The sequence below is a fragment of the Heyndrickxia vini genome, assembly GCF_016772275.1.
GTDB lineage: Bacteria > Bacillota > Bacilli > Bacillales > Bacillaceae_C > Heyndrickxia > Heyndrickxia vini.
Window position 1 is genome coordinate 2,767,474 of record NZ_CP065425.1, and the last position, 115,343, is coordinate 2,882,816.

Below are 115,343 nucleotides of genomic sequence, written 5' to 3' on the forward strand. Positions count from 1 at the left end.
TTCGTAGTAATGCTTCTTGAATGTTAGATAATTTGTTTAAGTTTGCTGTCGATACACTTGGTGAACATACAGCATAAATGATAAAACTAATAATGAATGCTGGTACAGTGGTCCATGCCATATTTCGGATATGCTCAAATAAATCTACGTTCATCATTGTTGATGCAATGTTCGTTGTATCAGATAATGGTGACATTTTATCTCCGAAAAAAGCCCCCGAAACAATGGCCCCTGCTGTTAATGCTAAGGACGCATCAAGTGCAGATGCGATTCCAATAAAGGCAACTCCCAATGTTGCTGAAGTTGTTAACGAACTGCCTATCGCCATTCCAACAATAGCCGTAACAACGAAAACAATGGCATAGAAGTAATGAACAGTCACAATCTTAAAACCAACAAAAACCAAAGTTGGAATCGTCCCACTTAACATCCATGCAGCGATTAAAATTCCAATTAAGAAAAAAAGAAATACAGCGGAGAGACCCGATTTCGCTCCATTTACCATCCCTTCCTCAAGAATTTTAAATGGCACTTTCTTCATAAGCCCATAAGTTATAAGCATTAAAATTGATAACAAAATAGGGATATGTGGTGCAGCAGAATATTTCATTAAACTTATACTCATTAATCCTACAATGATTACGATTAGGATTAATGCTTCTATTATGGATGGTGTATGAGCTTTTTTACGATTAAACATGTTGATAACCTCCTCGATTGTTATAAAAAGAGCCTCTTCATCCCTAAGACAAGGGACGAAGAGGCTCTCCGCGGTACCACCCTAGTTAATGACCGAAATCATTCACTCTTTTATCCAAAATGATTAGCAACGGTGTATTTCATGTCTATTGTTGCCTGAATTTTCAGCTCCCATTCAGTCTCTTCGTACTGCATTCAATAGAATTACTAATGTCCGTTTTTTGGAATATCATTATTAACTTTTACACTTAAACGCTTTTAAGCTTTTATGCAATAAAGCATTTGAATATAATATACCATGAAATTGAAATTAATCAAGAGTAAATTTTGGGGACAGGTTGTTACACCTGTCCCAGTCATTATTCCATTGGATTTGTTAGTTTAATATCAGGGTTTTTATCTTGGAACCATCTAAGTGCAAAATCATTTTCAAATAAGAATAATGGTTTATCGAAACGATCTTTTACTAAAAGGCTTCGTGAGCTAGAAAGTGATTCTTTAACTTGATTCTCATCAATCCAGCGCGGGATTTTCGATCCAATTGGTTCCATAATAACATCAGAATTATATTCATTTTTCATGCGATGAACAAATACTTCAAATTGCAATTGTCCTACAGCACCAAGAATATAATCTTCCATGCGATATGTTTTGTATAACTGGATTGCGCCTTCTTGAACGAGCTGATGAACGCCTTTATGGAAATGTTTTTGTTTCATAACATTTTTTGCAGAAACTTTGACAAAAAGTTCCGGTGTAAACTGTGGAAGCTTTTCATAATTTAATAATTGCTTTCCAGATGTGATTGTATCCCCAATTTGGTAAGTTCCAGTATCATACAACCCGATAATATCTCCACTTACAGCAGTATTTACCGTGCTGCGATCATCTGCAAGAAATTGTGTTGATTGCGATAATTTCATCGATTTACCCGTTCTTGATAAGGTGACATTCATCCCACGGTCAAATTGCCCTGAGCAAATACGTACGAATGCGATACGATCACGGTGAGCAGGATTCATATTCGCTTGAATTTTAAAGACAAAACCCGTGAAATTTTCATCGGCTGGATTAATGACTCCGGCATCTGAATTTCTCGGTTGAGGGGACGGTGCAAATTGAAGATACGTTTCAAGAAATGTTTGGACCCCAAAGTTTGTTAAAGCACTTCCGAAAAATACAGGTGATAATGTACCATTAGCAATCCGTTCATTCGAGAATTCATTGCCTGCTTCATTTAATAATAAGATTTCCTCCAACGCTTGTTCGTAAAGACCAGATTGTTTAATAGGTGAATCCCCATCAATTTCTCCCTCTTCATTAAGTGGTATAAATCGATGATCCTCTTCTACACGAAACTGTTCAATTCGATTATGAAAACGGTCATAAATTCCGAGAAATTCTTTTCCCATTCCGATTGGCCAGTTCATTGGATAGGATTCAATTCCAAGTACTTCTTCCAATTCTGCTAATAGCTCTAAAGGTGTTTTCCCTTGTCTATCCAACTTGTTAATAAAGGTAAAAATTGGAATACCCCTCATCCGGCAAACTTTAAACAATTTCAGTGTTTGCTCTTCTATCCCTTTTGCGGCATCAATAATCATTACTGCACTATCTACCGCCATTAATGTACGATACGTATCTTCACTGAAATCTTGGTGTCCAGGTGTATCAAGTATATTAACTCTTTTTCCATCATATTCAAATTGCATTACGGAAGATGTTACTGAAATTCCCCGTTGCTTTTCAATCTCCATCCAGTCTGAAGTCGCAAATTTACCTGATTTTTTCCCTTTCACCGTACCTGCTGCACGGATTGCACCGCCAAATAAAAGTAATTGCTCAGTTAAGGTCGTTTTCCCGGCATCCGGATGGGAAATAATCGCAAAGGTTCTTCTTGATAAAACCTCGTCTTTCAAAGAAGTCATGTTGTAAAATCCTTTCGTTTGTAGAGTAATATTTATATTCTATTCCCTTGTTTATTTTCACATTGGAATCACCTTTCTACATTTCTCTTGTCCATTGATTGATTCGATGGGCTAAAGCTATTGCATCTTCATCTGCCAATTTTAAACTAAGTGAATTAATTAACTTCCCTAATAACATATCGCCAAAGTCATCATATGTATAAGTTGTAGACCATTCTATAACGGGAATAGCAACAACAAAATATTCATCTTTTTTATTCTCATATATGAATAGGTTCATTTCTTTATCATTGAGTATCGTTTTACGAATTTTCATTTCCCGTCCTCCAGTCACATTATATTATAAGGGAAAAGTGACGGAGAAAAAAACAAATTCGCCAATTTGCAAAAAAAAATAGAAGAAACAAACTACGGTCCCTTCTCCACTTTCTACTTTTCACGGACTTTCACTTTCATTCCTCCGTCCTACCATCATGACTGTAATAACATCAACGTATTCGATGTTATTTCGTTTTCCTGACTCCAATTATGAATGATCCTGTAAATTTCTTTTATATTTTCAGACGAAAAATTATAAAAATCCACTAATTCCACTAAATGGGAAAGTTGTTCAGTTGGGATAATTACTCGTTTTGCATTGAACAAAGAAAGATCTACATCATTTTTTTCTATTATTTCGTTAAGGGCATGGTAAATATCGAAACGATCCACTTGTTGTAATCCGATTAAATTGTGCCATCGAGCCGTTTTCGGTATATAAACGCCATTAAAATAAGCCGGTTCTTCAATTAGACCATCCACTTCTTTACTGCAAATGCCTCTTAACAAAAAATCTTCTCTTATCGCCCGTCTTTCTTTTTCAAACAGATCATTAATTATTTTTAATACAAGTAAATCTTCAACGAAAAATAAATGTTTTCCTTGTGTTATTTCTTTGCATTTGGAAAGAAGCTGTTCAAATGGAATAGACATAAAACTCCCCCTTTCAGCTATATAAAAGAACCTTAATTTATCCGACAAAAATTAAGGTTCTAAAAAACTTATAGTGAGACGATTTCTGATTGTACATAGGCGAATAATAATTGCTCGGTGTTGCTGATAGATGATTCATGTGTGCGTTCAAATGCGTGTGATGATTCAATTCCTGGTCCAACAAGACCATGGACAATATCAAATCCGGCACGAATCGCGGCTGAAGCATCAGATCCATAGAAAGGATAAATATCTACTTTATATTCAATATTGTTCTCCTTCGCTAAGTTGACAAGATGTTTTCGCAATCCATAATGATAAGGACCGCTAGAATCCTTTGCACAGATAGAAACTGTATATTCATCAGAGGATTGGCCATCACCAAGTGCACCCATGTCAACTGCTAAATATTCAACGGTTTCCGGCGTAATATTCGAATTTCCCCCATAACCGATTTCTTCATTATTAGAAATGAGAAAATGTGTCGTGTACGGCAGTTCAACATTGTTCTCTTTAATGAATTTGATCAGTCGTAAAAGAATGGCGGTACTTGCTTTATCATCAAGATGTCGAGATTTAATGTATCCTGATTCTGTAATCTCCACACGCGGTTCAAATGAAACAAAGTCTCCTTCTTCAATACCAAGATTACGTACATCATATTCATTTAGTACTTTTTCATCAATACGAACTTCAATATTATCTTCATTGCGTTCGGCTTTTCCAGCATCTTTATACACATGAACCGATTGCTGATGCATAAGAATCGTTCCTGTATACACTTTTCCTGAAGAAGTTTCGATCTTACAATATTCCCCTTCGACCGAATTCCAGCGAAAACCGCCGATCATCGTTAACTTTAATCGGCCATTTGCCTTTACTTCTTTCACCATTGCACCTAATGTATCTACGTGTGCAGTTAACATACGATGCTGCTTTGTGTTTTTCCCTGGCAATGTGACAATAAGTCCGCCTTTTCGATTTCTGTACATTTCCACATTTGTTTCCTTTAAATACTGCTCACAAAAGTCAATCACTTTTTTTGTATTTCCTGATGGACTTGGAATCGAAACAAGTTGTTTAATTAACTCCATTGTTTCTTTAGCATTACCATATGTATTCATGAAAGATCTCTCCTATTTTAAATTTTCTCCTTCTATTATATTAGAATATTTTGAAATACAATAGTCATACGCATTATTTTTTCGAAGCTCATGTATAATCATTTATGAGGAGGAATGTACAAATGGAAGAACATCGTTTTCATTTAACAGCAAATTGGACAGGTGGAAGAAATAGTGTTGGTGAAATAAATGCCGGTAATTTAAACACACAAATTTCGATTCCGCCTGAAATGGATGGTCCGGGAATTGGAACAAACCCAGATGAAATGCTCCTTGGAGCAGCAGCAACATGCTATATTATTACACTTGCAGCAATGTTAGAAAGACGAAACATTCCTGTTGCTAGTTTAACCCAACATTCAGAAGGAATTGTGGAAGTTGATAAAGGGGTTATTACATATAAAAAAATCATTCATCGTCCAAATGTCGTCTTGAAAAAAGAATATCCAATGGATCAAATAGAAAAAGTGAAGCAGCTGGCAGAACGGGCGGAAAAAAGTTGTATGATTTCAAGAGCCATTCAAGGTAATGTTGAAATTGAATTAGAAGCAATTGTCGTAATCGAAAACTAAACGGATATAATGAAACAGATACTTTTCTATTCTAAAAATCTTTCCTTTGGAAAAACTATTGGTTAAACAAAGAAGGAGGATTGATTAGATGAAAAAGAATCAAAAGCCGTCTATTGCACCAGGGATGGACGATGCAGAAGAATTAGATAGGGATGCTACCCCCGAGGAAATTGAAAAAGGGGAATACACGAATGTAACAACTTTTTCTTGGGATGAAGTAGATCCGAGCTAAAAATTTATGACAGCTTCTAGCTGTCATTTTTTTATCCAATAAAATGACTGTTCTCAGCTAAAAGTGTAAAATGGGGATAATTCATATTTTATGCAAGGAGAGAAATTACATGAGATTTGCAACAATTGGAACCAATTGGATTACTTCAACTTTTATTGAATCTGCCCGTAAATCTGGGAAACTTACGTTGAAAGCCGTCTACTCGAGGTCTATCGATAAAGCAAAAGACTTCGCAGCAAAACATTCAGTTCCACTTTATTTTAACGATATTACGGAATTAGCAAAACATCCAGAAATTGATATCGTCTACATCGCCTCACCAAATTCATTGCATTTTGACCATGCAAAACTCTTATTAGAAAATAATAAACATGTGATTTGTGAAAAACCAATTTTTTCAAATATTAAAGAGTTTACAGAAGCTTATACAATTGCTAATAATCACGGAGTTTATTTATTTGAAGCTATTCGGAACATTCATACCCCGAACATAAACCAATTAGTGAAACAATTACCCAAAATCGGTACGATACGAAGCGCTTTACTTCATTATGTTCAGTATTCATCTCGCTATGATGCGTTTTTAGATGGGGATACTCCTAATGTTTTTTCAACTGAATTTTCTGGCGGGGCATTGGTTGATTTAGGGGTTTATCCACTTTCTGTTGCTATTAAACTTTTTGGAAAGCCTGTAACGTACTCCTACCATCCAACTATTCTTCGAAGTGGTGTGGATGGGAACGGAACACTCATCCTCCAATATAATGAATTTGTTTGTACAATCATTTGTTCTAAGATTTCTCACTCATATATTCCTAGCGAGATTCATGGTGAAACAGGGACAATCATTATGAATAGTGCAACACCTACAAGTTTGGAGTTAATAAATAATAAAACGAAAGAAAGAGAGTCTATTAGTGTAAACCAAGAAGATTTAGATATGGTTTATGAAATCGATGCTTTTACCAATATTATCGAGAATAATGATCATCATGCCTATATGAAACTAATTCAATTTAGTGAGACAATTCTATCCATTACAGAAACAGTTAGAAAGCAAAATAATATTATCTTTCAAACGGATAAGTAACTATTTTTTCATAGAATCCAGGAAACGAATAGGAATAATGCTACCTTCGCGTTTTATGGATTTTGTGACACTCCTAAATTCCACTGGAATTTTAGACCCATATTTCATTTTCCCCTTCACTTATGGTACATAGTTACTATATAATGATTATGACTATATACTTAGGAGGCGAAGAATAGGATGATACGAGAAGAGGAACACTTACTATTTATTAAAGAACTTGGTCGCCTTTTTGAAGACTTCAATCATTGTAAATGTGAAGAAATCCGAAAAGATATTCTTAAGGATATTCAATTGCTAAGTAATGTAATAAATCCTGATCATGAACTTTCATTTCGCTCAATTGTCTAGATTTTTACACATTAAAAATAATTATTCATCTTCTGAAACTCTAATGTATACTACACTCCTTTTTAAATTCTAAGTGAAATATAGCTTATTCAATAGGAATTTGATACTATTTGATTATCTTATTTTGGGGGAACTCAAATGAAAAAAATAGCTCTAGCGTCTTTCACAACTATCGTTATTCTTATGCTAATCTTTATTATCGTGATGGAGCTTTACCCTTTTTCCTAAAAAACGTATACATAACCGTAAATGGCTGCTTAGGGCAGCCATTTTTTATGTGTCCCAATAAAATCCTTTACATTATTTTTATTTTTTTGGCAATACTAAATAGCAAATAATAAAAGGATGGATATTATTTATGGATTTAATAACGTCAATCTTCGCATATTTTGGTTTTGGTGTGCCAATGATCATTTTTGCTATTGCCATTCTAATTGAAATATTAAAGAGAAATCCAACGGAAGAATGAAGAGTTTAGAAAGGATAAAGGATATTGATGAATGTAATGAAATTAGTAGAAGCATATCTACCATTTATAGGATTTGGATTCTCATTTAGCGTATTCATTATCGCCTTCAGTGCCAGTACTATTAAAAAAATGAAAACAAAGAACCAAAATTAGCTAGAGAATAATCTTAACAAATTCTTAATATTAAATTAACTAAATATTAGTATACATTCATTATGATTAATTTGTATCCGATATAGCAGATACTTCCCCCCGAAAAATCCAGCTTGCTGGATTTTTTTGTGCTTCAATCCCTATCAAATTAACGGAAAGATAAATGTAATGAAAATGAGGCTTAATAATGCACTGGACTAGTTTTTAGAACCAGTCTGATAAGAGAAACTTTTTTGTTGTGAGCTGTGAATTTAGTGAGGCGGGATGATGATGGCGAGTATACCTCTGTAATGGTACCGGAATTGGGTATAGCGGGACATTGGTAACGTGAATCACACAGCTATGTTTCAGTATTGGGTGAAGCGGTACGATGATAACGCAAAGCACACAGCTATGGTGCCGGTATTGGGTGAAGCGGTACGATAATAACGCGAATCACACAACTATGGTGCCGGTATTGGGTGAAGCGGTACGATAATAACGTGAATCACACAGCTATGGTGCCGGTATTGGGTGAAGCGGTACAATAATAACGCAAATCACACAACTATGGTGCCGGTATTGGGTGAAGCGGTACGATAATAACGCGAATCACACAACTATGGTGCCGGTATTGGGTGAAGCGGTACGATAATAACGTGAATCACACAGCTATGGTGCCGGTATTGGGTGAAGCGGTACAATAATAACGCAAATCACACAACTATGGTGCCGGTATTGGGTGAAGCGGTACGATAATAACGCGAATCACTCAGCTATGGTTCCGGTATTGGGTGAAGCGGTACGATAATAACGCAAAGCACACGGCTATGGTTCCGGTATTGGGTGAAGCGGTACGCTAGCTGCTCCGAACCTGCTGAAACGGTTACCCTAAGGTAAGAACCGTGCTACAAACACCTCCATAAGATTCGAAATTCCCTGTCCGTTCTTTCCTAGTGTATAGACACCTTCGAATTCCCGAATCCATTATTTTTTTAAGTGTATGATATTTGGATCCTCAATATCCAATAGTTCTGTCCTATCATCCCATTCGTCTATTATGCTTTCTGGAAGCTCTTCTTCTTCCATTTCTTCATACATTTCTTCTGTCCATCTTCCTTTAATAAAATTGAATAATCTGTTTGGCAATTACAACACCCCATTTATAATAAAATAACCGCTCTACATTAGTATTTGACTTAAAAAACAGTTTTTATCCAAAATGAGATATAAATTTTACCTATAAAAAAAAGCCCAACTGCGTCGCAATTGAGCTTTGATCTCGTTATTAACCAATAAATAATCCGATGGCCAACAATAGTCCAAAAAAAGTATTCGTTTGTGCTGTTGATTTCATTGCTATAATCATTTTCATACCAACCCCGCCACCTACGAATCCTTTAATCGCTTTAATCGGAATCGGTAGACTTAAAAAGACAAAACATGTCCACGGACTTACAATATTCATCACAACTAATAATAATATCCATAAATATGCAAGAGCAAAGGCTACACCTAATACATAGATTGCATTTTTCCGGCCAATTAAGATAGCTAATGTCTTTCTTCCACCAAGCGTATCTTCCTCAATATCCCGAATATTATTAGCTAAATTGATCGCACCAACTAAAATAGCAATCGGAATAGATAATAAAATACTTTGTTGATTAACATATCCTGTTTGAATAAAGAATGAAATCAAAATAAACATTGAACCCATACAAACACCGGCAAATAACTCCCCGAATGGTGTATAAGCAATTGGGAGTGGACCACCAGTGTATAGATAACCGATTGCCATGCCAACCACCCCAATTAACGCTAACCACCAGCTACTTGTCATACAAATATAAAATCCGAAAATAATTGCTATTGCGTAACATAAAATAGCTAATTGTAGTACGGTTTTGGGCTTCATTCCTTCACGGACAATTGCTCCACCGATTCCGACAGAATCAGCGGTATCCAATCCCCTTTTAAAATCGTAATACTCATTAAATAAGTTCGTAGCAATTTGAATAAATAAACAAGAAAATAGCATAGCTAAAAAGAGCCATATATCAATATGATTATAGAATCTTGCAGCTGCAGTACCAATTAGGACGGGTACAAATGAAGCTGTTAAAGTATGAGGACGAGTTAACTTCCACAACACCTTCAAGTTCTTTTTTCGATTCGTATCCATGATTTTTAATCCTTTCTTTAATCATACTTATCCGTTCAATATTTTATCATATTTTCACTTAATACGTTATATAAAAAATTTAGAAAAACCGTTTAAACTTACTTTTTATTAGAATCATCACAAACACCAATTGTAATAATTTCTTTATAAGTCCTGGACAAGAACAAAAAAAGTACCCAATCATGGACTGGGTACAAAAAATATATACAGATAGGGGAAAAGAAAGATAAGTCTTATCAAATATTATACTTACTTTAAAGCGTTAATACATGAGGAAATTAGATTAATACTATTTTCCCCTTTTTAACTTTCACTTCTTTAAAATTAAATTTTTCCATAAAAAAGACACATCCCAAAATAAGAAATGTGTCAATAATGGTATGACCTGTGAGGGACTTGAACCCCCGACCCCAACCCTGTCAAGGTTGTGCTCTCCCAACTGAGCTAACAGATCGCTATAAAATATGTAAGACAATAATAAATATATTATGCATCCACTCTTATGTCAACTATTTTTTAGCTATAAAAATTATTTTCTTTTTTAATTAGTTCGAAGTAAAATTATAGGTAATAGATAGGAGGAAGTAAATTGAGTACACAAAAAAGCACGATTACGGAAATAATGTTTGAGAGTAAAGTATTAGGGGAAAATTTAACTATCCTAGTATATTTACCTGCCAATTATTCCCCATTGTATAAATATAATTTATTAATTGCGCAAGATGGGAAGGATTATTTTCAACTAGGAAGAATAGCGAGAGTGGCGGATGAGTTATTGGAGAAAGATGAAATTGAAAACGTTATTATTGTGGGCATTCCCTATCAAAATGTCAATGATCGGCGAAAGAAATACCATCCTGAAGGTGAACAAAATGATGCCTATATTCGTTTTTTAGCACATGAGCTTGTTCCATTTTTGGATGAAGAATATCCTACATATCACGTTGGAAATGGGCGCATATTAATTGGAGATTCACTTGGAGCAACTGTTTCATTAATGACTGCAGTTAAATATCCAAATATTTTTGGAAAAGTTATCTTGCAATCACCGTTGGTCAATGATCAAGTATTACAACTTGTCGAAAATCATCCAGCCCCCCATCTGCTAGATATATATCATATTATTGGCAAGGGAGAAACTGAAGTGAAGACTACAAATGGAAGTATTCAAGATTTTCTGACGCCAAATCGCGAACTTCATCAACTATTCGAAGAAAAAGGTTTTCAAAATTTTTATGAGGAATTTGAAGGAAATCATACGTGGAAGTTTTGGCAGCCTGATTTAAAAAGAGCATTGAAACATGCATTATAGGCTGAAACATAGTTTATTATGTTAAATTTTTTGAAAAATTGTTATAATGGTATTAATTCAAGTATTTTAAAGGAGGTAATAACAAATGAAATATGGTATTGTCATGTTTCCATCAAAGAAACTACAAGATCTTGTGAATTCCTACAGAAAAAGATATGATCCTCATTATGCGCTGATTCCTCCTCATATTACTCTAAAACATGTATTTGAATCTACGGATGATGAAATTAAAACGATTTCACATAAACTTAAACAATTATCTAAACAGCATCACCCGATGAAGATTCATGTATCAAAGGTTAGTTCGTTCCAACCTGTAAATAATACAATTTATTTCAAAGTGGAACCGACAGAAGAACTTGAACAATTACACAAAGAATTGTACAGTGAACTGCCTGGTGAAGATCCAGAGTATTCTTTTGTACCTCATATTACCATTGGTCAAAAGTTATCAAATGACGAACATTCTGATATTTACGGACAGCTAAGTATGGTTGGAATCGAGCATGAAGAAGTGATCGATCGTTTTCATCTTTTATATCAACTTGAAAGTGGTCAATGGACCGTTTATGAAACATATCGCCTAGGAGAGGAATAATTGCACTGTGAAAGTCATTCAAGTAGAAACAGACGAACAATTAAATGATGCATTTTCTATTAGAAAAACAGTATTTGTCGAAGAACAACATGTCGATGTTGAGGAAGAAATTGACCAATACGAAGAAGCTTCAAAGCATTTTGTCTTATATGATGAAAATAATGCGGCCGGAGCCGGGCGTTTCCGAATCCTTGATGGAAAGGGAAAGGTAGAACGAATATGTATTCTGCCTGCTTATCGCGGCAAAGGTGCCGGCAAAATAGTGATGGATGCAATTGAACAATATGCAGCACAGCAAGATGTTCACGTCTTAAAACTTAATGCGCAAACGCATGCCATCCCTTTTTATGAAAAATTAGGCTATGTAGTTATCTCAGAGGAGTTTATGGATGCTGGAATTCCTCATAAAACGATGGAAAAACGCATTTAATGAATGAGGGTATCAAAAGATGCCCTCATTTTCTTTTTAGATGATTTTATAAAAATACCACCTTTAGGAAAGCTTACTACTAAAGGAGGATATTATGAAGCTGTTTATTGAATACATATTGGATGAACTTGAACAAATTGGTTTAAATCATAAATATCGTGTTTCTCTTTCCTCTTCAAAAAATGAGGAAAATTACGTAAGAGGTGTTATGCAATTCTTCGATCAATACTTTGATATACATTTTATTATTATTTTTAGCTATCCTGAAGAAAATCCAAATTTAAATTATATTTTTTGGATTCTCGATCAGCAAGGTAATAAAAGTTTAATTAATGGCACCGAAAAAAAAGAGAAAAAAACCGACATCATTAAAGAAAAGGCACTGAAAGAAATAAAAATAAACTTAACTGAAGGAGAAGATATCCGCTACCTACTGGAAGAAATTAATCAAATCGTAGAAGCCAATTTATAAAACCAGTTTACTGGTTTTTTTTTGTCTAATTCTCCCTTTTACTTATTCCTCCTTCAAACTTCCAAAATTCAGGTACCTAATTATCACTCCTACATATCTTATATTGAATAATTACCTAGGCATTAGCACAAAAGATTTAGGAAGGATGCGATGAATCTGAAAAGAAAACATGTACAATTAATCCCCTTTTTACTTTTCATCTTATTCATATCAACAATTTTGAGTGGGTGTAATAAAGAGAATACAAAGGCAGCTTCTTCAGAAGAAAAAGTTTTGAAAATTGGCTATCAGAAAAATTGTCCATTAGTCATTCTAAAAGAACTTGGTACATTGGAAAAAGAATTAAAATCACATGGTTATAAGGTAAAATGGTCTGAATTCCAAGCGGGTCCGGCATTACTTGAAGCATTAAATGCTGGCAGTATTGATTTTGGCAGAACCGGTGATTCTCCACCTATTTTTGCACAAGCAGCAGGATCCTCACTACTTTATGTTGCATCGGGAATATCTAAATATCAAGGCTCCGGCATCCTTGTAAAAAAAGATGGACCAATCAAAAATTTAGCTGATCTCAAAGGGAAAAAAATTGCCTTTGCAAAAGGTTCAAGCTCCCATTTTTTACTCATTAATGCGTTAAAAAAATCGGATATTTCAATAAATGATATTGAACCTGCTTATTTAGCACCAGGTGACGCAAGAATTGCTTTCGAACAAAATAAAGTTGATGCTTGGGTCGTATGGGACCCATTTACGGCAGATGCTGAAAAATTACCTAATACTAAATTACTCGTAAATGGCAAAGGGTTAACATCCGACCGTGATTATTTTGTCGCTTCTTCTGCATTTGCGAAAGCAAATCCGGACATTTTAAAAGTGGTTTTAAAGGAAGTGCAAAAATCGTCGGAATGGGCGAATAATCATCATAAAGAAGCAGCTGAGCTTCTTTCTCATTTGCTCGGAATTGAGAAATCCTCCATGCTTAAGGCAATTGAAAGAAGAACTTACGGTGTTGAAAAAATAACGGATGAAGTTATCAACGAACAACAACATATCGCTGATACGTTTTACGAGTTAAAAATTATTCCAAAAAAAGTAAGCTTAAAGGAGAATGTCCTCAATTTAAATGAAAACTAGAACGAAAGGATGCCTATAAGTGAAAACATTCTTAAAGAAACTTGTGCCCTGGGGAATTCCCGTTCTCATCGTTGTAGGATGGCAGTGTTTCACAAAGTTCCACATCTTATCCGATAATTTTTTACCGGCTCCTTCTGATGTGTTTGTTGCGGCATTTCATTTAATCAATAACGGAGAGTTATTTCATAATGTGTGGGTTAGTTTATGGAGGGCTTTACTTGGTTTTCTCATTGGAGGAAGTATCGGTTTTATTCTCGGACTTTTGAATGGCATCTTTCGAACGTCTGAAACATTATTAGATACTTCCATACAAATGCTACGGAATATCCCTCATCTTGCTCTTGTCCCATTAGTCATATTATGGTTTGGAATTGAAGAGGAAGCAAAAATATTCCTCGTTGCTACCGGGGTTCTATTCCCTATTTATCTCAATACCTATCATGGCATTAAAAACGTCGATAAGGGATTAATCGAAATGGGACGAAGCTATGGTTTAAAGGGTCTCCCCCTCTTTGTCCATATCATTTTTCCGGGTGCTCTTTCCTCGATTCTTGTTGGTGTTCGTTTCTCTTTAGGAATTATGTGGGTGACACTTATTGTCGCTGAAACCATTTCATCAACATCAGGAATCGGCTATATGGCGATGACTGCAAGAGAATTTATGCAAATGGATATCATTGTATTAAGCATTCTACTATATGCTTTATTAGGAAAGGCTTCTGATATAATCGCCAAGTTTTTTGAAAAAAAATGGCTTCAATGGCATCCAAATTATCAACGAAGGGGAATTGACTGATGAGAAGCAAAGTCAAAAAAGATCATATTACACTCACAAATATTAATAAAAGTTATAAAAACGCATCTGTATTAAAAAATCTTACACTTACAATTCAAGAAGGAGAATTTATTGCCATCGTTGGCAAAAGCGGATGTGGAAAAAGTACCTTACTACGCCTCCTATCTGGTTTAGAAAAGCCCGATAGTGGTGCTATAGTAATGAATGGCAAGACACTAGATAAATTAAATCAGGAATCTCGATTAATGTTTCAAGATGGACGTTTACTTCCTTGGAAAACGGTTGGCGAGAATGTAGAATTAGGACTCTTACGTGAATCTAGAAATGACGTGATAGAGGTTCTGCGTAGTGTTGATCTTGATCAACGGATTCACGAATGGCCAGAAAAGCTTTCTGGTGGGCAAAAACAGCGCGTGGCACTTGCACGGGCACTCATCCATAAACCACGGCTTCTTTTATTAGACGAACCTCTCGGAGCACTTGATGCCTTGACAAGATTAGACATGCAAGGACTAATCGAGCAAATTTGGTTACAAAAAAAATTCACTGCACTTTTAGTAACACATGATGTGGAAGAAGCCGTTTCATTAGCAGATCGAATCATTATTCTTAAAGATGGGAACATAGCAATGGATGTAAGAGTCCCTTTACCTAGACCAAGACCGAGAAGCCATGTAGCATTTCAAAACATTGTTGAAATGATACTAAATGAAATTTTGGAAATTCCAAAAAAGCATTCTCAACTCATAAAAAAATCGTATGAATCCTTTGTTTAATAAAATGGTCAAAAGGGCAATCCAAATTTTCGTTGATTGCCTTCTTGACCACTATAAAGTAGTTGGAGGCATACACAGAAATTATAATACATACATATAAACGAACAAATATTTTCTAATAGGACTGGTAGTATTGATTAAAAATAATTTTCATCTCCTACGAAAAATTTCGGAGAAATACTTATATATTCTTATAGGTTCAATTATACAAGGATTTGCTATGGGAAGTTTTTTATTTCCTCATTTTATTCCTTCCGGAGGTGCGGGCGGGTTAACAGTGTTGCTTAATTATTGGTTCTCTCTCCCGATGAGTATCGGACTTTTTATCATAAATGCCTCCATGTTATTAATTGCAGTTCATTATTTAGGTACTTCAAGTGCAATCGGAACATTAGTTGGGATTACAGGTACTTCTATAGCGGTTAATTTATTTGAAGTTTATGTTCACTTATCTTTCCAAAATGTCTGGATCGATCTTTTCATTGGCTCTATTACATTAGGAATTGGCGTCGGATTACTGCTAAGGCAAGGGGTTTCACATGGAGGAATCGGTATTCTCGCACTTATTATTTCAAAAGCAAGACGTATTCCCCCAGGGAAACCGTTATTTTTAATAAACGGGGTTATTTTTATCATTATTTCTTATATTATAAATTGGCAAATTGTTGTACAAGCCGTTATTTGTCAATGGTTTTCCACAAAGATTATTGACTGGATTTTTCATTTACATGTTCCACCAAATGTCCTATCATTTTTGCAGCCGCAATTTCGAAAGAAGTAATTGGTATAGAATTTATAAATTATCTACCCTCAATCGGTTGTAAGCTAGTAAAATTGTTTCTCTCCTTTTTATTTTTAGACTTTGCTCCCTCTTTCTTCGGATGTATGAGCAGTAAGGCTAAAATACCCACAACAAAAGTTAAACCGGCAATTGAGAGAAACATACCCATTTTTGACCACTCCATAAGTCGACTAAATACAGGCGGACCAATAGCGACTCCTAGAAAACGTACTGAACCATAAAGTGATGTGACAAATCCTCTTCTTTCTGCTCCAACTGCATTTGTGATTAAGCTATTAATACATGGAAGCACAAATCCGGTACCAAGACTACTCAATGCTAGAATTGAAATAAAAAGAATTAATGGCTTAATAAAAGTCAAAAGTCCATATGAAATCGTCATGAACAGAAATCCTAAAACAATTAATTTTTTCATTACCGGTTGGTTTTTTCCTATTTTACTACCTGTAATATAGGATGTTGTACACATAACCAGTAAGGGAATGGCAAGAATTAAACCCTTTATTACACCATTAATATGATGCTGTTTTTCTAAAACATCAGATAAATAAAATAAAATTCCAAATAAAGTAAACAAGCAAGTTGCTCCTGCTAAATAGGTTGTAAATAGCCAACGTCCTTCCTCTTTATAAACGGAAAGAAGACCTTTTACATATTTTCCAAATGGAGGCGGATTTTTTTTCTTTGATGTCTCTTTAATAAATACCCATGTTAATAATATAGAAATAACACATATCGCAGGAAAAGCGAAAAATACTCCATACCATGCTAATAAAGCAATTAACGAACCTAATATCGGCGATAATACCTTCCCAAATCCGTTTGAAGCTTCTACCAACCCTAACACTCTGCTCTCTTGGGCACCTTTAAAGAGATCGCCTGTTAATGCCATTGCAATCGGTGCTGTTCCCGCTGCACCAATTCCTTGTAAGCTTCGGCCGATTAGTATCCATATAAATGCATGTGAAAACCATGCGGAAGCAAAACCGGCTAGTAATCCACCGATTCCGTATAGAAATAGTGCAGGGATAATAATTACTTTCCTGGAAAATCGATCAGATAAGTACCCAAGCAAAGGAATAAAGATAGCTGCAACGATAGAGAATACGGTAATCGTTAAACTTACTTGAAATTGTGATAGATGGAGCTCTGATTTCATTTTTGGCAAAATAGGAACTAGCATGGAGTTTCCTAATGTCATTATTAATGGGATGGATCCAATTGCTATAACGGTTAACACTGATGGTTTATTCTCCGACATGACACTCTTCCTTCCAAAAAGCTTTACATGACTTAGAATCTCCATCCTTAAGCATATTTATCAAACCATATTTTACAAAAATTGAACGATCCTTAAATATATTTGTTAATGTTTTTCCCCTTTCCTGTAAGGTCTGCTAAAATTTTTTGGAATTGATTATTTTTCGTTTGTGACTCTTTTTGATTTGGTGGGTTAGCAATTTTTGAGGTGTTAAGTAACTTGATATACTCTGCCGGTTTTTGATACATACGGATTTTGTATTGAGTGTAAGCTTCATGAGCCAGTGGTAAACGATATCCCATGACAATCCCCCTTTAATCATGTATATCCATCTTTACCCTAAATCTTTCTACAAAAACATAGAAAAGCGCAAGCGCCTTGGTCAGCCCCGACAAGCAAATAATCTTCGGCAAAAAAAGTCCGCCGTTTGACTTTTATTGCCGAAGGTTATTTGACCTCGAGGGGCTAGGCGCTGGAGCTGGACAGCAATAAGAAAGACCTGCATAAAAATGCAAGCCATCTTGAAATTACTTTTTATTGTTTATCATTTTTGAGATCGTATTCATATCAATACTTTTTCCATCTTTAACAATAGAGTTGACCATCTTATCTTCCATTTCTTTTGAAACAGGTTTGTTTGCAATTTGGGAAACCCGTTGAATAATGCCGCGTACGGTATTTTCATCTTTAAAATTTGCATTTTGTAAAGAATTTGCCAATTCAAAGATGTCTTTCATATTAACACCCGTTTTTTTCTCGATATTTTTGAAAAAATTATTTTCCATACTTTTTCTCGCCCTCCCTTTCCACTACATTATGTTATGAAAGGAGGATAAAAAAGGTGAAAGTCAAAAGCGGACGAGAATAAAAACAGCAATTGTCATTACTGTGATTTGATGGTTTTCAAAAAAATAAGATGAAGTAAAACAAATGGTTTTACCTCATCCTTATTCTAGTTTTATATTAGCAAAAGCTTGCTCCTACAATAATTAACAAAATAAATAACACAACAATCAATACAAATGTGCTTCCACCGCCGAAACCTCCAGCGTAGCCGTAACCGCCAGTATAACCACAGCCGCCTCCGCAACCGTAACCGCCGCCGTATCCGCCATATCCGAACATTTACTCTCACCTCACTTATGTGTTTTCACTATAGAATATGTTAGGTGTGATAAATGTGTATGGGCTCAAAAAAATAAAAGCAGATGAAAGTTATCCTTTTGGTTTAAAAATTAGAGCCCCAATAAAACCAAAAATGATTGCAGCCGAAATTCCCGATGAGGTAACTTCAAACATTCCAGTTAACACTCCGACTATTCCATGTTTATTTGCCTCATTCATCGCCCCTTCAACAAGCGAATTCCCAAAACTTGTAATAGGAATGGTTGCACCAGCTCCCGCAAAATCAATTAATGGTTCATATAAACCTAAACCGGATAAAATGGCTCCGATAACCACCATTAAACTTAAAGTATGTCCTGGAGTTAATTTGGCTACATCAAATAATAATTGACCGATTAAACAAATGATCCCACCGATAATAAATGCCCAAAAAAACATTGCTAACATGTTCATACCACCTTTCTTTTCAATATATCCAAAGCTTTTTTCTTTACATATACTCAATGGAAACCGCATGTGCGATACAAGGTATTGTTTCATTTTGTTGAAATGATAGCGGGGAAAGAAGTGCACCAGTTGCTACAACCAAAATTCTTTTGTATACACCTTTTTTCATTTGATTTAATAAATGTCCGTATAATACAGTTGCTGAACAGCCAGGTCCACTCGCACCTGATTGGACTGGCTGATCTTTTTTATAAATTAATAAACCACAGTCATTAAACTTTTCTTCATTTATTTGTAGTCCCTTTTGCTGAAATAGATCTAAGGCAATATTCCGACCAATAGTTGCCAAATCTCCTGTAACGATAAGATCATAATAGGAAGGATCAATTTGCAAATCTTGAAAATGCCTTTCAATCGTATCCACTGCGGCTGGTGCCATTGCTCCCCCCATGTTAAAGGGATCAGAAATACCGAGATCAATTACTTTTCCAATCGTTGCTGATGTAACCCTTGGATGTGGTTTTGTTACATTTATACCGGATGAGACTAATGCGAATCCTGCTCCCGTCACTGTCCATTGGGCAGTTGGAGGCTTTTGTCCGCCATATTCAGTTGGATATCGAAATTGTTTTTCCGCTGATGCATTATGACTAGACGCTCCAGTAATGATTTTTTCTGCCCCTTGATAATTAATAATAAATGATGCAAGTGCAAGTCCTTCCATAGATGTGGCACATGCACTAAACAAGCCAATATTTGCAATCTGATTGGTTCTAGCAGCAAAACTGGATGGCGTGATTTGATTAATTAAATCACCCGCTAAGAAAAATTGAATTTTTTCTTCTTTAATTCCTGTTTTCTTTAAAATAATGTCAACAGCATCTTCGATCAATATTCTTTGCGCTTTTTCATATGAGTCTTGCCCCATCCAAAGATTCTCGTGGAGCTTATCAAAATCATCTGCGAGATTTCCATTTTTCTCAAATGGTCCACCAACAACACCCGTCTCAGAAATAACCGGATGATTGGCGAAGATCCACGTTTGTGATCCTTTTAACATTAAAATCCCCCCCATTGAATGAGGATCGTTTTAATTAAAGCAACAACAAATGCCGAAAACACACCAAAAACAATAACGGAACCAGCTAATTTAAAAATATTTCCTCCAACCCCTAAAACATATCCTTCGGTTTGATGTTCGATGGCTGCTGAAATGACGGCATTACCAAATCCTGTAACAGGTACAGCACTACCCGCACCTGCAAATTGGCCAAGCTTGTCATACATTCCAAATCCGGTTAATAGCATAGATAAAAAGACCACCGTGGCAACAGTTGGATTACCAGCGGTTTGCTCTGTGAAATTAAAAAAGTAAATATAGAAATAGGTTACCGCTTGTCCAATAACACAAATTAAACCACCTATAAAGAATGCACGAATACAATTTTTTAGAAGTGGTCGCTTAATTTCATGCTTTTTTTCTAATTGATCATATTGAATTTGTTGAGGAGTTTTCGTTTTGTTAATATTCGACATTAAGGGCACACTCCTTCTATGTTATTTCATCCGTTAATTTAATAATTTCATTAAATCGTTTTTTCGCTTCTTTTTGGGAAATGGTTTGATCAGTTATTGCTTCCTTAAGACGGACCGATTCAAGAAATATTTTGTAATCACTTGATACGATAAATTTTTTATTTGGAAATTGATGATTCAGTTGCTTTTGTAGGTTTTTTTCAATCTTTTTCATTTTAAATCGGTAAAAATGCTTCACCTTATATGCAACAAGAACCTTTTTGTCTCCTTCAATGACTGCAGCATCATAAATTGCCTCGTTTTGCAACACCTCATTTTTTACTTGCTTTGAAATAGAGCGATTTTGTTGTTCTCTTATCTTTACCGGAGCCGGCTGTGTTGTTTTCATTAAAGATAATCGACTTTCTTTACTATCTTGTTCGTGACTGCAACCAATCATTAGTAGAACGATGATTAACAGCCAAGTTTTGATTAGCAATGAATTTTTCATCATATTTCCCCTCAAATTAATTTCGTCAGCTACCATTTATTTTTAACTGAAATGTTTTATTTATGATGTGGAAAATAAAGGTAGGGAAAAAACATCAAAAAAAATAACAGGCGATTGCCCGTTATTTTTTCTTTTTTTTGCCGCAACCGCAGCCACCTTTTTTTATCAATGTCCCAGCCCCTGTGGAGCTTACTTGACTTTGCCCTAATTGATAATTTGGTAAAACCGGAATTTTCCCACTTTGTTTTTTCATTTCACAACATCCTTTCTAATAAGAACCTATAATTTATACTATGTTGTAAAAAACGGGTTGTTCGTGCACTAGTCTAGGATTTTTGTAATAATCGTTTCAATTATCCCTGCTATTCCTGCAATAGCTAGAATAATGATGACAGGTTCGACTACAAATGGCCACACTAACCATGTCACATACAGTACAAACGAACACCAAACACCAGTACACCAATAACAGCTTAATAACTCACCAATCCAAGCTCTAATCCCGGTTCCTTTTATTTGAATATACGTTGACATATTCCCTTCATCATCAGAAATTTCTACTTCATTATGAAATGGTTTCCGAATAAACGCGGTAATATTATCCGATACGATTAACCGTGTTAACCGAAAGCTTGCTAAACCAAATAATATTAATAAAAACCAAGACTGTATCATGAAACATTCCCCTTTGTAAAAACTTCTTCATTCATCAGACTATGTAGCTCCCATATTTTACTAGGCAAAAGTCTAGTAAAACGGGAGGAATCCGATTCCTTATTGGTATATAGGATAAAATCCCATGCCTATTTTTCAAAAAAAGCCAAGACATTCGTAACAAAATGAGGTCATTTTCAATATTCTATTAATGTGATGTACATTACAAAAAATTAAGGAGTTGAATTTTAAATGAGTTACAAAGATCATGATGATCACTCAAGCTCGAATTGTGTATGCGATGTAGTAAACTTTATAAATGATTTACAAGATGCTGCTGAAGAAGATGAAAACAATTGTCCAACGAATTGTTTAAATCCTGTATTAGGTGCAAATAATAACAACAAACATCACCATAGAAAAAATACACGACCGTTCATTCTCTTTACTGAAGATGGAAACCCATTCGAAGCATTCTTTAAGCCAAATGAAGGCTGCCACGACTGCCCATGTGATAAGGACGGCAAAAAGATTCATGACAAAATTGATTTCTTCTGTAAATCCATTTTCTTTAGAGTAGAAAATGTTGAAGGATGCTGTGCAGTGTTACGTGTATTAGAACCTGAATGTACGACTAGCCCTTGCCCGCAAGTCGACAGACCGCAAGAAAACTTAAGGCTTTCTGATTCATGTATAACAGTCGATTTAACTAAATTTATAGCGATTCAATGCTTAGATGACATTCACTTACCAGGCTGCTAACAAGAAAGAAACTTGAAAAATGATTGATTACCAATCAAATATTCTTAGTATTTTTATCCGGAAAGTCGATAAGAATGAGCTTATCGACTTTTCCCTTAATTTGAAACAATTTTAATATCTTTGATTTCTGCCTCATTCAATTTGAGGGGATGCTGCCCCATTTTCAATTGATCAAATACAACGATTCCATCACTATAATTTACTACTATACCTGTATAGTTACTTGCCTCCGTCTGAATTTCAACAATTACTTGAGGAATATACCCTGGCTTATTAACTAAAAAATTCACCTTTTCGGGTACATCCATCTCTTTAAACGATCTTCTACGATATCCCGTTTTTTGTTGAGGAGAATTCCTAATAATTGTGTGCATTGTTTTTCCGTTTTCTAGTACTACATTTTGAGTATCATCAATTTGCTCACTTTGAATTTTTCCATCTTCGTTAACTAACTTGCTGTTTATTTCATTACTATTATCTTCTTCATTGACTAATGCATTGTTTATTTCATTACTACTGTGATTTCCCTCTACAAAATCATTGTTTACTTCGTTGTCATCTTCATTAGAAGGTGGAGCTGCTTCTTCCATTAGTTCACTTTCTTTTGTTGAAAACTTACTTGAGAAAGTTGTTTGCATATTCACTGATACAGCTTTCGATTCCGGCTGGATAATATATAAAAGAGGTTTTCTTTTTTCATAATGATCTTTACTAGTACTCAAACAAGGCACCTCCGTTTTTAAATAAGTAAATAATACATAATATGTGTATGCAATAAAAATGGGGAAGGTGCCTATATAGATTTATTAAATACAATTAAGGAGTTATTGTTTTAGTATATATATATTGTTTTTATTAACAACTCATTACATCTTTTGCAGATCTCCCCTTCACTAGTATGAAGGGGAGTTTTTTTAATATTTATTTAAATGCCTTATTGCATCCAAAAAAGCGTCGCGATATTTCTGTTGCTCATTAATTACCGTTTGCAATGTAGTTAACAATGATTTATTTAATAAGCTTGATTCATCCTTATTGTCCAAAGAATTTAAGAGGAATGTATAAACGAGCATTAAGGTAGAGTAATTATCAACATAAGTTAGATTGATCGCATGCCCCCCTCTGCCACCTTGTGCATGTGAATTTACAGATGGGTTCGATCCGTCAATGATCGTTTCAGCCAATGTTTCTGCAACCTCACCTGATATACCTAAATCCATTAATTTTTCTTTTGCCAGTTGTACCTTATCAATTTCACTCATTCTTTTCACTCCTTTCTTTTGGACGATACGGAAAAAGAAGAATTAAGCTACATCAATCCCATCGTTATCAATTGCTTTATTTTCGTTTTCACTAAAGTTTCTATTTAAATTGCCATTTAAATTTTCACTGAAGTTGTCATTTAAGTTATCATTTAACAATCCATTGAGGTTGCCATTTAAGCTACCATCTAAGAAACTTATAGGAACATTCGTTACTGGATTAATTGGTGCAATTAAACCTCCAGCTCCTCCAAATCCTCCTGTTGCTGTTGCGTTACTATTCGCTAAAACAGCAAAATTATTTGCAGCAGAGGCTAAGGCAGTACCACCATTACCCCCTGTAGAAGTTAAGTCTCCATATTCATTAATAATGCCCTGAATTTTAACCACATCATTGCCATTACCATTACCATTGCCGTTGCTATTATCATCATCATTATTTTGTCGGTTACGATTTTCTTCATTTTCATTATTTATTGGATCACAATCATAGATTCGATAAGGCTTCATTCTACTCATAACTTTCACCTCCTGTCCTTGATAATATAATCTATGTTTTTATAGTTTAGTTGTATCCGCATTTATAGTAGGGTTATCGTTGATTTTACTCCTTGTTTTCTTGATTCGGTAAATCCATTTCAAATAGCTTCTTCTCATTTAATAGAACACTTAGTTTCCCATTATCTGTTTGAATAACTGGCATTTTCCCTTGCCAGCTGGAAGAAACCAATTTTGATAATAAGTTGGAGCTTGATAGGCCCGATATTACTCGAGATAAATCTATCTGGGAATTTTCCTTTTTAAGTTTATTTACATTGATACTTCCAAACAAATTAGCTAAATTTTCATTTATAGAAGTAACTGTCTTTTCAATCCCCTGATTAATTGATTCCACCAGATGGTTTACTTGATCTTGGTTGAGATTTGATAATGAATCTCCATCAACACTCATTTGGAATTCACCATCTTTTCCTTTCATCTCCTCATTCATTAACTATCACCCCCTGACTATTACTTATAGGGTATTAATCACATGGACAATTCGTTTCCGCATTTAATGGAGTGCATTCGCATATTTTTACTAGTTTAGAAGGTAATATGCCTATTATTCTATTGCTATTAACTATCGAAAATAGGAAGGAGTCTATAAAATTCTCTTTTATAAACCTAGTTACTTAAAACTATGCTTTTGTCTGATTTCACTATTTCTATAATTGAATATTGTATTGAGGAAGGAGTGATCTTAATGAAAATTATTCATGGGCCGACTGAAATAGCGGGCCAAATTGGAATTCTTTGTAATCAATTGCGTAAAAATGGTTATCTTGTTGGAGGATATAATTGGTTTCACACGTACCTGAATTATAAAAGTCATATTATTAACACCGATCTATTTGAAATCGGACCGGAAATTCCAAATTATATTAAACACATGGACATCTTCCATTTTCATAATGGTGAGTCATTTATACAGGGGTTTGGCGATTTACCGCTAATTAAAATGTCAGGAAAAAAAATGCTGATGCATCATTGGGGAAGTGATGTTCGAAATACTGAAATAACAAGAAAGTTAAGCCCATATCCGCTTCCTCCAAGTTATTTTTCCGACGATGAAATTCACGCGCGGCTGGAAACTACCTCAAAATATATTGACACAGCTATTGTTCAAGACTACGAGTTATTACCGTATGTAAAAGATTATTATAAAAATGTGCATGTCATGCCCCTTGCTTTTGATATTCATAAATATGAACCATCTTATCCACGAATTGATAATGACAATCCATTACTTATCCATGCACCAACGAATCGTGAATTTAAAGGATCAGAGTATATTGAACAAGCAATTGCAAATTTAAAAGAGAAGGAAAGTTTCACATATAAAATGGTTGAAAAGATGAGTCATAAAGAAGCACTTGAAACGTACAAGGAATCTGATATTATTATCGATCAACTATTAGTTGGAACATACGGAATGCTCGCTGTAGAAGCAATGGCAATGGGGAAAGTTGTCGTTGGATTTATCCGAGATGATGTTCGTAATCAATTACCACTCGAACTACCAATTGTTAATGCTACACCAGATAATATACAGGAAGTTTTAGCTGATTTAATTAGTAATCCCACTAAACGCAACGAACTCGGCCAACAAGGAAGAAAATATGTCGAGGAGTATCATGCAGTTGATAAGGTAGTTAAACAACTTATTAATATATACAAAGAGTTGTAAGAAGAAATGACTTAAACGGAGGAATTATGTAATGATTCATGAATCAGTAATCTTCGGTAAAAATGTAACCTTCGGTGAAAATATTATAATTGAGGACAACGTAATAATTGGTGATAACGTGACAATTGGAAACAATGTTACCATTAAGGCAAACACGAAGATTGGAAACGGTGTTCAAATAAATGATTTAACTATATTAGGTAAAGGGACTTCTACAAATAAGAAAATGGCTAGAAAACCATCTAATAGTGCAGATCCCCTTGTTGTTGAGGATGGGGTAATCATAGGATGTAATTGTGTTATTTATCGAACCGTTTTACTTGAAAAAGGTGTGTTTGTAGGAGATTTATCAAGCATACGTGAAAATGTCACAGTTGGTATGGATAGTATTATTGGCAGGAATGTTATGGTTGAAAACAAAACAAACATTGGAAAACGGGTTACTATTCAAACTGGATGTTATATTACAGCCGATATGATCATTGAAGATGAAGTTTTCTTTGGTCCTTGCTGCTCAACATCTAATGATAAATATATGGGAATGGGAAATTTTGAACATCAAGGTCCTATCGTGAAAAAAGGAGCAAAAATCGGTAATAATGCAACACTTCTTCCGGCAATTGTTATTGGGGAAAATTCAATTGTTGGTGCAGGAACAGTAGTAACAAAAGATGTACCCTCAAATAAAACTGTGGTGGGGAATCCAGGAAGAGTAATAAAATAAAAATTATTATGATTTTATTTTTAAGCTATAATCTCTAATAATCGCGGGGATTATGGCTCTTTTTTAATTTAAGTTTAATTTGTGCAAAGGAAAAAAGCTCCTTATCATTTGATAGGAAGCCTGTATTTCCACTCTAAATCGGCATTACGTAATGATTTGTCTTGTTAAATATTGTTTTGCATTGGGACCACAATTAAAAAATAAATCCAAAATAGATAAGTTTTTTATAAATTTTCCCCATCTTTGAGGATAGACTGGGTGATTAAACTTCTGATAAACAATATTAATATGACTGTTTTGGAACGATTCAGCATCAATATATGATTTTGCACCTTCTCCTGATAAATATGTGTCAGCCCCCAAAGCATTACATATACTAACAAGTTTAGTATTCTTTTTACCATGAACTCCACTTAATTCAGATGAGCGTACCATAGGTGTCTTTATGTCCAGATAATTTCGAATAAATTCGATTAATTCTAAATTAAAATCCACTAATTTTGGACCCGCGTGTTTGTACAAATTTAATAATTCTGGTGAAATGAGTTCCCAATAATCCGATTTTGCATAGCACCCTTGCATAGAACAAAGATGTTTTTGTTTCCAATTCACCTGATTATTAAGTTCGATATCTTTAATAATCGCCTTCTTATTTAAAATCGGTATAGCTAAGGAAATTTCACCATTCGATCCCTTTATCACATTCCTTCTTTCAGCTTTATTAGAACATAAAACATCATCTAATAGTACAAAGACATCACAAGATAACATTTTATGAAAAAATCCAATCCATGGAATATAATTTGGCTGATGAATCCCAACAATCATGAAATATGAATCCCTCCGAAAATGACTTATTACTATTTCATCTGTTCAATAACCGGACCATATCAATATTCGCACTATGCCCACTTCTAAATCCGATAAAATGCCCTTTAATTGGTTTTCCCAATAACATTAAATCCCCCACTAAATCTAATACTTTATGTCTTGCAATTTCATTACTCCATCGAAGCTTAGTTTTATCACTGGGAATCATCAAACATTTTTTGATATTTTCTCCAAATAATTGCATCATAGAATCATATTCACTATCCAAAATAAATGATCGAGCTTTAGCAAATTCTGATAAAGATTGATCATCCTTCGCTGTTGAAAAATGAGCTAATTGGGTAGGTATTTCTTTGTCCGGATAATTAAGAAGATAGGTTATTGAAAAGTTAGTAGATGGAAGTCCTAAGAGGAGTGAATCATATCGGTTTCCCCCTTTTGTTTCAAAACTGTCTAGTACCCAGAGTGGCTCTTTAACGGCTATAAATTTTTTTGGAGCTGTTTGAGTTATTGGAACAGCTTCTAATAGTGCTTGCATAAATCCCCAGCTGCTAAAATCGGAAATGACAGGTAAATATGGACAATTCAAATGAATACGGATATTGGTAATTTCTAATGCTGCGATTGCTGCTAAAACATGTTCTGTATGTTCAATATATACCCCATCTTTCATTAAAGATGACCATCGTTTGTTAACAAAGGCATAGTTAGGCAGACATTCAACTTCCGGTTTTTCCAGTAAATCATTGCGAATAAAAACAATCCCTGTATCTGGTTTTGCAGGTTCAAACATTACTGTAGATTGGCACGATCCATTAATAGCCATACCTGACACTTCGGATGGAAACGTTATTGTTTTTTGCAACTATATCACCTCCAAAAAGTTATGAATTTCCTCAAACAAACTACAACTATTTATACATGACAATTGTGAAATCATTAATTTTATAGGAATGATATAGATTGACCTTATTAGTAAAACCAAAACACAATTTTAGAATGTCAATTGGGTTATAACATGCATTTATTGATTCCATGTCATGACTAGGTGTATTAGTTGTTAATAAATTGAAAGCAATGCCTTTATTACATAGTTCATACATTTTTTTAATATTTTGCTTTAGATAATCGTCCATGTTTGTATTCGGCAGTACTATATTGAAAGTTCCCGAGGCAACCACATAATCATATTTTTTCTTAGTTTCAAGTTCAAAAAGTGATTTATTAATAAAATCACATTCTGGAAATTTCTTACTTGCAAACTTTATAAAATTTGGTTGAATATCTAAACCAGAATACTGAACATTCACAAAGTTATTCTCCGATATATAATTATAAAAATGTGCCAATCCGCACCCAACATCAAGTAAAGAAATTTCTTTTGTATCTTCTTCAAAAAGTTTAGTAAGATATTGAAATCTTATTTTTTGACTTTCTGAGCTTCCCCATTGTAAATCCTTAAAAGTATCTGTTATTTCCTCAACTTCATAAAATTTTTCCGTAAAATCCTTGTAATTATTATTTGTATCCATTAAAGAACCTCCTACAATTTTTGATTGGCAAGTTTAATTCTAGAAAAATCCCTTCAACTTAGTTCTATTCATTTTATTAAGGGTTCTTGGATTCCGTGTATTATGCTGTTCTAAAATTATTTGAGAAAGTTTATCAAAGAATTACTTCACCCCTAATAATTTACAAAATATATTGATTCACCTATTTTTTATCTTTTTTAGGTACAATCAGGACCTGTTATTAATTTACCTTTTTATAAATCTTCCAAAAAATGTGCGTAAAGTCTGGTATTTCCGTCGATACAGATTATATTAACTTTCGTAATATATTCTATGCTTCAATCTTTTCATATGAGGAAGCAACTTAATAGAAAAGGAGGTTAATATAATTGTCATTACAGAATCTAATTGTCAATGGGGATTTCGAGACAGGTAATTTATCCCCATGGATCTCACTAAACGCAGTTCCCACTATTTCTTTCTCCCATTCCGGTTATTATTCCGCCATGTTATCGGGTGATGCTTTAAATTCCTATATTGGTCAATTTGTTCCGGTTGTTGCTGGACAAAGTTATGAACTTCTTGTTTCATTAGCCAAAATCGGCGCTAACCCCTCACCGCCTGTAACTGTTCAAGTAACATATTTTGACAGTCTATTTAATTTTCTTGGGTTCGGTAGACTTACAAATATAGTCGCTGAACGAGTACCTAATGTTGAGGACAATGTTACATGGCTAGAAGTCTATCAAACTACAACACCTGCTCCACTTGGAGCCACCCAAGCTTTTGTATTAATAAACAAACTACCACAATTAGGAAGTGCTGATATTTTAGTTGATGATGTATCATTGATTGCTGCCGATATATTTGGACCTGTTGGACCATCTGGACCGACTGGACCGACTGGACCTACCGGACCTACCGGACCGACTGGACCTACCGGACCGACTGGACCGACTGGACCTACTGGACCTACCGGACCGACTGGACCTACCGGACCTACCGGACCTACCGGACCTACCGGACCGACTGGACCTACTGGGGCCACTGGACCGACTGGACCTACTGGACCGACTGGAGCCACTGGGGCCACTGGACCTACTGGACCTACCGGGGCCACTGGACCTACCGGACCGACTGGACCTACTGGAACTACCGGACCTACCGGACCGACTGGACCGACTGGAGCCACTGGACCGACTGGAGCCACTGGACCGACCGGCGCTACTGGACCGACTGGAGCCACTGGACCGACCGGCGCTACTGGACCGACTGGGTACCACTGGACCGACTGAACCACTGGACCGACTGGAGCCACTGGACCGACTGGAGCCACTGGACCGACTGGACGGACCGACTGGAGCCACTGGACCGACTGGAGCCACTGGACCGACCGGACTGGACCGACTGGAGCCACTGGACCGACCGGCGCTACTGGACCGACTGGAGCCACTGGACCGACTGGCGCCACTGGACCGACTGGACCGACTGGAGCCACTGGACCGACTGGCGCTACTGGACCGACTGGAGCCACTGGACCGACTGGAGCCACTGGACCGACTGGCGCTACTGGACCGACTGGAGCCACTGGACCGACTGGAGCCACTGGACCGACTGGCGCTACTGGACCGACTGGAGCCACTGGACCGACTGGAGCCACTGGACCGACTGGCGCTACTGGACCGACTGGAGCCACTGGACCGACTGGAGCCACTGGACCGACTGGCGCTACTGGACCGACTGGAGCCACTGGACCGACTGGAGCCACTGGACCGACTGGCGCTACTGGACCGACTGGAGCCACTGGACCGACTGGCGCTACTGGACCGACTGGCGCTACTGGACCGACTGGGGCCACTGGACCGACTGGCGCTACTGGACCGACTGGGGCCACTGGACCGACTGGCGCAGGTTTACAAGCCGCATACGCCGCTCGGAATACAACTGGCGGACTTATAGCTGTTGGCGGAACAATACCATTTGCAACAACAGAAAATTCATTTGGAACAGCAATTACTCATCCAACTGCAACAACCTTTAACTTAAATGCTCCAGGAAATTACGCCGTAAGAGTCTTCATTTACACTGCAACATTAAGTGCATTAGGCGGAGTGACAATAAACCTGAACGGTACCCCTGTTGGTGGCGTAGTATCCCTATTAACAGTTGGTGCCCCAATTGTTACAGAAACCATTGTTAATGTAACTGTTACGATACCATCAACAATAACTGTCACTGTAACAGGTTTAGCATTAACACTTGCAACTGGAACTGGCGGACATATTCAAATCGAAAAATTAAATTAATGTCCAAATAGACTTGCAGAAATAATTTCTGCAAGTCTATTTCTTTTAGCAAATGACAATTCCAAGCTATGAAAAAGTTGAAATATATTTAAGTAATGAATTCGCCTTTTCTAAATAGCTCCTATATAAGTCCAAACGATATTAGGTAAATAAAAGTAGACTATACGAGGACTTAATAAATACATCCAAAGGAGAGTGGGGTTTCATTGATTACAATTAGCTTATGCATGATGGTAAAAAATGAAGAGGAAGTACTCGCACGTTGTCTTGATACGGTTAAGGACATTGTAGACGAAATAAACATTGTTGATACGGGTTCTACAGATAAAACAGTTGAAATTGCTAAAAAATATACGGATCGAGTCTTTTTCTTTGAATGGATTGGTAATTTTGCAGCTGGAAGAAATGAAGCTTTCAAACATGCAACGAAAGATTATATTCTTTATTTAGATGCAGATGATGTATTGCTTGAAGAAGATCAAAAGAAGTTAAAAACGTTAAAACAAACTTTAGACCCTTCCGTAGATTCAGTTTCCATGTATTATGACGCAGATACCGATGAATTTGGAAACGTGACATTACGTTATCGAAGAAATCGATTAGTTAAAAGAGAAAGAAACTTTAAATGGAGGGGAGATGGTCATGAATATCTCGAGGTATATGGAAACGTCATTAACTCGGATATATCTATTACACATAAAAAAATCCGCCATTCCGTTGGGCTTAATTTAAATATACTACAATCAAAGTTTGACAAAGGCGATAATTTCACAGATAGGGATTATTTTTACTTCGGAAATGAATTAAGGGAAAACGGTTACTATGAAAAAGCAATTGAGAGTTATAACGAAAATATTGCCTCAAGAACTGCTTGGATAGAAGATAAAATATATTCTTGTATAAACAAAGCAGATTGCTATCGTTATCTAGGTGATCTAGAAAACGAACTTAGCAGCTTATTTCAGTCATTCGAATTCTCAAAAATCCCTCGTCCGGAGGCGTGTAGTAGAATCGGTTACAATTTTCAGGTAAAACAAGATTATGAGTCAGCCATCTACTGGTATACTATTGCAACTCAGCAAATACCTGATGCCAATCAATGGAGTTTTTCCTACCCAGCCTATCATACTTGGTATCCACATTTACAAATGTGTGTTTGCTATTACAATATCGGAAATATACAGAAATCTTACGAGCATAATGAAAAAGCAGGTCTCTTCCGCCCGCAGGATGAACGAATTGTTCAAAACAAAGCATTGCTTGAAGAAAAATTAGGAATTAAACAACAAACAAAATAATTTTTTTCTTGTCTGCAATTTTATTATTTTTATGAAAAAAGAAGCTAATTAGTATTCCCGCCTTTACCATTCCTTCTACACTCTCATAGAATGTGTTGATGACTTTTCAACATCCTATCAAAGGAGGAATATAATGCTCCACTTAATAGATTTAAAAGAACAATATCTTTCCGTAAAAAATGAAATATTGCGGGAAATAGAAAGTGTAATAGACAATGGTCAATATATTTTAGGTCCAAAGGTTAATGAATTAGAACAGCAAATAGCAAAAAAACTTGGCACATTAGATGCAATCGCTGTTGGTAATGGAACGGATGCTTTAGTTTTAACATTGGATGCTTATGGAATCGGTGTCGGGGATGAAGTAATCACCTCACCATTCACCTTTTTTGCTAGCGCTGAAGCAATATCCCGCGTAGGTGCCACACCGGTATTTGTAGACGTAGATCCAGAATCGTATAATATTGATCCTTTAAAGATTGAAGAAAAAATCACTTCTAGAACAAAGGCGATTATTCCAGTTCATTTATTTGGTCAGGCAGCTGATATGGATAAGATAATGAAAATTGCAAGGAAACATAATTTAATTGTCATTGAAGATGCCTGTCAAGCATTTGGGGCCACCTATAAAGGGACTCCAGTTGGTTCCCTAGGTGATGCCGCATGCTTTTCTTTTTTTCCTACGAAAAATCTAGGTACGCTTGGAGATGGCGGCATCATTACTACTTCCGATTTAGATTTAGCAAAACAAATTAGAAAGCTTCGCACACACGGAACAACAAAAAAGTATTTCCATGACTCCATTGGTTATAATAGTCGACTTGATGAAATACATGCCGCAATTCTATTAGTGCTTCTAAACAAAATAGATTACTGGAATAGCAAAAGAAATGACCTAGCTAAACGATATTATGAAAAACTTTCACAAACGAATAAGCTGAAGCTACCAATTGTAAAAACCGATTGCTCCCACATCTATCATCTATTTTGTGTAGGTTCGGATAATCGCGAGAAATATTTGGAGTTATTACAAGCAAATAATATTCAATCAGGAATCTATTATCCACTTTGCCTGCATTTACAAGATGTATATTCACATTTACCGTACAAGTACGGAGATTTTCCAATAGCTGAATCTCTCTCAAATACATTATTTGCACTACCGATGTCCCCTTTTCTATCTGAAAAAGACCAAAATCATGTGATTGATGTACTTTTAAATGAGGTGAAGGGATAAAGTGACTATACAATTTGGGATAATTGGTTGCGGATATATTTCAAAACGGCATATCGAGTCTTTAGCTGCTTGTAAAGATGCCAAACTCGTTGCAGTTAGTGATCTTCAGAAGGACAGAATGAAGGAAGCTGCGCTTCAATATACAAATCTTTCAAATGAACACCATCACATACATTTTTATGACAACTACACAAAAATGATAGAAAGTGATGAGGTAGATACAGTCATCATTTGTACGATTTCAGGACTTCATGCCGAAATCGCCAAAATTGCCTTAATTGCAGGTAAACATGTGATTCTAGAAAAACCAATGACATTGTCCCTTAAAGATGCAGAAGAATTGAATAAACTAGCTAAGGCAAATCGATGTAAAATAGCTATTTGCCATCAAATGCGATTTAAACCCATTATGAAGGAAATAAAACAAATCATTGATGACGGGAAAATCGGAAAACCTTATTTAGGTATCGTGTCGATTCGCTTAAACCGATCTCCCGAGTATTATGCAGCTGCACCTTGGCGTGGCGATTGGGAAAATGATGGCGGAATGCTCGTAAACCAAGGGATTCATCTAATTGATTTAATGCAATGGTTTTTAGGGGATGTAGAAAAAGTATATGGTGATATTTCCTCCTTTTCAAAGACAAAAGAGACGGAAGATATAGCACTGGGTGTCCTCACCTTTTCAAACAAAGCAAAAGGATTGATCGAAGCAAATGTGATCACTCAACCGAAGAATTTAGGATATCAACTATCAATATTCGGAGAAAAAGGATGTATTTCCTTAGAGGGACCTTCATTGAATCAATTAAGCCGATGGTATATCGTTGGTGAAGATACGGACTATAACCATCTAGAAGAACTACTGAAAGATACAAACGAACAAGTTTATATGTACGAAAACTTTATTCACTCCGTACAATATGAGGATGAAAAACTGCTAATTGATGGATATGAAGGAAAAAAGGCGTTAGAAACTATTTTTGCTATTTATCAATCATATTTAACAAAAAAGGTGATTGATCTTCCATTAAAAAACTTTTCTACAGCAAATATGAAAACTGAAGGAGGATCGGAATGAATTTCGGTAAGATTTTGATTACTGGTGGTGCGGGGTTCTTAGGATCACAATTAGTACAGAAAATGCTTCCCTTATCCGATCATATTTATATAATCGATGACCTTTCTACAGGTAATCGATCGTCATTACCTAAAGATTCAAAAATAACGTTTTATCATGGCAGTATTACAAACGAAGATATTTTAGATGAGGTGCTTCCGGAAGTAGATTACATTTTTCATTTAGCATGTAAAAACCTTGTCCTATCCTATAATAACATACGGGATGATTTCGAAACCAATCTATATGGTGGGGTATTTTTACTTCAAAAATCACAGAACTTATCACCAAAATTAAAACGATTTGTTTATACGTCAACAGCATCTGTCTATGGGAATGCAACATACCTGCCCACTCCTGAATCCTATTACAATATTAAACTTCCCTATTCAGCCAGTAAATTTTCAACTGAACATTATTGCCATGTATACCACCATATATATAATTTACCAGTTACCATACTCCGTTTATCTAATGTGTATGGTCCAGGTCAATTAATAAGCAATCCGTATTGCGGAGTCGTGGCGAAATTTTTCGAATCAGCTACAAGTGGAGAACCAATGACCATTTTCGGAGATGGAAAGCAAACTAGGGATTTCACATACATCGATGATGCCCTAGAAGCGATCGTATTAGTTGCTACGCAAAATAAAGCAATTGGGCAAGTATATAACGTAAGTACCGGAAAAGAAACAAGTGTAATTGAGCTTGCTGAAGTAATTAGCGCAATTTGTGATTTAAAACAAGCAGATCTCCAATTTGCAGCAAAAAGAGATATTGATGTTGTTCAAAGGAGATGTCTGAATAACAATAAATTAATTGATATAGGTTGGAAATGTACGAATGATATACACTCCGGTCTAACTAAAACATTTGCATGGTTAAAACGAGGTGAAACAGGATGAAAATTTTTCATGGGACAGTGGAAATCGCTGGTCAAATGGGGATTTTAAGTGATGCTTTGCAAAAAAAAGGCCACTATTCGATTGGTTACAATACCCATTATTCGTATTTAGGTTATGAAGATCACCTCATAAATACGAATTTTGATTACCTTTCAGAAAAACAGGATGAGATTATAGAATACTTCGACATTTTTCATTTTCACTATGCCAAAACATTAAATCCTTCTTTTGAAGATCTGCCTCTCTTACAAGCAAAAAATAAAAAAATGCTGATGCATCACTGGGGAAATGATGTTAGGTTCCATGACATGGCAAAAGTTAATAACCCGTATGTAAATACGTGGGATTCCCCCTCCAATGATGTAATAGATTGGGTGTTAACTAAGCTATCTACTCATATAAAAGAAGCAATCGTGCAAGATTACGAAGTCTATGAGTATGTAAAGAATTATTATGATAAAGTTCATGTCGTACCTATTGCCATTGATTTAAGTCAATTCACCCCACGTTTCCCACTAGTTACGAAGGAAAAACCATTAATTTTACACGCGCCAACAAATCCTTATTTTAAAGGAACGGCTTCTATAGAAGCTGTTATAGAAGAACTGCGGAAAACCTATAATTTTGATTATAAAAGAATTGAAGGAATGAATCATAAAGAAGTTATTAAGCTTTATGAGGAAGCAGATATTATTATTGATCAAGTTCTTTGCGGATCATACGGACTATTAAGTGTAGAGTCTATGGCACTTGGTAAACCAGTTGTTACTTTTATACGTCCCGATCTCGTCAGTACTTTCCCTGAAGATTTACCAATCGTCAATGCAAATCCAGATAATCTATATGATCAAGTAAAATTATTATTAGACAATCCAATTTTGCGGCAACAATTAGGCATACTTGGAAGAGAGTATGTTTCAAGAGTACATGATCATCATATTGTTGCCGATCAGCTTCTAGCTATTTATACTCAGCTATGATAATTTATGAACACAAAAAAAGCATCCTGATTTGTGAGAAGAAGCTCTTACAAACAGGATGCTTTTTTCATTACGAAAATACTAATAGGAAATTCCGGTATATGGATAATGTTGATATGTTTTCTTTATAAAGGAGTAGATTTGTATATATGCTACAAGATCGTTGTTGAGGATCATCTTCATTGTTTGACTTGGAAATTGAAAGACTACTAAACTATTATTCATATATCCATGGCTTATTCCTAAATTCAAATAGTCATATATATGGGTATCATTAAATAATTTGCCTTTGCCATAAATAATTTGCATACCCGTATGATAATGACTAGCAAAAGCTGTACTATTTTTAATCCAGTTGATATCTATATTGGTATTTCCATAATAGTTTGGATTGGCACAAGCGGCATCAAATTTGAAATCACTCCATTCCACACATCCTGAAGATCCGTAAGTAAATAACCATAGTGCGAGGAAGCCGCGATTATGGATATAATCATTTGTTTCTTTTACTAAATTTTCATCACTTGCATTAATGGAACTTCTTTGCCACACGAATCCTTTAAATGATAATGCATCATGCAGATGAGTTTCTTTTTCCCATCGCATAATAAAACTGTCAATCCACCATTGGATTGCCTTTATTTGATCAGTCTCGTTAGTGAAATCTAACTTGTTCCCCAGAACTACTCCGAAGTTTTCTTGTAACGGATTAGGATAAGGAATCGTAACCCAAATATCAGTTTTGTCCCCAACCCTCGTATTTTGTGCTAATGCGCTTAAATTAACATTTTCCTTAAATAAATGATCAATTGCCAGTTGCCAATCATTATTTCTGGCTGGCTTTCCAATCCCTGAGTGCATGACCTGGATATAATAATCTTTCCTCATTTGAATGGGATTAAATATAAATGCACGAAACATTGTATCAACTGGTTTTCCATCAATAAAATAATATTGATAATATTCTAGGTCTTCTTTTGACCAGTCAATCGTATCAACTTCAGATAAGTCCCCGCAAGGTAATACACATATATGGTTTTGAATAGAAAGTTCCTCGGCAGTTAGATAGCCAGTTGGCGTATTTGACATAGTTATTGTCTCCTTTACTTACACTTTTAACATTCGTTATGAAAACAGCATCTCTATATATAGAGTATGTATGTCAATGTTCAACCGTGCAGCTACCCTATGCCCTATTTTTATTAAACACAAAAAATCATTCCGAAAACAGAATGATTTTTTTAAATGATATGTTTTGAAATTTAAAGAATACGAACAAAGTTTATTTCGTCTATTGAAAAATTCGTATGCTTCTTTGAATTGTAATCGACCAATTCAACAATTGTAACATGTTTACCTTTTACTTCTTCCAATAATCCATCAATAACATCCCTATTCGTATTAATTTCTATATCTGATCCAATATAGGATGCTAGTTCATTAATAAAATATTCTTGTGGCATTAGTCTTCCCTCCCTGATAAGTCATAAACTGATACAATTCGGTTAAAAGGGATAAGGATAGTGTATCCAACGATAATATAATCCTGTTCGACCGATAATAATCTCCCGGAAATACTGCCTGATGATGTTTCTATTTGTACTTGTTGATCAACCAATGAGTTTAATTCTTTCTTCAATTCACTTACATTTACACGATCTTTACTGGCTAAGTTATCAATACTGGATAATCCATCATTTGCTTCTTGTACTCCGTTTTTATCAATTGTTTCTACTAATGTATTCATTTCATTTCTGCTGTTTAAAAAATTGGCTACCACCGATTTAACAACTTGTAATTTATCATTTTTAAATATTTTTGCTATATCACTAAAGCCTATTTTACCGTCTAAAATATTCGCTATATTTTGTTTATTCACAGGTAATTTCTCATTCGTCATTTTTTCAAATAATACTTTTACTTCATTTTTCCTTTTTAAAAATCTCTCTATTATTTGTTGATCAACTTGGAATTCCTCTATTTTAGAAGTGATTGATGTAGTTTGTATTTGGGGTAGTTTCCAAGGAAATGCCTCGAATCCTTGGGAAATATTACTATTAATTTGGCTAGTGATTTGATTAGTTATTGTTTTTAATTCATTTCGAACGGTTTGAAACGTATCTTTTAATATCAGATTATTCTCCATACTTCACCATTGTCCTTTCTCAATTATTCTACTTGATCCTCTTACATTTGAGTTATACTAGTAATCCATTTCCTAACTGTTTGATATTCCCTTTATTTAATGAATCATCCATGTATACAGCTCGTGTATCAAAGATTGCTTTAGCATTTTCAGCGAATAATTCAGCAGGAATATTGGTATGATCCGTTAAAATAAGAACGATATCATTTTCGCTTATTATTTGAGGATCTAAGGCAATGCTTTGTTTTCTTTCACCATTGATTTCTACTTCTGGAACAAATGGATCATGATAAGTAACTTGTGCTTCTTTTTCGACTAATTGTGTGAAAATATCAATCGCCCGTGAATCTCTTATATCACCTATATCTTTTTTGTAAGTCAATCCATAAATTAGGACAGAAGGTTTTTCCTTTTCTGCAATCTCAAATGTACGACGAACGATAAATTCAACGATTTCTTTATTCATTTGATCGGATAAATGTATAAACTGGCTGGATAAACCTTTTTGTTTCATGATAAATTGTAAGTAAAGGGGATCTACAGGAATGCAATGTCCACTAATCCCCGGCCCTGGATAAAAAGGATGGTATCCATAAGGTTTCGTACTCGCTGCATTAATTACCTCCCAAAGATTCACATCTATTTCATTACACATCATCGCCATTTCATTAATAAAAGAGATGTTTACAAATCGGTAGGTATTTTCTAATAGCTTAGTAAATTCCGCTGCCTCTGTAGATGAAACGGGAACTACATCACTATATATCTTCGTATACAGTTCAACTGCTTTATCTTTGCAATCCGCTGTTATTCCCCCAACTACTTTTGGTGTATTTTCTAATTCAAATTGTTTATTACCTGGATCCACTCTTTCTGGAGAATAAGCGAGGTGGAAATCCCGACCGACGAACAGACCACTTTTTTCAAGTATTGGTTTTACAATATCCCTTGTCGTTCCAGGATAAGTTGAGCTTTCTAATACGATTAATTGTCCTTTTTTAATCCTCTTCTGAATCATTTCTGCTGCTGATTCTACGTAATTTAAATTAGGAGATTTGTCATGTTTTAATGGCGTTGGAACACAAATAATAATAACATCTACTTTTTCAAGGACTTCGTTCTTCGAAGTAGCACTAAACTGATTTGACCCAAGAGCATTTACTAATGTTTCATCGCTAATATCGGAAATATAGCTTTTCCCATTCTTTATGGATGAAATTTTTTTGTCATCTATATCTAAACCAATTACCTTAAATCCCTTTGAAACTAATAGCATCGCTAATGGAAGCCCTACAAACCCTAAACCGATTACTGCTACTTTTGGTGTTTTGTCTTGTATCACTTTGTTGCCCCTTTCTAAAAATGTTCTTTTACAAATTATGTTCGATAATTTATTTCGAAAGGTACAATTCACTATTTTTATTGAACTTCTACCAAAAACCAATATTTGTACTATTTTTGATAGGAATATTGCTTGATTTACATTAAAAAGAAAAACTATGCTCCTTTAAGATATGAAAAAAATAAGAATAAGTAAGTGCGATAGTCACTATGTCGACCATCTAATTTAAAATGGACAGCATTTAATTGAAGGAAAATAAAAAGTCTCATTTCCAATGAAATGAGACTTTCTTTTATGCTGAGTTGGTAATGATTAATAGCCTATTACATGATAGCCTGAATCAACATGGATGTTTTCTCCAGTAATTCCTCTAGACATATCACTGAAAAGGAATACAGCTGTATCTCCTACTTCTTCTGGTGTTGTACAACGACGAAGCGGTGACTTTTCCTCTACTTCTTTCAAAATTGTGTTAAAATCACTAACACCTTTTGCAGAAAGGGTACGTATCGGTCCTGCTGAAATCGAATTTACACGTATGCCATATTGACCAAGATTACTCGCTAAATATTTTACACTTGCTTCTAAAGATGCTTTCGCAACTCCCATCACGTTGTAGTTCGTCATTACACGCTCGCCACCGAGGTAGGATAAAGTAATAAAACTTCCTCCCTCAGCCATTAATTCTAAATTTTTCACTTCTTTAGCGATTGCGGAAAGTGAATATGCGCTAATATTTTGCGCCAATAAAAATCCTTCACGTGTAACATTCAAATACTCACCACTGAGCTCCTCTTTATTCGCAAAAGCTACACAATGAGCGATCCCATGAATAGTGCCAACTTCTTCTTTAATTTTGCTGAAACATGTATGGATTTGTTCATCGCTTGTTACATCACATTGAAGAATAATGGAATTATTCGTTTCAAGGGTTTCAACTAACTGTTTTACACTTTTTTCCGTACGTTCACGGCCATATGTGAAAATTAAGCGTGCTCCCGCCGCATGAAGTGAGCGAGCAATCCCCCACGCAATACTGCGTTTATTCGCAACTCCCATGACAACAAAAGTTTTACCTTGTAAAGAAAGATTCATAATTTATTTTCCTCCTAGAATGGATTATGTATAAGTTTATCAGAAGTTATTAGTACTAGGTACTAAATCTTTAGTACCTAGTGCTAATTTTACATGATTCATTCTTTTATTAATAGTCTATTTTTAAATTTAACACCACTCACAGAATTCTAGTTCACGTTTAAGTTCATCGACATATTCTGTTGAACCTGTAACAATTAACCGATCATTTATATGGAGCTCTGTATCACCGTGAGGAATAATCGATTCACCGCCTCGGAAAATTCTGACGAAAATAACATCACCTGTGAAAGGAAATTTCCGAAGAGTCATCCCTTCAAATTGATTATTTAACATGTTTATCTCAAAAAGCGAATTTTCCTGATTGGTTAATATTCTCATGACCGCTGGTGACTCGATAAGTGATCGTAGTAATGCTTGAGTAGATAGAAGCGTTGAAAATACTTCCACATCATTTTCACGAACTTGTTCTTGTAATTGTGGTGACTCTATACGGGCAATAACTCTGTCCACTTTGCGATTCTTTGCTTCAACTGCCAATGGTGTATTGGTTTCTTCGTCACCGGTCATAAATACTATAATATCCGATGCAAAGATTCCCTCATCTTCCAATGTTACTACTTCATAATCATTTATTTCTTTTACTTTAAAAAGAGAATTAGCAATTTGTTTATCCGCTTTGTCCAGTTTCGTATGATACAGTGTGACATCATATAATTTCGGACTTAATTCTCTTGTAACGGGTAATGTAAGTTGATTTGCTCCCACTAAAGAAACTTTTCTCTTTCTTTCTTGTAAATTTTCTCTTGGAAACAATTTTCTAAATAAAATTGGTGTAATGATACATGTAATAACCGCCACTAAAATGAACATTCCACTCATTTCTTGTGTAATTGCCCCAATACGTTCAGCGATTTTTGCTGCAGCAATAACCAGTGATAAAGTTGAAGTAAGCAAAAAAGCCGATGAGACAACAGTCTTAGTGTCATACCATTTTTTTAGTAAGAAAACCGGTATGAATTTCGATAATAAAAAGGCAATAATGAGCAACGGAATTAAAATTAATAATTTTTTATCACTAAACAATGACCATAGATCAAGATCAACACCAACCATGACAAAGAAAATAGGAATTAAAAATCCATATCCGAAAGAATCAAGCTGCCGTACCATTTCTGGATTTGGTGCTAATAACGAAACTAATGTTCCAGCCAAAAATGCTCCTAATATATTCTCTGCACCGACTGATTCGGATAAAGCAACAAGAACAAGAATTAATGTAAATACAGCACGTGTCCCAATTTGTGTCGTACCTCTTGAAAGCTTTTCAAAAAAGGACTTTTGCTTAAATCGTTTGGCAATGAAATAAAGTATAACCCCTGCTGCAAATAAAATTAGGATTAGCCACATATTTCCTTCACCGCCACCTGTTAATGACACATAAACGGTTAACAGAATCATCGTTATAAGATCAGCTATGACGGCGATGAGAAGAATGATTTGTCCAATAGCTGTTTTCATGATGTGAGCGTCCTTCAATGTCGGAACGACTACACCTAGCGAGATGGTAGAAATAATTAATGTTAATAAAAATACATCGTCTACTAAACCGGCAAAGACGAATAAGTAAGAAAGTAGTACAGATAAAATGAGTATTCCAATAAAGATTACGATTGCAACCTTTAATCGGTTTGGTTCTTTTTTTCCATTAGGCAGAGTGGCATCCTTTTTTCCCCCAGAAAAAGCGGAAAAGTCAATTTCGACTCCACTTAAAAACATAAGAAAAATAAATCCTAATGTAGATAATGTTTGTAGCCACATATCCTTTTCAATTAAATCAAAGCCACTTTTCCCAATGATCAATCCAACGATAATTTCACCTATTACAACTGGTATAACATTAAGCTTAAAGCGATGTAATAAAAGTGGCGTAAGAAATGCAGCAATAACTACTATAACAACAGACGTAAGTGATCCTTCCATAGTTCCTCCCCTTTTTTAATAACGATATTTCAAATTTCTTTAAATTAAATGGTTCATAAATAAATTGGCCATTCCAAAATATATTAGGATTGAGATAATGTCATTTATTGTCGTAATAAATGGACCTGATGCTACCGCAGGGTCAATATTTAGTTTATCCATAAGAAGTGGAATTAACGAACCTGACATAGTAGCTACAACTAATGATGCCAATATTGATATCCCTACCAATAAACCAAGAAATAGTTCCCCTTTCCATACATACACGATAATCATAATCAAAATACCACATGTAGCCCCAGTAATAAATCCTGTCCCTGCTTCCCTAAGAATGAGCTTCCATTTACTCTCTTCATTCACATCTCCCGTAGCAATTCCTCTTACGGCTACAGCTAATGCCTGTGTCCCTGTATTACCTGCCATTCCACCAATTAACGGGATAAAAACTGCCAATAATGCTACTTGTTTCAGTGTATCTTCAAAACGACCAATTAGACTCGCTGTAAACATGCCTAAAAAAAGGAGGACAATAAGCCAAGGCAATCTCTTTTTGGCAGCTGAAAATGGGCTTTTACTTGGTGAATCCATATCGGAAACTGCAGCAAGCTTAGAGTAATCCTCGGAAGCCTCTTCATCAATGACATCCACGATATCATCGATCGTTATAATCCCCAATAAATGTCGTTGGAAATCAACTACAGGAATAGCTAAGAAATTATAATCCTTCATTCTTCTGGCGATATCTTCCTGATCATCACTAACGGATACATACACGACCCGATCATTCATAATTTCCGTAATCATCGTATCGTCTTCTTCAATAATTAAGTCACGAAGTGAAAGAACGCCGACAAGCCTTTTCTCTTCGTCAATGACATATAGATAATAGATCATTTCCGCTTTGGCAGCTTCATTCTTTAAAATAAACATAGCTGATCGTACGGTTTGACTTGCTTCAATCGCGACATATTCGGTTGTCATGATGCTTCCTGCGGTGTATTCTTCATAATGAAGCAAATCTTTAATTTCTTGAGCTTCACCCTGATCCATCATCGTCAGATAACTTGCAACCTGATCTTTTTCTAGAATATTTAACACATCGACCGCATTGTCCGTAAACATATAAGAAAGGACATCTGCCGCATATTGTGGTAGCATTTCAGACAATAATTTTCGATATTCCTCATCTTCGATTTCTAGTTGTTCAAACAGAAATGCCATTTCCTTCGGAGACAAAAAATAATAAACTTGTTTTCTATGTACCGGATCAATTTCAATAAAAAACCGAGCTTGATCATAGGGATGTAAGCTGAGAAATTCATCACGAAAATTATGAATATCTTTATTTTCTAATGCGGTGTTCAATAATATCTGTTGATGAAGTTTTTTTTGATCTTCTAGATTTTCACCCAACGTTCATCACCTTCGTTTCTAAAATTACATAATACATATCCTAACAAAACTTTATTCATTTGTATTGTAATTTGAATATGTTTCTTACGTTAGTTTTCCACATATTTATTTAAAATATATTTAAAATAATAGTAATCACTATAGTATGGAAAGGATACAAAATGAAAATAGACATTATTGGAGATATTCATGGCTGTTATGATGAATTTGTTCGTTTAGTGACTGCTTTGGGATATAGGTTTGAAAATGATATTCCGATTCATCCGGATCATCGAATAGTAGGATTTGTTGGTGATCTTACCGATCGCGGTCCACAATCTCTGAAAGTCATTGAAACTGTATGGAGGCTTCGACAGAAAAATCTTGCCTATTATGTTCCCGGAAATCATTGCAATAAACTTTACCGATATTTTTTAGGGAGAAATGTACAAATTACACATGGTTTAGAAACAACCGTTGCTGAGCTTAAAGCCTGCACTGGAAAAGAAGAAAATCATTATAAAAAAATGTTCATGCAATTATACGAAGAGGCACCGCTGTATCAAATAATCGATAAAAAAAATCTAATCATTGCACACGCAGGAATTCGTGAAGATTATATTGGATTGTCCAATAAAAGTGTCAAAACGTTTGTATTGTATGGAGATATAACTGGAGAAAAGCATGAGGATGGCTCACCGGTAAGACGTGACTGGGCTAAAAATTATAATGGCGATGCATGGATAGTCTATGGACATACACCTGTTCAGAAACCTAGATTTGTCGGAAAAACTGTCAATATTGATACCGGGGCAGTATTCGGAGGAAAGTTAACAGCACTACGCTATCCTGAAATGGAGACCGTTTCTGTCGATTCTTCCATGCCGTATGTGGAAGGGAAATTTAGGAGTTTTGAGTAATAATATGCGTGTGGCTAACTTGCCTCACGTTTTTGTTGTTTGAACTTATTACTTTATTATTGAAAATGTAGGCAGAATATATTAAAATTTCAAAAAGAAAGTAGGTGATGAAATTATTATAAAACATCGTAAAGAACCAGTTGATTTAAACGTTTTAAACTATTTACATCCTCGAATGGGTCTATCTGCAAAAGATAAGCTTTACTTATTAAACCTTCAAAAAGGCTTCCTAGGTGAGAAGCAGTTTGATAAATTATTATCAACTCTCTCAAATGATTGGACTATACTTAATGACCTACATCTTGAAGCAAACAACACTTCCTTTCAAATTGATAGTTTTGGCCTCCACTCTGAATCTTCCTATATCTTTGAAATAAAAAATTATGAAGGGGACTTCTATGTTGAAAATGAATCTTGGTATTCTGTGTCAGGAAATGAAATCAGTAATCCGTTTCAACAATTAAAACGAACTGAATCCCTTTTCCGCAGATTTCTAAAAAATCATAGCTTTCATTATACAGTTGAACCCTATCTTATTTTTATCAATCCAGAATTCCACTTATATAATGCTCCACGAAATCCTCAAATAATTTTTCCTAACCAACTTAATCGATTTATGGAAAAATTAAAGAAGAAATCTGCCACTAGGACAAAAAATCATTTGAAATTAATTGAAAAACTATTGTCATGTCAAGTACAGGGCTTACCGTATAGGAATTTACCTAAATACAGTTTTAATGACTTAAAAAAAGGAATTCCCTGTTCGGAGTGCCAGTCTTTTTATGCTAGTTTTCTAAGAAAAAATTTAGCATGCAGTCATTGTGGTCACAAAGAGGATGTTACTTGCGCTGTTATACGAAGCATAGAGGAATTTAAGATCCTATTTCCCGAGGCGAAAATTACCAGCATGATCATACATGAATGGTGCAAGATCATTCCTTTACAAACGATTCAGAGGATTTTATCAAAAAACTTTAAACTCTTTGGGCATGGCAAGAGTGCATTTTATGTGAAATAAAGCTCCTCATAATTGCGATTGAAATTGAGGCTTTTATTTATATCATAAGTACGTTTTGATGTTGATATTTAGATCTTTTTGTTTTATCTATATCATACGCCGGTTTTGATATTGATATTTAGATCTTATTTGTTTTATCTATGTCATACGCCGGTTTTGATATTGATATTTGGATCTTTTTTGACTTATCTATGTCATACGCCGGTTTTGATATTAATATTTAGATCTTTTTTGATTTATCTATGTCATACGCCGGTTTTGATATTGATATTCGGATTTTTTTTGATTTATCTATATCATACGCCGGTTTTGATATTGATATTTGGATCTTTTTTGATTTATCTATGTCATACGCCGGTTTTGATATTGATATTTAGATTTTCTTTGTTTTATCTATGTCATACTACGGTTTTGATATTGATATTTAGATCTTTTTTGATTTATCTATGTCATATACGGTTTTGATATTGATATTTTGGATTTTCTTTACTTTATCTATTTCATACGTCCGCCTTGATATGGATATTTTAGATTTTTCTCGTTTTATCTATATCATTCAGAATATGATTTCGATTTTTAGAGTCTTCATCGTTTAAATCTATATCAAACTAGGTACATGCATTTTACAAAAAGGAACTTAAAACACCATAGCAAAAAATGGACTTTAGCCTCTTATACTAAAGTCCATTACTTCACACTTCAAACGGAAAATCACTATGAAAAGTCATTTCTTTGCCCGTTGTTGGATGATAGAAAATAAGATTGCTGCAGTGCAAGGCTTGACGTTCATACTTATCAGTACTTCCACCGTAAAGATCGTCACCTAAAAGGGGGTGACCAGCATAAGACATATGTACACGAATTTGATGTGTTCTTCCTGTATCCAGTGACAATTGGATATGACAAAACTTCGAACAACGTTTTAATACGTGATAATGTGTACGTGCAGCTTTTCCATCTGTTCTTACTTCCCTTTCAATAATACTTGAATCTTTACGGCCAATCGGTGCATCAATAGTTCCGGAATCATTGCTTAAAATGCCTTCCACTAATGCCTCGTAAGTACGTTTAATCATTCTTTTTTGCTGCATTTTACTTAACAAATGATGGATGTATCGATGTTTCGCTACTAGAACTAATCCTGAAGTGTTTCTATCCAAACGTGTAACGATATGAACGGTAGCATCAATAGATTTTTTTTGATAATACCCGATTAGCGCATTGGCAAGACTTCCATTCGGATGCTCTCTTGAAGGGATTGTATTCATAAATGCAGGTTTATCTATCACTAATAAATCTTTATCCTCAAAGATAATATGAATCGGAATATCCTCTCCAACTAACGATTCACTGCTTTTTTCAGGTGGAAAAGTAACCTCGAGCCGATCACCGCATTTTAATTGATATAGAACATTTTCTTCACGCTCGTTGACCATTATTTGTCCGCCAGCAAATTTAATATCAGTTAACGCTCTTCGTGAAATTTCTTTCTCACTTAAAAATTGTTTAATAATCTTATCTTCATCTTTTTGAGTGATTTTCCATTGCAAGGAATAAGAAGCCATTCGTGCTCCCTCTCTTTTAGTCTGAAATAAATGAATCATGAACCCGTTTCCAAAACGGGAAAGGGCGAAATCGTGCAAAACGAATCTTCTCATCTGCCACACGGAATTGGATCGATTTCACATCTTTATGTAGCAATGTAAGATGATCGATAGTGATCATGAAATCTTGTTCGCGAACAGGCTTAAGTGTACATGTATGATGCCCTGGAAAAATCAATGGTGATCCGATTGTTCTAAATACTTTATTATTAATGGAAGCCATTTCCGCTAATTGAATCGCCTTTATTGAAGGATGAATGATTGCTCCACCTAATGCTTTATTATAAGCTGTACTTCCGGTCGGAGTTGAAAGACATAATCCATCTCCTCGGAAGCGTTCAAAATGTTGACCACGAACGTCAATATCCATGACCAATGTGCCTTCCACACATTTTACCGTTGACTCGTTCAATGCTAAATACCTAGTTTCTTTGCCACCATGCTGATAACGAATGATCACTTCAAGAAGAGGGTACTCAACAACCTGATATGGTGTTTTTGCTATTGCAATAACAAGCTTTTCGATTTCTTCCGGTACCCAATCTGCATAGAAACCAAGATGGCCAGTATGAACTCCTACAAAAGCGGTTTTGTCTAATCTTGAACTGTAGCGGTGAAAGGCGTATAGCAATGTTCCATCCCCACCAACTGAAATGACGATATCCGGTTTTGCCTCGTCGTACTCTAGTCCAAAATCCTGTAAATATGTACGTATTTTATGCATCAATGTATTCGACTTTGCATTTCCTTTTGATGTAATCGAAAATTTCAAGTTCATTCACCTTCTCCCATATATTTGATTCATGATTTATTAATTCTTTTTTCTCGCATTTTTATGTTGTTCTTTATTTTTTGTAAAATAAACTTGTGCCTCTTGAATTTCTTCCCGAATTTCAGACATTTCTTCATCCAATAGGAAAGCTGCTTCTGCGGCACGTTGTAGACGCATTTTAATGTCCTCAGGAAACTGTCCACGATATTTATAATTTAGTGAGTGCTCAATTGTCGCCCAAAAATTCATTGCAAGTGTGCGAATTTGAATTTCACATAGAAGCTTTTTTTCTCCATGAATTGTTTGAACAGGATATTCGATAACTACATGATAGGAGCGATATCCACTTGGTTTATTATTTGAAATATAATCCCGTTCCTCAATAATTTTAAAATCATTTCGCATTCTTAATAGCTCGACTACTTTTTTAATATCATCAACAAATTGACACATCATCCTAAGTCCAGCGATATCCTGCATTTGGGTTTCTAATTGATCGAGCGGGATTTCTTTTTGTGTTGCTTTATCTAAAATACTAACAATCGGTTTCACGCGTCCGGTTACAAATTCAATTGGAGAGTGGATATGCTCCTGCTCGAATTGGGTACGCATCCCTTTTAATTTAATTTTCAATTCATCCACAGCTTGTTTATAAGGAGCTAAAAATTGATCCCAATGGTTCACTAACAATCACCTCTAACTAACAAATCAGGAGTAGAAATTTACCTAATCATAAATCCATTTCCATTTTACCATAATTCTTGATTGCTAATGCAAGACTACAACTGATAAAATGCAAACAGTGAATAAAGGAAAAAAGGGAGCGATAATAAACTATGGCCAGTGTTATTGAAATAGAATTAAAAAATTTAGTAACTCAAGAAGAATTCATCCGAATCAAAAATGAATTTTCACTTACGGAAAATCTTTTTATTGAACAAATCAATCATTATTTTGACTCCCCCACCTTTCAATTAAAACAATTAGGATGTGCACTGCGAATTCGAAAGAAAAAGAATCAATATGAACTTACACTAAAATCACCTGCAGAGATTGGCTTATTAGAAACCAATGAAAAAATCAATGAACAACTAGCCAATCAATTGATCACGTCAGGGGAACTGCCTGAAGGAGAAGTAAAAAATAAATTACGACAATTAAGCCTTCCGTTAGACAACATCAACTATTTTGGATCTTTAACAACGAACAGAGCTGAAATAAATTATAAAGATGGATTACTTGTTTTTGACATTAGTTCCTATTTAAATAAAAGAGATTTTGAGATAGAATATGAAGTAGCAGATAGAATTATAGGGGAAAGAATTTTCCAAGAGCTAATGAACCAATTAAATATACCTATTCGTGAAACTGAAAATAAAATTGTCAGGTTTTATAACGCAAAAAAACAATACTTAAGTGGGGAAAAAACGAATGACAACAGTGAATCAAATTAAAACATTACTTGAATTGCAGGCACTTCAAAGTTTTTCAAATGCACCTAGCTCCCAATCATCGGACACAAGTTCTCTTTTTCAGCAATTACTAGCGACTGCCATGCAAAGTTCCATTAATGGAAAAACAGAAAGTAGTACAAGCACTTTAAATAATACATTAAATCAAACTTTGCCAGTGAATTTTAATTTTCCAATGAATTTGAAACCAGTCAATGTCCCAAAAGATCTTGATTCAATTATTCAAAAGGCGAGTGAAAAATACAATGTACCTGCAAAATTGATTAAATCGGTTATTCAACACGAATCCAGCTTTAATTCTAATGCAGTTAGTAGTGCTGGCGCATCGGGTCTTATGCAATTAATGCCTTCTACAGCAAGTAGCCTGGGCGTGACGGATGTTTTTGATCCGGAACAAAATATATTTGCCGGCAGTAAATATTTAAAAAACATGCTTGACCGCTATGATGGAGATATCAAACTGGCACTCGCTGCTTATAATGCAGGGCCGGGAAATGTCGATCGTTACGGAGGAATTCCACCATTTAAGGAAACGCAAAATTATGTAAAAAACATTTCGAGCTCATTCTATGGATAAACGTTATTCGAAAGAATAACGTTTTTTTTAATATATTCACTGGGATAATATTCATTGTTTTGCAAAATATAATCATTGAAAAGGCTATTTGTTTGAGTTATTGGACGTTCACCTGCTAAAATGAAAATACACAATAAAAATCTTTTTAAAGGAGCTTTTCATATGGTAGAGAAACGCATAGTACCGTATGAGGTAATCGGGGAAAAAACACTGCACCAACTCGTCGATGCATTTTATTCGAGAGTCGCGAAACATCCCGATTTAATCCCAATATTTCCAAAGGACTTATCCGAAGTCGCGAAAAAACAAAAAATGTTTTTAACACAATACTTGGGTGGGCCTCAATTATATACAAATGCCTATGGTCATCCGATGATGCGTGCACGTCATCTTCCACATGAAATAACACCAAAAAGAGCAAAAGCATGGTTATCATGTATGAGTGAAGCAATGGATGAAATAAAATTAGAAGGAACGATACGAGAAGAGTTTTTTTCTAGATTAGTTTTGACAGCAAGGCATATGGTAAATACTCCAGATGAATTAACAGGTGAAAAAAATTGAAAGACAATCTAGTTTCAAATTACCATTGCTTTTGTAATTCTGATAAAAAGCCACTAGAAATATATATGTTTGTTGATCCATTATGTCCAGAATGTTGGGCATTGGAGCCAATTATTAAAAAATTACAGCTAGAATTTGGACAATATTTTCGATTGAAACATGTTTTAAGCAGTAGCTTAACAAGATTAAATATTAATTCTAAAAAAATTGATTCCATCGCGCAGCTTTGGGAAAAAACTGCTACAAGAACAGGGATGTCTTGTGACGGAAACCTTTGGTTTGATAATCCAATTACTGCTCCATATATAACGTCTATTGCAATCAAAGCTGCTGAATTGCAGGGAAGAAGAGCAGGAATTCGATTTTTAAGAAAAATACAAGAGCTTCTATTTTTAGAGAAGCAAAATGTATCAAACTTAGATGTTCTTGTTGAATGTGCAAATAGTATTAACTTGGATACTGAGGAATTTTTAAATGATATTCATTCTGAGAGTGCAGCGAAAGCCTTCCAATGTGACTTAAAAATTTTATCGGAAATGGAAGTCAATGAATTCCCTTCTCTCGTTTTCTTTAATGAGAATATTGAAGATGAGGGGTTAAAAATCACAGGGCTTTATGAATACAACGTATACGTGCAAATTATTCAAGAAATGCTTGGTACTAAAACAAAGCCTAATCCTTTACCACCATTAGAACAATTTTTAAAAATATATAAATTGGTTGCTTCAAAAGAAATTGCCATCGTTTATGATATGTCGATAACGGAGGTAGAGAAAAAATTAAAAAAATGGGTGTTGCAACAAAAGGTGAAAGCAATCCCCGGAAAACACGGTACTTTTTGGAAGTATATTGAAAATGAGGACTAATATTTGAGAAGGGTATAGTTTAATGCTATATCCTTTTTTTGTTCCAATTGAGTAGGAGAAGTTGTTATTATTCGAATCATTATAAGAAAAAGGCCTTGCAACAGCAAGACCTTTTTCAACACGAACAAAGGGGATGGGAGAAATTTTTCACGGTCAAACAAAGGGGTATATGTTTGTTTGTGATCAACTTCACGTCCCTACTATAGCATGATTTTACTTGTATGTGCAAGTGTATGTTAAGAGCTTCACAATATTGTCAAAAACGAGTGATATTTTGTCTGATAAATACATAAATATTTAATAGTCAGGTTTTTATGGAAGGAGTATTTCTATGCAAAAGTTTGTTTTTCCAATTTTTCTTTTTGTCATCCTCCTTGCTTTTTGTGTAAACATTCTTGGGCTAATGAAGCTCCTTCCAATTTTCATTACCTCCCCTATGTTATTTCTGATACTGTTCATTTTTGTTCTTTATTTAAACAGGAAAAACCATTTTCGCGGTTTTAAATAAGTTTTATTCAAAGAAAAAGGGTCCAGCGAAGTTGCTCGACCCTTTTCAAATTTTATTGAATACTATGATAATAAGCTTTCAAGTTCATTTAATTTCTCTTCAAATACTTTAAGTGCTTCTTCAACTGGACTTGACGATGTCATATCCACGCCCGCCTTTTTCAATACTTCAATTGGGTAATCAGAACTTCCGGCCGACAAGAACCCGATATAGCGTTCAACAGCAGGTTTTCCTTCTTCAAGAATTTGCGCACTTAGTGCAGTCGCCGCACTAAATCCTGTTGCATATTGATAAACATAATAATTGTAGTAGAAGTGAGGTATTCTGGACCACTCCAAACCAATTTGTTCATCTATAACAATATCCTCTTCCCCAAAATATTTTTTATTTAGATCATAATATTCTTTCGTTAATAATTCTGCAGTTAATGCTTCACCGTTTTGTTCTTTTTGGTGAATTAAATGCTCGAATTCGGCAAACATCGTTTGACGGAAAACGGTTCCGCGGAATCCCTCTAAATAATGGTTTAATAAATAAATTCTTTTCTTTTCATCATCAATCGTTTTAAGCAAATAATCATTTAATAAAGCCTCATTACATGTAGATGCAACTTCCGCTACAAATATCGAGTAATCACCATAGGTAAACGGTTGGTTTTTCCTCGTATAATAACTGTGAACACTATGGCCAAACTCATGTGCTAAAGTAAAAAGATTATTTACATTATCTTGCCAGTTCATCAAAATATACGGATTTGTACCATATGCACCAGATGAATAGGCCCCACTTCTTTTTCCTTTATTTTCAACAACATCTACCCAGCGATTTTCAAAGCCTTCTTTCAAAATGTCTAAATATTCTTCACCAAGCGGTGCAAGGCCTTTTAGAACCATCTCTTTTGCATCATTATAAGGAATTTTCATTTCCACATCTTTTACTAGTGGAGTATATAGATCATACATATGCAATTCCTTAACCCCAAGAACTTTTTTACGAAGTTTAATGTATTTGTGTAGAAGATGGAGATTTTTATTAACCGTGTCCACAAGATTATCGTAAACACTTTCGGGAATATTGTTTGCTGAAAGTGCAGCATGTCTTGCAGAATCATATTTACGAACTTTTGCATTGAAATTATCCCTTTTCACTTGCCCGCTTAATGTACTAGCAAACGTATTTCGAAAATTCCCATATGTTTCATACACTTTCTCAAATGCTTCTTTTCTTACTCTTTGGTCTGAGCTCTCTAAAAATCGAGAGTAGCGCCCATGAGTAATTTGAACTTCTTCTCCATCCTCGTCTTTAATAGATGGAAATTCAAGATCAGCATTATTCAGCATTCCAAATGTATTACTGGATGCATCCATTACTTCAGAAGCTTGAGCAAGCAGTGCTTCTTGATCAGCAGATAGAACATGTGGACGCTGAAGATTTAATTGTTCTAATACGTGCTTATACAATTTCAACTCGCTTTTTTCATCAATAAAGCCATTTAATTTATTTTCTTCAATCGACAATATTTCAGGTACTAAATAGGCAAATACACTGCCAGCCTCCGCTAATAAACTTCTCATTTTGCTTTCTTGACCTTGATAAAAGGAATTTCCGGTATCTTGATCATTGCGCATATGGGCGTATGTATACAACTTTCCTAATCTTTCGGATATTTCATCTTGAAATTTCAGTGCCTCATATAATTGATCAGCACTTTCTCCTAGCTTCCCTTTGAATTGGTCAGCTTTTGGTAATAATATCTTTACATCTTTAAATTCCTTCGCCCATACATCATCGCTTGGAAATATATCTTCCAATCTCCAAGTTAACTCTTCAGTCACTTCATTACGATTGGGAAGTGATTTAGTAGATGTTCCAGTAGTCATTATTTTTTTCCTCCATTCTTTTTAGAAGCTATTTTTCAATAAACATTAAGCGTACACTTTCGGTGTCCATCTTAAAATTGGAGCTTTAATAAACAAAATTTTTCCATTCTTTTTTATTTTAATTAAATTTACGACTTCCTGCAAATAATAATTACTCATTTATAAAATGTATTCATAAATTCGATTTCCATACGTGCAGCTTCCTCTATATTGTTTGGAAAGGGCATTGATTTATTCATAGTAAACCTCCCTTTTAGGGTCTCCTCTAGAAGACCAAATTTAGAAAGGATTTTTAAATAATGATAAATCATTTGCTTTAAAAAGCTTATATTTACTAAAGGAAACCTCCTTAACTGGATGTCATTATTCGAAACCCGTTCTTCAAATTTCCTTACCACCATAGCAAAAGTTGTTTCATCCCCTCTATTTAAATGCCTAAAACTATCACTCCATATAAAATATTGCCAAATTGCGGCATGCGTTTTGCAAATTTCCATAAAATTAACGGGAATTCCGATCAAAGGAGGGAATAAAATTGGTGAGTGTCTATTGTAGTATGCTGTGGCAAGAAATGAATCTTTTAAATTTGGAGCGTAGATGATTTTATTTTGGAGCATATTTTTCTTTTCATGGAACCAAAAGTTCCAATCAAAATTATTTTTATTACTTTTTGGTAAATGGAGTGGAAAATCAAGTGAAGATAATGGATAGGAAATCTGTTGACCAAAAACTTTCCTAATCGAAATAGGTGAGATATGCGATATGATGGTCAATTCCTTGGATTGAGGCAAATAGCTGTAAATATGCATTCCATTTGTAGAATTATACTGTGCTAAAGACCATTGGAAGTCTGATAGCTTAAATACATTATCAATTTGCGTATATTTTTTTTGGTATGGTTCACCACCAATTAACCAAATTGGAACAATATCAATTGTGGAATAACCTTTCGTCCGCTTTTCTATTTCTTCTATCGAAATTGATGAACATTGAAACTCAATAGCATACTTTTTCCCGTTCTTCTGAACATATAAATCAGGGCGTTGTTTTATTTTCGGGAGAAATTTTTCCATTTCAACAGGTAACTGTTGGTTTCTTAACCAATTATACAAATCAATTTTCCCTTGTAAATGGCGTTCACTTTCAGGTTCTGAGCTTGCACATATAGTATTTGACTTATGTGAGAAATGAGGTATCTTAATGTTGCCAATCTTCACAATCACTTCACTGTGACATTGAGGACAGTAAAAAGACGTTTCCCCTCTTATTTTCATTAGCTTTTCCTTTCTTTCCGGATACAACAAGCAATACCTTTCACCGTTTTTTGTAATAGCCGTAAGCATTTCTTCACCTCCCTTCTAAATAATTCAATTAGACAACTGATTTATCCTGCTTCAATAGACAAAAAAATACCAATTTCATTAAGAAATCGGCATTCACATTTATTTAAAATATTTTTGTATCGTTTCGAATACATCGCGCTCGATAATTGTATTTCCATACTCCTGGAGACGATGCACGGTAAAAGACGACTCTTCTCCGTATTCAAGCAAAATACTTAAAACATTATCAATTTCCTCTTCTTCAAACACTTCCTCAGGAAATTCAACATATAAATAATATTTATTATTATATGTTAAAAGCTTAGTTATGATATCTTCTAGTCCGGATTGCTTAGATAAAGAAATGACATCTTCGAAATCCTTGAAGGTAAGCATAAATTCTAATATGTCTTCGTCTTCTTCCTGAAGATTCTTTGATTGAAAATGTTCATCTAGAAATTCTTCAATTCGGTCATTAATCGGTAATTCCTTAAGCTTCTCTTCTGAAATCGGCAGTTCAAAACGCTGTCCGTCTTTAGACAATTGGGCTTTTGTAACTAGTACTTCAAGCCCTTTATCTAAAGCCTGAACCTGAATCCACAATGGGCCTTCTGGAACAAATTCTTCTTCGTGATGAATTTCATCCATCATTTCCCAAAAAAGTTCCTCGCTTCTTTCACGATCATACCAAATTTCTTCACGATTAAAGCCTCTTTCTTCTATATCAACGTAAGAAATATAAAACTTAACTGTATTTTCATTAATACGTTCGATTTCCATACATCAACTCTCCCTTCTATTTGAAAGTTATGAAGGGACCTGTTCCCCCATATAAGGCTAAGTGTATGCTAACCTACTTTTGTAAAAAGTGTAGAAATTTCATAATAAATAATATTCTACTCTTGTACTTCTATTTTATGATAAAAAGTGGATAATTGGAAACAAAAACTCTTCCCAATTTCAATTTCCACTAATACCCATAGGCTGTTTTCTCAAATTAAACTTATTGTTTTGCTCATTTTAGCGGATATACACCAAACATTCAAGACTAAATTTTCAGTAAACAAATTTATATCCTTGAAACAAAACGCCCCCATTCCAATCAAAGCTGGTATGAAGGCGTTTTGTATTACCTATTTTTATTTATGAAAAATGTTAATTAACAAGTTTTTGAGCTTCAAGTAATTGATATGAACGAACTTTTCGAGGTAAGAAACGACGAATTTCATCTTCATTATAACCGACTTGCAAACGTTTTTCGTCAACCATAATTGGACGTCTAAGTAGTCCTGGATTTTTTTGAATTAAATTATATAATTTTTGTAATGGATACGTATCTAAATCAACATTTAACTTTTGGAAAGTTTTTGAGCGTGTAGAAATGATTTCATCCGTACCATCCTCAGTCATTCTTAGTATTTCTTTTATTTCATCTAAACTTAAAGGTTCAGAAAAAATATTTCGTTCTTTATATTGAATATTATTTTCCTCAAGCCAAGCTCTTGCTTTCCTACATGATGTACAACTAGGTGAAGTGTATAATGTTACCATTTATCATTCACACTCCTTATCTATAATTTTAGTTATCATAATCCTTCAAGGATTAATTATTTAAATTAAAATTACTTTAAATAAAAAATCTATATTATGTATTATACACTATTTGTACAACAATGAATATAGTTTTTCTAAAAATGAGTCCATCCATTTATAAAAATGGCAACACTGTGACGTTAGACTTATAGTCTATTTACCCCTATTGCCAAACTTAAAACCTCTTTTTTCCTTTATTTTTTGCCCCCCTTTACGCCCAAATTTGCTTAAATGATTATCAATCTCAATTGTCTTTTTGATTCTGCATGTACTTATGTATGACTAATGAGTCGACATACACAGAATACTAGATCATTCTTAAATTACGATTAAAAGACAATTAAAATTTTCATATCTTGACTTAATCATTCCACTTAGATATAATATGGTAAATTTTAAAATATCGAAATAGCAATGATAAAGAGTAGTACATTTGTTTTTGTTTTATAGAGAGTTTGTGGTGGGTGAAAACAAACAAACAAAACTTATGGAATGGACTTTTGAGCACCAAAAATGAACAGATCTAATCCTCTTATTAGTTTTTGGCGAGTAATCCCACGTTAATGGGATTCCATGAGATCTTTCATGGAACTAAGAGACACAAAAGTTAATTTGTGTACTTAGGGTGGCACCGCGGAATTAACCATTCGTCCCTATTTTTTTAGAGGATGAATGGTTTTTTATTTTGCCTAAAAAAGAAACTATACTTATTTCAAGGAGGAATTGAAAATGAAGACAATTTTTTCAGGAATTCAGCCAAGCGGAACTATTACACTTGGTAATTATATTGGAGCATTAATGCAATTTGTTGAATTACAGGAAGAATATAATTGCTATTTCTGTATTGTCGACCAACATGCGATAACCGTTCCCCAAGATCGCTTACAATTACGTAAAAACATTCGAAACCTAGCAGCCCTATATATTGCTGTTGGAATTGATCCCGAAAAAGCAACTTTATTTATTCAATCAGAAGTTCCCGCCCATGCTCAAGCAGGTTGGATGTTACAATGTGTCGCAAGCATTGGTGAGTTGGAACGTATGACACAATTTAAAGATAAATCTTCCGGAAAAGAATCTGTATCAGCAGGTTTACTCACATACCCACCATTAATGGCTGCTGATATATTATTATATAATACTGATTTAGTTCCTGTGGGTGAAGATCAAAAACAACATTTAGAATTAACAAGAGACTTAGCTGAAAGATTTAATAAAAAATACAATGACATCTTTACAATTCCAGACGTAAGGATTCCTAAAGTTGGCGCAAGAATCATGTCACTTCAGGATCCAACAAAGAAAATGAGTAAATCTGATCCAAATACGAAAGGATTTATCTCCATTCTTGATGATCCAAAAACGATTGAAAAAAAAATCAAGAGTTCCGTCACAGATTCAGATGGAATTGTTAAATACGATAAAGAAAATAAGCCTGGAATTTCGAACTTGCTTTCCATTTATTCTATTATTGAAAATAGATCCATTGATGAAATCGTTGGGGAGTATGAAGGAAAGGGATACGGAGAATTTAAAAATGATCTCGCTCAAGTGCTCATCAAAAGGCTTTCGGCAATTCAAGAAAAATATCATTCATTAGTTGAATCGGATGAACTTGATCGTATATTAGACATGGGGGCAGAAAAAGCCAACAAAGCGGCTAATAAAATGTTAAAGAAAATGGAAACGGCAATGGGACTAGGACGAAAACGGAAATAAAAAATAAAGGTGCACCCATTTTTTTTCATAGGTGCACCTTTATTTTCTAATTAATTCACCTTTGGTCCATGCTCTAATTCCCAAAGCTTTTCAAAAAACGGTTGTCCTTTAATTAAATTTTCGCATAGGTTTTCGTGTTTTTCACTCCAACCACTTTTCACTTCTTCAAATAAACGATTCCAAACATTATTAAAATCCATGACTTGAATTTCTTGATACTGTTCTGGAGACCATTCTGTATACCAGTAACGAATTTCTGCCGCGTTATTTGATGAATGAAGTTGATCTAACGCCATAAATAACAACTGCTTCAATTGTCTTTCTTTTCTTGTTAATCCATGCATGATTGCCGGGTCAGGAGATAAAATATGATGTTCTTTCCCTCCACGTCCCCCTTCAAATTGATAATTAATCGGTTCATGTTGATCAATCATTTCATATACAAGCTGTTCTTGTCGAGGGATTAATCGGCTTTTTCTTATCGGAATATTATATCCTATCGTATCAACGGCTAAAATTCCTTTTCCATCCGTTACTACAAAACAATATTCCAATTGTACCCGTTCATGATTTTTTCTTGAATAGGCTTTTTGATAAACATCATTCATTAATTCTGGCGGTAAATCACTTAAATCATTTTCTATGTAGTGATACAATAATGAATCCACCAATAATAGCGGAACTTGATCTAATAATTCAATCGTGTCATCTCTCCTCCACTCATGGAAATGACAAATGTTATAGCTATTTTCTTCCCCTTCAAACCAATTCACCCATACATCATGTAGATATAGCATCATTTAACCCCCTTGCATCAACTATTTATCAATCAGTATGGGCATCCTTTAGTAAAATTATTCCTTGATTAACATATAAATCATTGACTATAAAGGAAAGGAATGAATAGAGCAAAAAAAAAAATCCTACCATTACAATGATTAGGATTTTTCATCTTATTTTTTAATTTTTTGGATTAAAAGCATCTTTTAAGCCTTCACCAATAAAGTTTATGGAGAGGGTTGTAAAAGTAATCAATAATGCAGGTGGTATCCAAATCCATGGCTTATATTGTAGAACATCCGGCTCATTTGCAGAGGATAACATATTCCCCCAGCTTGGTATTTCTGAAGGTACACCGAAACCTAAATAACTTAATGCCGCTTCGGCTACTATCATACCTGCAAACATAATACTTGCTTGTACAATAATCGTTGATAGGATATTAGGCAATAAATGTTTCATTATGATTTTCGTAGATGAGCATCCTATAGATATCGATGAAAGTACATATTCATTTTCCTTTTCTGCTAAAATTTTACTGCGAACAATCCTTGCGACACCGCCCCAGCTAAGAAAGCTGATTACGATGATTAATACCCAAACGCCTGATAGTTTCCCAAATAGAATCGCATTAAGAACAATGACGAACACATAGAACGGAAAGTTCAATACAAAGTCAGTAAAACGCATGAGCAAACTATCAACGACTCCACCGAAATAGCCTGCAATCGATCCTACAATTGTTCCAAAGACAATGACTAGTAATGTACACGAAAGACCAACAAGCAAAGAAATTCTTCCACCATATAGTAATCTTGTGAAAACGTCTCGTCCACTTTTATCAGTACCTAAGATATGCTCACCCGATGGAGCTAAAGACATTTGACTTATATTTACTTTAGCGATATTTTGTGAGGAAATAATTGGCGCCAATAATGATAATGCGGCAATGACAACTAAAAAGATTAAACTAACCATAGCCAGCTTGTTTTTTATAAATTTACGTTGAGCAATGGCCCATGGAGATAGGCTTTTTTGAACATTTTTTCCAATTGCTTTATCTGTTACAACTTCCATGACCATCCTCCTTAATCTAATCGAATTCGCGGATCGACGACTCCGTATAATATATCAGCAATTAAATTCCCGAATAAGGTTAAAAACGAGAGCATCATTGTCAAAGTCATTAATATTGGATAATCCCGATTACTTACTGAGTCAATAAATAATTGCCCAATCCCAGGATATGTAAAAATTGTTTCCGTTATAATTGCTCCACCAACCATTGCCGCAATATCAAAACCTAAAAACGTTATAAGCGGTATAATGGAGTTTCTTAATATATGAACATTGTAAATCTTACTTTCTTTTGTTCCTTTTGCTCTTGCTGTTCGAACAAAATCTTTTCGACTGTTCTCAATAATATCATTCCGTAAAAACTGAGTATAACTTGCCGTGCTCAATAAGCCCAGCATAAGTGCAGGTAAAATAACATGATGGATTTTACTAAGCCAATAATCTATGGTCCCTTCCGTAACAGTAATATCGACTGAACCATTGGACGGAAAAATATTTAGCTGAAATGAAAAGAAGTAAATACAGAATACTGCGGCAACAAATGAAGGAATCGACAAACCTAAATAATTGGCCCCTCCAATTAAATGATCTCCCGCAGTATATGGTTTCCTTCCTGCGTACATGCCCATTATAAAGGCAAAAATATACGTTAAAATAAGTGAAGTAAGTCCTAAAAATATCGTATTCGGAATTCTTTCTCCAAGGACATCAGAAACAGGCATTTTATAACGTGAAGACTTCCCAAAATCTCCTTGAACAAAATTCGATACCCATCTAAAATATTGAACATAAATCGGGTCGTTATAACCTAACTTTTCCCTCATATCTGCAATATATTTTGGATCGGTATTATTCGGATCTATTTCTCCACTGAAGGAATCCCCTGGCATTAATTTTGCCAGGGTAAACACAACAATGGAGATAAGGAGTAACATAGGAATCATGCCTAGTATTCGTCTAATGCTATATTTCAACATGGTTCATTCCCCTTATCTGCTCCAGCTTAATGTAGTGATCAATTATTTACCATCAACCCACCATAAATGTGGACTGTTTAATCCAAGCGGATTCAATTCTACACCTTGAACTCGTTTAGTTGTTGCATATGTTTCATCAAGCTCTGAAATTGGAATTGCAGGTAATTCTTCATTGAATAATTTTTGCCAATCAACATAAAGTTGCTTACGTTTGTCTTGGTCTGTTCCAACAATTTTTACATCTAATGCATCATCTAATAATTTATCAGAATCTGCATTTACCCAACGAGGGTAGTTCCAAAGTGCGTCAGATCTCCATAAGCCTGATGGATCTGGATCAGAACCTGTGCTCCAGCCACCGAAGAATACTTCAATAGATTTATCTGCTTTTTCAACTTTGTCGTAGTAAAGATTTACTTCTGTCATCGAAACTTTTGTTTTCAAGCCAACCTCTTCCCAATATTGAGCAATTTGTTTCGCACGTGCTTCGAATGTTGGGTTTGTTGTTTGATAGTGGCTGAAATTAACCACGAAAGGCTTACCATCTGGATCTTCACGGAATCCATCGCCATCCTTATCTTTATAGCCCGCCTCATCTAACATTTGCTTCGCTTTTTCTGGATCATATTTGTAATCATTTAACTCCGCATTATCCGCTGCAATCCAGTGTGAAGATGGTACTGGACGGTTTACAGGGTGTCCTAAACCGAAGAAGAATGCATCATTCCACTCTTCACGATTCATTGCGTATGCCATTGCTTGGCGAAGTTGTTTATTATTGTATTTATCATAGTTTGCTACATTTTTCTTACCATCCCAAGTTCCAAGTCTGAAACCAACATAGTAGTAAGAAACACCAGGGGATTTAAGAATATTGATATCACTTAGCTTTTTGATTTCATCATAACTCACTGGTGAGAATGGAGTCATATCGACTGTTTTATTTTTCAATTCACCTACTAGTAAGCTAGCATCAATAACTTTTAGAATAATTTTTTCAATATGTGGCTTACCTTGCCAGTATTCATCATTACGTACTAATTCAATAGATTCACCAGGTACAACTTTGCCTACTTTGTATGGCCCTGTACCAACTGGAGTTTGACGAACTTGTTTTGAACTCATCATGTCTTTAACTGCTACACCCTCAAATTCTTTTCGAGACAATGGATATGTCCATAGATTTTCAAGGTTGTTAACACGTGCTTTATCAAATGTAATTTCGATATTATAATCATCGATTTTTTTAATACCTGAAATTTCTTTTGCTTTTCCATCATGATATGCTGGAGCGCCTTCGATTTGTTGAACATTCACATATCGCGGTCCATCGTATTTTTTATCTGCAAGAGTTTTGATGGCAAAGATCCAGTCATCAACCGTTAACTCTTCACCATTATGCCATTTTACGCCTTCTTTGAACTTGAATGTATACACTTTATTATCTTTTGTTTCCCATGAAGCAATATTTGGAATTGGCTTCATTTTTTCATCATATGTGATTAGATTGTCATCCGTAAATTGAAGAACTTCCGCATCAGATGCATTACCATAAAAGTTAGGATTGAAAATTCCTTCAGGTGCTGTATCCACAGCAAATACGATCGTACCGCCATCTTTCGGCTGACCTGCATTTTCTCCAGATTTTTCATTGTTATCTTTTTCTTTGGTACCTGCCTTTTCTTTCCCGCCACAGGCTGCTAAAAACATTGACATCACTAACATGAGCGCTGTCAATAACAGTATGGATTTTCTTTTCAATGTTTTTCCCCCCAAATATTTATTCATTTAGCTATAAAGAACGCACGCAACTTTATGACCTGGCTTCACCTCCTTTAAAGTAGGCTTCACTTTGGAGCACTCTTCCTTGGCAACTGGACATCTAGTGTGGAATGGACATCCGGAAGGTGGATTAACCGGGCTTGGCACATCTCCTTGCAGCACTATTCGTTCTTTTCGTTTACGAGGATCAGGCTCTGGAATCGCTGAAATTAAGGCTTGAGTATATGGATGTAATGGTTCTGCATATAGACTGCTTTTATCTGCAATCTCTACTAAGTTACCTAAATACATAACTCCGATTCGATCACTCATATGTTTAACAACACTTAAATCATGGGCAATAAATAAAAAGGTTAAATCAAATTCATCTTGCAGCTCTTTTAAAAGGTTTAATACTTGTGATTGAACAGATACATCTAAAGCTGAAACAGGTTCATCTGCAACGATAAGTTTTGGCTTTAATGCTAATGCTCTTGCTATTCCAATTCTTTGTCTTTGTCCACCCGAAAACTCATGCGGATACTTAAAATACGCATCCTCTGGCAATCCGACTTTATTCAACAATTCCATCACTTCATCTTTTAATTCCTTTAGCGATTTATTAGAAAAGTTTCTAATTGGCTCCGAAACGATATCGCCTACCATTTGTTTTGGATTTAATGAAGCATATGGGTCTTGGAATACCATTTGAAAGTCTTTTCTTGCTAGCCGTAATTCCTTCCCTCGCAAATTCGTAATATCTTTACCATCAAAATAAATCTTTCCGGATGTTGGATGTATTAATTTTAAAATAGTTCTGCCTGCAGTGGACTTTCCGCAACCAGATTCACCTACTAATCCAAGTGTTTCACCTTTATTAATTTCAAAACTGATGTCATCAACAGCTTTTACTTGTGCAATGGTTCTCCTTAGAAAACCACCTTTAACAGGATAATAGGTTTTAAGATTTTGGATTTCTAATAGTTTCCTAGCGTTTTCTTCTGCTACTTCGATTCCTCGTAATGGCGCTACATTGCTCATTGAACATTTGACCCCTCTTTCGGAATGCTCGTTTCATATAGTAAACATGAAACCTCATGTCCTGCTTCTGATTCAGCAAGCAGTGGAGTAATGCTGTTACATTCTGGCATAGCTTTTGGACATCGATTTGCAAAGCGACATCCTACTTTTGGCATATTCTTTAGTGAAGGAACGATTCCTTCTATTGAACTAAGAACTTCAACATCTTCATCCATTTTAGGAATAGCACCCATCAATAGTTCTGTATATGGGTGTTTTGGGTTATGAAATAATGTATCTACGTCCGTTCTTTCAACAATTTTTCCTGCATACATTACAATAACTTCATCACACATTTCGGCAACAACTCCCAAATCATGTGTAATTAAGATAATAGCCATATTGTTGATTTCTTGAATTTCTTTTAATAAATCTAAAATTTGCGCCTGCACTGTTACATCTAGCGCTGTAGTTGGTTCATCAGCTATCAATAACTTTGGTTGGCAAGCAATTGCAATCGCAATCATCACACGTTGCCGCATACCGCCTGACAACTGATGTGGATATTCATCAACAATTTTCTCAGGACGGGAAATCCCTACACTTTTCAATAATGCGATGCTTTTCAGTCTCGCTTCTTTTTTGGTTATAGTCATATGATTAAAAAGTGTTTCTTGAAGTTGATAACCTATTGTAAAAACAGGATTTAACGATGTCATTGGTTCCTGGAAAATCATCGATACATCTTTTCCGCGAATTTTATTCATTTCTTTATCAGATAGCTTTTCTAAATGTTTCCCTTCAAAAACAATGTCGCCATTTCTAATGGATCCGATTCCTTTTGGTAAGAGCTTCATTATAGATAGGGACATAACACTTTTCCCACATCCTGATTCACCTACAATACCAACAATTTGTTTTGGTTTAACATGAAAAGATACATTATCTACGGCATTATGTAGTTCGCCATCTATTTCAAATGCTGTTTGTAAATTATTCACCTCTAATATAGGCGACTGACTACTGAAGTTTGCTTTTGTTTCCATCGATCCACCCCAAAGTCTTTTTAATTATTCAGAAATTTGCTATATTTGAATAAAATGTTATTACAATCTCATTACAATTGCAAGACTTTTTTAAAATTTAAAACTTCATAGAAAGTTTAGTATATTGGAATAACATAAAAAGTAGCGGGTTAAAATCATGTGGAAATAATTGAAGATAACAAAAAAATTCCCACCAATAAGGTTGGGAATTCGATGTTATGACTTCGGATTTAAAGCATCTTTTAAGCCTTCACCAATAAAGTTAATGGAGAGGGTTGTAAAAGTAATGAATAATGCAGGTGGTATCCAAATCCATGGTTTATATTGTAGTACGTCCGGCTCATTTGCAGAGGATAACATATTCCCCCAACTTGGTATTTCTGAAGGTACACCGAAACCTAAATAACTTAATGCCGCTTCGGCTACTATCATACCTGCAAACATAATACTTGCTTGTACAATAATCGTTGATAGGATATTAGGCAATAAATGTTTAATAATGATTTTCGTAGATGAGCATCCTATTGATATCGATGAAAGTACATATTCATTTTCTTTTTCCGCTAAAATTTTACTGCGAACAATCCTTGCGACACCGCCCCAGCTAAGAAAGCTGATTACGATGATTAATACCCAAACACCTGATAGTTTCCCAAATAAAATCGCATTGAGAACAATGACGAACACATAGAACGGAAAGTTCAATACAAAGTCAGTAAAACGCATGAGTAAACTATCAACGGCACCACCGAAATAGCCGGCAATCGATCCTACAATTGTTCCAAAGACAATGACTAGTAATGTACATGAAAGACCTACAAGCAAGGAAATTCTTCCACCATATAGTAATCTTGTAAAAACATCACGTCCACTTTTATCAGTTCCTAAAAAATGATCTGAAGAAGGGGATAAAGACATTTGGCTAATATTTACCTTCGCAATATCTTGCGATGAAATAACAGGTGCCAATAAAGATAACGCTGCAATAACTACCAAAAAACATAAACTTACCATAGCCAGCTTGTTTTTAACAAATTTACGACGAGCAATGGCCCATGGAGATAGACTTTTTTGAACATTTTTTCCAACCGCTTTATCTGTTACAACTTCCATGACCATCCTCCTTAATCTAATCGAATTCGCGGATCGACGACTCCGTATAATATATCAGCAATTAAATTCCCGAATAAGGTTAAAAACGAGAACATCATTGTCAAAGTCATTAATATTGGATAATCCCGATTACTTACTGAGTCAATAAATAATTGTCCAATACCAGGGTATGTGAAAATCGATTCTGTAATTATCGCTCCACCAACAAGTGCTGCAATATCAAAACCTAAAAATGTTACAAGTGGAATGATGGAGTTTCTTAAAATATGAACATTGTAAATCTTACTATCTTTTGTTCCTTTTGCTCTTGCTGTTCGAACAAAGTCTTTTCGACTGTTTTCAATAATATCGTTTCTAAGAAATTGCGTATAACTTGCAGTACTTAATAAACCTAATATCAATGCAGGAAGAACAACATGATGAATTCTACTTAGCCAATATTCAAATGTCCCTTCTGTTACTGTTATATCAACAGATCCATTTGATGGGAAGATATTCAATTGGAACGAGAAGAAATAAATAGCAAATACTGCAGCAACAAATGATGGAATACTCAAGCCGAGATAGTTAGCCCCACCTATAATATTGTCACCGAGCGTATGTGGTTTTCTTCCAGCATATGAACCCATAAAAAAAGCTAATATATATGTGATTAATAATGATGTTAATCCTAGGAATATTGTATTTGGAAGTCTTTCTCCAATAACATCGGAAACTGGCATTTTATAGCGTGAAGATTTTCCAAACTCTCCTTGTGCAAAATCCGAAATCCAGTGATAATATTGAACATAAATCGGGTCATTATAACCAAGTTTTTCACGCATCGCTTCAATATATTTTGGATCAGTATTATTCGGATCTATTTCCCCACTGAAGGAGTCCCCTGGCATTAATTTTGCCAGGGTAAACACGACAATGGAGATAAGGAGTAACATCGGAATCATGCCTAATATTCTTCTAAGGCTATATTTCAACATGTGCATTCCCCTTATCTGTTACCGCATTAAGTGGTTATTATTGTTCAATCCACCATTGATGAGGACTGTTTGTTCCAAGTGGAGTAACTTTTACTCCTTGTACACGTTTTGTAAGTGCATAAGAATCATCAAGCTCCGAAATTGGAATAGCTGGTAATTCATCATTAAATAGTTTTTGCCATTCTACATAAAGTGCTTTACGTTTTGCTTGATCTGTTCCAACTTTAGCTACATCAAGTGCATCTGCAAGTAATTGGTCAGATTTTTCATTTACCCAACGTGGATAGTTCCAAAGTGCTGTAGAGCCCCATAGACCTGATGGATCGGGATCAGAACCTGTGCTCCATCCACCAAAGAATACTTCAATAGATTTATCGCCTTTTTCTAACTTATCATAATAAAGGTTAGCTTCTGTCATAGTAACTTTTGTTTTTAAGCCAACTTCTTCCCAATATTGTGCAATTTGTTTTGCACGTGCTTCAAATGTAGGGTTAGTAGTTTGATAGTGACTGAAGTTTACTACGAATGGCTTTCCATTCGGATCTTCACGGAATCCGTCGCCATCTTTGTCTTTATAACCCGCTTCATCCAATAATTGTTTCGCTTTTTCTGGATCGTATTTGTACTCGTTTAATTCACTATTGTCGGCTGCAATCCAGTGTGATGATGGAATTGGTCGGTTTACTGGATGTCCTAAACCAAAGAAGAACGCTTTATTCCATTCTTCACGATTCATCGCATACGCCATTGCTTGACGAAGTTGTTTATTGCTGTATTTGTCATAGTTAGCTACATTTTTCTTTCCGTCCCAAGTTCCAAGTCTGAAACCAACATAATAATAAGAAACACCTGGAGAAGTTAAAACTTCTATGTTATTAAGCTTTTTAATTTCATCATAGCTTACAGGTGAGAAAGGAGAGAAATCGATTGAATTATTTTTCAACTCACCAACTAATAAACTTGGATCTACTACTTTAATAATGATTTTTTCGATATGCGGCTTACCTTGCCAGTAATCATCATTACGAACTAATTCAATTGATTCACCTGGTACAACTTTATTAATTTTATATGGACCAGTACCAATTGGCTTTTGACGAACTTGTGGTGAAGCTGACATATCTTTAATTTTTACACCTTCAAATTCTTTACGAGACATTGGGTATGTCCAAACGTTTTCAAGATTGTTTACACGCGCTTTATCAAATGTGATTTCTATATTGTAGTCATCAATCTTTTTAAGACCAGCGATTTCTTTCGCTTTTCCATCGTGGTATGCAGGTGCACCTTCGATTGTCTGTACGTTTGTATAACGAGGACCGTCATAGTCTTTATCTGCAAGTGTTTTAATCGCAAAGATCCAGTCATCGACTGTTAATTCTTCACCATTTTGCCATTTAACGCCTTTTTTGAATGTGAATTTAAATACCTTATTGTCTTTTGTTTCCCAAGAAGCAATTTTTGGAATCGGCTTCATATTTTCATCATAATCAATTAAACTATCATCAATAAATTGTAAAACATTTGCATCTGATGCATTACCATAGAAGTTGAAATTGAAGATTCCTTCTGGCGCAGTATCCACACCATATACTAATGTTCCACCATCTTGCGGCTCACCTGAACTAGATTTCCCTTTAGTTGTTTCGTTTGCTTTTTCTTTACCTCCACACGCAGCTAGGAACATTGACATGACTAGCATTAGTGCGGTTAATAATAATATCGACTTTCTCTTCAATGTATTTCCCCCCATTTTTCTCTATTAATTGTATAGAATGCACGCTACTTGATGTCCAGGTTTCACCTCCTTTAATGTCGGCTTAACCTTTGAACACTCTTCTTTCGCAACAGGACATCTCGTATGAAATGGACAACCTGTCGGAGGATTGGCCGGACTTGGAACATCCCCTTGCAATACAATTCGTTCTTTACGTTTACGTGGGTCTGGTTCCGGAATCGCAGATATTAGTGCTTGTGTATATGGATGAAGCGGTTCTGCATAAAGACTGTCTTTGTCGGCGATCTCCACTAGGTTACCAAGATACATAACGCCAATACGATCACTCATATGTTTAACGACACTTAAATCATGGGCGATAAACAAGAAAGTCAAATCGAACTCATCCTGTAATTCTTTTAAAAGGTTAAGTACTTGAGATTGAACAGATACATCAAGCGCTGATACAGGCTCGTCCGCAATGATTAATTTCGGTTTCAACGCCAATGCTCTAGCGATACCAATCCTTTGTCTTTGTCCACCCGAAAACTCATGAGGATATTTGTAATATGCATCCTCCGGAAGTCCGACTTTTTTCAGAAGACTCATAATCTCCTCTTTAAGTTCCTTTAAGCTTTTATTAGAAAAGTTCCTAATAGGCTCCGAAACGATGTCGCCAACCATCTGCTTCGGATTTAATGAAGCATACGGATCTTGAAACACCATTTGAAAATCCCGCCTTGCTAATCGCAAAGTTTTCCCGGTTAAATTGGTAATATCTTTTCCATCAAAAATAATTTTTCCCGATGTTGGGCTTAACAATCGCAAAATGGTTCTTCCAGTTGTGGACTTACCACAGCCTGACTCACCAACCAAACCGAGTGTTTCACCTTTTTTTATTGCAAAGCTTACATCATCAACAGCCTTTACGTTTCCTACGGTTCGTTTGAAAAAGCCGCCTTTTATCGGGTAATAAGTTTTAAGATTTTGAATTTCTAATATATTTTGAGACCCATTCTCTTTTTCTAGTACATTATCTACCGTTGTTTTACTCATCAGACCATTGCCCCCTCTTTCGGTTTGCTCGTTTCATAAAGCAAACAGGAAACCTCATGACCAGCTTCTGTTTCAGCAAGTTGTGGAGTCATTATTTTACATTCCGGCATAGCTTTTGGACATCGATTTGCGAATCTGCATCCTGCATGAGGCATTTTCTGAAGTGATGGAACAATCCCTTCAATTGTGCTTAATGTTTCTACTTCTTCATCCATTTTAGGTATCGCGTTCATTAATAATTCTGTATATGGGTGTTTTGGATTATGGAATAATGTATCAACATCTGTCTTTTCCACAATTCTGCCCGCATACATGACGATAACCTCGTCACACATTTCAGCTACTACTCCTAGGTCATGCGTAATCAAAATAATTGCCATGTTGTTCACTTCTTGAATTTCTTTAAGTAAATCAAGAATTTGCGCCTGTACTGTAACATCCAACGCTGTAGTCGGCTCATCCGCGATGAGTAGTTTCGGCTGACATGCAATCGCAATTGCGATCATCACACGTTGTCTCATTCCACCTGATAATTGATGTGGATATTCGTCAACGATTTTTTCAGGGCGAGATATTCCGACACTTTTCAATAAAGCAATACTCTTATCCCGCGCTTCTTTTTTCGATATTTTCATGTGGTTGAATAGTGTTTCTTGTAATTGATAGCCAATCGTAAAGACTGGATTTAAAGATGTCATTGGTTCTTGGAAAATCATCGAAATGTCTTTCCCACGAATTTTGTTCATCTCCTTATCCGACAATGGCGCAATATTTTTCCCTTCGAAAAGGACTTCCCCATTACGGATGGAACCAATACCTTTTGGAAGCAGCTTCATAACCGATAAGGACATGACACTTTTTCCACATCCAGATTCGCCTACAACCCCCACAATCTGTTTAGGTTTAACTTCGAATGACACATTATCGACCGCATTATATAATTTGCCCTCAATGTCGAAGGCCGTTTCTAAATTTTCCACCTTTAGAATTGGTGATTGGTTAGTTAAGTTTGCATTCGTGCCCATAGCCCACCTCAAACTTCTTAATTATTCAGACAAGTTACTATATTTAAATAATATATTATTATAGTTGAAATAGAATTGCAATATTTTTTTGTTAGAAATGTCATAATTTATCGAATAAAATCAAAAAAACCCAATAAACATGGGTTTAATCATTAAAAACATTACTATTGACCAACTTTTCAGAAGAGGTTGAAAACATTTTATTGAATGAATAAATAGTATTTTTATTATATTCAGAAATAATTTTATATCCAATTGCATATCCCATCATAGTTGGAACGAATTTTTTTCCAAAAAGGAGATTATCATGTACAGGATCTTTCTTTTTGATAGTTAATCTCTCATTAAAATCACTTTTCCAAAACCGTTTAAGTACTTTGTCCGAATAAGCTCTTGTCCAGGGTGCTAAATACTTTTCTCCACAATATTGTTCTACTGCATATTCGGCCAACCCCTCTAATATCAGTGAATCAAGTAATGAATAATTTAAAGGATCCCCAGACATATAGGACATTCTTGTTGCATGATTATATTCATGAACAAAAAGTGACTCCCATTCTTTTTGGTCTTCTGTAGGTCCAAGAAATAAGATCATTTTATCTTTAAACGTTACACCGGATTTTCCATTAGTTTGGCGGATAAGTGATCGATTCATCCCGTTTATTGGCAAAATATAAATTTTGGTCTCCGGTCCATCCCATAATTTTTTATACTTTTTATAATACTCGTTTATTTTCTCCCATGCGTTTGCCTGTTTTAATTGTTGGAAAATGTCTTTCGAAATTTTAGATGGTCGATACATACCAAAAAACAATAAGTATTCATAGTATGATCGGGCATTTTTAACAGCTGGATCGATTTTTTTACATATTTCCTCCGGTTGATCAATTAAATCCTCTAACCAAGTATCTGTTCGGATTACCCCCATATATTTGTCACCTCGCAATATTTACTTTTATCATATGTTGTTATAACCTAAAGTTTTATTGCAATTTTCACTAAATTACTTGTACAGACACGATATTTCATTTAAAATGATGGAAATAAACAAGAAGGGAGTGCAATATTATTAAAGCTCGCAAGAAATCCGAAGAACTGTGTGCATTTCGATATTTAAACAAGAGGATGAAATTATTAGAGGATGACCTATCTTACTTTAATTATCTTGAAAAAGGCTTTGCTGGTGAGAAAATGTTTGACAATCTAATTAAAGAACATATTTCTATTAAGCATATTTTTTTAAATGACTTACTACTTGAACACAATAACACCAAATTTCAAATTGATTCTCTTCTATTTTTTTCAAATACCATACACTTTTTCGAAATCAAAAATTATGAAGGTGATTATTATATTGATAATGATCTATGGTATAAAAGCCCGCAGAAGGAAATAAAAAATCCACTTCATCAACTAAAGAGAAGTACAAGCTTACTAAGAGGAATCTTTCAAGAACTCCGTATAAATATCCCAATAGCAGAGCACCTTGTATTTGTAAATCCTGAATTTCATCTATACAACGCCCCAATGAATTTGCCAATTACTTACCCCACACAACTTAACCGTCTGATGGAGAAACTTAACAACAAGAACAATTCCAATATAAATGATATTCATATTAAATTAGCGAATCGTATATTAAACCGTCATATAAAAGAACCTTCATTCTCCAGACTACCGGATTATACATTTGATCACCTTGAAAAAGGGATTACTTGTGCTAACTGTGATGCATTTGTAGAAACCTACAAAAAAACAACAGTAACCTGTACTTATTGCGGATTTAAAGAAAATATTACTAATGCAGTTATACGTAGTATAGATGAATATTCCCTCCTTTTTCCCGATAGGAAAATAACGAAAAACGCCATTCAAGAATGGTGTAAAATTGCATCCCATAAAACAATTAAACGCATTCTTACAAGTAATTACAATCAAATAGGTAAAAGTATATCAACACACTATGTAAAACAAGGTAATTAACATGTCTTTTCGGGAAGATGTGGTAGTAGTTTGATAGTTCTTCTTAATGCGTGCCCATTACTACCCATTTTTCCTCTTTATGGTGGTGCTTGTTTCTTTCCGGACCCTTAACCTCTCGACTTCCTTTCCCATCTGGCCACTTATCTTCTTTCCAGCACCATGGACTCTCGCTTTCTTTTCCCATCGGACCGCTTTTCTTCTTTCCGAACCCATAGTCACACGACTTCTTTTCACATCGGACCGCTTCTCTTCTTCCCGGACCCATAGCCTCATGACTTCCTTTCCCATCGGACCGCTTTTCTTCCTCCCGGACCCTTAGCCTCATGACTTCTTTTCACATCGGACCGCTTTTCTTCTTTCCGAACCCATAGCCTCTCGACTTCCTTTCCCATCGGACCGCTTTTCTTCCTCCCGGACCCATAGCCTCATGACTTCCTTTCCCATCGGACCGCTTCTCTTCCTCCCGGACCCATAGCCTCATGACTTCCTTTCCCATCGGACCGCTTTTCTTCTTTCCGAACCCATAGTCACACGACATCCTTTCCCATCGGACCGCTTTTCTTCTTTCCGAACCCATAGTCACACGACTTCTTTTCATATCGGACCGCTTTTCTTCTTTCCGAACCCATAGTCACACGACTTCCTTTCCCATCGGACCGCATAACGCACTGTACTAATTTCCTAATCCAAAAGTGTACCCTCTACATTATTTGTACTTGAGCTAAATTACTAAAATAAAAAAAGGACAGAGAATGATCCCTGTCCTTTATTCGAACGTTATTCATATTTTCTAAAGACGATTGTTGCGTTGTGACCACCAAAACCTAAAGAGTTGCTTAACGCAATATTTACTTCCTGTTTGCGTGCACCATCGGATACGTAATCAAGATCGCATTCTGGGTCAGGTGTAACTAAATTAATAGTTGGAGGAATGATTCCTTCTTTAATAGCAAGAACTGTTAGGATAGCCTCAACCCCACCGGCGGCACCAAGTAAATGCCCTGTCATTGATTTCGTTGAGCTTACAGCAAGTTTGTATGCATGTTCACCAAACACTTCTTTAATTGCCATTGTTTCATATTTATCGTTATATTCCGTGCTTGTACCGTGAGCATTAATATAATCGAGTTCTTCAGGCTTAATATTGCCATCATTAAGTGCCGCCTGCATCGCACGGACACCACCTTCACCACCTGGTGCGGGTGCAGTAATATGATGGGCATCACCTGTTGCGCCATAGCCTACGATTTCCGCATAAATCGTTGCACCTCTTGAGAGAGCATGGTCTAGTTCTTCTAAAATAACAATTCCGGCACCTTCTCCAATAACAAATCCATCACGATTTAAATCAAATGGGCGACTTGCTGTTTGCGCATCAGGGTTTGTAGATAATGCCGTGTTTGCGCAGAAACCTGCAACAGACATCCGCGTGATTGGTGCCTCGGCTCCGCCTGTAATCATGACATCCGCATCACCGCGTTGAATAACTTTAAATGCATCGCCAATAGAGTTAGTTCCAGTGGCACAAGCCGTTACCGTACATGAATTTATTCCTTTTGCTCCAAGAAAAATTGATACTTGTCCCGCAGCCATGTCCGGAATCATCATCGGAACAAAAAATGGACTTACACGGCGATACCCACGTTTTTGGAATGTTTCAAATTGGTTTTCAAATGTTTCCATTCCACCAATACCAGATCCAATCCAAACACCAACCCGATTTGCATTTTCTTCATTTATAGTTAAATTAGCATCCTTTACAGCCATCATTGATGCAGCAATTGCATAATGTGTAAATCGGTCCATCTTTCTTGCTTCTTTTTTCTCAATATATTGTTCAATATCAAAATCTTTTACTTCTGCTGCTACTTTTGCTGGATAATCATCCGCATTCACTCTTGTTAATGGTCCAACACCGGATTTCCCGGCAATGATATTTTCCCAAGTAGTTTTTGCATCATTTCCAACAGGAGAAACTGCTCCAATACCTGTAACAACTACACGTTTGTTTTCCATTTTCGGATCTCCTTCCAAATCAAGAAGATTTTATATTTAATAATTTCCTTTTAACATAATACCCTTTAATTATCCAAATTTCCAGTAACACCTATCGGCCCCATTTTAGCGCAATGGCACCCCATGTAAGACCACCGCCAAAACCAACTAAAACGATGACATCATCATCTTTGATTTTACCTGCTTCATATTCTTCGACAAGTGACATAGGAATAGAAGCTGATGATGTATTCCCATATTTATGAACCGTTTTTGACATTTTTTCGACTGGCAGATCTAAACGTTGTCTAGATGCTTCCATAATTCTTATATTTGCTTGATGGGGAATAAGGAAGTTTACATCCTCTTTCGTTAATCCTGCTTTTTCAATCACATTGACACATGATTCACCCATCTGCCTTACAGCAAATTTAAATACTTCTCGTCCATTCATAATAATATGCTTGTTTTCATCTTCATATAAATGTTTTCCGCCAGAGCCATCAGCGCCAAGTTCGAAAGCAAGAACTCCTCTTCCTTCAGAAACTGGTCCCATAATTGCTGCACCTGCTCCGTCACCAAAAAGAACAGCGGTATTACGATCTTCCCAATTCGTAATTTTTGATAATTTTTCAACACCTATAATAAGTACATATTTATATGCATTCGTTTCAATAAATTGTTTTGCAGTGATTACTCCATACATAAATCCGGCACAGGCTGCACTAACATCCATAGCTGCTGCTTTCTTTGCACCTAAACGATCTTGAAGCTTGCAAGCAACGGATGGAAATGGCTGGTCTGGTGTAACTGTCGCAACAAGAATTAAGTCAATCTCTTCCGGCTTGATAGCCGCATCTTCTATTGCTTTTAATGCAGCTTCATATGCCATGTCAGATGTATCCATGTCTTTATCTGCTATCCGGCGTTCCTCAATACCAGTACGTGTTCGAATCCATTCATCTGATGTATCCATCATTTTTTCTAAATCAAAATTTGTTAAAACCTTTTCAGGACTGAACTTCCCAACTCCAATTATCCCTGCGTTCATCACGTACATCTCCTTTTTAAAGGCAAAAATATTATTTATAGTTATTCTTATGACCTGCTCCTAATTATAACAGTTAATTTTATTTTTGTCACTTGTCTGTTTTGTAGAAAGCATGATATTCATCTATTCCCAAAATATTTATTTGCATATTTTATATCGATGAGAATTTTACCAGAGACTTTAAAAAAGGAGGTGTATGTGAAAATGAGTGAAGAAATTACTCCTGAAGTGGAGAATAATAGTGAAAATATTGAAGAGGGGAAAGAAGAAGAAGGAACACTTCATCCATTTGATCGAATGTTTTTTGGAGGTGCTGGTGGATCCGGAAACAGACGCCCTTTATTTGACCGACCAGTTCAACAAACAGAACATTCCAATGAAACAGCAAATGAATATGATATGTTAAGTAGTATATTAAATCATCCAAATCTTAAAAACATCAATTTAGATGAAATGATGACTCATGTTGATAATTTAATGACCTCCCTTGGTGAATTAAAACCAATGTTTCAAAAAGTTTCCCCCTTAATTAGCAAATTTATTCAGAATTCAAAAGAATAGGAATGGATAAAAAAGAGGCCTTCTCAAATGAAAGCCTCTTTTCTACGGACTCTATTTACTTAACGCATCTTTTTTCCCTAATTCATATGCCTCATTCATTACATTAGTAAAGAGCTCCATGAAGGGTTGTAGTAATTCAAACGAAATTTCAACACCCGCTTGATCTAGTTTCTCTTTTGCCTCTGGTAAGTATTTCATCGCAATTTGCATAAATTCCATTGATTTTTCTTGATTCATTATTATATCCTCCACTTTTCTATCCAGGTAATTTTCCGGTTTTTTTGTACTTTTGAACATTGTCACGTATTTTGTTTTGAAATTTTTTATCAACTAGTGGGCTAAATTTTCCCATCACAATAACACCATCTTGAAAATCAAATGAAATGTTTCCAGATGGAAGTTCACCATCAGCATATTTTCTTGCAACAATATCGTAAAGTTTACTAACTTGTTGTACAGTACTTGTTAAGACTGTATTTTGCCCTAATTCAGCTTGGTCTGAAACATAGCCTATTGCGTAAAGTCCTTTTTCCTTCAACTTTTCGATTACGGGTATATTAAATCCGTCCCCGCAGGGTAAACAACATCTACACCTTCAGCTATTAACTGATCAAGCAGGCTAATTGCTTTTTGACCATCATCCCAATTCTCCGTGTAAATAATTTTAACTTTTGTTCGAGGATCTTCGAATTTCGCACCGTTAACAAACCCTTTTATTTCCGGCTGCCAACTATGTGTTCCAATAATCCCTATTATTTTATGGGAACTCATATGTGCTGCTGTCATCCCTCCGAAGAAACCCATTGCATGTCCTTCAAATTTAATGCTAGTTGTATTCTTTTTTTTGGCTTCTCCATTAAAACTAACAAAATGAATGTTTGGATATTTTTTGGCAATTTCGTTAAACGTGTCTGCATATTCCGCACCATGACCAAAAATTAAATTTACACCTTTTTGACTTAATTCATGGACAGCTTGTTTAATCGCATAATCAGTTTCAATGCCTTCCCGATAAAATACATCTACATTGAAGTCATTTTGTATATTTAATATTCCTTTATAACCTTTTGTACCCCAAACTTGATCGTTAATCGTTTCAGGAACGAGCAGTCCAACCTTTTTTATTTTACCCTTTTCAATAGGATTAGAGCAACTAGCCAAAAACACGACAAGAATGAATAAGACTACCTTTTTCATCAAAATATTAAGCAACTCCTTTTTCAAGCAGCCCAAAACATACAAATAAATTCCTTTATATTTTACTGGTATGCTGAAAAAATGAAAAGATTTATTATTTTTTTCGGGAATAGCAAGCTATTTGTTTATCAATCCCCTCTTTAAATGATATAGATTCTTTTACTTTAAGAATTTCCGAATCGTTACGATTTATTAATTCACTTTGCTCAGGAATTTGATAGGAAGAACTTAAATAAAGAACGCATTTTCTCCAAATATCAGCTGACTCACTTTGTAAATAAATGCTTTTTCCGCAAAATTTATCATCCATATTTTCAAGAATTGAATGGACGGCATCCTCAATATATATTGCATCTGTTTGGTCATCGACAAAGTTATTGGATTCAGTTTCTGAAATGATCTGTTGAAACAAAAAAGACATAGGTTGCCATGGACCAAAAATAGTTGGCAATTGGTATTCAATGATTGGAGTTTCATCTATATTAATTACTTCATTTCTCAATTTTTTATAAAGTTTATCGTTAACTACTCGTTCATTTGAGGACCACTTCACTGGATTTATGAAAATAATCTTTCTAATCTTTGATTTTGATTCTTCATATAACTTTTGCAAACTAACAGACCAATCCATTATTAGGTTCTCATCTTCTTCAATAAATAAATCATATAAAGGTATAAACCAAATATAAGATTGATCGTTTAAGTCAATTTCAGTTTTGAGAGAATGATAAGAAACGTTTGCATTCCTTCCAATTTCAAGCCATTTTTCTTTGTTATCTTCATTTACCATTTGTTCGTGATCGACAGCAATTACTTCACAACCATTATTTAATAATCCTTTACAAATCTCAAAACCAAGAAATTGCTGGGCAGCAAATACAATCGCTTGATTCATATCAATACCTCCTCATATTACTATAAAACTTTTTCATTTTCTTTTAAAAACCGTATGATTTTTTCGGTAATGTATTGACGATTTTCAAGAAGAATATAATGGATTTCGACGGGCAGTTTCTTTTCCTTTCGCTTCAGAATAAGCTTATGAATTAATTCCAGCTGATCTTTATAGCGATTTTGATCGATTACTTGGATAATGAATAAAGATTCCTTCAAGTCCTCAATCGGTTTTTCTGTGTCTATATGAACAATTTCTTCATTAAATGCTGCCTTTATTTCTTTCATTAATTTTTTGTAGTAAAACTTTCTAGTATGTTCTTGTTCAATATGTTTCTCTAATGATATGCATGGTGCAAATAAAACAATTGAACGGATATTGTCTTTCATGAGCGGAATTAATTGAGCTGCTGTAAGTGTTCCCATCCCTTCTGCCAATATATGAATTTTCTTATTTAATATTTCTTTTCTCATAATGAGTTGGTAAAGATTATATGAATGTTCAACAGAATGATGATTTCCCCAGTTTTTTTCGAATAAATTAGAGTAATAGACTAGATATCCCTCTGTCGTTAATCTTTCTATCATTTGTTCGCGTCCAATATTATCGATCCAAAAACTTGATTCTCCATTAACATAATGTTGTTGATCTCCAATGATAAAAATGGCAAAACCATTGGGTTGTTCGGGATAATGGAGCATACACCATTGTTGATCGAACAGAAATGTTCTCAACATTTTAGAAAACTCCTTGTATAATTATTTCTAATGTTTTTTATTTTGGACATGTATTCATAAATACAGATTTGATCATTATAATGTATGCATTACTTGCATCTTTAGACAGGGAAATTGCCTAGGGTTACGAGAATTTAATCTTTATCATTTTTGTGAAATCCATTTATAATTTAATGAAGCTGTGTTAATATAAATTGGGATATTTATTAGTTTATACTGTTAAAATACATAAATTATATAAATGAGGTGAATTCAATGAAATTAATAGCCACTTTATTTTGGACATTTATTCTTGTACAAGTTTTAGGATATGTTGCAAGCTCAATGACGAATACAGAGTATAGTCTGCAAACAATTTCAATCATAGGTGTAATTGCTACTGTACTTATTGCTATTCTAACTGCAGTAATTCCGAAACCAACTGTTGAAACCCATTAAGATAAGAAAATAAAACCTCGCTTAGGCGAGGTTTTATTTTCTTATCTTCAACTTATTATTTTCAACATCAATCATAATTTTCGTTTGAGGGCGTATATTACCGCGAATGATTTCCCTTGCCAATTCTGTTTCAATATGGTGCTGAATATACCGTTTTAACGGACGTGCCCCATAAATAGGGTCGTAAGCGGATTTAGCGATCCACTCTTTTGCTTCTTCTGTTATTTCCAGCTGAATATGCTGTCCACTTAACCGCAATTGTAATTCTTGAATTAGTTTAGAAACGATCCCCTTAATATTGCCAATCGTTAATGGTTTGAAAATAATAATGTCATCAACACGGTTTAAGAATTCCGGTCTAAATGATGCCCGTAGATGACCTAATACTTTTTCCTTCGTTTCCTCCGTAATATCCTCTTCCAAGTTATCCCTATCTAATAAAAAAGAAGAACCAAGATTTGATGTCATTATAATGACGGTGTTTTTAAAATCAACCATTCGTCCTTGGGAATCTGTCACTCGCCCATCATCGAGTATTTGAAGAAGAACATTGAAAACTTCAGGATGTGCTTTTTCAATTTCATCTAATAAAATAACAGAATACGGTTTACGTCTAACAGCCTCAGTTAATTGACCGCCTTCTTCATAGCCAACATAACCTGGAGGTGCACCAATGAGCCTTGACACCGTATGTTTCTCCATATATTCAGACATATCAAGTCGAATCATTTGTTCTTCACTATCGAATAAACTTTTCGCTAACGCTTTCGCAAGCTCTGTTTTTCCGACACCCGTAGGACCTAGGAAGATAAATGAACCAATTGGTCGATTCGGATCCTTAATGCCTGCTCTCGCCCTTATGACCGCATCACTGACAAGGCTAACGGCTTCATCTTGCCCAATTACACGTTCATGTAAAATTTGTTCTAATCGTAATAATTTTTCACGTTCTCCCTCAACTAACCTTGTTACGGGGATTCCTGTCCATCGTCCGACAATTTCCGCGATTTCTTCTTCCGTAACTTCTTCCCGGAGCAATTTATTATCAGCTTCTTTTGACATAGTAGCTTCTAAATTTACTAAGTCTTTTTCTAGGGCAGGAATTTTCCCATGTCTTAATTCCGCAGCTTTATTTAAATCGTAATTATTTTCCGCTTCTTCTAATAGTCTTCTTAGCTTCTCTAATTGTTCCCTTTTTTCTTGAATGCCTTGAAGCTCTTTTTTCTCCAATTGCCATCTTGCTTTCATTCCATTCGCTTTTTCCTTTAAATCAGCTAAATCCTTTTGCAAAATGACTAAACGCTCTTTACTCGCTTCATCAGATTCCTTAGTTAACGCCGCTTCCTCAATTTCAAGCTGCATGACACGTCTAGTGACTTCATCTAATTCACTTGGCATGGAGTCAATTTCAACTCTAATTGTGGCACATGCTTCATCCACTAAATCAATTGCCTTATCCGGTAAAAATCGATCCGTAATATAACGATTCGATAAAGTCGCTGCTGCAACGAGTGCACGGTCATGAATTTTAACACCGTGATGCACTTCAAATCGTTCTTTTAGTCCGCGCAAGATGGAAACAGTATCCTCAACATTCGGTTCTTCGACCAATACTTGTTGAAAACGTCGTTCTAATGCAGGGTCTTTTTCGATATATTTACGATATTCATCTAGTGTTGTTGCTCCGATACAATGGAGCTCCCCCCTTGCTAACATTGGCTTTAACATATTGCCGGCATCCATTGCCCCTTCCGTTTTTCCGGCACCAACAATCGTATGAAGCTCATCAATAAACAAAAGAATTTGACCATTACTTTTTTTAATTTCCTGCAATACCGCTTTTAGTCTTTCTTCAAACTCACCGCGAAATTTAGCTCCTGCAATAAGTGCACCCATATCTAATGCAAAAATAGTTTTATCTTTTAGTCCTTCTGGAACATCTTTTCTAACGATTCTCTGGGCCAATCCTTCCGCAATCGCTGTTTTTCCAACTCCAGGTTCACCAATTAATACTGGATTGTTTTTTGTTTTTCTTGATAATATTCGAATCACATTACGGATTTCACTATCTCGTCCAATTACAGGGTCCATCTTGCCTTCTTTAACCGCTAAAACAAGATCACGGCCATATTTTTTTAACGTTTCATAGGTAGCTTCAGGGTTTTGTGATGTCACTCGTTGATTCCCCCTTATAATCATTATTTCTTTTTTCAATGCCTCTTTTGTTATCTTTCGTTTGCTTAAATATTCTACGATATCATTGGATGGTTGTTTCATTAATGCAAGAATGAGATGTTCTACGGAAATATACTCATCCTCAAATTGTTGCGACTCCTTTTCTGCATCATTAAATAAGGTAGATAACGGTCCAGATATGTAAAGATTTTGAGTACTTCCAGTGACTTGAGGTTTTTTTGATAAAATTTGATTAAACTGCTGTCTTAATTCTTCTGTTGAAATACCTAAACGATTATAGACACTTGTTAATAAGCTGTCCGGCTTATCTAGCAATGCCGACCATACATGGATGATATCTATTTCAGGATGTTCGTATTCAACACATAATTGTTGGGCTGCAGCAATCGCTTCCTGAACAGTATAGGTAAACTTTTGAATATCCAATGATTTCACCTCTTTAAAATGAGTATAATGTACTGTTCCACTATTATGAAAGAAAAAACCATCCAAGCGGATGGTTTATGGTTTCCTTTTATAAGTCCATTGACGATCATCATTCGATGATTCAGGGAAAGGATCACCGGCTTTTAATTTTATTTGTTTTGGATTTTTGACCATGCTTCCTGTTTCCCCTACTTCAATATATATCCCATTATTCGGTGCTTTATCTCCAGATCGAAAACGATGACTTTGTCCCATTTATTTTCCCCCTTATTTAATCAATTCACACTATTATTGTGTGTAATAAATATTGTTTATATCGAGGAAAAGAATGGAAAAAGAATTAATCAGTTATTCCTAATGCAATTTTCGCATATCGTGACATCCGGTCTTTTGACCATGGCGGATTCCAAACAATATTTACTTCCGTTTCTTTGACTTCTGGCAAGTCTTTAAGAGCTAATTGAACTTGATCAACAATAATTCCCGCTAAAGGACATCCCATTGCAGTTAAAGTCATTGTTACTGTTACTTTACTTTCTTCATCCATTTCTATATCGTAAACAAGTCCTAAATTAACAATATCAATCCCTAATTCCGGGTCAATAACTTGTTCAAGTGCCCCAAGAATACTTTCCTTTAATTCCTCTTCCATTAAACTCACTCCTTTTTTATATCATACCAAAAACATCTATATAGTTAAAACTAATAGCCTAGTGTAACCACGTTTGAAACCATTCAACTGTTTTGAGCAAGCCTTCACGGGAAACTTTATGACCCGATTTGTCGTCTGTTAGAAATAACAATTTTTCCGGGTGATGAGTGTAACTGTCTTTAATTTCATTATAAAAATGATAAGTAGGACCAAAGGGAACTGTTTGATCCTTTTTACCATGCCAAAACATTAGGGGACGATTTTGAAGCTTTTCTATATGTTTACTTAAATCATAAGGAATTAATGCTTCATATTGTTCATTAAGTTCTTCCTCTGTGAATGGAATATGTACACCTAATTCTTGAAAATGTCTAACCTGTCCCTTCGCAAATTCTACATAGTAAGGGCTTCCCATTAAACTTACTGCTACTTTTATCCAGTCATACTGTGTTAACGCACCCAATGTGACAATTCCCCCCATTGAGGTACCGACTACACCGATTTTATCTTCGTCTGCAAGTCCAGTATGTACATAATGATTTTTCAGTATATTAAGCTCATGAATTGTCTGAATGATCACTTCCCAAAAACGAAACATTAATTCGTGCTGGTTAAGTTCGGCTGCCCTTTCACCATGATATAAACTTTCAGGTAAAACCACTCGAAATCCTTTTTCTGCTAATAAATAGGCATAATGCAAATTATGCTCCTTAGCCGATTCAAATCCATGAACAAAAATGATAAGTGGAAGTTTTCTTTCTTTTATCTCTTCTTTCACGATGTGTAAAACGGGCACTGTATCAATTATAGTATGATCTACTATTATCACTTTTCTCTCTCCTTCTTGGATGTTCTCCTTCTAATTGATTGGATAATTTAGTATATTGTAGTAAACAGTTGATTTTTCAATATTACATAATAAAGGAGACAATTATGACCAATCAATTTTTAATCGCATTAGATTTGGACGGGACCCTTTTAACTGATGATAAAATAATTTCTGAAAGAACGTTGAAAACAATTAAAAAGCTCCAACAAGAAGGGCATATCGTGATGATTTCAACGGGAAGACCTTTCCGTTCTAGTGTTAAATATTATCATGAATTAGAATTAAATACACCTATTGTAAACTTTAATGGTGCATTTGTTCATCATCCAAAAGATGCGAACTGGGGGTTATATCACAGCCCAATGTCATTGAATGTTGCAAAGGAAATAGTTGAATCATGTAATCAATATCATATCCACAATATTGTCGCGGAAGTATTGGATAATGTTTATCTCCATTATCATGATGCAAAACTTCTCGATGTATTTAATATGGGGAATCCGAAAATTACGACTGGTAATCTGGGCGAGTTTTTGACCGATAATCCAACATCAATGTTAATTCATGCAGAAGAAAAAGATGTGCCTTATATTCGTGAACATTTAAGTGAAGTACATGCAGAGGTTATTGATCATCGTCGTTGGGGAGCACCATGGCATATCATTGAAATAGTCAAATCTGGATTGAATAAAGCGGTTGGCATTGAACGTGTGGCTAAGCATTATAATATTGAACAAAAAAATATCATTGCTTTCGGTGATGAGGATAATGATTTAGAAATGATAGAATATGCCGGAATTGGTGTAGCAATGGGAAATGGCATTAAACAGTTAAAAGACATTGCAAATGAAGTTACTTTTTCCAATATGGATGACGGGGTTTCTGTCTTTTTGGAAGACTTTTTTAACTTAAATTAGAAAGCGGAAGCGCCTTTATCAGCATTTAAAAATTTGATATCCCAATTTTTTCTCGTTGTAATTCCTTTAATATGTTTCATACTATTAACGAACGGGTCATGGTCATTACAACTTCGTTCACTAAGATAAAAAAAAGGCGGTGTTTCGTTTGGGTAAAAGAAACAAGTCTAAACGCTTTGTTCAACAAGGAAAAGATGCGGTATCTAAACATGCTGAGCGCTTTCCATATCGCTCCACGTTAGCTGAAGCCGAAGAACGCCAGGTTGAATATATGAAGGAATCCTCATTAGGAGGAATAGAATAATGGCGAATAGATTGTTTCAACAAGCGAGACAAATGGTAGAATTAGCTAAAGATGCTACCGGCAGCGGTCAGCATGAGATGATTGCAAAAGCAAAAAATGCTTTATCATCTGCTCGTGCAAATTCTACCTTTGCTGAACAACAACAATTACAAGAGCTTCAAAATGAATTAAATCAATTGCAATAACACAAATAGCTGCCTTTTTGGCAGCTATTTGTGCTTAAAAACTACCGACATAAACCGGCTTTCCCTCCTCATTATAAATGGTAAGAATATACGAATGTGTTTGAATTGGAAGCTCTAAAGCAAATTCCTCATTCTTTGTGTTTAACGGTGTTTTCTTTATTAATTCATTATGACCATCATCAACGGAGTATGAATATCCCGTTAGTGGATGAAATGTCTCTCCTGTGACAATCACACCATTATCCAATTTTTTAATAGTAAAATCCTTAAATAACGGGATTGAAAATTCTGTTGACGCCACATACCTTTTCGTAGGACGTTCACCATTAATTTTAGTAGGAAGTAATGTTGCCTTTACCATATACATTCCTTCTTCTTGCTTTTTACCTTGTGATGTATAATCCCAACTGCTTTTCCAAACTTTATTCGTTCCTTTTGGAAGATTGACATATTGAAACGCTTGCAAAAAATATCGTCCTTTACTAAATCGAAAGATCTCTTTATTACTGGCATCGTAAATAGAATAGTCATAATATTGACTAGTTGGAAACTCCAATGTGACATCACTATCCCCAGTATTGCTTACAATTAATTCAATATCTAGTTGATTCGGCTTTGGTGTTAGATGGACATTCCACGATATCATTGATAAACCATCCCTTTCAGCCTTCGCTTGTAATGGTATCAAGCAAGTAATTATCAATATAGAGAAAAACACAATTAATTTTTTCAATTTTAACTTTCCTTCCTCCATAGTTTACTTCTTAATCCTTTCGAAAGAAACCAAAAATTGCAGTTGTTTGGACAATATTTGTAAATGCTTGTGGATCAACTTCCTTTATGATGTGTTCTAAATCATACAGCTCATATCTCGTAATAACGATCATCAGCATTTGCCTTTCTTCATTTGAGAAAGCCCCTTTTACAGGAATCATTGTAATTCCCCGAACTAATTTCCCATGAATTGCTTTTTTTAATTCGTCCGATTTTTTTGTAACGATCATAGCGGTAAGCTTCTGAAACCGCGTATGAATGGCATCGATTACTCTTGTTGATGCATATAATGATAAAAGCGTATACAATGCTTTATCCCATCCATAAACTGCACCTGCTGTTATGATAATTCCCGCATTTAAAATAAAAAAGTAATTTCCAACAGGTTTATCCTTCATCCTTGATAAAACCATTGCGATAATATCAAGTCCTCCAGTAGATGCACCAAACTTTAAGGTAATTCCAACACCGGCAGCCGAAATAACTCCTCCAAAAATGGAATAAAGCAAGATATCGTTAGATGATTGCTGAATTGGTATAATTTCAAGAAGGAGAGACATAAATACTACCGATATAAAACTGTATAATGTAAACATTTTGCCGATCTTTTTCCATCCTAAAATAGCGACCGGAATATTTAATAGGAACAATAATAATCCCGTTGATACGTTTAATGGAGTAAATTGAGTGATAATTTTTGATAATAATTGAGATATTCCTGTAAATCCACTTGCATATACATTTGCTGGTTTTAAAAAGTAATTCATAGCAAAAGCATTTAAGATAGCTCCAATAAACACGATTACAAGTTTTTTTATATGCTCTGAAAGTGAATTGATTTTCATATATAACCTCCTCGTCTCATTATTGATTTACCCAATTCTTTAAAGTTCATACTGAAATGATTGTCATTTTCCCCGAAAATGGTACACTGAATGTAAAATTATTTTTTCATCGATATTAATTTAAGAGGTGAAACGGATGACAGTTAAACTTTTTGCCGATAGTGCGAGTGATTTACCACTATCCTTTTTTGAAGAGAATCAAGTTGATTTAATTCCTCTAAGCGTATACATAGATGGTACGGAATATGAAGATTTGAAAACAATTGATCCTAAACAAGTGTTTCGAGAAATTAGGGCGGGAAAAATGCCAAAAACATCTCAGCCAACTCCAGATTATTTTCATAAATTATTTACTGAACAGGCTAAATCAAAGGAAGCAGGAATTTATATTGCTTTTTCGTCTGCATTATCAGGAACATACCAAACTGCTGTAATGGTACATGAACAGGTAAAAGAAGAATATCCTGACCTAGATTTAACAATCATCGATACGAAATGCGCTTCCATCGGGTTTGGTCTTGTTGTGAAAGCAGCAGCTGAGTTAGTAAAATCCGGAGCATCTAAAGAAGAAATTATCGAGGATATCGAGTTCCGATCTCAGCATATGGAGCATTTATTTACCGTTGATGATCTTGACTACCTTGCTAAAGGAGGTCGTCTTTCGAAAGCATCAGCCTTCCTCGGCGGGCTATTAAATATCAAACCCCTTCTTCATGTGGAAGACGGGAAACTTATACCAATTGAAAAACATCGTGGAAAGAAAAAACTTCTTAAAAGAATGCTTGATGTGATGGAAGAAAGAGGCGTTGATTTAGAAAATCAACTAGTTGGTATTAGCCATGGTGACGATGAGCAATCGGCACTTGAATTAAAATCATTGATTCAAGAACGCTTTGGTACAAAAGAATTTTATATTAATATTATTGGCTCTGTGGTCGGCTCCCATGCAGGACCAGGGACACTTGCTCTTTTCTTCTTAAACGCAAAAAAATAGCGTTCATATTCTTCTTTCAAAAGGAAAAGCTATACGTTGAAAGGAGAATGACGTTTATGCCACATACATCTGATAATGATAAAAAAGCAAAAGACAATAATGCACTAAGACACGAAAAAAACATGGAAAGAGAAAAAAATCGCCAAGCAGGGAAAAATCAGTACTCGAAAAAAACAGATCATTTATAAGAAAAGCGTAAGCGCCTTGATCAGCCCCGACAAGCAAATACATTTGGCAAAAAAAGGCCGCTTTTTGACGTTTATTGCCGAATGTTATTTGACCTCAAGGGGCTAGCCGCTGAGCTGGACAGCAAAATAAAAAACAAGGCATCCCTTGCCTTGTTTTTATTTTGCCAGTGCTTACCAATCGTTATATAATTTACATAGAAATAATTTAAATACACTTCTATGGAGGAATACATGAAAAAGGGGAAAAACATAATATTTATCATTTGTTTATGCTTGTTAGCAAGCTGTTCAAATCAGGTGGAAACCGCAAAGAAAAATACAATAAAACCTGCAAAATTAACAAAATCCGAAGCAAGTTTGCTTGAGGCGGTTGGGATAGAAAAACAATTTATTTTTGATGTTCAATTAGCCCAAAGATCGACGTACCTGGAATATTGGGTGGATCATTATGAAAAAGGAAAAAAGATTGAAACCTTATCTAAAGGTAGTGATACTGGTAACAAATGGAGAAAAAAAGATAAAAATAAGAAATATAAAATTATCTTTCATAAAGCAGCAAATACAGAAGGTAAAAAATCAGAGAACTTCTTTATCTCTGTCATTGATGAAAGCGGATATACAAAAATGGACTTTGAAGTACCTGTTTCTAATCAAAATAGTGGCGAATTATCGGTCGCTATACAGGAAAGCAAACAATTACAAGTAGGGAAACCAATAACAGTCGGAATGATCATCGAATCAAAGGATGGAACAATAGAAGCACAAGATATTTCTCACTATAATTCAAATGCAGAAATAGAGAAATATGTAAAAAAATATGACCAAGCGTTTTTCTTTAGAGTAAAATTACTGGCGAATAAATGAATGGTTGGACTTTCCACTGGTTATTTGATATTTTTTAATTAAAAACTTTACCTAATTGGGAGGATATTTATGGCTAAAGATAGTTCGTTTGATATTGTATCAAATGTTGATTTCTCAGAAGTTACCAATGCAATTAATTTGGCAACGAAGGAAATTCAAACTCGTTATGATTTTAAAGGCAGCAAAAGTGAAATTAGTCTTGATAAAGAGGAATTAGTGCTCGTTTCTGATGATGAATTTAAAATGAATCAATTAAAGGATGTTCTCTTTAGTAAATTAATTAAGCGAGAAGTACCCGTTAAAAATCTTGATTATAGCAAAATAGAAAAGGCATCAGGCGGTACTGTACGACAACGTGCGAAACTTATTCAAGGGATTGATAAGGATAACGCGAAAAAGATCAACGCCATCATTAAAGATAGCGGCGTAAAAGTAAAAAGCCAAATTCAAGATGATCAAATTCGGGTAACTGGAAAAAGCAGAGATGATTTGCAAAAAATAATTGCAGCTATTCGAGAAGCGGACTTACCGATTGATGTACAATTTGTTAATTATAGATAAGATGAAGAATGGGTTATTCAACCCCATTCTTTTTATTTTACAAACCTAGACATCAATATTTCATCAACGTATGTTCCATCCTCAAACTTGATATGTTTTTTCTTTCGTCCTACCTCAGAAAATCCAAATGATTTATATAAATGAATGGCTCTTTCATTATGGGCAAATACTTCTAAAGATACGTTTTCAATTATTGGGTGATTTTCAGCCCATTCAATCATATATTGCAACATTTTTCTTCCAATTCCCTTATTCCAATACTCTTTTTGAATGCTAATGCCAAACATACAATTATGACTTACTCGCTTCCGCTGCGAACGAGAAGCATTTAAAAAACCTACGATTCTGCCATTGACTTCACAACCTAATAATAAATTTCCTAAGGATGATTGTTGAATGATCCATTCTCGTTGCTGCTCAACGTTTAATCTAAATTCCTCGGGTGTTGTTAATAAGAATGAGGATTGGGTAAACACTAATTGAGTGTGATGAAGGAGCGTTTCAGCGTCTTCTCTATTAATTTCACGAATAGAAATATCCATTTATAATTCCCCCTTTCTATCATATTTTAGCAAACGAAGGAGTGATTTGATGAATAATCAACCAAAAAAAACAATGCCAAAACAACATCAAAATCAGCAGCCGGGAATTGAATCAGAAATGAATCCACTTCCTAAATCAATTGATCCCTCCTATAAAGGTAGCGGGAAACTTCAAGGTAAAGTTGCCATTGTTACCGGTGGTGATAGCGGCATTGGAAAAGCAACCGCTATTTATTTTGCAAAAGAAGGCGCAGATATTGCCATTTGTTACTTAAACGAAAATGAAGATGCATCCACAACAAAAGAATTAATTGAAAAAGAAAATAGAAAATGCCTACTTATCCGTGGAGATGTCGGTGAAGAAAATCATTGTCAATCCATAGTGAAGCAAGTGATTGAACATTATGGTCACATCGATATTTTGGTTAATAATGCCGGGGAGCAGCATCCGCAGCAGACTATTTTAAATATACCATCCAGTCAGCTATTGAAAACATTTCAAACGAATATTTTTTCTTACTTTTATATGGTACAAGCATCCCTTCCTTATTTAAAAAAAGGGAGCTCCATTATTAATACAGCTTCCGTAACAGCGTATAAAGGTCATAAAACATTAATCGATTATTCTGCAACAAAAGGGGCCGTTGTATCTTTCACAAGATCATTAGCTCTATCATTAGCGAGTAAGGGAATTCGGGTAAATGGAGTAGCACCGGGTCCTATTTGGACACCACTCATCCCTTCCACATTCACAGAAGATGAAGTAGAAACATTTGGTTCCAACGTCCCATTATCACGGCCTGGTCAACCGTACGAACTTGCGCCCACCTATGTTTATTTAGCATCCGAGGATTCAAGCTATGTATCTGGACAAATTTTGCATGTTAACGGCGGTACGATTGTCAATGGGTAAATAAGTAAAATTGCTAATTCGTGATACAGTTCATCGAGGTTCTTTTATTTTTTTGAGGTAACCTAACTCCCTTTTAAATAAGATGTTTTGTTCTTAATCGAGTAACCTTAAAAGTAAAATAACCGGAGTTTTTCCGGTTAAATACAGAATGGAGTACGTTTTTTGAGGAAATAAGCGGAGTTTTTCCGATTATGCCAAGCGATAGTCCCTCTTTTCACATTTTTTGAGTAAATAGACGGAATTTCTCCGTCTATTTTGGCTTTTTTTTAATAAAAATACTAGTTAAGCGGAATTTCTCCGCTTAATTATCATCTCGGGTGCCTAACCTGATCCCTAAACAAATAGATGCGGGAACAAGAAACTTTTTATCAACCGGCTTATAAAAAAGCTCAATAAAATCGGTACTCCAAACGGAAAACTTGATAGATAAAACAAAAGACGTATGCCAATTCATACGTCAATTCTTATGTCTTTTTGCCATCGCTTTTTTATTTTCATTCAGATGTTTTTTAGGTATTTAAACCTTTATTTTTTCTATCTGCACCTCAAAATTGAATTCCCATTATTAATCATAGTGGGTTTTCCTTTTTCATTTATTGAATCTTTTTCTGTTTTCCACGCTTCCAGACAATAAATAAAAATGCGAAAAATACGATCCAAATTAGAACTAAAATGGCGATAAACATAAAGTTTATACCTGTTTTTTCAACAACATTATAGATTTCAGAGGTTTCTCTTTCGAAGGCGAGCTTAAAAGTCCCATTTTCTGCTCGGACAACACCGCCACTAATTAACCCTCGTAATTCCTCTTTATCGTTCTGCAATTGATCCTTAGATAATTTAATTACTTGCGTTTTATCAGTATTATTTATACCAATAAGATTGATTTGATCCTTATATTGTCGTTTGAAAACAACCATTCCATTTTTTTCATAGAGGACTTCCATTGAACCCTTTGTTAATGCTGGTTGTTGCTGACGAATTTCACCGATCATCGTTATGTAATCAATCAATTCTTTTTCAGTTCTGAAATTCATCATTTTGCGGTTTTCCGGAACTCCACCGCTGTCTTCGGCAATTTCGCTTCCATAATAAACAATTGGAATTTCTGGCTGGGTGTATAAATATGTTAACGCTAATTTCCATCTAGTTCCCGGAAATTGTTTATTTATCACCATATCTCTCGTATATCTTATCATATTATGATTATCGAAAAAGGCACCCATTAATGAAGGTTGATCAAATTCTTTTCTATTATCAGCTTCAATGGAAAGTACTTTTTTAAGTGATTGATTAGTATTTGCAAATGAATCACGTAAGGGCTGATTTAACCGGAAATCCAACGTCCCATCAATCCCGGCCTGTTGATATTGCTTCACTAATTTATTGTCTTTTGAGTCAATTTCCCCCAATAAATAAAAATCCTTTTTTACTGATTTCACATTACTAGAAAATTGTTTCCAAAATTGTGTCGGCGATTGATTTGCATGACTAAGTAAATACCCGTCAATATCCGTTTTTGTTACCCACCATTTTGCAGCGTCAACAAGGTATTGGTTCACTTCTGGATTTGTATGATCAAATGATACTAATTGATCATTTGTTTCCTCTGAGAACCACTTCTTCTTCTTCTTTGGATCCTTTACTAAAGAACTGTTGGCACTTACTTGATTCGTCGGAAAATCAATGATAATCTTCATCTTTTTCTTATGTACTTCACTTACTAATTTTTTAAAATCATTGATGGTGCCAAAGTGGTCATCCGTTTTATAAAAGTCAGTAATCCGATACCCATCATATCCTCTATCATCATTTTTAAAGATAGGTGTGAGCATTACTGTTGTAAAACCTTGGTCTTTAATAAAATCTAATTTATCAATAATACCTTTAAAATCTCCACCTTGAAAGCCTACTGGATCAAGAACTTTTACATTACGATCATTTGTGGCATCGCCATTATTATATCGATCAACCATTAAAAAATAGATCGTCTCATCTTGCCAGTTTCGTTTTACTTTTTCAGCAGCATTTGCTGGAACAGTTTGAAAAAGCAAAATGAAAATGAAACAAAATGCCAAAACTTTTTTCAACATTTTTCGTCCTCCTAATTATTCCTCACGAAATAAGATTATCCTTTCTCGTTTATCACGTCAAACTGATTCAAATGAATCCAAGAAAATATCTAAAAAAATTTGAATTTTATATGACAGATTTTGTGTATGAAATTCCTTCTGTTTGTCTAAAACGATGTTAGATGATGATGAATGGAGGCAAATTGATGGATCAATTGCAAAGATTACAATTAATAGAGCATCAATCCCGCGCTTTTTTAGAGGGAGATATTGAAAATATCAATGATCAATGGGTATTTTTTGATAATGAAACAGACGAAGCTACCATGCTTGAACACTATGTTAATCAGGAAATAGAGATTTATTATCATCATAAATGGATAAAAGGAAAATTAGAGCCGGATGGACGGATTCTACATAAAAATGAATCAATCTTTCTTTTAGATAAAATGAAGCTTAGAATTAGAAAACAAATTGTGTTCTCATTTGATATGCTCCTTGACGAATTAAGTGATGATATATTTTTTCACTTCATAAATACATTAAATTCACTTGGATATTCTATCTATGATTGCATATTTAGTCATAATCATCTTTCATTTTTAGATACGACTGACATGAAAAAAGGTGTTAATATCCTTATTTTTGATAATGGAGAGGTTGCCCTTGCAGTACATCATCATTTTCATCATGAAGATAAAAAAGATGATCGTTTTGAATTTACCTTAAGTACCGGAAAAAGATTAATTATTGATAAAATGCAAAAATAAAACGAGGGATTCCTCGTTTTATTTTTATCGTTTTTAGATATTATAATGGAAGTTCAACAAACCCTAGATAAAGTACACCAACAAAGAAAATAATCAGCAAGATCCAGAAAAGTCCTGTGCCTTTACCTTTCTTCATTCGTGATAAGATCATTTCCATCATCCCTATCACTAGTAATCCGCCTAACAATTTAATTCCATATAATGCCGGGTTAGCCGATTGAAATTTAAAGAATAAAAACGCACCTGTCACGATAATTAAAATATAGAATAAGCGTAATATCATATGAACTATTTTTGAGCCTTTTGCATTTCCACTTTTAATAAGCGCAATGGCAATAACAAATAAAATGACTGCTACAACCCAAGTTGTAATATGTGCATGAGTAGTATACATATGTAATAAAACCTCCTTTTACTATTGTTTCAAATATCTTATCATAACGATGAGATTTTTAATATGATTTTGGATTATTGTACCTTATTTGTCAAAGTTCCAATCCCTTCAATATTTATTTCAATTACATCATCTTTCTTTAAGAATATAGGTGGTTTGAAACCTTTACCTACACCTGCAGGAGTTCCAGTCGCTATAATATCTCCTGGCTCAAGTGTCATTCCTTTAGAAAGTGTTGATATGATCTCTTCTATCGGAAAGATAAAATGCTTCGTATTAGAATTTTGGCGGATTTCATTATTCACCTTTGTAGTGATATTTAATTGATTGGCATTGTGAATTTGTGAATGGTGAACAATCCATGGGCCAATAGGGCAAGAAGTATCTAAACTTTTCCCAATAAAAAATTGTTTATGGCGATTTTGCAGATCTCTTGCAGTTATATCATTTAAGATCGTATAACCAAATACATGTTGGAATGCATTTTCTCTTTTAATATTTTTTCCTCCAACACCAATAATAACAGCAAGCTCCCCTTCATAGTCAAGTTCATTTGTAATGTCTGAATGTGCGTCAATCGGTGATAAATGACCAGTCACAGCTGTTGGTGCTTTCGTAAAGACCATGACATGTTCCGGAATATCAGCTTCGCTTCCCATTTCAATCGCATGATCTCGATAATTCTTTCCAACACACATAATATTTTTCTTAGGATGTGGAATCGGTGAAAGCCAAGTAATAGAATCACTTTTTACTAAGAAGACTTCCTTTTCTTTTTCTAATTTTCTCAATGCCCTATCTACTTCAGCAATAAAAGAATCTCCTTGTTTAATACCTTCTATAAGAGTAAGCGGTAAACTAAAATCCTCCCTATTTTCAACAACTGATGAAAGATTTAATATATCATTTGTTTGCTCATAAAGCACACCATATTGTTCGACACCATTCCATTCAAAACTAACAAATTTCATTTTCCAATCACCTCATCAAATTATCAACTCAAATATTTTTACCGTATGTGAAATATCGCCAAATCTTTTCCAATGGACCAAATTTAAACTTCATAAACCAAATTTCCGCAAGTACAACTTGAATAATAAATATTCCGATTGCTAATAACATACTTGTTCCCAGTGTAAGTTTACTATATAATCCTAATCCATATCCGTAAAAAATAAATGTTCCAACAATAGACTGCGTAATGTAAATCGTTAATGACATTCTTCCTGCCGCAGTAAATGGTTTCAATAATTTTCCAGTCCACTTATACGACATGAATAGAGCAATTATGGCCACATATGCAAAGCTAAGAATTGTGCCCCCTAATGATTGTTCTATATACTTAAACGCCATATTGGAATCAACAAACACAGGAAGTGATTTTAGGAATAAACCTAACGGGAGAGATAGGATCAAGATGGATAACCATTTCTTTCTCTCTCCTTGAGTCCTTTGTAACCACTTTCGTTTAGCCGCGCCTGCTCCAATCATCATAAGCGGAACGACAGAAAAAAGGATGAAGATTACATTGGACGATCCGTTAACTATCTTCCAATCTTTAAATCTTTGTACAGTAATATTCCAATAATCACTTGAAGAAAATACCTCCATTGATTTTGTAAGATTCATAATATCAGTATACATGCTCATATCCTGGGAGGATACAAGAGTTATAATCATAAGATATAAACTAAAAAACAAATTAGGTATAACTAACAGTGATAAACCAATAACCATAAGTGATTTCCCAGATAATTTCAATAAAAAAATTAAAATGAAACCAAATACAGCATAATTAATTAATACGTCACCTGACCAAATCAAAAAGGCATGGATGATTCCAATAATTAATAAAATGAAAAGCCTTTTTACTGCAATTGTCTTAAATTCACCCCCTTTTTCAATTGATCTGTTTCTAATTAATACTAGCCCATAACCAAACAGCATTGCGAAGATTGGATAGAAGCTAGCTTGTACAAATAATTCAATCCATTTGTATAAGGATTGATCTGTTCCATGCCACCATTCTTGCGGATTGTAATACAATATTGGAGATTCATAGGACATCATATTAATGAGAAATATCCCCAATAAACTAAATCCACGTAATCCATCTAATGAAGAGATCCTTTCAAAGGATTGGGTTGGATGTAACTTGTTTTCCATCATGTCACCATCTTATTAAAATTTTGTTCCTCATACTTTCTTTTATTTTACAATGACTTCATAATTTAGGCGAATTAATCACATTTCGATTGATCACTCATATGATATTTCATAAATTACTTTAAGGATGTGAACGGTCATGCCTGGATTTGTTGGCGCCGTTCAAATTATGAACATTGGTTCGAGCGGTGTATTTCATATCGGTGATGTTTTTCAACTTACTCCCATTTCAACTGCAAAAACATTTGCAGGAGCTGGTTCATTTAATACAGGAGAAACCTTAGCTATTCAGAATCATCAATCCGCAACAAATACATTTGATAATGATGGAATCGATCAAGGAATTAATTTTAATGTTTAATAGCCATTCTAATTAGGTGATTATATGAAAATTAGTGTGCAACAAACAATTCAAATACGAATGATTAAAATTGGTGGAATATCCAATGCAGCTGTTTTCCAAATTGGTACAGCAGGAATCATTAAACCAGCTGCCTATCTATATGATACTGGATGCTTCACAGAACCTGCACCTGTGATTAGTCATGCAGCGGGTACAGAAGGCATCCCTCCATTAGTCGTTCCATTTAGGAATGATGGCTCTATTTCCTAGTGGATTGTAGATTAACAGCAAAAAGGGAGGTTTACAAATGATTGATTACAATAGACAAATCCAACAATTGTATCAATATATCCAATACCAGCAAAAAAAAATTTCCCAATTTGAGAAAAAGCTAGAAGACTTATCTAAAGATATACAATCACTAAAAGAAAAGCCACCTATAAATGTTGAACGTCTAGAATATAAATTTGATCAATTAAAAATTGAAAAACTTGATGGCACTTTAAATATTGGCGTTAATCCAGCCGACTTAAATAATATTGAGGATATGGACGTTCCATCCTCACCAATGCCGCAAGCCTTTTTAATGAACCCGGCATTTAAACAAAACCTATTAGAAAGAATAAATCAATATATTAGTAAGGATCTAAGTTCAGTAATCCAGGATACAGAAGATCAATTAGGCTATAGGCTTGATACGAAATATCGCGATTTCATTGTTGCTGATTTGCAAAGACAGATTCCACAACGAATTGATTATTTTATTAATATACTAGCCGGGGAGAATCACAAAAATGAATCCCAAGAAGATATTTCAAATCAACTTTTTGCAAGAATGAAAGCAGATATCGACCAAGCGGTTTATATGTTTGTATCAAAATTACCTCAATCTATGAATGGAGATGATCCGAATGGAACTTAATGTAATAAATCGAGATATTAATGTTGAAAATATACGGATTATTGGGATAGCAAGTTCATCGCTCTTCTTAATTGGTGATGCTGAAACGATTCAACAGGCAGCTACCTTTGACACGCCTGCTGAATCATTAATTATTGGCCCTTTAACTCCATTTGTACCGAAATAATGTTTAAAGCGAATCGAAGCTCGATTGTCGACCAAGTAAAAATTAATGATATTTTCTATGCATCCAGTTTCCATATTGGGGATTCTTCCTATATCAATGCGGTTGCAAAGGTGTTTGCCGTTCAAAGGGAGAAGGAGTTATTTTATGGATTTGAAGCAAATTATGAAGATTTCCCCAACTTCACTGAACCGATTCCTATCCCGCCAATTACAGAAAACTTACAATTTAATCGATTTAATGCTAATCCTTCTATTCATGTGTCAAAAGTAAGAATTATTGGTATCTCTACAAGTTCCATTTTCCATATTGGAAACACGAAAAGAGCTTATCTCGAAGCAAGAGTCCACCATACTCGACAGCTAGAACAGGTACCAGAAAACAGACACAAAATAAAGAGTCTATCATAAACTACAACAGAAGATTATTTTCTTTATAAAAAGGATGTTGTCTCATGCCTGCTATCGTCGGAGCTACACAAGTTGTGAATGTTGAGGGCAATGCTGTTGTACATTTTGGAGATACTGCCGTTATCTCTCCAAAAAGTAATTCAAAAACGACAAATGGCTCAGGGGCTGTCAATACAGGAGCATTATTTATGGTCACTAACGGATTCAGCCTTAACACAACATTTGATGCCAATCTTATCGATCAGCCGATTGCCGGAAATAACTAAGTTTTTAATAAAAAAAGGAACAGTTTCTAAACTGTTCCTACATTTTCAGTAAATGTCCGCCATCAAAGAAATAAAGATATTTTCCTGCTACTGTTCTTTTCAAAATTTGCATTAACGCTTTTTCATATAAATCAATTTGAATTCTATACCTATTTTCTAGAATTGGTTTCGCCTCTTCAAATCCACCTTTAAATCGATCATGAATTCCATCCGTTTTATAATCGAGCAGATAGATCCCTTCATCATTTTCAATAATACAATCAATGACCCCTTGAACAAGAATTGTATCATTATTCGATTGAGTATCTAAATTGAAATCCTTATCCTGAATGGCCATACTAAAGGGAACTTCCCTTTGGATATTATTTGCCTCTAACATCATTTTTCCGATATCTGTAGAAAAAAGGGACAGGATTTGCTTTATATTTATCACTTCAATTTGCTCTCCTGTTAATAACTCTTTTCTTTTCATTTCCTCTAACAATTCTTTAATGCTATCAGCTGTAGGTGTTTCATTAAACGGCAAATGCTGCATTACCATATGCATCGCTGTTCCGCGTTCTGCCGGTGATAATGACTCTTCTTTCATAAAACGAGGACGATTGAATATTGGTTTATTAACTTTCCTTAAAAAATCAGTACTACTTGCCGCATCCCTAGTCTCATACATACGCTTAATTTCTGAAACGGATTGTTTTGAACGTTTCCTCGTGGACATTTCATACGGATATTGGAATGATAACCGTTCTAATATCTCATTTTTTTGTGAGGAGCCAAAATTAACGACCTTGCCCTCTTTAACATTTTCAATCCAAGTATCATCATTTTTATGATCTTCACTCGTGTTTTCTATTAAACTCATTTTATCGATTATATCGATATGCCATCGAGACGGATGCTTAACGATATCAGCTGGAATTAGAGATTTATTATGAGAAATTATTTTATCTATTGTTTCACTTTCTTCATGTCTAACCAAGGCTGGTCCAATCCAGTCTATATAACTGGAAGCCTTGGCTCGATTATTATCCTTCAATAGCCATTCTTGATGATTTAACGTTTTACCCCATCTACTTAAAGATTTTTCCGCATTTTTCAAGCTTCCTACAAGAAATAGCTTTTCTTTTGCTCTTGTTAAAGCAACATAAAGTACGCGCATTTCTTCAGATATGGTCTCTAACTTTTTCTTTCTCTTTAGTGCTAATTGTGGCAAAGAAGGATAAGTAATTCGTTTATCTATGTTCACATATTTGGTTGCAAAGCCTAATTCCTTGTCAAATAAATAGGAATGATTGATGTCCATCATATTAAATTTTCGGGATAATCCTGCAACAAAAACTACGGGAAATTCTAATCCTTTACTAGAATGGATGGTCATTAGTTTAACAACATCTTCTTGCTCACTTAAAGCTCTTGCAGTACCTAAATCATCTCCGCGTTCTTGCATTCTTTCAATAAAACGCAAGAAACGAAATAATCCCCGAAAGGATGTTGTCTCATATTGTCTTGCCCGATCATAAAAGGCGCGTAAATTCGCTTGCCTTTGTTTCCCACCCGGCAACCCACCAACATAATCATAAAAATGTGTGTCACGATATAATTGCCAAATTAAATCAGATAATGCTCCTTGGCGTGCCAAACTTCGCCAATGATTTAATTGGTTAATAAAAGTGGTTAACTTTTCATGAAGCTCTTCATTTTCAACTGCAGGCTTCATTAAGGTGAAATTTTTCACTGCTTCAAAAAATGTTCCATATTTCGATTGAATACGAATAATCGATAGTTCCTCTTCGTCTAATCCACAAATCGGTGATCGCAAAACAGATGCAACTGGAATGTCTTGATATGGATTGTCAATCACCTTTAGCAGTGAAAGAATAATGGATATTTCGGTTGCATCAAAATATCCTGTCCGAAGATCCGCATAAATCGGAATCCCTTCAAGTTTAAACTGTTCCATAATTTCCGGTGCCCATGGCATTGAACGTAAGAGAATAACAATATCACGGTATTGGATAGGGCGGTAACTCCCCGTCTTCGGGTTAAAGACCGGAGTCTTTTCCATTATTAAGTGTTTAATTTTTCTTGCCATATACCGAGCTTCCAATTGTGATTGTTCTAATTCGGCGCGATCAAACTCATCTGTCACATGCTCATTATCATCATCATTTTCGGGTTGTAAGTTTTCATCCGCTTGATCGATAATAATTAGTTCAACAGGATATTCTTCGTCTTCGGGATACGCGGCACCTTTCACTAACTCCGCTTGTGTATCATACTCAATTTCGCCGACATTAGTCCCCATGATTTGCTTAAACAAAAAGTTAGTCCCCGCTAACACTTCAGATCGGCTTCGGAAATTTTGTGAAAGATCTATTTTTAAACCCGTATTTTCACCATCTGATGTAAAGCGATGATATTTTCCCAAAAATAGATTAGGTTCCGCTAACCGGAAACGATAAATAGATTGTTTCACATCACCTACCATAAATAAGTTTCCATTGTAATCTCCTTCATGTGTTACAAGATTTAAAATCGTTTCTTGGACCATATTCGTATCTTGATATTCGTCCACAAGCACTTCCTTAAATTGATCGCGGAATGTCAGCGCTGCAACAGATGGTTTAGGATTTTCCATCGTCGATTCGGAATCCATTAATATGCGGAGGCAGTAATGTTCTAAATCTGAAAAATCGACTATTCCTTTCTCTTTTTTTATTTGTGAAAAACGATTGGCGTACATTTTCGTTAACTCAATTAATAAAGCAACGTTTTCCTTCATCTCACTTATATCTTTAAGAAAACTTTCAGGCTTACGTGAAAATAACTCTTCTTTTAACTTTTCTAAGATCTTTTTAGCATTTTTTCTTAAATCATCCGCCTCTTTGACGAGCTGTTTGTCAAACTCTTCTCCCCTACAGCTTTTTGCACGCGAAAAACTCCAATTATTCATTTCATTGTACAACTCTTGCCAAGATGTTTCGTTTGCCTGTAATAAACGTTCCACGATTGCAAGATCATCTAAATAATTTTCCGCTCTTGGTGCCGGCCCTGCAGGAAGCTTCGTCATTTCGACTGCTTCCTCGAGCGCATCTTTCGCACCTTGTAGTTGAAGCCTTATATCAAAACGCAATATATCAATAAATGCCAAGTCTTCAATTGCGGTTTCTTCGTCGACATGATACATGTTAAGAACGTCATCTAACCATTTATTAGGGAATGGATGGGAACAGGAGAATTCATATAATTTTTGAATTAGCTCCTGTAATGCTGTATCACTTCGATCATTTGTAAATGTGTCTACTACCTTAAAAAATGAGTCATTATCTTCTTTCCCATATTCATCTTCAAATAATTCTTCGAGAACTTCATCCCTTAATAAAACTGCCTCAGTGGAATCGGCAATTCTAAAGCTTGGATCGATATCGATTAAGTAATAATATTTTCGAATCACTTCAAGACAGAAGGAGTGAAGTGTGGATATTGATGCCTTATTTAACAAACTTAACTGTCTTCGTAAACGTGTTGAGCTTGGATTTTTGATGATTTCCTTTTCTAGCGCTTCACCGATCCGATGTCTCATTTCAGCAGCAGAAGCATTTGTAAATGTAACAACCAGCAATTCATCAACATCAATTGGGTCTTCTTTAGCAATGATTTTCTGTATCATTCTTTCCACTAATACTGCTGTTTTTCCCGATCCTGCTGCAGCTGCAACCAATATATTTTGATCTTTCGCATAAATGGCTTTCCATTGATCATCTGTCCATGTCACATCTTGTGGCTTAGATGGTATCGATGTTTTCATTGATTCCTACCTCCTCTCTCATGCGCGATAGAATATCTTCTGGTTTGCTCGGTGTTAATAATCGATAATCATTGTTTTCTAATGACTGATCAAATTGACAAACCGATTTAAATGAACAATATTCACACGGCGTCTTCTTTTTAAGCTTATATGGTGAAATATCAACGATTCCGGATGTAATATCGTTTCCTGATTTCTTGTATCTATTTCTGACATAATGACTCATTAGCGAAAAATCCTTTTCTGAAGCTACTTGTGATCTAGACGATAAGGAGCCGTCCTTTTTGATTTCAGCCGATACAATCTTTGAACTGCCTGTTTCCAATGTTTGATCCATAAGCTTAATAACATCTGTATCTTCCATTAACAGACCTTTCATTTTAAAACGTTTAAATATCTCATCATCAATTTCATCCATCGTTAATATTCGATTACTTTTAATAATTGGATTATGGAGATGAAAATACAAAACGCCAGCAGGTAAACCTTCTGTTCCAATAAGATTTTTTGAATGGGTAACGACTATATCTAAGTAAGTGAGCATTTGAAGTGCCAAGCCATAATAGACTTCGGTTAAATCTAACTCTCGCTGACTTGATTTATAATCAATAATTCTTAAATATACACCATTTTGATCTTGAGCCTTGTCTACACGGTCAATTCTTCCTTGCAGTTCCATTTTCACGCCATTTTTCAATGTAAATGATAGCGGTGGTAAAAAAGCTTTTGGACCAAAACCCAACTCTAAACCAATTGGAGCGAATCCACTTACTTTAGCATGTTCACTTAGTATTATTGAAGCTCTTCCTATAACTTGTTCAAGTTTTCTTTTAATATAATGATACCGATTTGAGCTTAATAAAATTTGATGTTGGAGCCTTGGTGACAAATAAGCTACAGCTTCTTTTGCCAAAAGATTACACTGTTCTTTTGTAAGATTTGACCAAGAAATACCGTTTTTTTGAAGATTTTCAGCAATCCATTTTAATGCCCCATGGAATAGATCGCCAATAGCAGGTGCTTCAAGCTTAAATATATCCCGTTCATGAAGTTTCAAGCCGTGGGTCGAAAAATGGGCAAATGGACAGGAATGAAAAAGCTCCATTCTTGACACACTGGCTAAAATCGTTTCACCATATAGCTCTTTACTCGTTTCAGCAGAAAGCTTCTTTGCCCGATTTTCATAAAAAAGACTTGATAGCACATGTTTCGCTCGTTTTTTCTGCTGCAAATTTTCAAAGTAAAAATTGTAAACATCCCACCATATATCAGCAACCGGGTACTTTCTCAATTTCAATTGCAACTGTGACGTTAAAAAAGCAATCGCAGAATTTGGATGTGAGATGTAATCAATTTGCTCCTTATCTATTAATTCGGATGGATCATTAACGATCATTTTCTCAATCATTTCCGGAAAAATTTCTTTCATTCGTTTTATATAAGGAGACGGTAAAAGTGCTTTTCCTTCCTCATTTGCAATTGGATATGAAAGATATAGTTTCTGTGATGGTGTAGTAAAAGCTTTATAGGCGATAAACTCCTCATCAAGTAATCTTGTTTTACTGCTTGGGGCAATCTTCATTCCATTTGTTATTAACATTTCTCTGTCAGAATCTGCAAGCACGCCTTCTTCATTGATTTTTGCAGGCATTACACCGTCGTTTAAACCAATAATGAAAGCGACTTTAACATCTGATAATCGCGATAATTCAAGGTTTGCAACTAGTACTTGATCAACTGCCGGCGGCACAATTGAAAACTTCATGGCTTCGATCCCAGCATCTAAAATACTTGCAAATTTTTTCACTGTTATTGTTTCATCGCCCAATATTTCTACAAATTGATCTAATAATTCGATTACGGCATTCCATGCTTGATCATGTTCTCTAGCTGATAATAAGTTACCGTGATCCTCGGCCTGATTTCTTAAACTTTCAAGCTTCGCAGGAATGTCCAGTTCTTCCAAAAATAAATACAATGCCTCACAGAAGTCTCTTCCATTGACACCTTTATTCATCCTTTTTGAAAGCTTTATAATTGGAGTTGTTATTAATGAACGCAAGTTATTAATTTCTTGTTCCATTTCTTTTTCTTTATCCGTTTGTCTCGAATGCTCCATTTCAAGACCACGAAATCTTCGATAAATCCAGCGATCTTTGCTTGTCCATTTCGATCCTTGGATTCCATATGCTAGAACGTAATTTTCAAGCAAGTCCATCTTTTCTCTCAGTTTTTCTGTAGACTGGGTGAGTGGGAATAACAAATCCGTTTTCACTGCGCGAAATACTGATTCATATCGCCAAAAGCCAGTTATAACCTCTAACGTTGATCGTATGAGTTCAATTAAAGGATGATTTAACATCGTTCTCTTCTGATCAATGAAGTATGGAATTTGGTGATCAGAAAAACAAGTTTCAAGCATTTCCTGATATTCATGACCGTTCCGAACTAGGATCGCAATGTCCTGATAACGAAATTTATTTATTCTTACAAGCTCACGGATTTCTCGGGCAGCTGCTTCCATTTCAGCTCTTCGATTAACCGCTTGAAATAATTGAACTTGTGGTTGATGATCATATGGTTTCACAGGAAGGTTGTCAAAATTCTCCTCTAAATGCATTAAACTATCATCTGTATAACGAATTAGTTTCTTTAAAACTATATTATCTTCTATTTCTACACCATGAGCGTAAGCCAGTTCTGATAATGTTAAGTAAGTCTCACTAGACATTCTAAATAAATGTAAATCATTTGATATCTCGTTTCGGAATGGCTGATCCAATGTCAAGGCTATCGTCACTTGTTTACATACTTTCATAAGTTGACCAACAACTAAATATTCTTGTGGTGTAAAACTATGAAATCCATCGATATAAATCTGTGCATTTTGTAAGTAAAAGGAAGACTGAATTGATTCCGCAAGCAGTGTTAAATAATCTTCGGAATCAAGATACTTATTAGCTAATTTCTCCTCAAAATCACAGTAAATTAATTCTAAATCATGTAATTTATCAGCAAGTACCTTTGAACCATTATTCTCCATTTCCCCTTGCTTACCTATAATATCTTCTGGATGGATACAATATCGCTTAAATTCAGTTAACATCATTTCTACGTGATGAATAAACCCTGTTTTATCAGCGGCTCTTCCAAATAGCCTAAGCTCGTCTTTTTTGTCTTCAATAATTTTTCGAATCAGCATATTAAGTCCTTCATTGGTAATATGCATTCGATTGATGCCGCCTGTTTCTTGTAAGATCCTCCAGGCGAGTCTGGAAAAACTAAATACTTGTGCGCGTATCATCCCCCCTAATCCAGGGGTTTTAATTAAACTATATTCAGATAAAAAAGTCATTTGATCCGGTACTAAATATATGATTGGCGAACCATTCGGCTCATCCATCAGTTTTGTTCGAATTTCATTATTAATAAACCTTGTTTTGCCCGTTCCAGAACGACCAATGACAAAGCGAACAGACATAATTTCATCTCCTACTTTAAACTCGTATTCTACTATTATAATATATATTCTCTTATTTTTTCATGGATGAAATAACTGGCAGTAAAAGGACCGTTCTTTTCCGCTCCAATCCACTCTGCGTTTTCATATTTGTAAAATACAACTACCTAATCACCTTCATACTGATTAATAGCGTTTGCAAATACAACCTCTAGATAAAAAAAGGAGTTAGTCCGGCAATTGTTGGACTACTCCTTGGGTATGATTATTTAATGTTATGTTGTTTACATTTATCATATAAACTAGTTTTTCCTATACCTAATAGCTTCGAAGCTTCCAGTTTATTTCCACCGCACAATTGCAAGGCGTTCACAATTGTCTGCTTTTCTACTAAAGATAAAGTTTCCTTCAGTGTTGGGAAGCTTTCCGAATGATTGTGGTGATCGACATGCACTTTCTGTTTTTCAGATGCCAAATAATCATTTTCTCGTAAATATAAAGGCAAATGAACATGATCAATCGTGTTTCCCTCTAATACATTAACAGCTCTTTCTAATACATTTTCTAGTTCACGGATATTTCCTGGCCAATTATGCTGTTGCAGTTTCGATATAACTCGATTGGTCAAGTTTATTCCGTGCCGATGAAACTTTTTTTCTAGCTTTTTCAACAGAAATGATGCTATGTAGGGTATATCTTCTTTTCTTTCGCGGAGGGGCGGGATTTCTAATTTAATCACATTTAACCGATAATACAGATCTTGACGAAATGTACCTTCTTCAATCATCTTCTCTAGATTTCGATGGGTCGCTGCAATAATTCGTACATCAATGGCTTTCGGTTTTTGGCCTCCCACCCGTTCAATTTCTCCTTCTTGTAAAACTCTCAAAAGTTTACTTTGCATCGATAAAGGCATATCACCAATTTCATCTAAAAATATCGTACCAAAGTTGGCAAGCTCGAACTTCCCTCTTTTTCCGCCTTTTTTCGCCCCGGTAAAAGCACCCTCTTCATAGCCAAATAGTTCGGATTCCAATAAATGCTCGGGTATCGATGCACAATTAATTCGAACAAAAGGGAATTGCTCACGAGAACTATTTTGGTGAATGGCATGAGCAAATAATTCTTTTCCGGTACCTGATTCACCTGTTAATAATACCGCGGAATTGCTTACCGATATTTTTTCAGCCATTTTCTTTGCTAACATAAACTTTGAACTTATACCGATGATATCCGAGAATTTATATTTACTTTTCAGTCCATTTTCATAATTAATTTTATAATAATTCAGCTCTTCTAAAAGGGGTTGGATTTTTTTAGAGTAGTCCCACCATTCTTGTTGTGTTCGAAATAAAACGGTTCCTACTGCACCAACCAATTCTCCTTCTACAAAAAGAGGATAGCGGTTGGCAATCATTTCTCCTCCTTTAATTGGCTGTATCGCAGACAATTCTGCTTGTCCCGATTTTGCAACAATATGCATTCGGGAATTTTCAATAATATTTTGTACTGGCTGGTTGATTGCCTCCTCAGCTTTAATCCCCAAAAATTCACAATAGCCGGAATTTATATAGCGTATCAAGCCTTTCGAATCTACTACTACAATTCTTTCGGCCGCTAGATTTATAATTTCTTCTAACCATTTATATGGGAGATAATCAAATCCAAATTGCATTATAAACTACTCCTCAAAATTTTCTTATTCTAATATACTGGATTGTTGATTTCCGCTACAGGTACTCGCTTTTCGCGGGACTGACGATAGATAAGCCTACACTCCAATCGACATGACGTCAATATCAACACTGTACTTTAACAAAGCCTGTTCTAATTATTATAACAAAAGAAGAGGAATAATTTACGGTATTTTCTAACAATTAGATTAGAAATATTATTGTACGGTATATCCTCCATCTAAGACAATTGCTTGCCCTGTAACTCCTCTCGCCTTATCACTTCCAAGAAAGACAGCATAGTCAGCTATTTCAGACACATCTAGAAGTCTCTTTTGGGGGACAAGTGGGTAAATGACTTCCTCGATGACACGTTCGAAAGGTACATTCCTAGTTTTGGCGAGGTCTTTTAATTGATTTTGAACTAATGGAGTGTCAACATATCCAGGACATAGTGAATTAACAGTAATCCCATGTTCTGCACCTTCTAACGCCGCTACTTTTGTTAATCCAATCACTCCGTGTTTCGCACTATTATATGCAGCTTTTCCCGCAAAGCCGATTAACCCATTAATGGAGGACATATTGATGATTCTTCCAAATCCTTGTTTTTTCATTATCGGAAATACATGCTTAATTCCGATAAACGGAGCAGTTAACATAATTTTTATAAGCAATTCAAATTTTTCAGTTGGGAATTCTTCAATCGGTGATACATGCTGTAGGCCCGCATTATTGACTAAAATATCAAGCCTTCCAAATGATTGTACTGTTTTGTGAATGGCTGTTTTAAATTCCTGCTCATTTGTTACATCACATGAAAGAGCAGTAGCTTCATAGCCTTTTTGTTGAAAAAATTTTATCGCATCTTCACTCTTCTCTTGATTAATATCAGAAATTACAACCTTTGCTCCTTCAACTGCAAAGGCTTTGGCAATTTCCAATCCAATTCCACTCGCTGCTCCTGTAATAAAGGCAACTTTTCCATCTAATGTTTTATTCATTTTACTGTTCCTCCCCATGCTGTATTTTCTTACGGTAATAATAATGACCAATGAATCTTTCTTTATAAGATTCCAATGAATCTTTCATAAAAAGATTCATTGGCTAACTTTCTAGACAAGTCCTGTTAGAGTGTAAAGAGCTATAACAAAGAATACAGCTAGTGTTTTTATAATCGTGATGGCAAAGATATCCCGATAGGATTGTTTATGTGTTAATCCCGTAACAGCAAGTAAGGTAATTACCGCTCCGTTATGCGGAAGTGTGTCCATTCCACCTGATGCCATTGAAATAACACGGTGCATAACCTCAGGTGGAATATTAAATTGTGCAATAGCCGCATTATATTTATCGGCCATGGCACTTAAAGCAATTCCCATACCTCCTGATGCCGATCCTGTAATTCCAGCTAAAGAAGTTGTCGTAACTGCACCATTAACTAATGGATTGGTAAACGTATGTGAGATTCCATTACTAATTGCTGTAAAGCCTGGCAATGCAGCAATGATCCCGCCAAAACCATACTCTGCTCCTGTATTCATTGTCGCTAACAGAGCACCGCCAATACTCGTATTAAGACCTGATTTAAAATTAACCTTCACACGGTTCCAGTCATAAAGGATCGTTGCAACTATCCCCACGACTAAAGCCATTTCCACAGCCCAAATGGCTACGACCGCCGAAACGTCTACTTTTCCGAAGGCATCTAAACCGATAGCTGAAAAATCAAATCCGTTAGGGTACCATTTTGGAATAAAGACAGTAAAAACTTTATTCATGACACCTACTAAAACTAATGGAACAAAGGCAAGTATTTGACGACTCAATGAAGTTTGCGAACTTAGGTCTGGACCCGCTTCGGCTTTAATATTTGCAGCAGCCTCATTTGCGGCCGCTATTTCCTCATTATTTACCCCAAAATACCCTTCACCAGCTCTTGCGGCCTTTTTTCTTCTAGATTCTAAATACCAAAGACCAACAGCTAATACAAAAATTGTTCCAACAATCCCTAGAATTGGGGCTGCATAAATATCCGTTTTAAAAAATGTTGTCGGTATAACGTTTTGAATTTGCGGTGTTCCAGGCAGGGCGTCCATTGTAAATGCGAATGAACCTAATGCGATTGTTCCCGGAATTAAACGTTTTGGTATATTTGCTTCACGGAATAAATGGGCAGCGAATGGATAAATCGCGAATACAGCGACAAATAAACTTACCCCGCTATATGTTAAGATAGCCCCTAACAAAACAATTGCAAAAATAGCTCTTTTTGCACCAACAATTTTTACAATCGTCTTCGCGATGGATTCAGCTAAACCAGACATTTCTACCACTTTTCCAAAAATAGCTCCGAGTAAAAAGACAGGAAAATAAGATTTAATAAAACCAACCATCTTCTCCATAAATACATTTGAAAAGAACGGCAAAACGTGACTAGGATCGGTTAGTAAAACTGCAAACAACGCACAAATTGGCGCAAATAAAATAACTGAAAAACCACGGTAAGCCACAAACATTAACATCCCGAGCGCTAAAAGAATAATAATAATTTCCATACCTATCCCCTTTATTTTTTATTATTGGTAAACGCTTTCAAACCCCTTTTTAATCTAATCCCTCCTAAAAAATAGTAGTCTCTTCTTTAAAGATGCAATATTTGTGCCAAAAGAAAAAATTTTTAAATAGTTCACTGAATATCTATATTTTAAAGATTTGTTATGCCATATTGTTTACACCTATTAAACTATTTTTCCGCAATACCGGAAATCGAAGAGAATATTTCCCGAAAGACGGAATTTTCCGGAATAACGGAATAAACAATGCAAAACCGACTTGTTAAGATAAACTGCAAAAAAAGAGCCGTCACCCCTTTGTGACAGCCCACACTTATATCAATCCCCATCAAATAAATTAAATAATCCTTTTGCAATACTGCCTTCATCCTTTGATCCGCCAGCAGCTGGCATTGCAGCAAATACTCTGCTTGCAAGTCTGCTAAATGGAAGAGACTGAATCCAAACGGATCCCGGACCTCTAAGTGTAGCAAAAAACAATCCCTCTCCACCGAATAATGCTGTTTTAACACCTTTTACAAATTCAATGCTATAGTCAACATCTTTTGTCATTGCAACTAAACATCCTGTATCTACTCGTAATGTCTCACCAGCCGAAAGATCTTTTCTATGTATCGTTCCCCCGGCATGTACAAATGCAAGGCCATCACCTTCAAGCTTTTGCATGATAAAACCTTCACCGCCGAAAAATCCTGTTCCGATTTTACGTTGAAATTCAACTCCGACAGAAACACCTTTTGCAGCCGCTAAAAAGGCATCTTTTTGACAAATAATTTTCCCATCCAACTCACTTAAGTCCATTGGTATAATTTTCCCGGGATACGGAGAAGCGAAGGAAACATGTTTTTTCCCAATTCCTTCATTAGTGAAAGTGGTCATAAATAAGCTTTCACCAGTTAGCATCCTTTTTCCCGCACTAAAAATTTTCCCCATGAAGCCTCCACCGCCGGATGCACCGTCTCCAAAAATCGTTTCCATTCGAATATCATCTTCCATCATCATCAAGCTGCCAGCTTCAGCAACTACAGTCTCTTCTGGATCGAGTTCCACTTCAACAAATTGCATATCATCGCCATAAATTTTGTAATCAATATCATGATTGTTCATCTTCGTTCCTCCATTTTAAAATCCTCTACAACTATATTATAAAAAGTAATTTCACTTTCTACCACTTTGTGCTACCTGAGAAAGTTTCATTTTTATCCTCTTCCCTGCTCCTTTTTCAGTCTCTTAGCCAATCTTACTTCAATTCTTTTGCCAATAAACCATAGAATGACGATGATAAGAAGAACAGAAACCGTTTTTAACGGTTTATATATTAATGAAACGACATCATGTCCGACGAAGCTGATAATAAAAATCATTACCATTTTTCCAGTTACAACAGCTAAAATATATTGAAATGTATTGATTTTTGATAGACCTGCAACAATATTGACAACTGCTGAAGGGGTAAAAGGAAAGCAAAGAAGCAGAAAAATAGGGCCAAATCCATGTTGCTCTACCCAGTGTGTAATTTTTTTAACTTGACGATTTCTATGTAAAAAAGATAATATTCTACTCTTTCCAAATCTACGAATAACTAAGAAAACAAGGATTGCTCCTGCACTGGCCCCTGCCCAAGATATTAAAAAGCCTAACCATAGTCCAAATGCATTCGCATTTGCCAATACAATTAAAAACAACGGCAAAAAAGGTAAAAATGCTTCAATTACTATTAATAAGATCCCTGGTAAAGGTCCAAATGAACGATATTGCTCAATTAAATTCATCATATTTTCAATGGTGAACCATTCTTTAAGTGAGTGAAAATCCATTTTGTTTCCCCTATTCTATCAGGCACTTTTCTAGAAATTTTACTGTAATTTACTATCTAGTAGAAATTTTTTCTTAAGTATAGCACACAATAGGAAAGGATTATAATTCCAAAATAGGTATTTTTCAAAAAAAACAACCCGCAATGGGGCTGTTGGCAAAAAGTTTACGAGGAAAATAGTACAATTCCTCCTTATTGTTTTGGGAATAAACAAGGAACCGTTCCTTTCCGCTACAGGTACTCGCTTTTTCGCGGTTCTGCGATGAGCCTGTCTAGTTCCGGCGGCTATCGACTAGCAAACTTCCGGTCACCTCCCTACGATAAGTCATCATCGATTCACCCTTTGGGTTCATCGTGATTCCTTTATCTCAGTCGCTGCCCTCCAGTTTGTACGTCGATAAACAAGCCGCCTCTACTTTTCTAACTCCTCATCGCTTCGCTCCCCGCGGGGTCTCATCTGTCCAGCTGATCCCGCAGGAGTCTCGTACCTTCCGCTCCAATCCACTCTGTGTTTACAAAATTATTTAGTATTTATAACAATAATCTTTAGAAAAGAGCTATTATTATACATATTGTAAGAACCAATCTTTAATATAATTTAACCGTTTTATTCTTAAGTCAGGTTTCCCACTTCTTGATAGTTCATGATTGGATTCAGGAAAACGAATAAATTTTGTTTGTTTTTGCTGACGTTTAAGAGCTATAAATAATTGTTCTGCTTGTTCAATTGGACAACGATAGTCTTTCTCACTATGGATAATTAACAGGGGTGTTTCAATATCCTTCGCATAGGCGAGTGGTGAATGCTTCCAGAGTTTTTCAATATCATTTAAATCTGCAATAATTTGCCACTCCGAGAAATAATAGCCGATGTCACTTACACCGTAAAAACTAATCCAATTGGAGATCGATCGTTGTGTGACAGCTGCTTTAAATCGATTCGTATGTCCGACGATCCAGTTTGTCATAAACCCGCCATAGCTTCCTCCCGTAACACCAAGACGATCTTTATCAATAAAATCATATTGATCAAGAACATAATCTACTGCATTCATTAAATCCTTATAATCATTACCACCATAATCGCCACGAACTGCATCAACATACTTTTGTCCGTAGCCATGACTGCCCCGTGGATTTATATAGAGGACAGCATATCCTTGTGCAGCTAGAATTTGAAATTCATTAAAATAGGTGTTTGCATACATCGCATGTGGCCCACCATGGATTTCTAGAATTAAAGGATATTGTTTCCCTTCTTCGAATCCAACTGGTTTCATGAGCCAACCATGTACGTTCCATCCATTTTCACTTTCGAATTCAATTGGTTCAACATCTGAAAGCACTCGCGTTTGCAGAAATTCCTGATTTACAAATGTTAGTTGTTCTTTTTGACCGTTTTGTAAATTAACGAAATATAACTCACCGGGTTCTGTTGCTGTACTAATCGCAACTACTGCTGTATGATCTTTTGGATTTAATGAAAACCCATAAACATGTTGCTTGTCATGCAATGCTGGATAAATTTCTCCCGATATATTTCCATAATAGACAATCGTGTTTCCATGGTCTGAAATGACGAAATAAAAGCTTTCATTATCTTCTGCCCACTGCACACCTGGCAAAACCGCTCCCTGCTGAAAATCGCCAACAGCATAATCCCCTACCGGTGCATCAATTTCGCTTGTGAAACAATTAAGTTCTTTCGTCTGTAAATCATATATCCAAACTTTACTATGAGTAGCATTTTTAAATTCCTGCTCATTGCCTTGGAATGATAAATAACGACTATTAGGCGACCAAGATGTTTGCCAAAAACTCCCCGTTCCTTTCGTCACCGGAATCGACTCTTTTGTTTCTAGGTTAAATAAATAGACATCTGAAATAAACGATTCATCACTATCATCAGAAAAATCGGCAAGATAGGTTACATATTTTCCATCCGGGGACCACGAATCAAGTGAATGATGGTAATCACCACTTGTTAGCTGTTCAATTTCTCCTGTTTCAAGATTCGCCATTCCAATATGTGAAAATTGTGTAAGGTCCAAAAAACCACTTGAGTCAGACTTATATTTCATCTTTTCGACTTCTAACGGCTTTAATTCTTTATCTTCCGCCTTTTCTTCTTTTGCTTGATCATTGATCGTTTCCTCTTTTCCAATGACAACTGAAAAGGCAATTTTCTTGCCGCATGGAGACCACACAGGGTTTCTTGCTCCATTTTTGCTAAATGTGATTTGCTTCGCTTCTCCTCCAAATTTTGAAAGAACAAAAATTTGTGATTCCCCTTCCCTTGTCGATACAAATGCAAGCTCATTTCCATTTGGGGACCAGCGTGGAGAATGTGTGCGATGGTTACCGAATGTCCATTGTTTTGCC

122 protein-coding genes, 1 tRNA gene, 3 pseudogenes and 1 other annotated feature (2 of these 127 only partly in view) are annotated in these 115,343 nt (G+C 35.2%); of the genes and pseudogenes, 48 read left to right on the top strand and 78 right to left on the bottom strand.

Annotation, left to right across the window (positions count from 1 at the left end; translation table 11 throughout):
• The 5 genes from nhaC to I5776_RS13855 form a co-directional block, all read right to left on the bottom strand.
• A protein-coding gene (gene nhaC, locus I5776_RS13835; RefSeq protein WP_202776975.1) for a Na+/H+ antiporter NhaC crosses the window boundary here: on the bottom strand, positions 1-700 show its 5' portion. It extends 698 nt beyond the left edge of the window; the window shows 700 of its 1,398 coding nt (coding positions 1-700); the start codon lies at positions 698-700; its stop codon lies beyond the left edge, outside the window.
• Between the two features lie 358 nt (positions 701-1,058).
• Positions 1,059-2,627: a peptide chain release factor 3 gene (locus I5776_RS13840; RefSeq protein ID WP_202776976.1), complete on the bottom strand. Its 1,569-nt coding sequence runs from the start codon at positions 2,625-2,627 to the stop codon at positions 1,059-1,061.
• 76 nt (positions 2,628-2,703) lie between these two features.
• Positions 2,704-2,943: a YueH family protein gene (locus I5776_RS13845; RefSeq protein WP_202776977.1), complete on the bottom strand. Its 240-nt coding sequence runs from the start codon at positions 2,941-2,943 to the stop codon at positions 2,704-2,706.
• 155 nt (positions 2,944-3,098) lie between these two features.
• A complete protein-coding gene (locus tag I5776_RS13850) occupies positions 3,099-3,599 on the bottom strand; it encodes a type I restriction-modification system subunit M N-terminal domain-containing protein (RefSeq protein WP_202776978.1) in 501 nt (166 codons plus the stop codon).
• Between the two features lie 68 nt (positions 3,600-3,667).
• Positions 3,668-4,723: a M42 family metallopeptidase gene (locus I5776_RS13855; protein ID WP_202776979.1), complete on the bottom strand. Its 1,056-nt coding sequence runs from the start codon at positions 4,721-4,723 to the stop codon at positions 3,668-3,670.
• Between the two features lie 122 nt (positions 4,724-4,845).
• Here I5776_RS13855 and I5776_RS13860 point away from each other — a divergent pair, with 122 nt between their 5' ends.
• From I5776_RS13860 to I5776_RS13875, 4 genes are all read left to right on the top strand, one after another.
• Complete coding sequence (locus I5776_RS13860; protein ID WP_202776980.1) at positions 4,846-5,295, top strand: OsmC family protein; 450 nt, start codon at positions 4,846-4,848, stop codon at positions 5,293-5,295.
• An 88-nt stretch (positions 5,296-5,383) separates the two neighbouring features.
• Positions 5,384-5,527: a hypothetical protein gene (locus I5776_RS13865; RefSeq protein ID WP_201030040.1), complete on the top strand. Its 144-nt coding sequence runs from the start codon at positions 5,384-5,386 to the stop codon at positions 5,525-5,527.
• A 109-nt stretch (positions 5,528-5,636) separates the two neighbouring features.
• Complete coding sequence (locus I5776_RS13870) at positions 5,637-6,617, top strand: Gfo/Idh/MocA family protein (protein ID WP_202776981.1); 981 nt, start codon at positions 5,637-5,639, stop codon at positions 6,615-6,617.
• 180 nt (positions 6,618-6,797) lie between these two features.
• The gene (locus I5776_RS13875) at positions 6,798-6,968 is read left to right on the top strand and encodes a hypothetical protein (RefSeq protein WP_202776982.1); all 171 of its coding nucleotides are present in this window, start codon (positions 6,798-6,800) and stop codon (positions 6,966-6,968) included.
• A 1,588-nt stretch (positions 6,969-8,556) separates the two neighbouring features.
• On the opposite strand, the gene I5776_RS13880 is transcribed toward I5776_RS13875, so the two are convergent.
• From I5776_RS13880 to I5776_RS13890, 3 genes are all read right to left on the bottom strand, one after another.
• Positions 8,557-8,718 carry a hypothetical protein gene (locus I5776_RS13880; RefSeq protein WP_202776983.1) on the bottom strand — a complete coding sequence of 54 codons (162 nt, stop codon included), beginning with the start codon at positions 8,716-8,718 and terminating at the stop codon, positions 8,557-8,559.
• Between the two features lie 139 nt (positions 8,719-8,857).
• Positions 8,858-9,754 carry a 1,4-dihydroxy-2-naphthoate polyprenyltransferase gene (locus I5776_RS13885; RefSeq protein WP_202776984.1) on the bottom strand — a complete coding sequence of 299 codons (897 nt, stop codon included), beginning with the start codon at positions 9,752-9,754 and terminating at the stop codon, positions 8,858-8,860.
• 381 nt (positions 9,755-10,135) lie between these two features.
• Positions 10,136-10,208, bottom strand: a tRNA-Val gene (locus tag I5776_RS13890).
• Positions 10,209-10,376: 168 nt separating this feature from the next.
• Here I5776_RS13890 and I5776_RS13895 point away from each other — a divergent pair.
• From I5776_RS13895 to I5776_RS13930, 8 genes are all read left to right on the top strand, one after another.
• Positions 10,377-11,066 (top strand): alpha/beta hydrolase, encoded by a 690-nt coding sequence (locus tag I5776_RS13895; protein WP_202780803.1) that lies wholly within the window; start codon positions 10,377-10,379, stop codon positions 11,064-11,066.
• An 85-nt stretch (positions 11,067-11,151) separates the two neighbouring features.
• Entirely contained in the window at positions 11,152-11,664 is a 513-nt protein-coding gene (locus I5776_RS13900; RefSeq protein ID WP_202776985.1) for a YjcG family protein, read from the top strand.
• Positions 11,665-11,671: 7 nt separating this feature from the next.
• Positions 11,672-12,094, top strand: a complete 423-nt coding sequence (locus I5776_RS13905; RefSeq protein WP_202776986.1) for a GNAT family N-acetyltransferase — start codon at positions 11,672-11,674, stop codon at positions 12,092-12,094.
• Between the two features lie 94 nt (positions 12,095-12,188).
• Positions 12,189-12,566, top strand: a complete 378-nt coding sequence (locus tag I5776_RS13910) for a hypothetical protein (RefSeq protein ID WP_202776987.1) — start codon at positions 12,189-12,191, stop codon at positions 12,564-12,566.
• A gap of 150 nt (positions 12,567-12,716) precedes the next feature.
• On the top strand, positions 12,717-13,700 hold the full coding sequence (locus I5776_RS13915) for a sulfonate ABC transporter substrate-binding protein (RefSeq protein WP_202776988.1): 984 nt from the start codon (positions 12,717-12,719) through the stop codon (positions 13,698-13,700).
• 19 nt (positions 13,701-13,719) lie between these two features.
• Positions 13,720-14,496 carry an aliphatic sulfonate ABC transporter permease SsuC gene (gene ssuC / locus I5776_RS13920; protein ID WP_202776989.1) on the top strand — a complete coding sequence of 259 codons (777 nt, stop codon included), beginning with the start codon at positions 13,720-13,722 and terminating at the stop codon, positions 14,494-14,496.
• A complete protein-coding gene (locus tag I5776_RS13925) occupies positions 14,496-15,272 on the top strand; it encodes an ATP-binding cassette domain-containing protein (protein ID WP_202776990.1) in 777 nt (258 codons plus the stop codon). The genes ssuC and I5776_RS13925 overlap by 1 nt, the downstream gene beginning before the upstream one ends.
• A gap of 133 nt (positions 15,273-15,405) precedes the next feature.
• A complete protein-coding gene (locus tag I5776_RS13930; protein ID WP_246483793.1) occupies positions 15,406-16,053 on the top strand; it encodes a YitT family protein in 648 nt (215 codons plus the stop codon).
• Between the two features lie 19 nt (positions 16,054-16,072).
• Here the strand turns inward: I5776_RS13930 and I5776_RS13935 are convergent, their stop codons facing one another.
• The 10 genes from I5776_RS13935 to I5776_RS13975 form a co-directional block, all read right to left on the bottom strand.
• Complete coding sequence (locus I5776_RS13935) at positions 16,073-17,335, bottom strand: MFS transporter (RefSeq protein ID WP_202776991.1); 1,263 nt, start codon at positions 17,333-17,335, stop codon at positions 16,073-16,075.
• A gap of 92 nt (positions 17,336-17,427) precedes the next feature.
• Positions 17,428-17,637: a hypothetical protein gene (locus I5776_RS13940; RefSeq protein ID WP_202776992.1), complete on the bottom strand. Its 210-nt coding sequence runs from the start codon at positions 17,635-17,637 to the stop codon at positions 17,428-17,430.
• A gap of 225 nt (positions 17,638-17,862) precedes the next feature.
• On the bottom strand, positions 17,863-18,120 hold the full coding sequence (spoVIF, locus tag I5776_RS13945) for a sporulation-specific transcription regulator SpoVIF (protein ID WP_202776993.1): 258 nt from the start codon (positions 18,118-18,120) through the stop codon (positions 17,863-17,865).
• Between the two features lie 178 nt (positions 18,121-18,298).
• Positions 18,299-18,460, bottom strand: a complete 162-nt coding sequence (yjcZ, locus tag I5776_RS13950; protein WP_202776994.1) for a sporulation protein YjcZ — start codon at positions 18,458-18,460, stop codon at positions 18,299-18,301.
• 90 nt (positions 18,461-18,550) lie between these two features.
• On the bottom strand, positions 18,551-18,907 hold the full coding sequence (gene spoVAE, locus I5776_RS13955; RefSeq protein ID WP_202776995.1) for a stage V sporulation protein AE: 357 nt from the start codon (positions 18,905-18,907) through the stop codon (positions 18,551-18,553).
• A 43-nt stretch (positions 18,908-18,950) separates the two neighbouring features.
• Positions 18,951-19,967 carry a stage V sporulation protein AD gene (gene spoVAD / locus I5776_RS13960; RefSeq protein ID WP_202776996.1) on the bottom strand — a complete coding sequence of 339 codons (1,017 nt, stop codon included), beginning with the start codon at positions 19,965-19,967 and terminating at the stop codon, positions 18,951-18,953.
• Positions 19,967-20,443: a stage V sporulation protein AC gene (spoVAC, locus tag I5776_RS13965; RefSeq protein WP_202776997.1), complete on the bottom strand. Its 477-nt coding sequence runs from the start codon at positions 20,441-20,443 to the stop codon at positions 19,967-19,969. The genes spoVAD and spoVAC overlap by 1 nt, the downstream gene beginning before the upstream one ends.
• A gap of 16 nt (positions 20,444-20,459) precedes the next feature.
• A complete protein-coding gene (locus I5776_RS13970; protein WP_246483794.1) occupies positions 20,460-20,933 on the bottom strand; it encodes a YhcN/YlaJ family sporulation lipoprotein in 474 nt (157 codons plus the stop codon).
• A 121-nt stretch (positions 20,934-21,054) separates the two neighbouring features.
• Positions 21,055-21,186, bottom strand: coding sequence for a hypothetical protein (locus I5776_RS21630; RefSeq protein WP_281397239.1), 132 nt, complete (start codon positions 21,184-21,186; stop codon positions 21,055-21,057).
• Between the two features lie 68 nt (positions 21,187-21,254).
• Positions 21,255-21,608: a DUF1360 domain-containing protein gene (locus I5776_RS13975; protein WP_202776999.1), complete on the bottom strand. Its 354-nt coding sequence runs from the start codon at positions 21,606-21,608 to the stop codon at positions 21,255-21,257.
• Positions 21,609-21,839: 231 nt separating this feature from the next.
• Between I5776_RS13975 and I5776_RS13980 the strand changes: the two genes are divergently transcribed.
• A complete protein-coding gene (locus I5776_RS13980) occupies positions 21,840-22,349 on the top strand; it encodes a CotY/CotZ family spore coat protein (RefSeq protein WP_202777000.1) in 510 nt (169 codons plus the stop codon).
• A 95-nt stretch (positions 22,350-22,444) separates the two neighbouring features.
• Here the strand turns inward: I5776_RS13980 and I5776_RS13985 are convergent, their stop codons facing one another.
• The 4 genes from I5776_RS13985 to I5776_RS14000 all read right to left on the bottom strand — a co-directional run bounded on the left by I5776_RS13985 (position 22,445) and on the right by I5776_RS14000 (position 24,602).
• The gene (locus I5776_RS13985) at positions 22,445-23,071 is read right to left on the bottom strand and encodes a CotO family spore coat protein (protein WP_202777001.1); all 627 of its coding nucleotides are present in this window, start codon (positions 23,069-23,071) and stop codon (positions 22,445-22,447) included.
• Between the two features lie 192 nt (positions 23,072-23,263).
• On the bottom strand, positions 23,264-23,611 hold the full coding sequence (locus I5776_RS13990; RefSeq protein ID WP_202777002.1) for a hypothetical protein: 348 nt from the start codon (positions 23,609-23,611) through the stop codon (positions 23,264-23,266).
• A 42-nt stretch (positions 23,612-23,653) separates the two neighbouring features.
• Positions 23,654-24,130: a hypothetical protein gene (locus I5776_RS13995; protein WP_202777003.1), complete on the bottom strand. Its 477-nt coding sequence runs from the start codon at positions 24,128-24,130 to the stop codon at positions 23,654-23,656.
• 85 nt (positions 24,131-24,215) lie between these two features.
• Positions 24,216-24,602, bottom strand: a complete 387-nt coding sequence (locus I5776_RS14000; RefSeq protein WP_202777004.1) for a hypothetical protein — start codon at positions 24,600-24,602, stop codon at positions 24,216-24,218.
• Positions 24,603-24,857: 255 nt separating this feature from the next.
• Here I5776_RS14000 and I5776_RS14005 point away from each other — a divergent pair, with 255 nt between their 5' ends.
• Positions 24,858-25,841 carry a glycosyltransferase family protein gene (locus I5776_RS14005; RefSeq protein WP_202777005.1) on the top strand — a complete coding sequence of 328 codons (984 nt, stop codon included), beginning with the start codon at positions 24,858-24,860 and terminating at the stop codon, positions 25,839-25,841.
• A gap of 31 nt (positions 25,842-25,872) precedes the next feature.
• Positions 25,873-26,565 carry an N-acetyltransferase gene (locus I5776_RS14010; RefSeq protein WP_202777006.1) on the top strand — a complete coding sequence of 231 codons (693 nt, stop codon included), beginning with the start codon at positions 25,873-25,875 and terminating at the stop codon, positions 26,563-26,565.
• A 144-nt stretch (positions 26,566-26,709) separates the two neighbouring features.
• Here the strand turns inward: I5776_RS14010 and I5776_RS14015 are convergent, their stop codons facing one another.
• The 3 genes from I5776_RS14015 to I5776_RS14025 are packed head-to-tail and all read right to left on the bottom strand — an operon-like array spanning position 26,710 to position 28,928.
• Positions 26,710-27,393, bottom strand: a complete 684-nt coding sequence (locus tag I5776_RS14015; protein ID WP_202777007.1) for a WbqC family protein — start codon at positions 27,391-27,393, stop codon at positions 26,710-26,712.
• A 37-nt stretch (positions 27,394-27,430) separates the two neighbouring features.
• Complete coding sequence (locus tag I5776_RS14020) at positions 27,431-28,261, bottom strand: UDP-3-O-acyl-N-acetylglucosamine deacetylase (RefSeq protein ID WP_202777008.1); 831 nt, start codon at positions 28,259-28,261, stop codon at positions 27,431-27,433.
• Positions 28,262-28,307: 46 nt separating this feature from the next.
• The gene (locus I5776_RS14025) at positions 28,308-28,928 is read right to left on the bottom strand and encodes a class I SAM-dependent methyltransferase (RefSeq protein ID WP_202777009.1); all 621 of its coding nucleotides are present in this window, start codon (positions 28,926-28,928) and stop codon (positions 28,308-28,310) included.
• A 368-nt stretch (positions 28,929-29,296) separates the two neighbouring features.
• Between I5776_RS14025 and I5776_RS21635 the strand changes: the two are divergent.
• The 8 genes and pseudogenes from I5776_RS21635 to I5776_RS14065 all read left to right on the top strand — a co-directional run.
• A pseudogene (locus tag I5776_RS21635) lies at positions 29,297-29,704 on the top strand (NTTRR-F1 domain); the annotation flags it as partial.
• Between the two features lie 30 nt (positions 29,705-29,734).
• Positions 29,735-30,085 (top strand): annotated as a pseudogene (locus tag I5776_RS21805) (hypothetical protein); the annotation flags it as partial.
• A gap of 795 nt (positions 30,086-30,880) precedes the next feature.
• Positions 30,881-31,213: a BclA C-terminal domain-containing protein gene (locus I5776_RS21810; RefSeq protein ID WP_425490385.1), complete on the top strand. Its 333-nt coding sequence runs from the start codon at positions 30,881-30,883 to the stop codon at positions 31,211-31,213.
• 206 nt (positions 31,214-31,419) lie between these two features.
• Complete coding sequence (locus I5776_RS14045; RefSeq protein WP_202777010.1) at positions 31,420-32,511, top strand: glycosyltransferase; 1,092 nt, start codon at positions 31,420-31,422, stop codon at positions 32,509-32,511.
• A gap of 133 nt (positions 32,512-32,644) precedes the next feature.
• Positions 32,645-33,748, top strand: a complete 1,104-nt coding sequence (locus tag I5776_RS14050) for a DegT/DnrJ/EryC1/StrS family aminotransferase (RefSeq protein WP_202777011.1) — start codon at positions 32,645-32,647, stop codon at positions 33,746-33,748.
• 1 nt (position 33,749) lies between these two features.
• A complete protein-coding gene (locus I5776_RS14055; protein ID WP_202777012.1) occupies positions 33,750-34,829 on the top strand; it encodes a Gfo/Idh/MocA family protein in 1,080 nt (359 codons plus the stop codon).
• Entirely contained in the window at positions 34,826-35,773 is a 948-nt protein-coding gene (locus I5776_RS14060) for an NAD-dependent epimerase/dehydratase family protein (RefSeq protein WP_202777013.1), read from the top strand. The genes I5776_RS14055 and I5776_RS14060 overlap by 4 nt, the downstream gene beginning before the upstream one ends.
• Positions 35,770-36,753 carry a glycosyltransferase family 4 protein gene (locus tag I5776_RS14065; protein WP_202777014.1) on the top strand — a complete coding sequence of 328 codons (984 nt, stop codon included), beginning with the start codon at positions 35,770-35,772 and terminating at the stop codon, positions 36,751-36,753. The genes I5776_RS14060 and I5776_RS14065 overlap by 4 nt, the downstream gene beginning before the upstream one ends.
• 81 nt (positions 36,754-36,834) lie before the next feature.
• Here I5776_RS14065 and I5776_RS14070 read toward each other — a convergent pair whose 3' ends face one another.
• The 7 genes from I5776_RS14070 to mgtE all read right to left on the bottom strand — a co-directional run bounded on the left by I5776_RS14070 (position 36,835) and on the right by mgtE (position 44,732).
• On the bottom strand, positions 36,835-37,842 hold the full coding sequence (locus I5776_RS14070; protein ID WP_202777015.1) for a DUF4855 domain-containing protein: 1,008 nt from the start codon (positions 37,840-37,842) through the stop codon (positions 36,835-36,837).
• A gap of 173 nt (positions 37,843-38,015) precedes the next feature.
• Positions 38,016-38,216: a DUF2642 domain-containing protein gene (locus I5776_RS14075; RefSeq protein WP_202777016.1), complete on the bottom strand. Its 201-nt coding sequence runs from the start codon at positions 38,214-38,216 to the stop codon at positions 38,016-38,018.
• Complete coding sequence (locus I5776_RS14080) at positions 38,216-38,899, bottom strand: DUF2642 domain-containing protein (RefSeq protein ID WP_202777017.1); 684 nt, start codon at positions 38,897-38,899, stop codon at positions 38,216-38,218. Before I5776_RS14080 ends, I5776_RS14075 begins: the two co-directional genes overlap by 1 nt.
• Positions 38,900-38,951: 52 nt before the next feature.
• Positions 38,952-40,241 carry a nucleotide sugar dehydrogenase gene (locus I5776_RS14085; RefSeq protein WP_246483795.1) on the bottom strand — a complete coding sequence of 430 codons (1,290 nt, stop codon included), beginning with the start codon at positions 40,239-40,241 and terminating at the stop codon, positions 38,952-38,954.
• A 312-nt stretch (positions 40,242-40,553) separates the two neighbouring features.
• Complete coding sequence (gene fabI / locus I5776_RS14090) at positions 40,554-41,336, bottom strand: enoyl-ACP reductase FabI (RefSeq protein WP_202777018.1); 783 nt, start codon at positions 41,334-41,336, stop codon at positions 40,554-40,556.
• 129 nt (positions 41,337-41,465) lie between these two features.
• Positions 41,466-43,319 carry a monovalent cation:proton antiporter family protein gene (locus I5776_RS14095; protein ID WP_202777019.1) on the bottom strand — a complete coding sequence of 618 codons (1,854 nt, stop codon included), beginning with the start codon at positions 43,317-43,319 and terminating at the stop codon, positions 41,466-41,468.
• Positions 43,320-43,358: 39 nt separating this feature from the next.
• The gene (gene mgtE / locus I5776_RS14100; RefSeq protein WP_202777020.1) at positions 43,359-44,732 is read right to left on the bottom strand and encodes a magnesium transporter; all 1,374 of its coding nucleotides are present in this window, start codon (positions 44,730-44,732) and stop codon (positions 43,359-43,361) included.
• Positions 44,733-44,893: 161 nt separating this feature from the next.
• On the opposite strand from mgtE, the gene prpE reads away from it, so the two are divergent.
• Entirely contained in the window at positions 44,894-45,631 is a 738-nt protein-coding gene (gene prpE / locus I5776_RS14105) for a bis(5'-nucleosyl)-tetraphosphatase PrpE (protein WP_202777021.1), read from the top strand.
• Between the two features lie 175 nt (positions 45,632-45,806).
• A complete protein-coding gene (locus tag I5776_RS14110; RefSeq protein ID WP_202777022.1) occupies positions 45,807-46,649 on the top strand; it encodes a nuclease-related domain-containing protein in 843 nt (280 codons plus the stop codon).
• Positions 46,650-47,341: 692 nt separating this feature from the next.
• On the opposite strand, the gene I5776_RS14115 is transcribed toward I5776_RS14110, so the two are convergent.
• Genes I5776_RS14115 through yjbM form a run of 3 tightly spaced genes read right to left on the bottom strand, consistent with a single transcriptional unit; the run spans position 47,342 to position 49,709 of the window.
• The gene (locus I5776_RS14115; RefSeq protein ID WP_202777023.1) at positions 47,342-48,214 is read right to left on the bottom strand and encodes an RluA family pseudouridine synthase; all 873 of its coding nucleotides are present in this window, start codon (positions 48,212-48,214) and stop codon (positions 47,342-47,344) included.
• Positions 48,215-48,230: 16 nt separating this feature from the next.
• Positions 48,231-49,025, bottom strand: a complete 795-nt coding sequence (locus I5776_RS14120) for an NAD kinase (RefSeq protein WP_202780807.1) — start codon at positions 49,023-49,025, stop codon at positions 48,231-48,233.
• A gap of 39 nt (positions 49,026-49,064) precedes the next feature.
• The gene (gene yjbM / locus I5776_RS14125) at positions 49,065-49,709 is read right to left on the bottom strand and encodes a GTP diphosphokinase (protein ID WP_202777024.1); all 645 of its coding nucleotides are present in this window, start codon (positions 49,707-49,709) and stop codon (positions 49,065-49,067) included.
• A 152-nt stretch (positions 49,710-49,861) separates the two neighbouring features.
• Here yjbM and I5776_RS14130 point away from each other — a divergent pair, with 152 nt between their 5' ends.
• The 4 genes from I5776_RS14130 (at position 49,862) to I5776_RS14145 (ending at position 52,504) form a co-directional block, all read left to right on the top strand.
• Positions 49,862-50,479, top strand: a complete 618-nt coding sequence (locus I5776_RS14130) for a CYTH domain-containing protein (protein WP_202777025.1) — start codon at positions 49,862-49,864, stop codon at positions 50,477-50,479.
• The gene (locus I5776_RS14135; protein ID WP_202777026.1) at positions 50,457-51,074 is read left to right on the top strand and encodes a lytic transglycosylase domain-containing protein; all 618 of its coding nucleotides are present in this window, start codon (positions 50,457-50,459) and stop codon (positions 51,072-51,074) included. The genes I5776_RS14130 and I5776_RS14135 overlap by 23 nt, the downstream gene beginning before the upstream one ends.
• 162 nt (positions 51,075-51,236) lie before the next feature.
• Positions 51,237-51,638, top strand: coding sequence for a globin domain-containing protein (locus tag I5776_RS14140; protein WP_202777027.1), 402 nt, complete (start codon positions 51,237-51,239; stop codon positions 51,636-51,638).
• Positions 51,635-52,504: a ClpXP adapter SpxH family protein gene (locus tag I5776_RS14145; RefSeq protein ID WP_246483796.1), complete on the top strand. Its 870-nt coding sequence runs from the start codon at positions 51,635-51,637 to the stop codon at positions 52,502-52,504. The genes I5776_RS14140 and I5776_RS14145 overlap by 4 nt, the downstream gene beginning before the upstream one ends.
• A gap of 570 nt (positions 52,505-53,074) precedes the next feature.
• On the opposite strand, the gene pepF is transcribed toward I5776_RS14145, so the two are convergent.
• From pepF to spxA, 4 genes are all read right to left on the bottom strand, one after another.
• Complete coding sequence (gene pepF / locus I5776_RS14150) at positions 53,075-54,892, bottom strand: oligoendopeptidase F (RefSeq protein WP_202777028.1); 1,818 nt, start codon at positions 54,890-54,892, stop codon at positions 53,075-53,077.
• A 155-nt stretch (positions 54,893-55,047) separates the two neighbouring features.
• Positions 55,048-56,235: a competence protein CoiA gene (locus I5776_RS14155; RefSeq protein ID WP_202777029.1), complete on the bottom strand. Its 1,188-nt coding sequence runs from the start codon at positions 56,233-56,235 to the stop codon at positions 55,048-55,050.
• Positions 56,236-56,334: 99 nt separating this feature from the next.
• Positions 56,335-56,994: an adaptor protein MecA gene (mecA, locus tag I5776_RS14160; RefSeq protein ID WP_202777030.1), complete on the bottom strand. Its 660-nt coding sequence runs from the start codon at positions 56,992-56,994 to the stop codon at positions 56,335-56,337.
• Between the two features lie 375 nt (positions 56,995-57,369).
• The gene (spxA, locus tag I5776_RS14165; protein ID WP_202777031.1) at positions 57,370-57,765 is read right to left on the bottom strand and encodes a transcriptional regulator SpxA; all 396 of its coding nucleotides are present in this window, start codon (positions 57,763-57,765) and stop codon (positions 57,370-57,372) included.
• Between the two features lie 447 nt (positions 57,766-58,212).
• Positions 58,213-58,465, top strand: a binding site (T-box leader).
• 71 nt (positions 58,466-58,536) lie between these two features.
• Between spxA and trpS the strand changes: the two genes are divergently transcribed.
• Positions 58,537-59,526, top strand: a complete 990-nt coding sequence (gene trpS, locus I5776_RS14170; RefSeq protein ID WP_202777032.1) for a tryptophan--tRNA ligase — start codon at positions 58,537-58,539, stop codon at positions 59,524-59,526.
• A gap of 50 nt (positions 59,527-59,576) precedes the next feature.
• Here trpS and I5776_RS14175 read toward each other — a convergent pair whose 3' ends face one another.
• From I5776_RS14175 to I5776_RS14230, 12 genes are all read right to left on the bottom strand, one after another.
• Entirely contained in the window at positions 59,577-60,323 is a 747-nt protein-coding gene (locus I5776_RS14175; RefSeq protein WP_202777033.1) for a YjbA family protein, read from the bottom strand.
• Between the two features lie 163 nt (positions 60,324-60,486).
• Entirely contained in the window at positions 60,487-61,383 is an 897-nt protein-coding gene (gene opp4C / locus I5776_RS14180) for an oligopeptide ABC transporter permease (RefSeq protein WP_202777034.1), read from the bottom strand.
• 11 nt (positions 61,384-61,394) lie between these two features.
• On the bottom strand, positions 61,395-62,360 hold the full coding sequence (gene opp4B / locus I5776_RS14185) for an oligopeptide ABC transporter permease (protein WP_202777035.1): 966 nt from the start codon (positions 62,358-62,360) through the stop codon (positions 61,395-61,397).
• Positions 62,361-62,402: 42 nt separating this feature from the next.
• Complete coding sequence (opp4A, locus tag I5776_RS14190) at positions 62,403-64,121, bottom strand: oligopeptide ABC transporter substrate-binding protein (protein ID WP_202777036.1); 1,719 nt, start codon at positions 64,119-64,121, stop codon at positions 62,403-62,405.
• A gap of 27 nt (positions 64,122-64,148) precedes the next feature.
• Entirely contained in the window at positions 64,149-65,162 is a 1,014-nt protein-coding gene (locus tag I5776_RS14195; RefSeq protein ID WP_202777037.1) for an ABC transporter ATP-binding protein, read from the bottom strand.
• Positions 65,159-66,187, bottom strand: coding sequence for an ABC transporter ATP-binding protein (locus I5776_RS14200; protein WP_202777038.1), 1,029 nt, complete (start codon positions 66,185-66,187; stop codon positions 65,159-65,161). The genes I5776_RS14195 and I5776_RS14200 overlap by 4 nt, the downstream gene beginning before the upstream one ends.
• Before the next feature lie 216 nt (positions 66,188-66,403).
• Positions 66,404-67,300 (bottom strand): oligopeptide ABC transporter permease, encoded by an 897-nt coding sequence (opp4C, locus tag I5776_RS14205; RefSeq protein WP_202777039.1) that lies wholly within the window; start codon positions 67,298-67,300, stop codon positions 66,404-66,406.
• Between the two features lie 11 nt (positions 67,301-67,311).
• The gene (gene opp4B, locus I5776_RS14210) at positions 67,312-68,277 is read right to left on the bottom strand and encodes an oligopeptide ABC transporter permease (RefSeq protein WP_202777040.1); all 966 of its coding nucleotides are present in this window, start codon (positions 68,275-68,277) and stop codon (positions 67,312-67,314) included.
• A gap of 37 nt (positions 68,278-68,314) precedes the next feature.
• On the bottom strand, positions 68,315-70,015 hold the full coding sequence (gene opp4A, locus I5776_RS14215) for an oligopeptide ABC transporter substrate-binding protein (RefSeq protein ID WP_202777041.1): 1,701 nt from the start codon (positions 70,013-70,015) through the stop codon (positions 68,315-68,317).
• Positions 70,016-70,039: 24 nt separating this feature from the next.
• Positions 70,040-71,050, bottom strand: coding sequence for an ABC transporter ATP-binding protein (locus I5776_RS14220; protein WP_202777042.1), 1,011 nt, complete (start codon positions 71,048-71,050; stop codon positions 70,040-70,042).
• Entirely contained in the window at positions 71,050-72,075 is a 1,026-nt protein-coding gene (locus I5776_RS14225) for an ABC transporter ATP-binding protein (RefSeq protein ID WP_202777043.1), read from the bottom strand. The genes I5776_RS14220 and I5776_RS14225 overlap by 1 nt, the downstream gene beginning before the upstream one ends.
• Before the next feature lie 145 nt (positions 72,076-72,220).
• Positions 72,221-73,003, bottom strand: coding sequence for a DUF2268 domain-containing putative Zn-dependent protease (locus I5776_RS14230; RefSeq protein WP_202777044.1), 783 nt, complete (start codon positions 73,001-73,003; stop codon positions 72,221-72,223).
• 197 nt (positions 73,004-73,200) lie between these two features.
• On the opposite strand from I5776_RS14230, the gene I5776_RS14235 reads away from it, so the two are divergent.
• Positions 73,201-74,058, top strand: a complete 858-nt coding sequence (locus I5776_RS14235) for a nuclease-related domain-containing protein (protein ID WP_202777045.1) — start codon at positions 73,201-73,203, stop codon at positions 74,056-74,058.
• Between the two features lie 43 nt (positions 74,059-74,101).
• Here the strand turns inward: I5776_RS14235 and I5776_RS14240 are convergent, their stop codons facing one another.
• The 4 genes from I5776_RS14240 to I5776_RS14255 form a co-directional block, all read right to left on the bottom strand.
• A complete protein-coding gene (locus I5776_RS14240) occupies positions 74,102-74,383 on the bottom strand; it encodes a hypothetical protein (RefSeq protein WP_202777046.1) in 282 nt (93 codons plus the stop codon).
• A gap of 9 nt (positions 74,384-74,392) precedes the next feature.
• Positions 74,393-74,656, bottom strand: a complete 264-nt coding sequence (locus I5776_RS14245; RefSeq protein ID WP_202777047.1) for a hypothetical protein — start codon at positions 74,654-74,656, stop codon at positions 74,393-74,395.
• 179 nt (positions 74,657-74,835) lie between these two features.
• Entirely contained in the window at positions 74,836-76,074 is a 1,239-nt protein-coding gene (gene fabF / locus I5776_RS14250; protein WP_202777048.1) for a beta-ketoacyl-ACP synthase II, read from the bottom strand.
• 91 nt (positions 76,075-76,165) lie between these two features.
• Entirely contained in the window at positions 76,166-77,104 is a 939-nt protein-coding gene (locus tag I5776_RS14255; protein ID WP_202777049.1) for a beta-ketoacyl-ACP synthase III, read from the bottom strand.
• A gap of 204 nt (positions 77,105-77,308) precedes the next feature.
• On the opposite strand from I5776_RS14255, the gene I5776_RS14260 reads away from it, so the two are divergent.
• The gene (locus tag I5776_RS14260) at positions 77,309-77,665 is read left to right on the top strand and encodes a hypothetical protein (protein WP_202777050.1); all 357 of its coding nucleotides are present in this window, start codon (positions 77,309-77,311) and stop codon (positions 77,663-77,665) included.
• A gap of 51 nt (positions 77,666-77,716) precedes the next feature.
• Here the strand turns inward: I5776_RS14260 and I5776_RS14265 are convergent, their stop codons facing one another.
• The 4 genes and pseudogenes from I5776_RS14265 to I5776_RS14280 all read right to left on the bottom strand — a co-directional run bounded on the left by I5776_RS14265 (position 77,717) and on the right by I5776_RS14280 (position 80,494).
• Complete coding sequence (locus I5776_RS14265; protein ID WP_202777051.1) at positions 77,717-77,902, bottom strand: ComZ family protein; 186 nt, start codon at positions 77,900-77,902, stop codon at positions 77,717-77,719.
• A gap of 19 nt (positions 77,903-77,921) precedes the next feature.
• Positions 77,922-78,868, bottom strand: a pseudogene (locus I5776_RS14270) (BMP family ABC transporter substrate-binding protein).
• An 88-nt stretch (positions 78,869-78,956) separates the two neighbouring features.
• Positions 78,957-79,757, bottom strand: coding sequence for a hypothetical protein (locus I5776_RS14275; protein ID WP_202777052.1), 801 nt, complete (start codon positions 79,755-79,757; stop codon positions 78,957-78,959).
• 20 nt (positions 79,758-79,777) lie between these two features.
• The gene (locus I5776_RS14280) at positions 79,778-80,494 is read right to left on the bottom strand and encodes a hydrolase (RefSeq protein WP_202777053.1); all 717 of its coding nucleotides are present in this window, start codon (positions 80,492-80,494) and stop codon (positions 79,778-79,780) included.
• 255 nt (positions 80,495-80,749) lie between these two features.
• On the opposite strand from I5776_RS14280, the gene I5776_RS14285 reads away from it, so the two are divergent.
• Positions 80,750-80,932 carry a YjzD family protein gene (locus tag I5776_RS14285; protein ID WP_202777054.1) on the top strand — a complete coding sequence of 61 codons (183 nt, stop codon included), beginning with the start codon at positions 80,750-80,752 and terminating at the stop codon, positions 80,930-80,932.
• A gap of 33 nt (positions 80,933-80,965) precedes the next feature.
• Here the strand turns inward: I5776_RS14285 and clpB are convergent, their stop codons facing one another.
• From clpB to I5776_RS14305, 4 genes are all read right to left on the bottom strand, one after another.
• On the bottom strand, positions 80,966-83,554 hold the full coding sequence (gene clpB / locus I5776_RS14290; protein ID WP_202777055.1) for an ATP-dependent chaperone ClpB: 2,589 nt from the start codon (positions 83,552-83,554) through the stop codon (positions 80,966-80,968).
• Positions 83,555-83,629: 75 nt separating this feature from the next.
• Complete coding sequence (locus I5776_RS14295) at positions 83,630-83,809, bottom strand: YjzC family protein (protein ID WP_202777056.1); 180 nt, start codon at positions 83,807-83,809, stop codon at positions 83,630-83,632.
• A gap of 85 nt (positions 83,810-83,894) precedes the next feature.
• Positions 83,895-84,206 carry a metal-sulfur cluster assembly factor gene (locus I5776_RS14300; protein WP_202777057.1) on the bottom strand — a complete coding sequence of 104 codons (312 nt, stop codon included), beginning with the start codon at positions 84,204-84,206 and terminating at the stop codon, positions 83,895-83,897.
• A gap of 58 nt (positions 84,207-84,264) precedes the next feature.
• Positions 84,265-85,035 (bottom strand): prolyl oligopeptidase family serine peptidase, encoded by a 771-nt coding sequence (locus I5776_RS14305; protein ID WP_202777058.1) that lies wholly within the window; start codon positions 85,033-85,035, stop codon positions 84,265-84,267.
• A gap of 104 nt (positions 85,036-85,139) precedes the next feature.
• Here I5776_RS14305 and I5776_RS14310 point away from each other — a divergent pair, with 104 nt between their 5' ends.
• The 3 genes from I5776_RS14310 (at position 85,140) to I5776_RS14320 (ending at position 86,441) form a co-directional block, all read left to right on the top strand.
• Entirely contained in the window at positions 85,140-85,952 is an 813-nt protein-coding gene (locus tag I5776_RS14310) for a Cof-type HAD-IIB family hydrolase (RefSeq protein WP_202777059.1), read from the top strand.
• A 148-nt stretch (positions 85,953-86,100) separates the two neighbouring features.
• Positions 86,101-86,256, top strand: coding sequence for a hypothetical protein (locus I5776_RS14315; RefSeq protein WP_165797763.1), 156 nt, complete (start codon positions 86,101-86,103; stop codon positions 86,254-86,256).
• Positions 86,256-86,441, top strand: a complete 186-nt coding sequence (locus I5776_RS14320; RefSeq protein WP_202777060.1) for a DUF3813 domain-containing protein — start codon at positions 86,256-86,258, stop codon at positions 86,439-86,441. The genes I5776_RS14315 and I5776_RS14320 overlap by 1 nt, the downstream gene beginning before the upstream one ends.
• A 34-nt stretch (positions 86,442-86,475) precedes the next feature.
• On the opposite strand, the gene I5776_RS14325 is transcribed toward I5776_RS14320, so the two are convergent.
• Positions 86,476-87,174, bottom strand: coding sequence for a BsuPI-related putative proteinase inhibitor (locus I5776_RS14325; protein WP_202777061.1), 699 nt, complete (start codon positions 87,172-87,174; stop codon positions 86,476-86,478).
• Between the two features lie 31 nt (positions 87,175-87,205).
• Entirely contained in the window at positions 87,206-88,060 is an 855-nt protein-coding gene (locus tag I5776_RS14330; protein WP_202777062.1) for a YitT family protein, read from the bottom strand.
• A gap of 136 nt (positions 88,061-88,196) precedes the next feature.
• Between I5776_RS14330 and I5776_RS14335 the strand changes: the two genes are divergently transcribed.
• The 4 genes from I5776_RS14335 to I5776_RS14350 all read left to right on the top strand — a co-directional run bounded on the left by I5776_RS14335 (position 88,197) and on the right by I5776_RS14350 (position 90,667).
• A complete protein-coding gene (locus tag I5776_RS14335; RefSeq protein WP_202777063.1) occupies positions 88,197-89,054 on the top strand; it encodes a DegV family protein in 858 nt (285 codons plus the stop codon).
• Positions 89,055-89,110: 56 nt separating this feature from the next.
• Entirely contained in the window at positions 89,111-89,242 is a 132-nt protein-coding gene (locus I5776_RS14340) for a DUF3941 domain-containing protein (protein WP_202777064.1), read from the top strand.
• Between the two features lie 231 nt (positions 89,243-89,473).
• Positions 89,474-90,106, top strand: coding sequence for a hypothetical protein (locus tag I5776_RS14345; protein WP_202777065.1), 633 nt, complete (start codon positions 89,474-89,476; stop codon positions 90,104-90,106).
• 69 nt (positions 90,107-90,175) lie between these two features.
• Positions 90,176-90,667 carry a YajQ family cyclic di-GMP-binding protein gene (locus I5776_RS14350; RefSeq protein WP_202777066.1) on the top strand — a complete coding sequence of 164 codons (492 nt, stop codon included), beginning with the start codon at positions 90,176-90,178 and terminating at the stop codon, positions 90,665-90,667.
• A 32-nt stretch (positions 90,668-90,699) separates the two neighbouring features.
• Here the strand turns inward: I5776_RS14350 and I5776_RS14355 are convergent, their stop codons facing one another.
• Complete coding sequence (locus I5776_RS14355) at positions 90,700-91,209, bottom strand: GNAT family N-acetyltransferase (RefSeq protein WP_202777067.1); 510 nt, start codon at positions 91,207-91,209, stop codon at positions 90,700-90,702.
• A gap of 49 nt (positions 91,210-91,258) precedes the next feature.
• Here I5776_RS14355 and I5776_RS14360 point away from each other — a divergent pair, with 49 nt between their 5' ends.
• A complete protein-coding gene (locus tag I5776_RS14360) occupies positions 91,259-92,122 on the top strand; it encodes an SDR family oxidoreductase (protein WP_202777068.1) in 864 nt (287 codons plus the stop codon).
• A 593-nt stretch (positions 92,123-92,715) separates the two neighbouring features.
• Here the strand turns inward: I5776_RS14360 and I5776_RS14365 are convergent.
• On the bottom strand, positions 92,716-94,215 hold the full coding sequence (locus I5776_RS14365; RefSeq protein ID WP_202777069.1) for an alpha-amylase family glycosyl hydrolase: 1,500 nt from the start codon (positions 94,213-94,215) through the stop codon (positions 92,716-92,718).
• A 185-nt stretch (positions 94,216-94,400) separates the two neighbouring features.
• Here I5776_RS14365 and I5776_RS14370 point away from each other — a divergent pair, with 185 nt between their 5' ends.
• Positions 94,401-94,964 (top strand): DUF2777 family protein, encoded by a 564-nt coding sequence (locus I5776_RS14370; RefSeq protein ID WP_202777070.1) that lies wholly within the window; start codon positions 94,401-94,403, stop codon positions 94,962-94,964.
• A 40-nt stretch (positions 94,965-95,004) separates the two neighbouring features.
• Here the strand turns inward: I5776_RS14370 and I5776_RS14375 are convergent, their stop codons facing one another.
• The 3 genes from I5776_RS14375 to I5776_RS14385 all read right to left on the bottom strand — a co-directional run bounded on the left by I5776_RS14375 (position 95,005) and on the right by I5776_RS14385 (position 97,524).
• Positions 95,005-95,358, bottom strand: a complete 354-nt coding sequence (locus I5776_RS14375; protein ID WP_202777071.1) for a YisL family protein — start codon at positions 95,356-95,358, stop codon at positions 95,005-95,007.
• A 74-nt stretch (positions 95,359-95,432) separates the two neighbouring features.
• On the bottom strand, positions 95,433-96,329 hold the full coding sequence (locus I5776_RS14380) for a fumarylacetoacetate hydrolase family protein (protein WP_202777072.1): 897 nt from the start codon (positions 96,327-96,329) through the stop codon (positions 95,433-95,435).
• A 28-nt stretch (positions 96,330-96,357) separates the two neighbouring features.
• A complete protein-coding gene (locus I5776_RS14385) occupies positions 96,358-97,524 on the bottom strand; it encodes a DUF418 domain-containing protein (protein ID WP_246483797.1) in 1,167 nt (388 codons plus the stop codon).
• Between the two features lie 139 nt (positions 97,525-97,663).
• On the opposite strand from I5776_RS14385, the gene I5776_RS14390 reads away from it, so the two are divergent.
• Genes I5776_RS14390 through I5776_RS14415 form a run of 6 tightly spaced genes read left to right on the top strand, consistent with a single transcriptional unit; the run spans position 97,664 to position 99,628 of the window.
• Positions 97,664-97,885, top strand: a complete 222-nt coding sequence (locus tag I5776_RS14390) for a spore germination protein (protein WP_202777074.1) — start codon at positions 97,664-97,666, stop codon at positions 97,883-97,885.
• Positions 97,886-97,909: 24 nt separating this feature from the next.
• Positions 97,910-98,137, top strand: a complete 228-nt coding sequence (locus I5776_RS14395; protein ID WP_202777075.1) for a spore germination protein GerPB — start codon at positions 97,910-97,912, stop codon at positions 98,135-98,137.
• A 37-nt stretch (positions 98,138-98,174) separates the two neighbouring features.
• A complete protein-coding gene (gene gerPC, locus I5776_RS14400) occupies positions 98,175-98,789 on the top strand; it encodes a spore germination protein GerPC (protein WP_202777076.1) in 615 nt (204 codons plus the stop codon).
• Positions 98,779-98,955: a spore gernimation protein GerPD gene (locus I5776_RS14405; protein ID WP_202777077.1), complete on the top strand. Its 177-nt coding sequence runs from the start codon at positions 98,779-98,781 to the stop codon at positions 98,953-98,955. The genes gerPC and I5776_RS14405 overlap by 11 nt, the downstream gene beginning before the upstream one ends.
• Positions 98,955-99,362 carry a spore germination protein GerPE gene (locus tag I5776_RS14410; RefSeq protein WP_202777078.1) on the top strand — a complete coding sequence of 136 codons (408 nt, stop codon included), beginning with the start codon at positions 98,955-98,957 and terminating at the stop codon, positions 99,360-99,362. The genes I5776_RS14405 and I5776_RS14410 overlap by 1 nt, the downstream gene beginning before the upstream one ends.
• A gap of 44 nt (positions 99,363-99,406) precedes the next feature.
• Entirely contained in the window at positions 99,407-99,628 is a 222-nt protein-coding gene (locus I5776_RS14415; protein ID WP_202777079.1) for a spore germination protein, read from the top strand.
• A 37-nt stretch (positions 99,629-99,665) separates the two neighbouring features.
• Here I5776_RS14415 and addA read toward each other — a convergent pair whose 3' ends face one another.
• From addA to I5776_RS14455, 8 genes are all read right to left on the bottom strand, one after another.
• Positions 99,666-103,436: a helicase-exonuclease AddAB subunit AddA gene (gene addA / locus I5776_RS14420; protein ID WP_202777080.1), complete on the bottom strand. Its 3,771-nt coding sequence runs from the start codon at positions 103,434-103,436 to the stop codon at positions 99,666-99,668.
• The gene (gene addB, locus I5776_RS14425) at positions 103,414-106,917 is read right to left on the bottom strand and encodes a helicase-exonuclease AddAB subunit AddB (RefSeq protein WP_202777081.1); all 3,504 of its coding nucleotides are present in this window, start codon (positions 106,915-106,917) and stop codon (positions 103,414-103,416) included. Before addB ends, addA begins: the two co-directional genes overlap by 23 nt.
• A 244-nt stretch (positions 106,918-107,161) precedes the next feature.
• A complete protein-coding gene (locus I5776_RS14430; RefSeq protein WP_202777082.1) occupies positions 107,162-108,571 on the bottom strand; it encodes a sigma-54 interaction domain-containing protein in 1,410 nt (469 codons plus the stop codon).
• Positions 108,572-108,787: 216 nt separating this feature from the next.
• Positions 108,788-109,573 carry a 3-hydroxybutyrate dehydrogenase gene (locus I5776_RS14435; protein WP_202777083.1) on the bottom strand — a complete coding sequence of 262 codons (786 nt, stop codon included), beginning with the start codon at positions 109,571-109,573 and terminating at the stop codon, positions 108,788-108,790.
• 111 nt (positions 109,574-109,684) lie between these two features.
• On the bottom strand, positions 109,685-111,127 hold the full coding sequence (locus I5776_RS14440; RefSeq protein ID WP_202777084.1) for a GntP family permease: 1,443 nt from the start codon (positions 111,125-111,127) through the stop codon (positions 109,685-109,687).
• 336 nt (positions 111,128-111,463) lie between these two features.
• Complete coding sequence (locus I5776_RS14445; RefSeq protein ID WP_202777085.1) at positions 111,464-112,252, bottom strand: TIGR00266 family protein; 789 nt, start codon at positions 112,250-112,252, stop codon at positions 111,464-111,466.
• Between the two features lie 92 nt (positions 112,253-112,344).
• Entirely contained in the window at positions 112,345-112,962 is a 618-nt protein-coding gene (locus tag I5776_RS14450; RefSeq protein WP_202777086.1) for a TVP38/TMEM64 family protein, read from the bottom strand.
• Between the two features lie 562 nt (positions 112,963-113,524).
• Positions 113,525-115,343, bottom strand: partial view of a S9 family peptidase gene (locus tag I5776_RS14455; RefSeq protein WP_202777087.1) — the 3' portion only. The gene runs 167 nt beyond the window's last position; 1,819 of the gene's 1,986 nt are visible here — the last part of the coding sequence; its start codon lies off the right edge, out of view; the stop codon is at positions 113,525-113,527.

Excerpts from the sequence above, each read along its gene's own strand:
- spoVAE (WP_202776995.1), bottom strand. The coding sequence starts at position 18,907 with ATGTTAGCAATGTTTTTTTGGGCATTTATTATCGGTGGGATCATTTGT.
- I5776_RS14255 (WP_202777049.1), bottom strand. The coding sequence starts at position 77,104 with ATGAACGCAGGGATAATTGGAGTTGGGAAGTTCAGTCCTGAAAAGGTT.
- I5776_RS14370 (WP_202777070.1), top strand. The coding sequence starts at position 94,401 with ATGGATCAATTGCAAAGATTACAATTAATAGAGCATCAATCCCGCGCT.
- I5776_RS13875 (WP_202776982.1), top strand. The coding sequence starts at position 6,798 with ATGATACGAGAAGAGGAACACTTACTATTTATTAAAGAACTTGGTCGC.
- I5776_RS14265 (WP_202777051.1), bottom strand. The coding sequence starts at position 77,902 with ATGAATCAAGAAAAATCAATGGAATTTATGCAAATTGCGATGAAATAC.
- I5776_RS13885 (WP_202776984.1), bottom strand. The coding sequence starts at position 9,754 with ATGGATACGAATCGAAAAAAGAACTTGAAGGTGTTGTGGAAGTTAACT.
- I5776_RS14005 (WP_202777005.1), top strand. The coding sequence starts at position 24,858 with ATGAAAATTATTCATGGGCCGACTGAAATAGCGGGCCAAATTGGAATT.
- I5776_RS14390 (WP_202777074.1), top strand. The coding sequence starts at position 97,664 with ATGCCTGGATTTGTTGGCGCCGTTCAAATTATGAACATTGGTTCGAGC.
- I5776_RS14410 (WP_202777078.1), top strand. The coding sequence starts at position 98,955 with ATGTTTAAAGCGAATCGAAGCTCGATTGTCGACCAAGTAAAAATTAAT.
- I5776_RS14445 (WP_202777085.1), bottom strand. The coding sequence starts at position 112,252 with ATGAACAATCATGATATTGATTACAAAATTTATGGCGATGATATGCAA.
- I5776_RS14130 (WP_202777025.1), top strand. The coding sequence starts at position 49,862 with ATGGCCAGTGTTATTGAAATAGAATTAAAAAATTTAGTAACTCAAGAA.
- opp4C (WP_202777039.1), bottom strand. The coding sequence starts at position 67,300 with ATGGAAGTTGTAACAGATAAAGCGGTTGGAAAAAATGTTCAAAAAAGT.
- I5776_RS13990 (WP_202777002.1), bottom strand. The coding sequence starts at position 23,611 with ATGAGTGAAATTGATAAGGTACAACTGGCAAAAGAAAAATTAATGGAT.
- mecA (WP_202777030.1), bottom strand. The coding sequence starts at position 56,994 with ATGGAAATCGAACGTATTAATGAAAATACAGTTAAGTTTTATATTTCT.
- I5776_RS14140 (WP_202777027.1), top strand. The coding sequence starts at position 51,237 with ATGGTAGAGAAACGCATAGTACCGTATGAGGTAATCGGGGAAAAAACA.
- I5776_RS13970 (WP_246483794.1), bottom strand. The coding sequence starts at position 20,933 with ATGAAAAATTCATTGCTAATCAAAACTTGGCTGTTAATCATCGTTCTA.
- I5776_RS14450 (WP_202777086.1), bottom strand. The coding sequence starts at position 112,962 with ATGGATTTTCACTCACTTAAAGAATGGTTCACCATTGAAAATATGATG.
- addA (WP_202777080.1), bottom strand. The coding sequence starts at position 103,436 with ATGAAAACATCGATACCATCTAAGCCACAAGATGTGACATGGACAGAT.
- I5776_RS13855 (WP_202776979.1), bottom strand. The coding sequence starts at position 4,723 with ATGAATACATATGGTAATGCTAAAGAAACAATGGAGTTAATTAAACAA.
- pepF (WP_202777028.1), bottom strand. The coding sequence starts at position 54,892 with ATGACTACTGGAACATCTACTAAATCACTTCCCAATCGTAATGAAGTG.
- I5776_RS14235 (WP_202777045.1), top strand. The coding sequence starts at position 73,201 with ATGAAATTATTAGAGGATGACCTATCTTACTTTAATTATCTTGAAAAA.
- I5776_RS14405 (WP_202777077.1), top strand. The coding sequence starts at position 98,779 with ATGGAACTTAATGTAATAAATCGAGATATTAATGTTGAAAATATACGG.
- I5776_RS14435 (WP_202777083.1), bottom strand. The coding sequence starts at position 109,573 with ATGAATAAAACATTAGATGGAAAAGTTGCCTTTATTACAGGAGCAGCG.
- I5776_RS13860 (WP_202776980.1), top strand. The coding sequence starts at position 4,846 with ATGGAAGAACATCGTTTTCATTTAACAGCAAATTGGACAGGTGGAAGA.
- I5776_RS14330 (WP_202777062.1), bottom strand. The coding sequence starts at position 88,060 with ATGAAAATCAATTCACTTTCAGAGCATATAAAAAAACTTGTAATCGTG.
- fabI (WP_202777018.1), bottom strand. The coding sequence starts at position 41,336 with ATGAATCTTTCTTTACAAGGTAAAACTTTTGTTGTCATGGGAGTTGCG.
- I5776_RS14225 (WP_202777043.1), bottom strand. The coding sequence starts at position 72,075 with ATGGGCACGAATGCAAACTTAACTAACCAATCACCAATTCTAAAGGTG.
- I5776_RS14310 (WP_202777059.1), top strand. The coding sequence starts at position 85,140 with ATGACCAATCAATTTTTAATCGCATTAGATTTGGACGGGACCCTTTTA.
- I5776_RS13975 (WP_202776999.1), bottom strand. The coding sequence starts at position 21,608 with ATGATACAGTCTTGGTTTTTATTAATATTATTTGGTTTAGCAAGCTTT.
- I5776_RS13910 (WP_202776987.1), top strand. The coding sequence starts at position 12,189 with ATGAAGCTGTTTATTGAATACATATTGGATGAACTTGAACAAATTGGT.
- I5776_RS14295 (WP_202777056.1), bottom strand. The coding sequence starts at position 83,809 with ATGGGACAAAGTCATCGTTTTCGATCTGGAGATAAAGCACCGAATAAT.
- I5776_RS14375 (WP_202777071.1), bottom strand. The coding sequence starts at position 95,358 with ATGTATACTACTCATGCACATATTACAACTTGGGTTGTAGCAGTCATT.
- spxA (WP_202777031.1), bottom strand. The coding sequence starts at position 57,765 with ATGGTAACATTATACACTTCACCTAGTTGTACATCATGTAGGAAAGCA.
- I5776_RS14380 (WP_202777072.1), bottom strand. The coding sequence starts at position 96,329 with ATGAAATTTGTTAGTTTTGAATGGAATGGTGTCGAACAATATGGTGTG.
- I5776_RS13940 (WP_202776992.1), bottom strand. The coding sequence starts at position 17,637 with ATGGGATATCGTTTACCACTGGCTCATGAAGCTTACACTCAATACAAA.
- I5776_RS14075 (WP_202777016.1), bottom strand. The coding sequence starts at position 38,216 with ATGCCACAAGAATATTTTATTAATGAACTAGCATCCTATATTGGATCA.
- I5776_RS14175 (WP_202777033.1), bottom strand. The coding sequence starts at position 60,323 with ATGCTATATCTACATGATGTATGGGTGAATTGGTTTGAAGGGGAAGAA.
- opp4B (WP_202777035.1), bottom strand. The coding sequence starts at position 62,360 with ATGTTGAAATATAGCATTAGACGAATACTAGGCATGATTCCTATGTTA.
- I5776_RS14070 (WP_202777015.1), bottom strand. The coding sequence starts at position 37,842 with ATGTCAAATACGCCAACTGGCTATCTAACTGCCGAGGAACTTTCTATT.
- I5776_RS14340 (WP_202777064.1), top strand. The coding sequence starts at position 89,111 with ATGCCACATACATCTGATAATGATAAAAAAGCAAAAGACAATAATGCA.
- I5776_RS13900 (WP_202776985.1), top strand. The coding sequence starts at position 11,152 with ATGAAATATGGTATTGTCATGTTTCCATCAAAGAAACTACAAGATCTT.
- addB (WP_202777081.1), bottom strand. The coding sequence starts at position 106,917 with ATGTCTGTTCGCTTTGTCATTGGTCGTTCTGGAACGGGCAAAACAAGG.
- I5776_RS14080 (WP_202777017.1), bottom strand. The coding sequence starts at position 38,899 with ATGGAGAATAATCTGATATTAAAAGATACGTTTCAAACCGTTCGAAAT.
- opp4B (WP_202777040.1), bottom strand. The coding sequence starts at position 68,277 with ATGTTGAAATATAGCCTTAGAAGAATATTAGGCATGATTCCGATGTTA.
- I5776_RS14060 (WP_202777013.1), top strand. The coding sequence starts at position 34,826 with ATGAATTTCGGTAAGATTTTGATTACTGGTGGTGCGGGGTTCTTAGGA.
- I5776_RS14275 (WP_202777052.1), bottom strand. The coding sequence starts at position 79,757 with ATGAATCAAGCGATTGTATTTGCTGCCCAGCAATTTCTTGGTTTTGAG.
- I5776_RS13995 (WP_202777003.1), bottom strand. The coding sequence starts at position 24,130 with ATGAGTAGAATGAAGCCTTATCGAATCTATGATTGTGATCCAATAAAT.
- I5776_RS14010 (WP_202777006.1), top strand. The coding sequence starts at position 25,873 with ATGATTCATGAATCAGTAATCTTCGGTAAAAATGTAACCTTCGGTGAA.
- I5776_RS14115 (WP_202777023.1), bottom strand. The coding sequence starts at position 48,214 with ATGGCTTCTTATTCCTTGCAATGGAAAATCACTCAAAAAGATGAAGAT.
- I5776_RS21630 (WP_281397239.1), bottom strand. The coding sequence starts at position 21,186 with ATGAAAAAACAAAGTGGGAAAATTCCGGTTTTACCAAATTATCAATTA.
- I5776_RS14285 (WP_202777054.1), top strand. The coding sequence starts at position 80,750 with ATGAAATTAATAGCCACTTTATTTTGGACATTTATTCTTGTACAAGTT.
- I5776_RS14200 (WP_202777038.1), bottom strand. The coding sequence starts at position 66,187 with ATGGAAACAAAAGCAAACTTCAGTAGTCAGTCGCCTATATTAGAGGTG.
- gerPC (WP_202777076.1), top strand. The coding sequence starts at position 98,175 with ATGATTGATTACAATAGACAAATCCAACAATTGTATCAATATATCCAA.
- opp4C (WP_202777034.1), bottom strand. The coding sequence starts at position 61,383 with ATGGAAGTTGTAACAGATAAAGCAATTGGAAAAAATGTTCAAAAAAGC.
- I5776_RS14345 (WP_202777065.1), top strand. The coding sequence starts at position 89,474 with ATGAAAAAGGGGAAAAACATAATATTTATCATTTGTTTATGCTTGTTA.
- trpS (WP_202777032.1), top strand. The coding sequence starts at position 58,537 with ATGAAGACAATTTTTTCAGGAATTCAGCCAAGCGGAACTATTACACTT.
- I5776_RS14355 (WP_202777067.1), bottom strand. The coding sequence starts at position 91,209 with ATGGATATTTCTATTCGTGAAATTAATAGAGAAGACGCTGAAACGCTC.
- spoVAC (WP_202776997.1), bottom strand. The coding sequence starts at position 20,443 with ATGTCGAATATTAACAAAACGAAAACTCCTCAACAAATTCAATATGAT.
- I5776_RS14240 (WP_202777046.1), bottom strand. The coding sequence starts at position 74,383 with ATGAGGCTAAGGGTCCGGGAGGAAGAAAAGCGGTCCGATGGGAAAGGA.
- I5776_RS14350 (WP_202777066.1), top strand. The coding sequence starts at position 90,176 with ATGGCTAAAGATAGTTCGTTTGATATTGTATCAAATGTTGATTTCTCA.
- spoVAD (WP_202776996.1), bottom strand. The coding sequence starts at position 19,967 with ATGTTAAAAGGATCACAAACGTGGATCTTCGCCAATCATCCGGTTATT.
- I5776_RS14385 (WP_246483797.1), bottom strand. The coding sequence starts at position 97,524 with ATGGAAAACAAGTTACATCCAACCCAATCCTTTGAAAGGATCTCTTCA.
- I5776_RS13850 (WP_202776978.1), bottom strand. The coding sequence starts at position 3,599 with ATGTCTATTCCATTTGAACAGCTTCTTTCCAAATGCAAAGAAATAACA.
- I5776_RS14025 (WP_202777009.1), bottom strand. The coding sequence starts at position 28,928 with ATGGATACAAATAATAATTACAAGGATTTTACGGAAAAATTTTATGAA.
- I5776_RS14360 (WP_202777068.1), top strand. The coding sequence starts at position 91,259 with ATGAATAATCAACCAAAAAAAACAATGCCAAAACAACATCAAAATCAG.
- I5776_RS14155 (WP_202777029.1), bottom strand. The coding sequence starts at position 56,235 with ATGCTTACGGCTATTACAAAAAACGGTGAAAGGTATTGCTTGTTGTAT.
- prpE (WP_202777021.1), top strand. The coding sequence starts at position 44,894 with ATGAAAATAGACATTATTGGAGATATTCATGGCTGTTATGATGAATTT.
- I5776_RS14015 (WP_202777007.1), bottom strand. The coding sequence starts at position 27,393 with ATGATTGTTGGGATTCATCAGCCAAATTATATTCCATGGATTGGATTT.
- I5776_RS13980 (WP_202777000.1), top strand. The coding sequence starts at position 21,840 with ATGAGTTACAAAGATCATGATGATCACTCAAGCTCGAATTGTGTATGC.
- spoVIF (WP_202776993.1), bottom strand. The coding sequence starts at position 18,120 with ATGGAAAATAATTTTTTCAAAAATATCGAGAAAAAAACGGGTGTTAAT.
- I5776_RS14230 (WP_202777044.1), bottom strand. The coding sequence starts at position 73,003 with ATGGGGGTAATCCGAACAGATACTTGGTTAGAGGATTTAATTGATCAA.
- I5776_RS14245 (WP_202777047.1), bottom strand. The coding sequence starts at position 74,656 with ATGAAAAGAAGTCGTGTGACTATGGGTTCGGAAAGAAGAAAAGCGGTC.
- I5776_RS14260 (WP_202777050.1), top strand. The coding sequence starts at position 77,309 with ATGAGTGAAGAAATTACTCCTGAAGTGGAGAATAATAGTGAAAATATT.
- fabF (WP_202777048.1), bottom strand. The coding sequence starts at position 76,074 with ATGGAAAACAAACGTGTAGTTGTTACAGGTATTGGAGCAGTTTCTCCT.
- I5776_RS14395 (WP_202777075.1), top strand. The coding sequence starts at position 97,910 with ATGAAAATTAGTGTGCAACAAACAATTCAAATACGAATGATTAAAATT.
- I5776_RS14415 (WP_202777079.1), top strand. The coding sequence starts at position 99,407 with ATGCCTGCTATCGTCGGAGCTACACAAGTTGTGAATGTTGAGGGCAAT.
- I5776_RS14110 (WP_202777022.1), top strand. The coding sequence starts at position 45,807 with ATGGGTCTATCTGCAAAAGATAAGCTTTACTTATTAAACCTTCAAAAA.
- I5776_RS14440 (WP_202777084.1), bottom strand. The coding sequence starts at position 111,127 with ATGGAAATTATTATTATTCTTTTAGCGCTCGGGATGTTAATGTTTGTG.
- I5776_RS14000 (WP_202777004.1), bottom strand. The coding sequence starts at position 24,602 with ATGAATGAGGAGATGAAAGGAAAAGATGGTGAATTCCAAATGAGTGTT.
- I5776_RS14280 (WP_202777053.1), bottom strand. The coding sequence starts at position 80,494 with ATGTTGAGAACATTTCTGTTCGATCAACAATGGTGTATGCTCCATTAT.
- yjcZ (WP_202776994.1), bottom strand. The coding sequence starts at position 18,460 with ATGTTCGGATATGGCGGATACGGCGGCGGTTACGGTTGCGGAGGCGGC.
- I5776_RS14320 (WP_202777060.1), top strand. The coding sequence starts at position 86,256 with ATGGCGAATAGATTGTTTCAACAAGCGAGACAAATGGTAGAATTAGCT.
- I5776_RS14365 (WP_202777069.1), bottom strand. The coding sequence starts at position 94,215 with ATGTTGAAAAAAGTTTTGGCATTTTGTTTCATTTTCATTTTGCTTTTT.
- I5776_RS13845 (WP_202776977.1), bottom strand. The coding sequence starts at position 2,943 with ATGAAAATTCGTAAAACGATACTCAATGATAAAGAAATGAACCTATTC.
- I5776_RS14430 (WP_202777082.1), bottom strand. The coding sequence starts at position 108,571 with ATGCAATTTGGATTTGATTATCTCCCATATAAATGGTTAGAAGAAATT.
- I5776_RS14195 (WP_202777037.1), bottom strand. The coding sequence starts at position 65,162 with ATGAGCAATGTAGCGCCATTACGAGGAATCGAAGTAGCAGAAGAAAAC.
- I5776_RS14050 (WP_202777011.1), top strand. The coding sequence starts at position 32,645 with ATGCTCCACTTAATAGATTTAAAAGAACAATATCTTTCCGTAAAAAAT.
- I5776_RS13895 (WP_202780803.1), top strand. The coding sequence starts at position 10,377 with ATGTTTGAGAGTAAAGTATTAGGGGAAAATTTAACTATCCTAGTATAT.
- I5776_RS13935 (WP_202776991.1), bottom strand. The coding sequence starts at position 17,335 with ATGTCGGAGAATAAACCATCAGTGTTAACCGTTATAGCAATTGGATCC.
- I5776_RS13915 (WP_202776988.1), top strand. The coding sequence starts at position 12,717 with ATGAATCTGAAAAGAAAACATGTACAATTAATCCCCTTTTTACTTTTC.
- I5776_RS13840 (WP_202776976.1), bottom strand. The coding sequence starts at position 2,627 with ATGACTTCTTTGAAAGACGAGGTTTTATCAAGAAGAACCTTTGCGATT.
- I5776_RS13870 (WP_202776981.1), top strand. The coding sequence starts at position 5,637 with ATGAGATTTGCAACAATTGGAACCAATTGGATTACTTCAACTTTTATT.
- I5776_RS14300 (WP_202777057.1), bottom strand. The coding sequence starts at position 84,206 with ATGGAAGAGGAATTAAAGGAAAGTATTCTTGGGGCACTTGAACAAGTT.
- I5776_RS14220 (WP_202777042.1), bottom strand. The coding sequence starts at position 71,050 with ATGAGTAAAACAACGGTAGATAATGTACTAGAAAAAGAGAATGGGTCT.
- I5776_RS14065 (WP_202777014.1), top strand. The coding sequence starts at position 35,770 with ATGAAAATTTTTCATGGGACAGTGGAAATCGCTGGTCAAATGGGGATT.
- I5776_RS13925 (WP_202776990.1), top strand. The coding sequence starts at position 14,496 with ATGAGAAGCAAAGTCAAAAAAGATCATATTACACTCACAAATATTAAT.
- I5776_RS13865 (WP_201030040.1), top strand. The coding sequence starts at position 5,384 with ATGAAAAAGAATCAAAAGCCGTCTATTGCACCAGGGATGGACGATGCA.
- I5776_RS14095 (WP_202777019.1), bottom strand. The coding sequence starts at position 43,319 with ATGGAAGGATCACTTACGTCTGTTGTTATAGTAGTTATTGCTGCATTT.
- I5776_RS14135 (WP_202777026.1), top strand. The coding sequence starts at position 50,457 with ATGACAACAGTGAATCAAATTAAAACATTACTTGAATTGCAGGCACTT.
- I5776_RS14335 (WP_202777063.1), top strand. The coding sequence starts at position 88,197 with ATGACAGTTAAACTTTTTGCCGATAGTGCGAGTGATTTACCACTATCC.